A 115,343-nucleotide genomic window follows, 5' to 3' on the forward strand; every position below is an offset into this window, starting at 1 on the left:
CTGATTTTTTTGCTCAACGGCCTTGACTCAAAAACCCTAAACCGGTTTAATAGCGCCCCGTTGCACAGCAGTAGCGCAACATGCCCGGATAGCTCAGTCGGTAGAGCAGGGGATTGAAAATCCCCGTGTCGGTGGTTCGATTCCGCCTCCGGGCACCAAGATTCAATAACTTAGCCCGCCTTGTGCGGGCTTTGTTGTTTCTGGGATTCGAACTTGTAAGCAATATGTAAGCAGATTCATTAATCGGACAGTGAAGCCGCTAACAGATTCCTCTCTCGTGCGGCTGGCTTCGGCCCGGACGAGATCCAGGGCACAACTCTGATCTGACCAACAGCACATCGGAGTTAAGCCGAAAGCTCTCGATTCACTTCAGTCGAACGCACCTTACGATTGAGGGCCTACCAAGTCTTAATTCAGACGATTCAAAATTGCGAATAGTGAACGTAAGGTATACGTTTACCACCAAGCATACCGGCAGAGAAGCAATCCGAAAGGCACGGACGTAAAATGGCGAAATATGCATACTCTGATCTTAGTGATGGCCAATTTGAAGAGCTGGTTCTTGCCATCTGTCAGCGTTTATTCGGGTTAGCAACACAAGGATTTGCAAAGGGCCCCGACGGTGGGCGTGACGCAAAATTCGTCGGCACTGCCGAGATGTATCCGAGCAAAACCACGCCGTGGCAAGGAACCACTATAATCCAAGCAAAGCATACTATTGGGTTAAATAAAAGCTTTACCGAGAGCGATTTTTTTAGCACAAACAATGAAAATTGCATTATTCAAAAAGAAATCCCCAGAATCCAAAACTTAATCTCAAAAGGCGATTTAGATAATTATCTTTTGATTGCCAACAGACGTCTGACAGGAAATGGCGAGAACGAGATCGTTTCCTATATATCCAACGTCTGCAATCTACCACAGCCCCAGATAAAAATATGTAGCGTAGAGCAGCTTGAGTCATGGCTGAAGTTTTTTCGAGAAATCCCCGACCAGCTTGATCTTGACCCCATTGACGCACCACTCCTAGTCTCTCCAGATGACCTCGCCGAGGTGATTCAAGCATTAGATGGACAAAAATCAAACTTTAAAACAGTTGATGACACCCCTCCTACCCCTCGGGTCGAATATAAAACAAAAAATAAAATCAATAACTTTACTACTGAGGGGGCTCGATACTGGCGCAGTCGGTTTTTAAAGGAAACGCCCAAAATTGAATCTTTCCTTGCCGCACCACAAAACTCAAGATTTGTACAAATGTATGAATCAACAGTTGATGAGTTTCAATGCAACATCATTGCAAAAAAGAAGGACCATCAGAATTTTGATGAAGTATTGAATCACATTTTTCGAGCGCTAGTGGAACGCGACCCAGATCTTAGAAGGCACAGAACCTTGACGAGGGCTATGCTATTTTACATGTATTGGAATTGCGACATCGGTGAGGATGAAGAATGTTGAGGCCAACCAAATATTCGCACCCAGATAGCACGGTCATAAGCGTATCATTGCTATTATTAAGAGCGCTGAAGGACAGCCGGATTATCGAATACCCTGAGCTTTTAAAACTGACGAAAAGCCGCATCTCAGGCGGAGAGAATCTTTATATTCCGGCGCTCAGCTTTCTTTTTATAATGGGTAAAGTTCGTTACCACAAAAACACTGATTCTTTTGAATATATAGACCACAATGAAGCTAACTAAAGTTTACAGCAATAAAAACGAGACTTTCGCCCCCATCTTTCTTGAAGATGGCTTAAACGCTGTAATAGCCGAGATAAGAAGGCCGGAGAACAAAGAAAAAGACACACATAATCTCGGAAAGACCACACTAGCAAAATTATTGGATTTCCTCCTGCTTGCTCAGCGCAGCAACAAACAGTTTTTGTTCAAACATTTATCGTTGTTCGAAAGCTTTGTCTTCTTCTTAGAAATTCAGATCACCTCAGACAAATTTATAACAGTTCGACGCTCGGTAGCGAAGCCAAGCAAAATATCCTTTAAATATCATAACGAAAAGCACAAAGACTTTACCCAACTTGACGATCCTCAATGGGATCATGCAGATGTTACGTTCGATAGAGCAAGAAATATTTTAAACAGCGCTCTAGATCTTCGTGACCTGTCACCGTGGGGCTACAGACAGATCACCGGATATCTACTTAGGGCCCAGAATGATTATACAGATGTTTTTCAACTCCAAAAATTCAGAGGCAAGCATGAAACCTGGAAGCCATTTCTCGCCCATATCTTAGGCTTTGAATCTTCATTCATCAGTGAACAATATGAAACCGAAAAAAGAGTCGATGATTCAGAGAAATCTCTTGAAACCGTTAAGACCGAACTGGGCGGATTAAATCTAGATTCCGGAAAGATCGAGGGCCTATTACAGCTGAAGCTGCGTGAATCTGAAAAGAAAGAATCACTGTTGTCACAGTTTGATTTTCGTGAAGAAGATGCAAAGCTAGCCGAAGTCACGATTTCAGATTGCGACCGAGAACTAGCAGACTTAACCACCAGAAGATACTACTTGAATCAATCGAAATCTAAGATAGAGGAATCTATAAAAGATAACTCTATACTTTTCGATACCGAACAAGCAAGGAAATTGTTTGAAGAAGCTGGTGTCTTCTTTAAAGATCAGATAAAGAAGGACTTTGATCAGCTGATTGAGTTTAACAAATCCATTACTGAAGAAAGAAGATCGTACCTCGAAGAAGATCTTAAAGAAATAAATGATGAGCTTGATGTGATAAAGGCTCAAATAGATAACTTTGCCGCTGAACGGTCTAAAAACCTAAAGTTTATTAAGGAAGTCGATGTATTTGAAAAGTACAAGTCGATTTCTAAAGATTTGGTCAGAATTAAGGCTGACATTGAAACCTTAGAAAGGCAGAGAGATAATCTTAAACGGCTACAAGAGCTAAGGAGTGAGCTCCGGAACATCAAAAGCCACTTATCCGAAGTTCAAGAAGAAATTGAGAATAACGTTGACACTATAAACAGTGCCCCCAATAGCCGATTTTCGAAGGTCAGAGAGCACTTCAGCGATATCGTTGAAAAGGTTTTATCGAGAAAAGCCTTATTGAGCGTATCAGTGAATCAGCAAGGACACATTGAGTTTTTAGCAGAAATCCTTGATGACGATGGCAACTCAACGAGCGCAGATCTCGGACACACATACAAAAAGTTATTGTGCGTTGCATTCGACCTATCTATTCTTCGAGTTCATTTAGGGGGCAAGTTCCCGCGCTGGCTTTATCACGACGGTATATTCGAATCTTTAGACAATCGAAAAAAGGAGAATCTCCTAGAGGTTATCCAAGAATACACAGGGCTCGGGATACAAATGATTGTAACTGCTATTGATTCAGATCTTCCAAAAAGAAATGCGCAAAACTCTCCTGTCTTTGAGGACACACAAATTGTACTGAGGCTTCATGATGAAGATAGTTCTGGTAGGCTCTTCAGGATGGCCAGCTGGTAGCAAAACTGTGGAAACGGTTATACCAGAAACCATTTAGTATCTTTACGGGTCCTTCCCACCCGGAATTCATCACTGCGGGGATCGTTGAGCGCGGTTCGGGGTTGTTTTCAAAATCTCCAAGGCGCCACAACTTCAGGGATAAACCACCGGTATAGTTCGGTTCCCATGTTCGGCACCCCTAAAAGTGGGTACGCCGAACAAACATTGCGAGACACCGAACCACAGAACCGAACAAAAATAAGCAACCGTTCCGCATCCCCTAGGGCACAAGCAAGGGATTCCGGTTGTTCGCTTTTTTGAACTATCAGGGCAAACTGTTCTGAACTTTGGGGCGGGAGAAAAAGCTTGTTCAGTGGGGTTTCCGAACAATCCGAGTGGAGTTTTTAACCCCATACCGGATCTTTCAGGTGGGTTCTCACGGCTTTGCCGACCTTGCTCACGGTGATTAAATCCTGAACCTGAAAATGCTTTCTGTCCTCAGATACCCGGGCTGGGTTTATCCCTTGCTCATTACACCGCTAAACCAACGTTTTATTGTCCATTACTTAAGTTGAACCGGCCGCACATTGTTGGCCTTCTCTAAAACCATTGCAGGCTCTCAAAATTTCCTATCGGGTATCTGCCCTCTATGGATGCGATACATAACGCCAAAGCACTTATCACAGAAACACTGGGTGGCATTCTTAAGTATCTCGTGATCACATTTTCTACAATAGAAAAGGTACTCACCTTTCTCATTGCGATACATGCCACTAGCAGATGAGGTGTCGCGAGCAGACGACCGCAATATCGATTTTTGACGAACATTTAAACCGCTTTGACGGTTTTTCATCAGGCTTTTGGATTCAACGAAACGCCCCTGCGACATACGCTTCTTTAGATAATGGACCATTCTCGGGTGGTAAACCCACGCCTTGCCGCCACGATCCTTTGAAAGAGCCTCAGAAAGCATATCCTTCAACGGTATTTCTGAATGCTGAAAGCCCCTCCTCGCATATGAAAGATCAATAGAAATCACGACCAGTTTTTTCTCGTTATAGTGCCAACCCGAGAAATCACCAACATCCTTTTTCTCTGGATGAATTAGCTTGACTCCAACTGGCACCCCCAAATATTCACCAACTACATCAAAGTGTTCGCCAGAAATGCTCCGATCCACGGCGATTTCCTCCAGGTGAACCGTACACGCTTCAGTGCAAACAAAATCGGGTTTGTACCCCTCCCAGGGAAGATGTCGGGGATACGTATAGGCAGGCATAGCAATATCAAACCTGGACGAATCCCGGAAGATCTGACGAGTCATTGCCGCAATAGAGACCCAGTAGGAGAACGTACACTCCTCATAAACCTTTTTATCTTGGCCTCTGGTATTATGGGCAAAATGATCTACACGACCTACCTGACAATGTCGCGCCACAAGTGGGAGGTCGCAAGCCGGACATTTGCAGCCGCATTTCTTTCCGCTTGGCACTTCTCTCACATCAACATAGCGCCCAGACTCGATGTGATACCCAAACGGGATTTTGGTATCAGTCACCCCGACCTCCATTTCGACCAACCACGTTTAGATAGCTAATCGAAACACAGAGTAAGTGTCAACGAAGTGTCCACGTAATTGCGGTTTTATGTGGTCTTGAGTGGCGGGTAATATTCGTAACTGATTGATTGCGCAGGAGCCTGGTTTTGTTTCTAAGCCAACAACATCTACTCTACCCTCACCCCTCCGGCGCCAAACAATAACCATCCTTCAGGTTTTCCTTCACCTCATACATCGCCATATCCGCCCGATGAACTACATTGGCGGGCATCACACCCGGGAATAGGAACAGGCAAATGCCGACGCTGGCCCGCAATAGCAGTTCTGAAGGCACACCCGCCAATGGCCCTCGCAGGGCCTTCAGTAACTTTTCAGCCAGATGACACGCGTCTGCCTTGCCTTCTAACCCGAACGCGAGCACAAAAAATTCGTCGCCGCCCAGGCGGGCAACGGTATCGCTCTTTCTCACTGTTTCGGATAGCCGCTCACCCACCTCGATCAATACCCGGTCACCGGTCTTATGGCTAAACCGTTCATTAATGGCTTTGAAACCATCCAGGTCAATGAAGAAACCGGCGCGACACTCGTTGTTCCTCGCACCCAGCCGTATGGCCTGCCGGAGGCGGTCATACAGCAATTCACGATTTGGGAGACCGATCAGGGATCATTTAGCGAGCGCTTGAGGTGGTACTCGCGATCATCTTCCAACTAACATTCACAAATAAACAACAGGCGGCGCTGGCGCTCAAGCAGGTAAGCCGTGGTGCCACCAACCAGGTTAGAGGAGATCATGTACCACATCCTGGCCGAGCAGAATACGGCCCGAGTACACCATCAGCACGACTAGTGGCCCGCAGGCTATCCAACGGGCCTGACGTTCACCAAAGGTCTTTTTTAATCGCCGACCAGAGTTCCCGGTACGCCTCGGCAGCCGGGCTTCGGGCATCCAGTTTTTCCAGGGGCAAACCTTCTTCACCCATACGCTCCACCACACTGGCATAGGGTACCGCCACGTCCGTGTAGTTCTTCAATCGTTCAGGGGCTTGCTGCACCAGGGACTGGTGCAGGTTCTTGCGCCGGTCCACCATGGAGAAAAACGGGCGCAGTTTCTTGGCGCCCAGTTTCTTGTCCTTGGCGAAATCATACAGTTGCTGCCAGCTGTTCATGGACAGCCAGGTCGGCACCAGCGGCACATACACTTCGTCGGCCACATCCAGCACCTGTTCGGTCAGGCGCGAGAGCGTGGGCGGGCAGTCCAAAATCACCAGGCTGGTTTCCTCGGACAACGGCGCCAGCATTTTCTTCAGCTGGTTGCCGTCGCCCTCTTCCTGCTCCAGCTTGATATCAAAATTGCGGAAGCTGCTGTGGGCGGGAATAAAGTCCAGGCCGGGGTAAATATCGTCATGGACAAACTTGGCCATGGGGGATTTGCCTTCCAGCAGCTTGGACAGCTTACGGCCTTTCACCGGCTCGGCACCGGACAGATAGAAGCTGGAGGCACCTTGCGGATCCAGATCCCACAGCAAAGTGCGGCAAATGTCCTGGCTGGCCAGATAGGCGATATTCACCGCTGCGGCCGTTTTGCCAACACCACCCTTTGGGCTGTAAAACGCGATAATCCTCATTGCTGCCCTGCTCCTGCATTGAATTCGGTAGAATAAACGGTACAGGATAACAGTTACGGCTGTTTGACTTGTGACGCTTTTATGACAGGGGGATTTATGAAAGGAGACTGGCGATGACACTCACCGTTTGGCTGACCTTCCTGGTCGCCGCCATATTCATCAGCCTATCGCCCGGGGCCGGCGCCGTGAACTCCATGAGCAGCGGCCTGCGTTACGGTGTGCGTAAATCCCTGCCCACCATTGCCGGACAGCAGTTTGGCTATGGCGCGCAGATCGTGCTGGTCGGCGCCGGTCTGGGGGCCATTGTGGCCTCTTCAACCACGGCCCTGATGGTGATCAAGTGGGTCGGCGTGGCCTACCTGATCTGGCTGGGCATCCAGAAATGGCGCGAGCCACCGGTGGAAGCCAGTGGGGGCGATCTGGACGGCTTCAGCAAACGCCAGCAATTCTGGAACGGTACACTGGTCAACCTGACCAATCCCAAGGCCACCGTTTTCCTGATCGCCCTGTTCCCACAATTTCTGGAGGCTAACGCGCCCCATGGTCAGCAACTGGTTACCATGGGCGCCACGCTGGTTGTGGTGGATATTCTGGTCATGGTGGGCTATGCCTTGCTGGCCAGCCAGCTGTTCCGGTTCATGACTACCCCCACCCGCCAGCGTCAGATGAACCGCGTGTTTGGCGGGCTGTTTGTGACCGCAGCCCTGGCACTGGCCAGCTTTAAGCGGGCGTAACCCTCATCGGATTCAGCCCAGCAGCCCCGGCGTTGCCAACCACTGCGCAACGCCCGGGTATTGCTGGAGATCCAGCACAAATTCCTGCCCCCGGGCCGCGCATTGCAGGCGGCACCAGTCCGCATTTTCCCCGCGCCACCGCTCCGGTTTGTGATGATAGCTCAGGGGAGTCTTGCCCGGTCCCGGCATGAAGGCGGCGGGCAGACGCCAGTCGGTAACGCCCCGGGCATCCGGGGCGGTCAACCTGTGAGGCTCCGCCATTGCGGCCACCACTCCGGCGCCCGGCAAAGATGTCTGCATTCCCGGCACGGCCAGATGCTCCCCCGCCACATACAGACTGTTATGTGTAGATCGCTGGCCAAACAGGTGTGGGTGATAAGCCGCCCATTCCGGTATGTTCACTGACGATGACAACGGCCAGACTTCCGCCACCTGCAACCAGCCCCAGATGGCGTGGAAGGCCCGGGCACCGGGTACAAAACGCCAGCGCCCACGGTGCCGCTCAGCCGGCCGGAACAAGGCAAAAAACACAAACAGATCGCCCTCGCCCACGCCATGATTCGCCAGATGCGCCTGGGCCGCGCCATGCTGCCCCAGCAAAGGCCGCCAGCCCGGCTGTCGTTCGAAAGCCTCCGGCAGCAGGTCCGGGTCCAGGTGCGCGCCCTTTCGAGAGAAGGCTCGGTTACCCGTCAGTTGTGACACCAGGGGGCCAAGGGAGCGGCCATCATGCTGAATCTGGCTGTAGCGGATGGGCGATTGCGCATCAGGAATCGGCAGGGCCAGGAAACTGCCGTCCGGGAAGACCGGATTCGGGCAGCCGCCGGCCGACGTATCGAAACCTTTCCGGCTAAGTATCAGCTTCATGGGCGTCTCAGAGTTATTGGGGTTGGGGGTCTTTCAGGCAGCGTCCGAAAGAACGACAAGTGGATTGTAACGAAGCCGACCAGCCACGGTCATTGCACGTGAGACACAGCCCGGATGTTTCTACCTATGAAAAAAACCTTTGCATTCTCCGTGAACAGGCGTACAGTCAACGGCGTTGGAAAGATTTAGCAAGCAGTCAACGATAAGACGTATCCCTGTCGTAAGAAGTGTACCGTCCTGTTTTTGATCAAGCCGTTTTTTGTTTCCCGCCTATCGCTGACCCCGCATCCATTTGATGTCTGGCAGCACACTAAAAGATTGAATTCAGGAAAAGATTACTATGTCTACAGTTACCGGTACCGTTAAGTTCTTCAACGAAGCTAAAGGCTTTGGCTTCATTACTCGCGAAGGCGGTGCGGACGTTTTTGTTCACTACAGCGCTATTCAAGGTGGTGGCTTCAAAACTCTGGCCGAAGGCCAGGAAGTCAACTTCACCGTGACTGACGGCCAGAAAGGCCCTCAGGCAGAGAACGTTGTTGCCCTGTAAATAACAGGCACATACAACGTTAAGAAAAGGCAGCTTCGGCTGCCTTTTTTGCGTTTGTAAGGGCAAAAACAAGGCTCAGGTATCGGCCTCGGTTAACCTGGCTTTTTCCCGCCACACCGCTTTCGGTGCGCCCAGAGCGAGCAAGGCTGCTCCTGCCGAACAGGCCAACATGCTGGCGACAATAGGTAGCAGGCTATCGCCCGCGAACGCGGAAGACAACGCACTGATCACGCCCGCCAATGTGAACTGAGAAGCCCCCAACAGAGCCGCTGCCGTGCCACCCAGGTGCGGAAAGAAATCCAGGGCGTTGGCCAGGTTGTTGGGCACAATCCCACCCTGAAAACCAATCGACGTAATGATCAGGGCCGCCACCGCCCAGAGCGGTCCATCCAGCGCGACCACCGTCACCAGCCCGATCAGCGCCAGGCATTGGAGCAATACCTGCACCCGCAGCAACACCACCGAGGAAAACCGGCGCAGCAGGGGGCGGTTGATCAGGTTCAGGGTTGCCATAAACGCAATGTTGGCGGCAAACAGCATGGAAAAGGTGCTGCTGGAAAGCTCGAAGTGCTCCTGGTAAATAAACGAGGAGTGGGTAATGAACAGCAACATGGCGCTGAAACACAGCACCTGGATGCCGATAAAACGCATGGTGGTTGTATGACGCAGCACCAACACGTAATTGGTGACCAGCGTACTGACCGGCGTGGTCACCGGTGGCCGGGGCGTCAGTTTCGGGAAGAGGGCCAGCTGCAGCACCATGGCCAGGAACACGGCGTACGCCGCCAGCACCACAAAAATCCAGTGCCAGTCGCCCAGCGCCAGCATGAACGAACCCAGGGTAGGCGCGGCCGCAGGCGCGATAAACATGATCAGGCCAATCAGGCCAAACAACCGAGCCGCATCCTGCCCGCTCACTTGGTCCCGAACAATGGCCGGTACCGAGACGGCACAAAACGCGCCACCAACGCCCTGGATCACCCGCCAGACAGACATTTCCATCAGAGAACCGGCCTGGGCCACCATCACACCGGCGCCCGAGAAGATCGCCAGCCCGCCCAGCAGGATCATTCGCCGGCCATAGCGGTCCGACAGCGGGCCACCCACCAGCTGCGCCAAACCAAGGGTTGCGACATAAGCGCTGAGCGTAAGACCTACATCGGAATGAGGAATACCAAAGCCATCAGCAATGTCGGGAAACGCGGGCAGATAAGCGTCCAGGGCCAGGGGGCCCAAGGCGACGGTCATACCCAACAACAACGCTAACTTAAAATGGGACAAGCTCTACCTCCTGTTCACAAGGTAGATAGCTAACAATAATTATTATCAAAGAACAATGAGCGGTTTCCGAAGTTAGCGCACGAATTCTTTATCAGACCGGGGCCAGGCGCTGTCTACCCAAGCACACATTGGCGGCTGTATTGTTGGCTGAGTTCCCGACGCTGTGCCCGAAGACGGTTACCCCGCTCGCTGCCGTAGCCCGCTCTCAACTGCGCCTGGATACGGTCCAACCTCTTCTGGATATTGTTGCAGCGGGCCGTTTTCACTTCTTCCTCGGCGCGGCTAGCGGATGCGTCCTCAGTCGAATCAGACTCCAGCAGGCGACCTACGGCCTTTCGGCTACGGTGCACGTTATCGGCCTGCCGGACATTCTCACGCATGGGCACGGTCACCGTCTCTTTCAGTTTCAGGGAGCGGTGCTCCGCGTGTTTCGGCGGCTCATCGGAGAAATGCACGGCGCCATTGGCGTCGGTCCATCGGTAGATTTCAGCATACGCGTGAGGGGAAAGCCCTGCGCAAACCAGCAGGGCCAGGGCCGTGATCCTTGGCATGATGTTCACTTCCTGTGTTGTTTAATAGTTTGTACTAGTCCGACCGTCAGTTCGCGGGGGAGGTCTTTCCAAAACACGCTGTGAATACGTCCCTGTAACGCTCGAGCTCCGCCCTTCAACGCTTATTGCTCCTGCGTCGCGCTGAAGGTCCAGGGCAGGCCATCCTTGGCCAGCCCGTGAAGAGCTTACCGCTCTTCACCCATGGCTCCGCACGGTTTTGGAAAGACCTCCCCAGCAAACCGACTACTATCTGCAACCCTAGACTGAACAGATCGGCGAGCGCAATACAGCGCCTACCGATCCAGCAATTCAATCCAATGCTGCACCGGCACCTTGGCTTTGCTTTCCAGGTGCAGCTGGCAACCGATATTGGCGGTAACAATCCTCACCGGGTCTTCCACCGTCAACGCCTTCAGCTTGTTATCCAGCAACTTCTGACTCATTTCCGGCTGGGTGATGGAATAGGTACCGGCGGAACCGCAACACAAATGCTTGTCGCGGGTTTGCGCCAGGGGCACGCCGGCCCGGGTCAGTACCTGTTCCACTACGCCGTTTTGTTTCATCGCGTGCTGCAGGGTACACGGGCAGTGGAAGGCCACCTTGCCACCCTCGGCACTGGCTTTCAGGGGTTCCAGGTCTTCTTTCAGCAGGAACTCGCCCAGGTCCACGCACAGCTCGCTGACCCGCGCTGCCTTGCTGGCATAGACGGGATCATGGCGAAGCAGGTGGCCGTATTCCTGCACCATGGCGCCACAGCCGGAGGCGGTCATGACGATGGCTTCGGCCCCGGCTTCAATGGCCGGCCACCAGGCATCGATGTTCCGGCGCATTTCCTGCAGGCCGCGCTCATGCTCGGACAGATGATAGTTCACCGCACCGCAACAACCAGCCTCCGGCGCTTCCACCAGGGTGATACCCAACTTGTCCAGCACCCGAGCTGCCGCCGCGTTGGTGTTGGGGGCGGCTGCAGGCTGCACGCAACCGGCCAGGGCCAACACAATGCGGTTGTGGCTGGCCGCCGGCCAGGGGCTGGCCTTGCGTTTGGGTGGCACTTTGGCCCGCAGCGCTTGCGGTAATACCGGGCGGAAGGCCTGGCCCACTCGCAAACCCAGGCCAAACAGGCGGCGGTTGGGCAGCAGCCGGGTCAGACCCCAGCGCAGCCACTTTTCCCTTGGGGAACGAGGCAGTTCTTCCTCAATCAGGCCACGGCTGATGTCCACCAGCCGACCGTACTTCACGCCGGAGGGGCAGGTGGTCTCGCAGGCGCGACATGTCAGGCAGCGGTCCAGGTGTTCCCGGGTTTTCTCGGTAACCTCGCCCCCTTCCAGGAACATTTTCATCAGGTAGATCCGGCCCCGGGGGCCATCCCGCTCGTCGTTCAGTTCCTGATAAGTCGGGCAGGTGGCGGTGCAGAAGCCGCAGTGCACACAGGCCCGAAGGATTTCCTCGGCTTCCTGCCCCTCGGGGGTGTTGGCAAATTGTTGAACCAGATTCGTTTGCATGATTACAACCAGCTGTAGAGGCGGCCCGGGTTAAACAGGCCGTCGGGATCGAACGATTGCTTGATACGGCGCTGGATGGCTTTCAGCGCCTCGGGCTGGGAGTGCATCACCTCACCGGTGCGGTCTCCGCCACGGAACAGGCTGACCTGTCCGCCGGCCTCAGCTGCCACGGGCTCCAGGTCACTCAGGGTCGCCGGGCCCCGGTACCAGCGCTGGGCGCCGGCCCAGTCCACCAGCCAGGGGCCATCCAGGCTCGGCATGACGGCGGAGGACTTCACGGAGAAACGCCAGAGCGGGTCGTCACCGGCGAAGAACTCGTGCTGCATGTCCTGAATCTGCTGCCAAAGCCCATTGCCGCCTTCGAACACTTCACCCTCCCACTGCTCAGCGGTGGCCTCCACCGCCGACCGGGCACCAGCCAGACGCAGGTAGACCTTGCCATCGAGCCAGCAGGCACCGGTTATCGGCTTGGGCTCGCCAGTACGGCGGTTCATGTAATCAATGGCGCTATCCAGAGGCATTTCCTGGACCAGGGTGGCGGTGGTCGCCGGCTTGGGCATGACTTTCAGGCTGATTTCGGTCATCACGCCGAGTGTGCCCATGGCGCCGGCCTGCAGGCGGGAAACGTCATAACCCGCCACGTTTTTCATTACCTGCCCGCCAAAGCGCAGGTGTTCGCCCTGGCCATTGAGCAGGCGAAGCCCCAGCACCTGGTCCCGCACCGATCCGGCCCAGGGCCTTGCGGGGCCAGAGAGGTTGCAGGCCAGCGTACCGCCGATGGTAGCTCCATCGCCCAACCGGGGCGGCTCGAAATGCAGGCACTGGCCTTCTTCGGCCAGTACCGCTTCAATCTCGCTCAATGTTGTGCCGGCGCGAACCGTCAGCACCAGCTCCACGGGGTGATATTCCACCACGCCCGAATGCTCGGCCAGGCTGAGAGTGGCCGAATCCGTGTCGGTTTTTCGCCCCATGAACGACTTTGTGCCACCGCCAACAATGTTGAGGGTTTGCCCGTTTTTGCGGGCCTGGAGCACCTGCTCCTGCAGGGATTGAATCTGATCAGCCATGCTCGGCCCCCGCCTCGTGCTTGTGTTGTTTATGCTCAATGGAGCGGTATTCCTGGCAGAATTTCAAAGTGGGTACGCCCTTGCCCGGATTCAGAATGCCCTTGGGGTCGAAGGCGGCTTTCACGCTGTGGAACTGCGCCAGTTCCTGATCGTCGAACTGTACGGCCATCTGCCGGATTTTCTCCACTCCCACGCCGTGCTCGCCGGTGATGCAGCCGCCCACTTCCACACACAACTCCAGAATCCGCGAACCAAAGGCCTCGGCGGTCTCGAATTCGCCGGGGATGTTGGCATCAAACAGAATCAACGGGTGCAGGTTGCCATCGCCGGCATGGAAGACATTGGCCACACGCAGGCCAAACTCTTCGGACATTTTTTCCATCTCAAGCAGCACATGAGCCAGATGGCGCCGGGGGATGGTGCCATCCATGCAGTAATAATCCGGGGAGATGCGACCCACCGCCGGGAATGCCGACTTCCGCCCCTTCCACAACAGTGCCCGTTCCTCCTCGCTGGTGGAGGTGCGAATGGAGGTGGCGCCAAGTTTGCGGAACACCGACTCGGCCTCGGCGATGTGTTCGTCCACTTCCTCTTCAGTGCCATCCACCTCGCACAGCAGCAGGGCCTTGGCGTCCCGTGGATAACCGGCCTGGCAGAAATCGTCTGCGGCGATAATCGCATGGCCGTCCATCATTTCCAGGCCACCCGGGATGATGCCGTGGGAAATCACGGCGCCAACCGCGTCACCGGCTTTTTCAATGCTGTCGAACCCGGCCATGATCACCCGCGCCACTTCGGGTTTGGGCAAGAGTTTCACGGTAACTTCGGTCACCACGCCCAGCAGCCCTTCTGAGCCAGTGACGAGCGCCAGCAGATCCATGCCGCAGGCATCCAGCCCATCGCTGCCAACGGTGACTCGTTCGCCCTCGACGGTAATCATTTCCACTTTCAACAGGTTATGGACTGTCAGCCCGTATTTCAGGCAATGCACGCCGCCAGAGTTTTCGGCCACGTTACCGCCGATGGTGCAGGCAATCTGGGAGGACGGATCAGGCCCGTAATAAAGGCCGTATTGCGCTGCCTCTTCACTGATGGCCAGGTTGCGCACGCCCGGCTGCAACCGGGCCGTGCGGGCCACCGGGTCAATATCCAGAATGCGATTGAACTTGGCCAGCGACAGCACCACGCCCTCTTTATGGGGCATGGCACCGGCACACAGGCCCGTGCCCGCACCCCGGGCCACGACCGGCACGCCCTTTTCATGGCAGATGCGCATCACCCGCTGCACCTGCTCCACGGTTTCCGGCAGCACCACCAGCATCGGCATCTCCCGATACATGGCCAGGCCATCGCACTCGTAGGGCTTGAGGGTTTCCTCGTCACTGATGACGAACTGTGGGTCGATAAACGACCGGAATTCGTCCGCCAGCTGTTGTTTGCTGGGTCTGGATTCGCTTGTCATGGCTCTCTCGGGTGTTATTGGCGTTTGCCTAGAAAATAGTCGATTCCGGCCTGGGCGCAATCCATATCCTGCTGGGGTGTGCCGGAACTCAGGCCAATAGCGCCCACCACTTCGCCGTCAACGATGACCGGCAGGCCACCACCGACGGAGCTGAGGCGCCCGCCCACTTCGGTGTTGATGCCAAAGGCCAGGTTACCGGGCACATTTGCGGCGTTGTATTCGTGGGTGGCTTTTCTGGCGGCACCCGCGGTGAAGGCCTTGTCCTGGGCGATGATCACACTGGTGGTCTTGCCGCCGTCCATCCGCTCAAAGGCGATCAGGTTGCCGGATTCATCAGTCACTGCGATGCACATGGGCACACCGATTTCCCGGGCCTTTTCCGAAGCACCGGCGATCAGGGTCCGCGCGTCGTCCAGAGACAGTCGTTTTATGGTTAGCATGGTCGGCACCTATTTTGTTGTTGGAGGGTTACCGCGATATACCTTCGATGGTCTTTGGATTCGCCTCAAAGGTCCATAGGTTTCGCAACTGGTCCGACCAGTTTATTTGATGCCAGCTCGGCGGGCAGCGCTAAACTGCCGCGCTCACGGCAATTTGCCCGGCCTATGGGCCATCGTCTAAACTACCGGAAAACACAACAACTGGTCAGACCAGCAGGCAATGGGCATATCCAGAGACATCTCCTACCGGCTTGAACACCTGATTCTCGAAGGCGGACTGGCCCCGGGCCAGAAAATGCCCTCGGAACGGCAGCTCTCCGCGCGGCTGCAGGTTTCGCGCTCCGTGGTCCGGGAAGCGCTGCATGAACTCCAGGCCCGCGGTGTGATTGAAACCCGCCACGGTAAAGGCTCCTTTGTTGCCAGCATTGTTCCGGATGCCGACAACCGGCACTCCGACAGCCCGCTGATGTACCTGTACCAGGGCCACTCCCGCACACTGTTCGATTTGCTCGAAGTACGCGAGCAGCTCGAGGGGCAAGCCGCCTTCCTGGCAGCCCAACGGGCAACGAATCTTGACCGTCATCGGCTGACCCAGGCCTTCCAGGCTCTGGAGAGCACCGACCCGCTGCGCAATGCGCGGCTGGACCACGGCTTTCACCAGGCCATTGTTGAGGCTTCCCACAACCCGGTGCTGGTGCATGTACTGAGCGGCCTGAAGAACATGATGCTGCTGACGGTTCAGGCCTCGGTGTCGAACCTCAATCCCCGGGAAGAGATGCGCAGCCGGATCACAAAGCACCATAAGCAGCTGTACGACGCGATTATGGCTGCCAAACCCGAGCAGGCTCGCAAGGTTGCCACCAACCATGTGCGCTTTGTCAGGCAGACGCTCCTGGAAATGGAGAAACAGGGTGAACAACTGCTGCGCGTGCCGGCTCCGGAGGAACTGGAAGACCTGCTCACCCATGATACGCCGTAGGGCCGAGCCATCGGAGGCCGCTAAAAAAGCGGCCGATACGCAGCCAGATCAATGAAGAGACGCTTGCATTGATCAACAATTAAGCGAGAATGGCGTTCAAACGTCCGTTTCGAATAAGACAATTTGCTATTGATTTCCGGGCCCACAGTCCGTAAAACAAGCGCCTTTAAAACAGCCTCAGGAGCCGACCATGGCGGAACCCGCGCCTCTTATCTGCAGGGACATTCACAAAACCTTCGACAAGCACGAAGTCCTGAAAGGAATTTCCCTGGAAACCCAAAAGGGCGATGTGGTCTCACTGATTGGCAGTTCCGGCTCCGGAAAAAGCACCTTCCTGCGCTGCATCAACCTGCTGGAAACACCCACTTCCGGCAACATTATTGTGCACGGTGACCCGATCCGGTTCACCGAAAACCGCAAGGGCCACCGCATCCCGGCCGACAACAAGCAGGTGGAACAGATTCGGGCCCGGCTTTCCATGGTCTTCCAGGGTTTCAATCTGTGGTCCCACATGACCGTTCTGGAAAACATCATCGAGGCACCGGTACATGTACTGAAAGTCCCCAAAAAAGAAGCCATCGAGCGGGCCGAAGCGTACCTGCACAAGGTCGGCATTTACGAACGCAAGGATTACTACCCGGCCCAGATGTCCGGCGGCCAGCAGCAGCGGGCGGCCATTGCACGAGCCCTGGCCATGGAGCCGGAAGTGATGCTGTTTGACGAGCCCACCTCGGCGCTGGACCCGGAGCTGGTGGGCGAAGTATTGAAGGTGATGCAGAGTCTGGCCGAGGAAGGCCGAACCATGATCGTGGTCACCCACGAGATGGCCTTTGCAAGGGATGTGTCCAGTCAGGTCCTGTTCTTGCATCAGGGCGTGATTGAAGAGCAAGGCACGCCGGAGAAAGTGTTTGATCACCCGGACTCCGAGCGTATGAAACAGTTTCTTGCTCCCAAGTTCTAAGCCCGGTGCTATCCTGCACAGGGACTGGAACACGAAACTTCCATAAAGAATAAAGCCCAAAAGGCAAACGACTGGAGAAGTGACGCATGAAAAAACTGATGATTGCAGCAACGACCGCCCTGGCCGTAATGGCTGGCAGCGCCCAGGCACAGGACCGGGATCTGCGCATCGCCTTCGATGTACCCTACGAGCCGTTTGAATACCGCAGTGACGATGGCGAGTTGACCGGTTTCGAAGTCGAACTGGCCGAAGCCATGTGCGAGGAAATGCAGGCCAACTGTGAATTTGTGATTCAAGCGTGGGACGGCATGATTCCGGGCCTGCTGGCGCGCAAATTCGACCTGATCATGTCCTCCATGTCGATCACTGAAGAGCGGGCCGAGCGCGTCAACTTCTCCGAGCCCTACTACATCACCCCGGGTGGCTGGTTCGCCCGTGACAACTTCAATACCGATGTGACCAACATGGACGCCATGGCAGACAAGACCGTTGGCGTACAGCGTGGCACTACCATGGACACCTACGTAACCGAGAACATGGGCGGCACGGTCAACATCAAGCGTTACACCACCGCCGAAGACATGGTCCTGGACCTCGAAGGCCAGCGCCTGGACGTGGTGTTCGTGGACTACCCGGTGGGTGAGCAGACCATCCTGAACCGCGAAGGTTTCAAGGAAGTGGGCGAGCCGGTAAAACTGGGCCAGGGCGTTGGTGTGGCCATGCGTAAGCGTGACCGCGACCTGACAAAAGAAGTTAACGCCGCCCTGAAGACGCTGAAGGAAGATGGCACCTACGATGACATCATGAAGAAATACTTCAGCTACGACATCAAGATCTGACCCGTCTGTTTTAATCGTGTTCGGGAGCAGCCGCTGCGCTGCTCCCCTTTCCGGATATTCTCATGTTTGATCTGAAAGGTTATGGCCCGGAGCTTGCCGAAGGGGCGCTGGTTACCGTTGAGCTGGCTTTCTTTTCCCTGGCTCTGGCAATTGTCCTGGGCCTGCTTGGCGCCAGCGCAAAACTCTCCGGCAATCGGTTCCTGGCCGGTTTTGCTTCCACTTACACCACCCTGGTCCGGGGCGTACCTGACCTGGTGATGATGCTGCTTTTCTACTATGGCGGCCAGGTGGGAGTGAATATGCTCTCGGATTATCTGTGGGAAGCCTATGACATCGACTTTTTCTTCCAGTTCGACCCGTTCATTTCCGGCATTGTCACCATCGGCCTGATTTTCGGTGCCTATATGACCGAGACGTTCCGAGGCGCCTTCCTGGCAGTGGAAACGGGTCAGATTGAAGCGGCTCGAGCCTATGGCTTTACCCGCTGGCACACCTTCCGCCGGGTCATGATTCCTCAGATGCTGCGCCACGCCCTGCCCGGTATCGGCAACAACTGGCAGGTATTGCTCAAAACCACCGCGCTGGTGTCCATCATCGGCCTGACCGATATGGTGCGGGTGGCCGAGGAAGCGGCAAAAGCCGAACGCATGCCGTTTCATTTCTTCATTCCGGTGGCTGCGGTTTATCTGATCCTGACGGCCGCTTCGGAACTGTTTATCAAGTGGCTCGACAAGCGGGCGCATGCCGGCGTGGTGCAGGGGAATTAAACGATGCCTGAGTTTATTGTCGAGTGGTTGAACCAGAACGATATTTTCACCGCGATGACCCTGATGGAATACTGGGACGGGCTGGTGACCACGGTCCAGTTGGTATTCCTGTCCCTGGTGATTGGCCTGGTGGTGGCGGTGCCACTGGCGATTCTTCGCACGGTGAAGAATCCGTTCGTGTCCGGCCCGATCTGGCTGTACACCTATCTGTTTCGCGGCACGCCGTTGCTGATTCAGCTATACATCATCTACTACGGTGTCGCGCAGATTCCCGGCATTCAGGATACCTTCTGGTGGACAATCTTCCGGGAGCCGTTCTACCCGGCGCTGCTGGCGTTCACGCTCAACACGGCGGCATACACCACGGAGATCATCCGGGGTGCAATTGTGGCCACGCCCCATGGCGAGATTGAGGCAGCCAAGGCCTATGGCATGAACTGGGCCATGCGGATACGGCGGATTATTCTGCCCAGCGCGGCTCGCCGGGCGGTGCAGGCCTATGCCAATGAGGTGATTTTCATGCTGCACGCCAGTGCGATTGCCAGTGTGGTGACGATTGTGGATCTGACCGGCGCGGCGCGGAACATTTACTCGCGGTTTTATGCGCCGTTTGATGCGTTTATTTTTGTGGCGCTGTGCTACATGGCGCTGACGTTCATGCTGGTGTTTGCGTTCCGGAAGCTGGAGAATCATCTTTTGAGGCATCAAAGACCAGTCAGTTCTTAGGTTTCGGGTGCAAGAACTGCCGCTGGGGATGCCTTTCCGGATAACGCTACGAGCCTATGGTGCAAGGCCAGCCAACAGGGAACGCCTTCCGGGAACCGCTACAAGCACGTCCCTGTGCACTTATCTCAGGCCATCCATGGCCTTCGAAATTCCCGGAAGGCGTTCCCTGCCGTCTGCCCCCAGACACTTGAGTTATCTTTAGCAGAATCACAACAAATGCCGGGGATAATATGAACGCTTCAAATCACCTCTTCGATTTCCACGGCGACTGGCTCACCCACACCCTCGCCAACGCCGATTCCGAACTCCCCGAAACCAAGACTGAGTTACCCGATGGCACTCGCATTTCCCGCAAAGGCACCGGCGTGCTGTGGCTCACACCGCCAGCGGAGCGGGCCAACCCGAACCAGGAAGCGCTGATTGTGTCCGCCGGCATTCATGGCAACGAGACTGCGCCGATTGAGGTGTTGAACGCCCTGGTGTCGGAGTTGCTGGCCGGTGAATGGGAGCTCGACTGCCCCCTGCTCCTGATTCTTGGCAATCCGCCTGCCATGGTGGCGGGTGAGCGGTTTATGGATGTGAATCTGAACCGGCTGTTCAATGGGGCGCACCGGGAGAGCCACTATGACGGGCTGCCAGAGGCCCGGCGGGCGCGGTTTCTGGAGGAGATGTGCCGGCAGTTTGCCATGGCACATCATGGGCTGGCGCTGAGCCATTACGATCTGCACACGGCGATCCGGCCTTCGAAGCGGGAGCGGTTTGCGTTGTATCCGTATTCCGAAGGGCGTTCAGTGCCGCCTGCGGACCAATGCGCGTTTTTGCTGGAAGCCGAGGTGGAAACGCTGCTGCTTCAGCACAAGGAATCAACGGTGTTTTCAGCCTTCTCGGCCAGTTTCCTGGGCGCGGAGAGCTTTACGATAGAGCTGGGCAAGGTGAGGCCGTTTGGCCATAACGATCTTCGGCGTTTCCGGGGTATTGAGCAGGCCCTGCGCCGGCGGTTTGGCGGGCTACCTGCGCCGGAGGCGGGGCCGCCGTTTGATCATCTGACGGTGTTCGAAGTGGTGCACGAGATCCTCAACACGGGGCCATCGTTCCAGTTTCATGTACCGGACGATGTGGCCAACTTCACCGAATACCAGCCGGGCACGGTGATCTGGGAAGACGGGCAAACCCGTTACCAGGTGGGCACGGCGCCGGAGGCGATTGTGTTTCCGAACCCGGCGGTACCAGTGGGGCAGCGGGTGGGGCTGTTGGTCAGGCCCGCAGCACCGGGCTATAACTGGAAGTCGTAGATACTGCCGAGGCCAAGGATGCCGGTCAGTTCATCCAGGGCTTTGCGGTTGTCGTCCAGTAGCATGGGGTCGGCCAGGTCTTCCTGGGTCAACTCGTCCCGGTAGTGCGCTTCCACCCAGGTGACCAGCCGCTCGTAGAGGGCGTCGGTCAATATCACCCCCCGGTTCATGGCTTTCAGTTCTTCGTCGGTGAGCAGTACACGCAAACGCAGGCAGGCGGGGCCGCCGCCGTTGCGCATGGACTGTTTCACGTCGAAGACTTCCACGCTGGTGATGGGGCTGTCCTGGCGCAGAAGGTTGTCCAGATAGCGGCTGACAGACTCAATTTCCCGACATTCCCCGGGTACGGCCAGCAACATACCGTCAGGTGTGTTCAATAGCTGGCTGTTGAACAGGTAGGAGGCGACGGCGTCCTGCAGAGGCACTTCTTCAGAGGTCACGCGTACGGCCTCCAGCTTCGCGCCAGGCAGGCGCTTTTGGATATCCGCCAGCACCCGTTCTTCTTCCATGAACGCCTGTTCGTGATAAAACAATACGTTGCCGTTGCCCACGGCAATCACATCGTTGTGGAACACGCCGGCATCAATGGCGGCGGGGTTTTGCTGGGCAAACACGACGTGGCGGTCGGTCAGTCCGTGCAGGCGGGCCACGGCCTGGGAAGCTTCCAGGGTTTGCCGGGCGGGATACCGGGCCGGGGCGGGAGCTTCAGCGTTAAAGGCGCTTTTTCCGTACACGAACAACTCCACGCCCGGCTCACCATGGCCCCGGCTCAGGCGGGTGTGGTTGGCCGCGCCTTCATCGCCAAAGTGGGCCACCGATGGCAAAGCCGGGTGGTGGGCGAAGCAGCTTTCATCGGTGAAAATGGCTTTCAATGCCCGGGCTGTGACCGGGTGTTCGATGGAGCGGTGGAACTTCGCGCAGAGGTTGGCCGGGGTGAAGTGCACCCGGTGGTCGGCGGTGTCGGCACTGGCGGAAACCGTTGCCGCGTTGGCGGTCCACATGGCCGAGGCAGAGGACACCGCTGCCAGGATGGCCGGAGCTGTGCTCGCCGCCTGTTCCAGAACCTGGCGGTCACTGCCCTCAAAGCCCAGCCGTCTCAGGCTGGGAATATGCGGTCGCTCGTGGGGCGGCAACACGCCCTGCACATAGCCCCGGTCCGCCAACCGTTTCATCTTGGCCAGCCCCTGGAGGGCCGCCTCCTTTGGATTGGAAGCGGCATTCACATTGGCTTTCGAGGCGATGTTGCCCCAGGAAAGCCCGGCGTAGTTGTGGGTCGGGCCCACCAGACCATCAAAGTTGGCTTCAACGGCATGCATTACCATGGTGGAACCCCTTTCCCATCAATGTTATCGGTTCAGTCAAAGTTCAGGCCCGGAGCCAGCTTCTCCGGCAACTCGATGTGGTCGGCTTCCAGCGATGCCATGGGCCAGGCGCAGTAGTCCGCCGCGTAATAGGCGCTGGGCCGATGGTTGCCGCTGGCACCCACGCCACCGAAGGGCGCGCCGCTGCTGGCGCCGGTCAAAGGCCGGTTCCAGTTGACGATACCGGCCCGGGCTTCTTCCGCCAGCCGCTCATAGAGCTTTCGGTCGTCGGTCAGAATGCCGGCCGCCAGACCAAACCGTGTGTTGTTGGCCAGTTCCAGTGCCTCGTCAAAGCTGTTGTAGCGGTAGACGGTCAGCAAGGGCCCGAAGTGTTCCTCGTCGCCCAACTCCAGGCCGGTGGCGTCAAGAATGCCGGGCGACAACAGACCGGTCTCCAGCTCCACAGGCTTCATTTTCAGCAAGGGTTTGGCGCCCTGGTCGACCATGGCCGTTTGCGCGTCCAGCAGCTTCTCCGCTGCCTCGGCAGAGATCACTGCCCCCATAAACGGCTGCGGGTCGGCGTCGAACTCACCCACCTGCAGATTGGCGGTGACTTCCAGAAGGCGATCGATAATCTCATCGCCCTTCTTGCCTTTTGGCACCAGCAAACGGCGGGCGCAGGTGCAGCGCTGCCCGGCGGATACAAACGCGGACTGGACAATGTGGTGAACGGCCGCATTCACATCCGAGACACCCTGAACAATCAATGGGTTGTTACCCCCCATTTCGAGGGCCAGGATTTTTTCTGGCTGGCCACCCAGTTGTTCATGCAGCTTGTGTCCAACCGACGCACTGCCGGTGAAGAAAAGCCCATCAATTAGCGGATGATTGGCCAGGGCCTTGCCGGTATTGGCGCCGCCCTGTACCAGGTTGATGACACCCTCGGGGAGGCCGGCTTTTTCCCAGAGCTTCACGGTTAACTCGGCAACGCCCGGAGCCATTTCACTGGGTTTGAACACCACCACGTTGCCCGCCAGCAGGGCCGGCACAATGTGACCATTGGGCAGATGGCCCGGGAAGTTGTAAGGACCAAACACCGCGACAACGCCATGCGGGCGATGGCGCAATACCGCACGGCCACCGGGAGCCTCGGTTTCCGACTCACCGGTACGATCGTGGTACGCCTTCACGGAAATATCGATCTTACCGATCATGGAAGCTACTTCGGTACGGGCCTCCCACAGGGGTTTCCCCGTCTCTCTGCCAATCAGGCTGGCCAGCTCTTCCTTGTTGGCTTCCAGCTGTTTGCCAAAGGCTTCCACCATCGCCTGGCGCTCCGAGAAGCTTTTCCGGCGCCACCCCGGAAACGCCCTTTGCGCCTCCCGGACGGCCGCATCCACATCTTCCAGATTGGCGGCATTACCATCCCAGATCACATCGCCGGAAACAGGGTGCAGGGATTCGAACACCGCGTCGTGTCCCTGCAGCCAGAGGCCGTTAATATAGATATCTCCGCTAAGGGCATGGCTCATACATACCTCCTTGGCCCGTGAGGAAATCGAAACAGAATAACTGCCTTATACTTACAGGTATTGTTCAGAATGGCTTGTCTTTCAAGGGCGCAACGCGCACCTCATCCCCTTCCCTTACCTGCAGGGCTGCCATAGCCTGTTTCGACAGCCTTAATCCCGTCTTGTGCAATTCAGTTGCGGATACCAGACCAACCCGGAAGTCATCAAAACTTCGGTTGCAGACCATCAGCAAGGGAGCGGTGTCATTGTCATCTGGCACTGGCCCGTCACTTTCAACCACCGGTCGCACAAAACTTTGGCGGATGGTGCGGATATTGTGCAGGAAGGCTTCCATCGTTGGGCCACCGTCAAAAATATCCACCAGGCCATTGAAGTTGAAACCTTCAGACTGAAGCATTTCCAGCGCGGGCCGGGTGTCCCGGTGCACCTGGCCGATGACCTCTCTGGCGGCGTCCGGCAGCAGTGAAAGGTAGATGGGAAAGCGGGGCATTAACTCAGCAATAAAGGATTTATTGCCCAGACCAGACAACCGGTCTGCCTCGACAAAATCCATATCGAAAAAACGCCGCCCCAACGCGTCCCAAAGCGGGCTGACGCCCTGCTCATCGGACACTCCCCGCAGCTCGGCGAAAATCTTGTCGGAGAAATGCTGGCGAAATTCATCGAGGAAGAGAAACCGGCTGCGGGAAAGCAGTAATCCGGCACCACCGCCCCGGCGGTCTTCGGACAGCAACAGGGAGCCGATCTCGGTGGCATCGGTCATGTCGTTGGTGAGATATAACGTAGGGGTTCGAACATGCACATCCAGCTCACGGCTGTCGTGCACGGTGATGCTCAGTCGGTAGTTATAGAACACCTCATCCAGCCCCACCCGGGCCTGGATGCCGCTAACACCCACGCAGTGGTGCTGTTCGAGGTCTTCCAGCACGAAGAGATACAGGCCGGCATCCGGCGAACACCGGCCTTCAAAGGTATCGCGAGCCTTTCGGATCCTGCGACGCAGGAAGTCCCGATCCTGGGGCAGTGTGGTCAGGCCGTTGCCGGCGGCGCCAGTGAGTTCGTAAAGGTCGTTCAGGTCCTGCTCTTGTATGGGCCTTGTTATTAGCATTATCCGGCTCCTGGTGTGGGAGTTTTTCGCTTTTCAGGCCTGCTTATTTGGTGCTTTCTATTCGGAGCCCATCGGGTACGGCTTTCCAGGAGACGCTCGAGACATCCCTGTTCGCTTAGCTGAAGCCATCCATGGCTTCAGATACTCCTTCCAAGCCGTACCCGACAGTCTCCTTAATCTGAAGCACACTCATCATCAAGTACTTCCGGCCCGCATGCGCCCAAAGTCAGCTAGCACCTTGGCAGGCCCAAGAGCAGTTAGCGGCCAGTCAGTTTTGCCACCGCGCGTTCAAAGCGCTGCAAGGCTTCTTCGATATCCGTTTCGGGGATAATCAGCGACGGCGCCAGGCGCACCACGTTGCCACCAGCGATCAGTACCATCACCCCCTCTTCCAGGCCGGCAGCCAGGAAATCCTTGGCCCGACCTTTCCACTCTTCCGTCAATACACATCCCAACAACAAACCGGCACCGCGCACTTCGCTGAACACGCCGTAGCGCTCACCGATATCCATCATTCCTTTGCGCAGCATGTCGGAATGGGCTTTGACACCCTTGAGTACTTCCGGCTGGCTGACGGTATCCACCACTTTCTGCGCCACGGCGCAGGCCAGGGCATTACCGCCGTAGGTGCTGCCGTGGGTGCCCACACTCAGGCTGGCCGCCACTTTTTCAGTGGTAAGCATGGCCGCCACCGGGAAGCCACCACCCAGGCCCTTGGCGCTGGTGAGGATGTCCGGGGTCACGCCATACATTTCATAGGCGTACAGGTAACCCGTGCGGCCCGCGCCGGTCTGGACTTCGTCGAAGACCAGCAGTGCATCGTTTTCATCGCAAAGTTCGCGCAGGCCCTTGAGGAATTCCGGGTCCGCCGGCAGCACACCGCCCTCGCCCTGAATGGGCTCCACCACCACGGCACAGGTTTTCTCCTTGGAGATCAGCGCCTTCACCGACTCCAGGTCATTGAAGGTGGCGTGGTGAATTCCGCCCGGTGCGGGTTCAAAGCCTTCCAGGTATTTCGGCTGGCCGCCAACGGCCACTGTAAACAGGGTGCGGCCGTGGAAGGAATTGGTGAAGGAGATGATTTCGTGTTTCTCCGGACCCACATTGTCCCAGGCATAACGACGAGCCAGTTTGAATGCCGCCTCGTTAGCCTCTGCACCGGAGTTGGCGAAAAACACCCGCTCGGCGAAAGTCAGGTCGCACAACGTCTTGGCCAAGCGCAATGCCGGCTCGTTGGTCATCACGTTGGACAGGTGCCAGATCTTCTCCGACTGCTCCTGCAACGCCCCTAGCAAGCCCGGATGAGCGTGGCCCAGGCTGGTGACCGCAATGCCACCCTGAAGATCCACAAACTCACGCCCGTCCTGGTCCCACACGCGGGAGCCTTCACCGCGCACCGGGATGATATTGCCGGGGGCATAGTTGGGCACCATTACTTCATCAAACAGTTCGCGGGAGACAGGTTCTCTGTTCATGGATCTCTCTCAAGTCATTGGTAATAAGAAACACTCAATTGTCATCATAATACGTCATGAAAAGCATAAGAACAGCCGATCACATGACTTCGGGCTAATCAACACCACGGTCGTACCCCGAGGTCAAAGCCTGACAACGACAATGATTCCCATAACTACCGTTTTAGCCCTCTAAGCAATCTATAGACATTCGTCTAAATATCCGCCAAATGTGTTTGAATTGTCACGAATTCGTAACTACCTTGTTTTCTGGGTCCAACAAAAACAAATCGATTGGAGAAAACGACGATGCAAAACAACAAACTCAGAATGGCAATCCGAGCGACCGCGGCCGTAGCTGCTTTTGGTATGGCAGGCCAGGCCCTTGCACTCGATGTGCCGACAGGTGATTGGGATACCAGCATTTATGGTTATGCCCGACTGAACGCGGCCTATGACATCGACGAGAATGTAACCACTTCGACCATGGCTGGCGACTTCTCTAAAATCAACACCGGCGCAGCTGAAGACAACGAAGCAACTGGCTACTTCGACGCCGACGCAGTGCAAAGCCGCATTGGCATCAAGACCATGTCACCTGAAGGTGTAAAAATGGTCGTGGAAGGTGACTTCCGTGGTGGCAACCTCCGCCTGCGTCACGCGTATGGCGAATACAACGGTGTCCTCGCCGGTCAGACCTGGTCCAACTTCAACAGTTTCGTAGGCTTTACTTCAACTCTGGACTTTGACTCAGTTTCAGCCGCTGGCCTCTTTGGTCGTACCGCTCAGCTGCGCTACACCACTGGCCCCCTGTCCTTCTCTGTTGAGGAGCCTCGTAGCTCTCTGGTAACCATCAAAGAAACCGAAAGCTTCGATCCAGAAAATCCGGCCACACCCAAGTCAAGCTGGGACTGGGCTGAGGCGTCCGGCGCCAAAGATGGCATGCCAACACTGACAGCTCGCTTTGAAGACTCTGCTGGCAGCTTCTCCTACTCGGCTGCAGCACTTGTTCACCAGGTAGCCTATGACACTGGCACCTCTGACGACAGCGCAATGGGTTACGGTGCGTTCCTGGCCGGTAAGATCGCGATTACTGACATGGTTTCCATCCAGGGTTCTGTGAACTACAGCGATGGCGCCAACCAGTACATGTGGCGCACTGGCGAGAACTACTATGGACCTGACGCCTATGTAGTTAACGGTGATGTCGAAACCATCAAGACCATGGGCGGCACCCTCGGTACCAGCATCAATCTCGGCGACGGCCGCAAAGTCAATGTTGTTTATGGCATGGCAACCAATGACTATGATGATGCGAAGAAAGACTTTGCCTCAAACGCTAGCCAGCTGGCCGTAGTCAACGGCTCTGCTGAAACCAACCAGGCGCTCATGGCCAACTACCAGTTCTCGCCTGTGGACAACGTCATGATGGGTGTTGAATACCAGTACCTGATGACTGAGGACGTAAGCGGAGACGACGGCGACGCAAACCGTCTGCTGTTCGCAGCCCAGTACAACTTCTAATTCCTTCCTAGATTAGAAGTTAACTCAGCAGAAACCCCGGCTTCGGCCGGGGTTTCTGCGTTTATCGGCAGGTAAATTACAGCGATATCACAAAACCGAAACCAAGAGTGCCGGGGCATACCCTTCAGGACTATTGAGGGCCAGGGATGGCCCGAAATAAGCCCCATGGATGGCTAGACGCGTGTCCTGAAGGGTATGCACCGGCGCTCTTGAGCCACCGAAATAACCCGGCTACTAAATCAAAATGCCGACCATTCCGGCAAAGCCCGAATACAAAAAACCCCGGCCCGAAGGCCAGGGTCTTTCTTGCAGCGGCTTCGCAACCAGCCCGCTACAGCAACAAGGTACGAATATCCCCCAGGAGCTGCGTCAGCAGGTTGGTAAACCGGGCCGCATCGGCACCATTCACGGCGCGGTGGTCGTAGGACAATGACAGCGGCAGCATCAGCCGTGGCTGGAAGTCCTCACCGTCCCAGATTGGCTTCATCGCCGCCTTGGACACACCCAGGATCGCCACTTCCGGCGTATTCACGATCGGCGTGAACGCCGTACCGCCAATGCCTCCCAGGCTGGTGATGGTGAAGCAGGCACCCTGCATCTCCTGTGGCTTGAGCTGCTTGTCCCGGGCCTTCTGGGCCAGCTCGGCGCTCTCGGCCGCCAGTTCCCACAGACCTTTCTGGTCCACGTCGCGAAGTACCGGCACCATCAGGCCGTGCGGGGTGTCCACCGCAATGCCGATGTGGATGTACTTCTTGTGCACCACTTCCTTGCGCTCCATGTCCAGCGACACGTTGAACTGTGGCAGTTCCGCCAGCGCGGCGGCGCAGGCTTTGAGCAGGAACGGTAGCGGGGTCATCTTGACGCCCTTCTTCTCGCCGGCCGCCTTCTGGGCCTTGCGGAAGCTTTCCATCTCGGTGATGTCGGCTTCGTCAAACTGGGTCACGTGGGGCACGTTCAACCAACTGCGCTGCATGTTAACGGCGGTAGCCGCCATCATGCGGGACATGCCTTCGCGCTCGACTTCGCCAAACTGACTGAAGTCCGGCAATTTCACGCCTGGAATGCCGGCACCGGCAGTGGCGCCACCGCCACCCTGCTGGGTTTGCTGCAGCTGACCTTTCACGTAGGCCTGGACATCGTCCTTGAGGATGCGGTTTTTCGGGCCACTACCCTTGATCCGGGTGAGGTCCGCACCAAATTCCCGGGCCAGCTTGCGCACGGCCGGGCCGGCGTGAACCTTGGTGCCCGCAGCCGGGGGCTCATAATCGGAGCCTTCCTGTTGTGACGGCTTTTCTTCCTGGCCAGAAGATTCTTTGGAAGCCTTCTTTTCATCCTTCTTCTCGTCGGACTTGCCTTCCTCAGCCTTCTCTTCAGTCTCGCTGGCCTCAGACGACTCTTCTTCCTCACCACCTTCTTCCTCGATGGTCATTTCCAGGAGGTCGTCGCCCTCGGAAAGCTTGTCACCCTCTTTTACCAGCACTTTTTCAACCTTGCCGGCATAGGGAGAAGGAATTTCCAATGTCGCCTTGTCGGACTCCACCGTCACCAGCGGGTCTTCCTCGCCCACGGTGTCGCCTGCGGCCACGTTGATCTCGATCACCGGCACGTCTTCGAAGCCGTCCAGGTTCGGCACCTTGACGGTTTCCTTGCGAGAACCGCCCTTTTTCTTCGAGGATGACTGGGCTTCCTTCGATTCCGACTTTTCCTCGCCGGCCTCTTTGTCCTCTTCCCTGTCTTTGGGCTCGCTGTCGTCTTTTTCCTCTTCTTCCCCGGTTTCTTTCTTGTCGGCTTTTGGCTTGTCGGCTTCCGGCTCTTCGTCACCGGCATCCGATTCATCGGAGCTGCCCGAATCACCACTGGTTTCAATGGTGCCGACGACATCGCCTTCCTTCACCTTGTCGCCCACCTTGGCGGTGATCTTGGTGATCTTGCCAGCCGCCGGCGAGGGCAACTCCACGGAAGCCTTATCGGATTCGATGGTCAGAATCGGATCCTCTTCCTCAACCGAATCCCCCTCACTGACGGTAATCTCAATGATCTCGACTTCATCAGCACCGCCGAGATCGGGAACCTTGATTTCCTGTTCACTCATGGCGGTCTCCTTAGCTCAGCACCGGGTTCGGTTTGTTGCGATCGATTCCGTACTTGCGCATGGCTTCGAGTACCGTTTCCTGCTTGATGTCACCGTCTTTGGCCAGAGCCGCCAGAGCGGTCACTGTCACGTAGTAACGATCCACCTCGAAGAAATTGCGCAGTTTCTGCCGGGTGTCACTGCGACCGAAACCATCAGTACCCAGGGTCATGTAGGTTTTCGGGATGAACGCCCGCAACTGCTCGGAATGCAGCTTGATATAGTCAGTGGAAGACACCACCGGCCCCTGCTGCTTTTCCATCATCTCGGTGACGTAAGCCTTGCGCGGCTTGTCGTCCGGATGCAGGTGATTCCAGCGCTCCACGTGCTGACCATCACGGGCCAGTTCGTTGTAGCTGGTGACGCTCCAAACGTCGGAGGACACGCCCCAGTCTTCCTTGAGCAGTTCGGCAGCGGCGGTCACCTCGTTGAAGATGGCGCCAGAGCCCAGGAGCTGCACCCTTGGAGCCTTCTTGCCGCCCTTCGCGTTCACCGAGCTAAACTGATACATGCCCTTGATGATGCCGTCTTCACAGCCGTCCGGCATGGCGGGCTGCTCGTAGAACTCGTTCTCGACCGTCAGGTAGTAGAAGACGTTCTGGTTGTCTTCGAACATTTCCTTCATGCCCTGGCGGATCACCACGGCCATTTCATAACCGAAGGCCGGGTCATAGGCACGGCAGTTCGGGATGGTGTTGGCCAGTACATGGCTGTGGCCATCCTGGTGCTGCAGGCCTTCACCGTTGATGGTGGTGCGGCCGGCGGTACCGCCGATCAAAAAGCCCCGGGCCTGAATGTCGCCGGAAGCCCATGCCAGGTCACCCACGCGCTGGAAGCCGAACATGGAATAGAACACATAGAACGGAATCAGCGGGAAGTTGTTGGTGCTGTAGGACGTGGCCGCCGCCATCCAGGTGGCCATGGCACCGTCTTCGTTGATGCCTTCCTGCAGAATCTGGCCTTTCTTGTCTTCCCGGTAGTACATGATCTGCTCACGGTCCTGCGGGACGTACTTCTGGCCTTCGGACGTGTAGATGCCCAACTGCCGGAACATCCCTTCCATACCGAAGGTCCGGGCCTCATCCGGCACGATCGGCACTACGCGCTTGCCGATGCGCTTGTCTTTTACCAGCGCGGTAAGAATGCGCACAAAAGCCATGGTGGTGGAGATTTCCCGGCCGTTGGAGCCTTCCAGGATCTGCTTGAAGATATCCAGATCGGGAATCTTCAGGGGCTGGCAGTCCTTGTTGCGCTTGGGATAGAAACCACCGAGCTCCTGACGCCGTTTCTTCATGTACACCAGCTCCGGGCTGTCCGGCGCCGGGCGGTAGTAGGGAACGTCTTCCAGCTCATCGTCTTTGAGCGGAATGGCGAAGCGATCGCGGAAGTCTTTCAGGGTATCCAGGTCCAGCTTCTTCAGGGAGTGGGCGGTGTTTTGTGCCTCACCGGCCTGACCGAAACCATAGCCCTTGATGGTATGGGCCAGGATCACGGTCGGCTTGCCGTTGGCCTGGCTGACCGCCTTCTGGTAAGCAGCGTAGACTTTGTAGGGGTCGTGACCACCACGGTTCAGCTTCAGCAGCTCTTCGTCGGTCCAGTTCTCGACCATCTTGGAGAGCTCCGGATACCGGCCAAAGAATTCCTTGCGGGTGTAGGCCGGGCCCTTGAACACGTAGTTCTGCAGGTCGCCATCGCAGACTTCGTCCATGGCCTTCTGCATCACGCCGTCGTCGTCTTTCTCGAACAGCGGGTCCCACATGCGGCCCCAGACCACCTTGATGACGTTCCAACCGGCGCCACGGAATACGCCTTCGAGTTCCTGGATGATCTTGCCGTTACCACGCACGGGGCCGTCGAGGCGCTGCAGGTTACAGTTGACCACGAAAATCAGGTTATCCAGCCCTTCCCGGCCGGCCTTGGAGATGGAGCCCAGAGTTTCCGGCTCGTCACATTCGCCGTCACCCACGAAGGCCCAGACCTTGCGCTTGTCGGAATCGATCAGCTCGCGGTTATCCAGGTACTTCATGACATGGGCCTGGTAAATGGCCTGGATCGGCCCGAGGCCCATGGAAACCGTGGGGAACTGCCAGTAGTCCGGCAGCAACCACGGGTGCGGGTAGGAAGGCAGACCCTCACCGTCCACTTCTTCGCGGAATTTATCCAGCTGCCACTCATCAAACCGCCCTTCAAGGAAGGACCGTGCATAAATACCGGGTGCGGCGTGGCCCTGGAAATAGACCAGATCCGCATCGCGTTTGTCGTCGCCACCGTGGAAGAAATAGTTGAAGCCCACGTCGTACAGCGTGGCAGCCGAGGAGAAGGTGGAGATATGGCCACCCAGTTCGCCCGGGCGTTTGTTGGCCCGTACCACCATGGCCATGGCGTTCCAACGGATCAATGAACGGATGCGGCGCTCCATGAACAGGTCGCCCGGCATCTGCGCCTGTTGCGACACAGGAATACTGTTACGGAACGGCGTATTGATGGAGTAAGGCAACACGGTGCCATCGCGGCTGGCGCGTTCAGACAAACGCTCAAGGATGAACTTGGCCCGCTCCACACCTTCGTTTTCAATCAGTGACTCGAGTGCATCGAGCCACTCTGTGGTTTCAATGGGATCATCGTCCTGGTACATCAAACCTCCCCTCGGGATTCTCAGCAGTAGATTGGACTGTCTCAAGCATAGAACAGTCCCTGCAAACTTTCTGGATTGTCTTTGTTTAGAGAACTTCCGTAGTTTTACTACAAAAACACACAAAACAACAAGCAAACGGGCGTTTCAATCCTTCAAAAAACACCTTTTTTAAGGTTTCCTACGTAAAAACACCCAATTTTCCGCATCCCCCAACAATTAACCTTTAGACCTGAAAATAAATTTCCATTTCTGTATACTTGCCTGCCCGTTTTTTAACCAGCGGAGGCGGTGCACCCTCCTCCTTTTATTTTTTGGCTCATATACAGAGGGCGATCTATGAACTCCATCGTCACCTTTCCGAATCAGATCCCGGTTCAGGAATTCGAGGAACGCCGGTTCAAGGTTTTTACGGACCGCCAGCTAGACAAGATTGAAGCGATCCAGAATCTCCCGGAAGAGACTTTGTTCGAAATGAAGGTCGTCGCCAGCGTGCTGCCCTTCCGCGTCAACGAATACGTGATCAATGAGTTGATCAATTGGGACAAGGTACCGAACGATCCCATCTATCAACTTGTCTTCCCTCAAAAAGGGATGCTGAAGGACGAACATTACGAGCGCATGGCGCAGATGCACCGCGACGGCGCCGACAAGAAAGAAATCCAGGCCGTGGCCAAGGAAATCCGCGACGAGCTGAACCCGCACCCGGCCGGCCAGATGGAAATGAACATGCCGGAACTGGACGGCGAAGTGCTGGACGGTGTGCAGCACAAGTACCGCGAGACCGTGCTGTTCTTCCCGGCCCAGGGCCAGACCTGCCACTCTTACTGCACCTTCTGCTTCCGCTGGGCGCAGTTTGTCGGTGACAAGGACCTGAAAATGGCCAGCACCGAAGCCGAGAAGCTGCACGGTTACCTGGCCGAGCACAAAGAGGTCACCGACCTGCTGGTCACCGGCGGCGACCCCATGGTGATGAAAACCAAGAGCCTGGTGCAATACCTGGAGCCGCTGCTGCAGCCGGAGTACGACCACATCCAGACCATCCGGATCGGCACCAAGGCCCTGACCTTCTGGCCGTATCGCTTCGTGACCGACAAGGACGCGGACGAGCTGATCCAGCTGTTCGCCAAGCTGGTCGATGCCGGCAAGCACGTGGCCATCATGGCGCACTACAACCACTGGCAGGAAATCACCACCGACATCGCCGAAGAGGCCATCCGCCGTATTCGCGCCACCGGTGCCGAGATCCGCGCCCAGGGCCCGCTGATCAAGCACGTGAACGACGATGCCGATGCCTGGGCCAAGCTGTGGCAGAAGGAAGTGAAGCTGGGCATCATCCCCTACTACATGTTTGTGGAGCGGGACACCGGCGCCAAGAACTACTTCGAAGTGCCCCTGGCCGAGGCCTACCACATCTACCGCGAGGCCATGAAGAAGGTGTCCGGCCTGTCACGCACCGCCCGTGGCCCCAGCATGAGTGCAGGCCCCGGCAAGGTGGAAATCCAGGGCATTACCGAGATCAAGGGCGAGAAGGTTTTTGTCCTGCGCTTCCTGCAGGGCCGCAACCCGGACTGGGTACAGCGCCCGTTCTTCGCCAAGTACAGCGACACAGCCACCTGGCTGCACGAGCTGGAACCGGCGTTCGGGGAAGAAAAATTCTTCTTTGAGGACGAGTTCGAGGAAATGAAGAAAGGCAACGCCTGATTACGCCGTTGCCTGATCAAAAAGCCGGGGCTTGCCCCGGCTTTTTTGTGTCTGCGCGATGGTCCGCTCGGTTATTCAGGCAACCAGAAGTATTCCTGCAGCAGCCAGGGGTCATCAAAATGCCGCGTGCCCACAAACGCCGTGGCATGGTTCCCCCACTGGCGCATGGCGCCGGCCGAAGGCACGCCGGTGGGCCAGAGCAGGAAGCGCTCGGGGCGTTCGGTGCCGGCCACCATGCCATCCTCACCAAACAGTCGCTCGCCGGCAAAGGAGGGGCCGCGCAAGTTGTCGTAGGGCTCAATGGCATAGGATCGGGCTTTGGACACGTCCTCCGGCAACACCGTTGCCGCGTCCTTTAACTGGTGCGTGAGGGACGAAAGGAATACAACCAGCCCACGGTCAGTCTGCGGCGCCGTGCCGGCTATCCACAGGGGCTCCTCCCAGTAATCCACCGGGCCAACAGGCTTGAGACCATCCGGCGCCAGCACCCAGGTGTGATAACAGCCGCAGGGATGAATGGCGTCATAAATCAGCGGACGACCATCCCGGCCCAGGGTCACCCGCCAGACCAGGCCGTCGAGCTCTCCGGCCACGATATCAAAGGCAGCCTCCGACGGGCGGCGGGAAAACCAGACGGTATAGACGAGCTGGGGCAGCACCTCGCCATCAAAGCGCGTGTAAGCCACCTTGGTGAATACCACCGGCTCGGACTGAAACCGAAGCTCACCGCCAGTATCCCGGCCTGGCCGCCCTGGCACATCATAGGGACCACCGGTTTCCACTACCCACGTGGGGGCATAGAGGGATAACAGATCCTCTCGCTCTTTGTCACTGAACACCGGAATGCCCAGAGGGCTGCGAGCCGAGGCCCGGCCCACCAGATCAGACGGATCAATCACCGGGCTGGGAGTCGCGGGCTCATAAGCTCGCCAGGCATGTGCCGGGTGATAAGCCTCGAACTGATCCATCAACTCATTCATTACCACGCCGGCCCGCCAACGCACCACCGGCGCAACCGCCGGATAACCGCCCAGCACCCGGGCAACATTGTTATAACTGTCGGGAACCTGCGAGGCTTCGGCTAACTCCCGCCACTGGTGGTCATCTTCCAGCAACCGCGCCATGGCCCTTTGGCCGCAGCGCTGCAATTCCGGCAATTGCGCGGAGGCATCATTCCCCATACTCGCCGCCTCATGGTGCCAGGCGGTTACCGCCATCTCATGGGCACGCTCCAGCCAGGCCTGCTGCTGGGGTCGGCTCAGTTTATCCACGGGAAAACTGGCCAGAAGCCGATTCACTCTCAAATAAGGAAAGCCCGGCGGTGACCACGCCTGGGCGTCGAAATGATTGCCGGCATCAACCCGTTGCTGCCAATCGGAGAACACCTCACTGCAACTGGCGGTTTCCACACCAACAGCCGGTGAAGTGGCGTACTGGCGAGAGGCGCAGCCACTTAGCAGCACCAAAAGCAGAAAGAACGGGAGTGCCCGCTTAGCGTGAATCATCTTCACTCCTTGAAAACAGCCCTTTATCAGTAGGCGCTGTTACGAGCGCCCGCCTGAATCAGTACATCATCGCGTACAGCTTGCGACGGTAAGTCCGCACATCCGGGTTGTTATTCCCCAGCTTTTCAAACAACTCCACCAGTGTGGTTTTGGCCACGCCGTCCTTGTATTGACTGTCCGCCTGCATCAGGCGGATCAGCAGGTCCATTGCTTCGGCGTTCTGCTCCTGCAGGATCTTGTGCAGTGCCAACTGGTGCAAGGCCTCCGGATCTTTTGGATTGGCTTCCAGCTTCTGTTCCAGTTCCGCTTCCGGTGGCAGCTCCCCGGATTGCTTCAGGAATTTCACGCGGGCGGCCAACTGCTTGGCCTTGTGGCCCAACTTGTCCTCCGGTGCCAAGCTATCCAGCACCTGCTCGGCGGTTTCCAGGTCGCCCTTTTCGGCTTTCAGCTGGGCGAGGTCAATCAGAATGTCGACGTCTTCCGGGTCTTTCTGGTTCATCTCCGTGAAGATCGCCAGGGCGCCATCCACATCACCGGATTCCCAGAGCGCGTGGGCCTTTTCATAGGGATCTTCCGCCGGTGCCTCCACATGCTTTTCCAGCAACTTGCGCAACTCGCTTTCCGGCAGGGCGCTGTTAAAGCCATCCACCGCCTGGCCATCCTTCACCAGAATAACGGTTGGCAGGCTGCGCACCCCCAGGGAAGCGGTCAGTTCCTGCTGTTGGTCAGCGTTCACTTTCGCCAGCAGCAGGTTGCCCTGGTACTCGTTGGTCAGCTTTTCGAGGATGGGCATTAGCTGCTTACAGGGAGCACACCAGTCCGCCCACACATCCACCAGTACCGGCGTTTTTGCCGAGGCTTCCATGACCTGCTGCTGGAAATTGTCGGCGGTGGCGTCAAAGATGTACGGAGAATCACTCATGTATCGGGCACCTGAACCAGAATGAAAAATGTTTAGCCTTTAAGTGTATAGCCATATGGTGGCAAAGGCCGGTAAATCAAGCCAACTTGAAAAACTCACAGCCGCCGTCACATAAGCTGTAATCCCTTATCAAGCCCAGAGAGCAGATTCGGTATGGCAGACGAAAACCGCAACGACTCCATGGAAGAATTCGAAGAAGACATCACCGAGTACATTGGCAAAGACGAGCACAGCAAAAGCCTGGCATTACCCGAGCACAGCCGGCCTCACCGCATTTACGTCCTGCCGGTGTCCAACCGCCCCTTCTTCCCGGCCCAGGTACAGCCGGTGATGGTGGACCAGGACCCCTGGCAGGAAACCCTCAAACGTGTGGGTGAAACCGATCACCGGGTGCTGGGTGTGTGTTTTGTCGAGGACCCGAAGTCCGAAACCGGCGTGCCCGGCAGCGATGAGGTGGAGACCATGGGCTGCGCCGTGCGGGTACACCACGCCCAGACCGACAGCGGCAAGGTGCAGTTCATCGCCCAGGGACTGCAGCGTTTTCGCATCGTGCAGTGGCTACGCCGTCGCCCGCCCTATCTGGTAGAGGTCGAGTATCCCGAAGAACCGGAAGAGCCGGCCGATGAGCTCAAGGCCTACACCCTGGCCATTATCAGTGCCATTAAAGAACTGCTGCGCACCAACCCGCTTTATGGCGAGGAAGTGAAGCAATACCTGTCCCGCTTTGGGCCGGACGACAGCTCGCCACTGGCGGATTTCGGTGCGTCCATGACCAGCGCGCCCGGGCGCGAGCTGCAGGATGTGCTGGATACCGTGCCCCTGCTGCGGCGCATGGAAAAAGTCCTGCTCCTGATGCGTAAAGAGCAGGAAGTGGCGCGCCTGCAGACCGAAATCAACGAGGAAGTAAACGAAAAGGTACAAAAGCACCAGCGCGAGTTCTTCCTGCGCGAGCAGTTGAAGGTCATCCAGCGGGAGCTGGGTATCGCCAAGGACGACAAGACCGCCGACGTGGAGCGTTTTGAAAAGCGCCTGGCCGAGCTCAACCCACCCGAGGCCGTGCAGGAACGCTTCGACGATGAAATCGAAAAGTTGCAGGTTCTGGAACAGGGCTCACCGGAATACGGCGTGACCCGAAATTATCTGGACTGGCTCACCCAGGTACCCTGGGGCATCCATTCCGAGGACCACTTCGACCTGGCCGAAGCGCGGCGCATCCTGGACCGGGATCACGATGGCCTGGAAGATGTGAAAGACCGCATTGTGGAGTTCCTGGCCGAGGGCACATTCAAGGGCGAAGTAAGTGGTTCCATACTGCTGCTGGTGGGCCCACCGGGCGTGGGCAAGACCTCGATCGGCCATTCGGTGGCCGATGCCCTGGGCCGGAAGTTCTATCGGTTCAGCGTGGGCGGCATGCGCGATGAAGCCGAAATCAAGGGCCATAGGCGCACCTACATCGGCGCCATGCCGGGCAAGTTCGTGCAGGCATTGAAGGACAGCAAGGTGGCCAACCCGGTGATCATGCTGGATGAGATCGACAAGATCGGCAGCTCGTTCCAGGGCGACCCGGCCTCGGCGCTGCTGGAAACCCTGGACCCGGAACAGAACCGCGAGTTCCTGGATCACTACCTGGACGTGCGCATGGACCTCTCCAAGGTCCTGTTCATCTGCACCGCCAACCAGCTGGACACCATCCCCCGGCCCCTGCTGGACCGCATGGATGTCATCCGCCTGTCCGGCTACATCAGCGAAGAGAAACTGGCCATCGCCAAGCATTACCTGATGCCCCGGTTGCTCAAGCGCGCTGGCCTGCTGAAGAAACAGCTGAACATCACCGATGCCGCGATTCGCCAGATCATTGAAGGCTACGCCCGGGAAGCCGGGGTGCGAAGCCTGGAGAAGCTACTGCACAAGGTGATCCGCAAGGGCATCGTGAAACTGCTGGAGCACCCGGACCAGCCGGTGAAGGTGGGCGTTTCGGACCTCACCGGCTACCTGGGGCAACCCGCTTTCCGGAAAGAGAAATCCCTGAAAGGCACTGGCGTGGTCACCGGCCTGGCCTGGACCGCCATGGGTGGCGCCACCCTGAGCATCGAGGCCTCACGGGTACATTCCAGCCAGCGTGGCTTCAAACTGACCGGCCAGTTGGGGGATGTAATGAAGGAGTCGGCCGAGATCGCCTACAGCTTCGTGTCGTCGAACCTCAAACGATACAAGGGCGACCCCACATTCTTCGACAAGTCGTTCGTGCATCTGCACGTGCCCGAGGGCGCCACGCCCAAGGACGGCCCCAGCGCAGGTGTGACCATGGCCACGGCCCTGCTGTCCATTGCCCGCAAAGAAGCGCCCCAGCAGAACATCGCCATGACCGGCGAACTGACCCTGACCGGGCAGGTGCTACCCGTGGGTGGTATTCGGGAGAAGGTAATTGCCGCCCGGCGGCAGAAGATCAGCAACCTGATACTGCCGGAGGCCAATCGGGGCGATTACGACGAGTTGCCGGAGTATCTGAAGGAAGGGCTGTCGGTGAACTTTGCCAAGCACTACAACGACGTATTCCAGGTGTGTTTCGCCAGCAAGCCCAGGAAGGGGGCTTCTGTTCACTAACCCCCCTCTCCCTGGCCCTCTCCCGCAAGGGGAGAGGGAATGGTTTACTAAAAGTTGGCGATATCCCTCCCCTCTCCCCTTGCGGGAGAGGGGCCGGGGGAGAGGGGGATAAAAAGCGCTTCTAAGCCTTCTCCTTCCAACCGTCGTCTTTCAGCATAGAGCCGACAGTCAGAACCGGCGAGGCGTCGATGTCGTCGGCGTTCATCATGTTGGCCACCCGCTGCAGGGACGCCAGGATCATGGTCTGTTCCCACTCGGCCAGGCTCTGGAACTTCTGTACGAAGTCCTCCTGCAGGGGATTGGGCGCCTGGGCCAGCAGTTCCGCGCCCTGCTCGGTCAGGTGCGCGTGCACCTTGCGTTTATCGCGGGTACTGCGCACCCGATACACCAAGCCACGGTGTTCCAGGCGATCCAGGATGGTGGTCACGGTTGCCTGGCTGAGACTGACGTGCTCGGCAATGGTGCCGATGGTCACCTCCCCCAGGTCCCGGATGGTGCGCATGATCAACAGCTGTGGCCCGGTCAGGCCGGCGTGCTTGCTCAACCGCTTGGAATGCAGATCCGTTGCCCGGATAACCCGCCGAAGCGCCACCAACACCTGCTCGTAACTGCTCACGCCTTACTCCACCTTCAATGACTGTTTATACCTCTAAATATTAGATGCTGTCGCAACCCGTAATGCAAGTGGGGGTTACCACAATCCTCCCACGGCATTATTTCTGGCAACCACTGTGCTAAGGTCTCTGTTTTACACTCACCATCACGCGGACACGGTTAATGATCAGGTTCATCTTCACTTTAATCCTTGCCTTTGCACTGGCCGGCCATGCCCAGGGACAACAACAGGAACTCGGGCCGAAAAAGGAATTGACCGCCGAAGATGTGGAGGAAAGCATCAAGACCCTGGACAAAAAGCCCATGTACACACCGTTTGTGGAGTTGTACCTGTTGGAAGAAACCAAGGCATTGCGCAAGGAAATCCTGGAAACCCGGGCGGAACTGATCGAGAAGGTCGTGGAAAAGGAACTGTCGGTCGCGGACAAAACCATGTCCTATGCCACCGACACCGTCACCTATTTCTTTTACCTGATTGCCGGTGCTACCTCGATCCTCGTGGTAATTGGCTGGAACTCCATTCGTGACATGCGCAGCCAGCTCACCAGCCTGGCCGAAAAGCGGGTCAACGAACTGGTAATCGAGTATGAAAATCGACTGCAATCCATCGAAGACCAGTTGCATCAGAAATCCGAAATCATTCACCAGAACCAGGCGGAGATTGAACGCACCAATGAAGTGCACGGGCTGTGGCTGAAAGCCAGCCAGGAAACCTCCCAACAAAACAAAATTGCCGCCTACGACCAGATCCTGGATCTGCGCCCGGACGATGTGGAAGCCCTGAGCTACAAAGCCGATGCGGTGCTGGAAATGCAGGAACCTCTCTGGGCCATAAGCCTGTGTCAGCGCGCCCTGAAACTGGCCCCCGACAACGGCCATGCCCACTATCAGCTGGCCTGCGCGTATGCCGAGATTGGCCGCTGGGAAGATGCGGTAGCCACCTTGACCCGGGCCATCGACATCTCCGAGGCCTACCGGGACGATGCCTCCGTGGACCCCAGCTTCGAGCGCTTGCACCAGCATGAAAACTTCAGGCAACTGGTCTTTGTAGAAGATCAGGAAAGCGAATAAACACCCACATAATCGTCCGGCATAAACCTTGCCTATATTTTCCCGAAACCTTCTGGTTCTCGGGGATACCCGGCCACCGCTTGACAAGGCGCAGGCGGTGGTGTTTGTTTAAGTTCCTGAGAACATAAGAATAACTCTGCCAAACAGGAAAACACGATGAAAATGTCCGTTAAGAAGCTCGCTACCGCTGTAGGTACCTCCGTTGCACTGATGGCCGCTGGCCAGGCCGCTGCTGAAATCAAGATTGGCGTTGCCGGCCCCATGACTGGCCCCGTCGCCCAGTATGGTGACATGCAGTTTGCCGGCACCCGCATGGCTATTGAACGCATCAACGCCCAGGGCGGTGTCATGGGTGAAGAACTCGTGGCCGTGGAAATGGACGACGCCTGTGACCCCAAACAGGCCGTGACCGTTGCCAACCGCATGGTGAACGAAGGCGTCAAGTTCGTGGTGGGTCATCTCTGCTCCAGCTCCACCCAGCCGGCCTCCGACATCTATTATGACGAAGGTATCCTGATGGTTACCCCGGCCGCCACCAGCCCGGCCATCACCGAGCGCGGCTACGACACTGTCTTCCGTACCATCGGCCTGGACAGCATGCAGGGCCCCGCCGCAGCCAACTATATCGCCGCCCAGGGCCCGGAGCGCGTCGCAATTGTTCACGACAAGCAGCAATACGGTGAAGGCATTGCCACCGCCGTACGCGACACCCTGGAAGACAAGGGCGTGGACATCGCCATGTTTGAGGGCATTACCGCCGGCGACAAGGACTTCTCCTCACTGGTCACCAAGATCAAACAGGCAGATGTGGACTACGTGTACTACGGCGGCTACCACCCGGAGCTGGGCCTGATCCTGCGCCAGGCTCGCCAGGCCAATGTGGACGCGACCTTCATGGGCCCGGAAGGCGTGGGTAACGATGGCATTACCAGCATTGCCGGCGAAGCGGCTGAAGGCCTGCTGGTCACCCTGCCCCCGGCATTCGATCAGAAAGCAGAAAACCAGGAATTGGCCGAGGCATTTGCCGAGAAAGGCGAAGACCCCTCCGGTCCGTTTGTGCTGACCTCCTACGCGGCGGTTCAGGTGATTGCCGACGGTATCGAAATGGCCGAGTCCACCGATCCGTTTGAAGTGGCGGATGCCCTGCGCTCCGGCACCTTCGAAACTCCGATTGGCACCATCGAGTATGATGAAGACGGTGACATGGAGTCCTTCGAGTTCGTGGTTTACGAATGGCACGCCGACGGTAGCAAAACCGTCGCAAAATAAGCCCCCAATCATTAAATTGCGGTAAGATAAGCACCTTCCCCGCCTCCCCTCACTCTCGGGGAGGAGGGAAGGTGTTTTTCTGGGCTCCTGTTAACCCATTCCGGGAACAGGCATTCGGAGTTCCACATGCAAGATCTACTGTATTTTTTCCAGCAGCTGATCAACGGACTGACCATCGGCAGCACCTATGCCCTGATCGCCATCGGCTACACCATGGTGTACGGCATCATTGGCATGATTAACTTCGCCCACGGCGAAATCTACATGATTGGTGCCTACACAGCACTGATCGCCATCACTGGACTGGCCACGCTGGGAATTACCTGGCTACCCATCGTATTACTGGTCGCCCTGATTTGTGCGGTGATTGTATCCAGCTCCATGGGCTGGGCGGTGGAAAGGGTCGCCTACCGACCGGTACGGGGACGACACCGACTCATCCCCCTGATCTCCGCCATCGGTATGTCCATTTTTCTGCAAAACTACGTCCACCTCGCGCAAGGCTCCCGCAACATTGGCTTCCCGGCCCTGATTGAAGGCGGCTTCCAGCTTGGCTCTGAAGACACCTTCCCGCTGTCCATCTCCTACATCCAGATCACCATCTTCATTACCACCCTGATCTGCATGACAGCACTGTCCACATTTATCGCCCGCTCCCGCACAGGGCGTGCCTGTCGTGCGGTATCCCAGGATCTGGGCATGGCCAGCCTGCTGGGCATTGATACCAACCGGATCATCTCAGCGACCTTTGTCATCGGCGCGGCCCTGGCGGCTGTCGCCGGTCTGTTGCTGGGCATGTACTACGGTTCGGTTGACCCACTGTTCGGCTTTATCGCCGGTCTCAAGGCCTTCACCGCGGCCGTTTTGGGCGGCATCGGCAGCATTCCCGGCGCCATGCTGGGCGGGCTCATTCTGGGCGTGGCCGAAAGCATGACCTCGGGCTACCTCAGTGGCGAATACAAGGATGTAGTGTCCTTCGGCCTGCTAATCCTGATTCTGCTGTTCAAACCCACCGGACTGCTGGGCAAACCGGAGGTTGAGAAGATCTGATGGCTGCCAACAACATTAAACACGCTCTGTTCTGCGCGGTGATCACCCTGGTGATCTCCTATCCCATCCTCGGCCTGAATCTGGTGGCGGACGGCGCCGTGGTGTATCTGGAGGGTGCCACCACTTTCACGGTGGTGTCGGTTTTCCTTGCCGCCGTCGTGGTATTTCTGTTCCAGCTGTTCCGTGACGATATCATGGCGCGTCTGGGGTTCATTTCCCGCCTTAATCCCCTGAGCGGGCGGGACCCCATGCCCCAGCAGAAGCGCGCGAAACTGGAATCCTGGGTGCTCACCGGCATTATCGTGCTGGCACTGTTCTGGCCGTTCTTTGTCTCTCGCGGCTCGGTCGACCTGGCTACCCTGGTCCTGATCTACATCATGTTGGCACTGGGCCTGAACGTGGTGGTCGGCCTGGCCGGCCTGCTGGATCTGGGTTATGTCGCCTTCTATGCGGTCGGCGCGTACACCTTTGCCTTGCTGTCCCAATACGCCGGTTTCTCCTTCTGGATGGCCCTGCCCATCGGCGCCTGCCTGGCCGCCCTGTTCGGGCTGGTGCTGGGGTTCCCGGTACTCCGGCTGCGCGGCGACTACCTGGCCATTGTGACCCTTGGCTTCGGTGAAATCATCCGCATCCTGCTGAACAACTGGACCAATCTCACCGGCGGCCCGAACGGGATCGGTGGCATTCCGGAACCCACCCTGTTCGGCATGGAGTTTGGCCGGCGCATCAAGGAGGAAGGCAACACCTCCTTCCACGAAACCCTCGGTATCGCCTATGCCAGTGAGCACAAGGTCATCTTCCTGTACCTGATTGCCCTGGTACTGGCCGTCATTACCGGGCTGATCATTCGCCGCTTCATGCGCATGCCGGTTGGCCGCGCCTGGGAAGCCCTGCGGGAGGATGAAATTGCCGCTCGGTCACTCGGCCTCAGCCGTACCGCCGTAAAACTCTCGGCGTTCACCATTGGCGCCTTCTTTGCGGGCTTCGCCGGCACCGTCTTTGCATCCAAGCAGGGCTTTATCAGCCCGGAATCCTTCGTGTTCCTGGAATCCGCCATTGTCCTGGCCATTGTGGTCCTTGGGGGTATGGGTTCACAGATCGGCGTGATACTGGCTGCAATCGCGGTCACCATCCTGCCGGAACTGGCACGGGAATTTTCGGATTACCGGATGCTGGTGTTCGGTGCCGCCATGGTACTGATGATGGTCTGGCGGCCCCAGGGCCTGTTGCCCATGCGTCGTATCCACATTGAACTTGGCAAGCAGGGGTGACAGGTATGCTGGAAGTAAAGAATCTGTCCATGCGTTTCGGCGGCCTGCTGGCTGTCGACCAGGTCAGCGTGGACGTCAAAGAACGCGAAATTGTATCCATCATCGGCCCCAACGGGGCCGGCAAGACCACGGTCTTCAACTGCCTGAGCGGTTTCTACAAGCCCAGTGGCGGCCAGATCCTGTTTGAAGGCAAGGAAATCCAGGGCAAACCGGATTACAAGATTTCCCGCATGGGCATGGTGCGCACGTTTCAGCACGTGCGCCTGTTCGGCAACATGACGGTGGTGGAAAACCTGCTGGTGGCCCAACACCGGCATGTGAACACCAACCTCATTGCCGGGCTCCTGAAGACCCCCGACTACCGGAGACGGGAGAAACAGTCCCTGGAGCGGGCCCGCTACTGGCTGGACCGGGTCGGCCTGCTGGAGGTCGCCAACCGGGAAGCCGGCAACCTGGCCTATGGCCAGCAACGTCGCCTGGAAATTGCCCGTTGCATGGTCACCGAGCCCAAGCTGCTGATGCTCGATGAGCCGGCGGCGGGCCTCAACCCGGCCGAAACCAAAGAGCTGGACTACCTGATTGTCAGCCTGAAAGAAGACTACAACGTCTCAGTCCTTCTGATTGAGCACGACATGAGTCTGGTGATGGGGATTTCCGACCGTATCAATGTGATCAGCCAGGGACGTCCCCTGGCCAGCGGTACGCCCGAGGAAGTGCGCCAGAACGACGACGTGATCAAAGCTTATCTGGGCGAGGCCTGAGGAACATTATGCTGGTACTGGAAAACGTTCATACCCACTACGGCAAGATTGAAGCGTTGCACGGGGTATCCGTGGAGGTTAAGCGAGGTGAAATCGTCTCGCTGATTGGCGCCAATGGCGCCGGCAAAACCACCCTGCTGATGACGGTCTGCGGCAACCCGCAGGCCAGTTCCGGGCGGGTCATGCTGGAAGGCCGCGACATCACCCGTGAGGCCACCGCCAACATCATGCGCTCGGGCATTGCCATTGTGCCCGAGGGCCGGCGTGTATTCTCCGGGCTGACAGTGGAGGAGAACCTGCACATGGGCGGATTCTTCAATACCAAGGCCGAGATCCGCAAGAGCCAGGAACACGTCTACGAACTGTTCCCTCGCCTGAAAGAGCGCGAAAATCAGCGGGCGGGCACCATGTCCGGCGGTGAGCAGCAGATGCTGGCCATTGGCCGGGCACTGATGAGCAAGCCGCGCATGATCATCCTGGATGAGCCCTCCCTGGGGCTGGCGCCGCTGATTATCCAGCAGATCTTTGACATCATCGGGCAACTACGGGAAGAAGGCATCACGGTGTTCCTGGTGGAGCAGAACGCGCACCAGGCCCTGAGCCTGGCCGACCGGGGGTACGTGCTGGAAAACGGCCGTATTCGCCTACAGGATACCGGCAAGAACCTGCTCAACAACCCGGAAGTACGGGAGGCGTACCTGGGAGGCTGAGCCAGCGCTCGACCGGGCATAAAAAAACCCGCCAACAGGCGGGTTTTTTCGTGACTGGCGGAGTGTTACTCGGCCAGATCGGTCGGCTGCTCGCCTTCCTTCACTTCTTTCATGGACAGCTTCACGCGACCACGGTTGTCCACATCCAGGACCTTCACCAGAACTTCCTGACCTTCGCTCATTTCGTCGGTCACGTTCTCTACACGGTGATCGGCGATCTGGGAGATGTGCACCAGGCCATCTTTACCCGGCAGGATGTTCACGAAGGCACCGAAGTCCACGATGCGCTCAACGCGACCCTTGTAGATAGCACCCACTTCGATCTCGGCGGTGATTTCCTTCACACGCTTGACCGCTGCCTGGGCTGCCGCCTGGTTGTCGGCGTAGATCTTCACGTTGCCGTCGTCGTCCAGATCGATGGAGGCACCGGTCTCGTCGCAAATGGAACGGATGGTGGCACCGCCCTTACCAATCACGTCACGGATCTTGTCCGGGTCGATCTTGATGGTGGTGATGCTCGGCGCACGATCAGACAGCTCGGCACGCGGCTCGGCGATCACCTTGTTCATCTCACCCAGGATGTGCAGGCGCGCAGCATTGGCCTGCTCCAGGGCGATTTCCATGATCTCGTCGGTGATGCCCTGGATCTTGATGTCCATCTGCAGGGCAGTCACGCCGTCTTTGGTACCGGCTACCTTGAAGTCCATGTCGCCCAGGTGGTCTTCGTCACCCAGGATATCGGTCAGAACGGCAAACTTGTCACCTTCCTTGACCAGACCCATGGCGATACCAGCCACCGGTGCCTTCAGCGGCACACCGGCGTCCATCAGTGCCAGGGAGGAACCACAGACAGAGGCCATGGAGCTGGAACCGTTGGATTCGGTGATCTCGGACACCGCACGGATGGCGTACGGGAATTCTTCGATGGTCGGCATAACCGCTGCCACACCACGCTTGGCCAGACGACCGTGACCGATCTCACGACGGCCCGGGGAGCCCATGCGGCCAGCTTCGCCCACGGAGTACGGAGGGAAGTTGTAGTGGAACAGGAACGGATCTTTGCGTTCGCCTTCCAGGGCATCGATGATCTGCACATCGCGGGTGGTACCCAGCGTGGCGGTCACGATGGCCTGGGTTTCACCACGGGTGAACAGGGCGGAACCGTGAACGGATGGCAGGATGCCCACTTCCACTTCGATCGGACGCACGGTCTGGTTGTCACGACCGTCGATGCGCGGCTTGCCATCGATGACCTGCTGGCGAACCACGGTTTTCTCAACCTTGCCGAAGTACTTCTTCACTTCGTCTTCGGCCGGCTTGCCGTCGTCTTCTTCGCTGCTGGCCAGCTTCTCAACCGCTTCGGTCTTGATTTCGCCAAGACGCGCGTAACGGTCCATCTTGTCGCGGATGCTGTAGGCTTCCTCGATGGCGCTACCGAAGTCGCTCTGGATGGCGTTCAGCAGCTCGGTATTCTCTTCCTCCGGCTGCCACTCCCAACGCGGCTTGCCGTTCTCGGCGGCAAATTCCTTGATGGCGGTGATGGCAGTCTGCATTTCCTGGTGACCGTACAGAACGGCGCCCAGCATCTGATCTTCGGTCAGGCCCTTGGCTTCGGATTCCACCATCAGGACGGCTTCTTCGGTACCAGCGACAACCATGTCCAGGGCAGAGGTTTCCAGCTGCTCGAAGGTCGGGTTCAGGAAGTAGCCCTGCTCGTTGGTGTAACCAACGCGGGCGGCACCGATCGGACCATCAAACGGAATGCCGGAAACGGCCAGCGCGGCAGAGGCAGCGAGCATGGCGGCAATATCAGGGTCATGCTCCTTGCTGGCAGACATGACAGTACAGACCACCTGTACTTCGTTCATGTAGCCATTCGGGAACAGCGGACGGATCGGACGGTCGATCAGGCGGGAAGTCAGGGTTTCCTTCTCGGAAGGACGACCTTCACGCTTGAAGAAGCCACCCGGGATTTTACCGGCGGCGTAAGTCTTTTCCTGATAGTTCACGGTCAGCGGGAAGAAACCCTGACCCGGCTTGGGCTCCTTGGCGCCCACAACGGTACCCAGCACGGCGGTATCGCCGGTGGAGACCAGTACCGCGCCGGTTGCCTGACGGGCAACACGACCGGTTTCCAGGGTGAACGTTTCGCCACCCATTTCAAACGTTTTCTTACGTGGTTGCAGATCCACAATAGACTCCTGATTATTGGTCAACTCATGCGAACCCAAGGCAACCCGTCTGAAAGCTAACAGGCTGTTGCAAAACCCCGGTAAGGCGTGCAGTCAAACCTGCACCACCCGGGCTTTTCAACAACCTGCTATCAATACCGGCTTTCAATTGTGACAGGGAGTACCCTCAGGTTTCACAGACACATCAATTGCAGTGTTCACTCTCCGGCTTTCCCGGAAAGGGCCAGCACAGACAGCGGGAGAGAAGCTGGCCGGCCCGGTAATCCCGGGCCGGCCTTTCCGGTCGTCAACCCGGATTAACGACGCAGACCCAGACGCTGGATGAGATCCAGGTAACGGTCGGCGTTTTTACGCTTCAGGTAGTCCAGCAGCTTACGACGCTGGTTTACCATCCGGATAAGACCACGGCGGGAATGGTGATCCTGCTTGTTGGTCTTGAAGTGATCCTGCAGCTTGTCGATGTTGGCGCTCAACAGGGCTACCTGAACTTCAGGGGAACCTGTGTCACCTTCGGCTTGCTGAAAATCCTTGACGATCTGAGCTTTCTCGTTGGCAGACAGTGCCATATTACACCTCATTGTTTGCGATGCTTGAGAATCCGGCCGAACCGCGCATCTCTACAGCCCGGCTAACCAGCAGCGACCAAATTGACCGCTAGCTGCTCTTGACCAGCCGACGGGGCACCAACTGGATACCACCGTCCTCTGGCAATGCTTCTGCCAATCCCACAAAGCCCTGGTTGCCGTAAAGGCGCACCAAGCCTTCCAGGGATTGGTCCGTCATTCTAACCGGTTGCCCATTCAATATCGACACCAACGAAGGGCCGGAAAGATGAAGTTCCGGAAACATGGTCAGGGCGCTGTCCGGCGGCAATAACAGGCCGTCCAGGCTTTCGCCTCGCTCACGCATGGCTTCCAGGGTACCGACATCGTGGGCAGCCTCCAGGGTATAGCCCGAGGCCATGGTACGGCGCAGGGCGCTGACATGCGCACTGCATCCCAGGGCGTCGCCAATATCCTCCACCAGGGAGCGGATGTAGGTGCCCTTGGTGCAACTCACCGCCAGGTCCAGCTCGTTCTCACGAACTGCCAGCAAAGTCAGCTCGTGAATCGTGACCGGGCGGGCCGGTCGTTCGATCTCGATGCCTTCGCGGGCGTATTCGTAGAGGGGGCGGCCCTGATGCTTCAGCGCCGAGTACATGGAGGGCACTTGCTCAATCGGGCCCCGGAACCGCGCCAGAACCGCTTCCACATCGGCTTCGGTCAACGCGGGCACTGGTTTCTCCTCGACCACGGCGCCTTCACTGTCGCCGGTTTCGGTGCGGATACCGAGCCGGGCGGTGGTGATGTAGGCCTTGTCGCTGTCCAGCATCATCTGGGAGAACTTGGTGGCCTCCCCAAAGCACAGCGGCAATACACCGGTGGCCAGCGGGTCAAGCGCTCCGGTATGGCCCGCCTTGGCGGCGCCAAACAGGCGTTTGACCTGCTGCAGGATGCCGTTGGACGTAACACCAATGGGCTTGTCGATCACCAGGATGCCGTTGACGTTGCGGCCTTTTCTTCTGCGGCTCAAGCGTCACGCTCCGGGTTATCGGATACCGGGTCATCGTTGTCATCCCGGGGCACGGATGGGTGCTCACCCACCGCTTCGCGAATCAGGCGATCCATTTTCCGGCTTTCACCCAGCAGCGAGTCGAAGTGGAACCGCAGATGCGGAACCACTCGCAGTTTCATGGCGCGACCAATCTGGCCCCGAAGAAAACCCGAAGCCTTGTTCAGCACACCCAGGGCGTCCTGGATCTCCGGAGAATCCTCGGTCAGCTCTTCGGTCGACAGCAATGACACATAGATGTCGGCATAGCCCAGGTCCCGGCTCACCTTGACGGCGTTAACCGTGACCAGTCCAACGCGAGGGTCTTTCACCTCACGCTGGATCAGCTGGGCCAGCTCTCGTTGCATCTGATCGCCAATGCGATCGACGCGACTGTATTCCCGTGCCATCAGGCCCCCGTGGATTCGAGCTTGCGTTCAACCTTCACGCGATCAAATACCTCGATCTGGTCGCCCACTTTCACATCGTAGCCCTTAACACCGATACCGCATTCCATGCCGTTACGCACTTCCTGAACGTCGTCCTTGAAGCGGCGCAGGGATTCCAGCTCGCCTTCGAAAATAACGACGTTGTCACGCAGGACACGGATCGGCTTGTTACGGTAAACGTTGCCTTCGGTCACCATGCAACCAGCCACCTGGCCGAACTTCGGTGAACGGAACACATCGCGTACGTCGGCCACACCCAGGATTTCCTCGCGGAATTCCGGCGCCAGCATGCCGGTCAGGGCCGCTTTCACGTCATCGATCAGGTTGTAGATGATGCTGTAGTAGCGCAGATCCAGGTTTTCCTGTTCAACCAGCTTCTTGGCGGCGTTATCAGCACGCACGTTGAAGCCGAAGATGACCGCATTGGTGGCCATGGCCAGGCTGACGTCGGTCTCGGCGATACCGCCCACACCCGAGGACACCACCTTGACCTGAACTTCGTCGTTGCCCAGATCCTGGAGCGCCTTGACGATGGCTTCCAGGGAACCACGAACGTCCGTCTTGAGCACCACGTTCAGGGTCTTCACCTCGTCCTTGCCCATGTTCTCGAACATGTTCTCGAGCTTGGCGGCCTGCTGGCGCTGCAGACGCTGTTCCCGCTCGCGGGTCTGACGGAACTCGGCCAGTTCTTTGGCTTTCTTCTCGTCGGCCACGGCAAAGAATTCGTCGCCGGCGTCCGGCGTACCGTTAAGACCCAGAATCTCTACCGGGATCGAGGGACCGGCTTCTTTGACCTGGTCACCGGCTTCGTTGGTCATTGCCCGGATCTTGCCGTAGTAGGCACCGGCCACAATGGTGTCACCCTGGCGCAGGGTGCCGTTCTGAACCAGAACGGTGGCAACCGAACCACGACCACGCTCCAGGCTGGATTCCACGACAACGCCCTTGGCGGCGGCGTCCGGAGAGGCTTCCAGTTCCAGGATTTCGGCCTGAAGCAGCAGGGCTTCAAGCAGGTCGTCGATACCTTCGCCGCTCTTGGCGGAGACCGGAACGAACTGCACGTCACCGCCCCAGTCTTCGGGAATCACTTCCATAGCGGCGAGTTCGTTCTTGATGCGATCCGGATCGGCTTCTTCCTTGTCCATCTTGTTGATGGCCACAACGATCGGCACACCGGCAGAACGGGCGTGATCCACCGCTTCTTTGGTTTGCGGCATCACGCCGTCGTCGGCAGCCACAACCAGTACGACCACGTCGGTACACTGGGCACCGCGGGCACGCATGGCGGTAAACGCGGCGTGGCCAGGGGTATCCAGGAAGGACACCATGCCGTGATCGGTTTCCACGTGGTAAGCACCAATGTGCTGGGTAATACCACCTGACTCACCGGAGGCAACCTTGGTGCGGCGGATGTAGTCCAGCAGCGAGGTCTTACCGTGGTCAACGTGACCCATCACACTGACAACCGGCGCACGCTTGACCTTTTCCTTACCCTCGGCCAGTTCGGTAATCTCACTCAACACTTCTTCTTCAAAAGCGTCTTCGCTGGTGGCTTTGGGCTTGTGGCCCAGCTCTTCGGTCACCAGGATGGCGGTTTCCTGATCCAGGGCCTGGTTGATGGTGGCCATAACCCCCATCCCCATCAGCGTTTTGATCACATCGGCGGACTTCACCGCCATGCGCTGGGCCAGATCACCCACGGTGATGGTTTCGGGAATCTCTACTTCTCTAACCATAGGCTTGGTTGGTCTCTCGAAGGCGTGTCGCTTCTGTTTCGGTTTCTTTTTGGCCCGCAGCTGCTTGCGAGGAACGGCTTCTTCTTCATCCTCGGACAGCACCACCGGCTCCTCAACAGGCCGGTTACGTGGACCACGATGGCCAGCCTTTTTCTTCTTCGGCTTGCCTTCTTCCAGATCATCGCCGCGCTCGCGGGCCTTCTCTTTCTCTTTTTTCTTCTTCGGTTTGCGATCCCGGCCATCATCCTCGGGCGGAGGCATGGGCATGTCCTCCGGCTGGGGTTCAGGCTCTGGCTTGACGGCCTTGTTAGAGCCAGCTTCCGCGGCAGGTTCCTGCTCGGTTGCCTTGGGCTCCGTTGCCGCCGGGGCTTCAGGGGCCTTTTGTTCCTGCTCAGCAGCCACTTTCGGCGCTGACTCTGGCGCCGGCTGCTCCGGTGCGGAAGCCTGCTCTGCCGGTGCTTCCGATTTCGGTGTTTCCTGCTGCGCTTCCGGCTGCAGTTCCGCACGTTTCACGTAGGTGCGGCGCTTGCGGACTTCCACGTTCACAGTCTTGGCTTTACCCGCCTTCAACGTGGTGGTCGTTTTGCGTTTGAGCGTAATCTTGCGCGGCTCGGCCTCGGTCTCGCCGTGCGTTTTTCTCAGATAGGCCACCAACTGCTGCTTCTCATCGCTGGTCACCGTGTCATTTTCGCTGCGAGCTTTCAGGCCCGCTTCCACGATCTGCTTCAGCAAACGATCCACGGGAGCGCCTACATCTGCGGCCAGTTGTTTTACCGTTACTTCAGCCATACTGGTCCTCCTCTCCCGACTCAGGCCTGGTCTTCAAACCAGGGTGCACGTGCGGTCATAATCAGCTGACCGGCACGCTCTTCATCCATACCTTCAATCTCGAGCAGCTCATCAATCGACTGCTCGGCCAGATCTTCCATGTTGCGCACACCCATGCCGGCCAGCTTGAAGGCCAGGGCACGGTCCATGCCGTCCATGTTCAGAAGATCTTCCTCAGGTTCTGCGCCCTCCAGGGCTTCTTCGCTGGCCAGCGCCTGGTTCAACAGGGCATCTTTGGCGCGGTTACGAAGTTCGGTTACCGTTTCTTCGTCAAAGCCATCAATGGCCAGCATCTCTTCCATCGGCACATAGGCCACTTCTTCAATGGACGTGAAGCCTTCCTCGATCAGGACGCCGGCAAATTCCTCGTCCACGTCCAGGTTGTCGATGAAGTGCGCCAGCAGGCGGTTGTATTCCTGCTCCTGACGCTCACCGGCTTCTTCCTCGGTCATCACGTTCAGCACCCAACCGGTCAAGTCGGTCGCCAGACGGACGTTCTGGCCGTTACGGCCGATGGCCTGTGCCAGATTATCTTCGGCAACGGCCACTTCCATGGTGTGACGGTCTTCGTCCATCACGATGGACGCGACTTCCGCCGGTGCCATGGCGTTGATCACCAACTGGGCCGGGTTATCGTCGTACAGCACGATGTCGACACGTTCGCCGCCCAGTTCGTTGGAGACCGCCTGTACGCGGGAACCGCGCATGCCAACACAGGCACCCACCGGATCGATCCGGCGGTCGTTGGTCTTCACGGAGATCTTGGCGCGGGAACCGGGGTCACGGGCGGCACCGCGAATCTCGATCAGGTCTTCGGCGATTTCCGGCACTTCAATGCGGAACAGCTCGATCAGCATCTGCGGATCGGTACGGCTCAGGATCAGCTGCGGGCCGCGATGATCGGTGCGAATTTCCAACAGCAGGGCCCGAACCCGGTCACCCATGCGGAAGGTTTCGCGGGGAATCAGGTGCTCACGCGGCAGCAGTGCTTCGGCATTGCTGCCCAGATCAACGATCACGTTGTCGCGAGTAACCTTCTTGACGGTACCGGACACCAGCTCGCCAACGCGGTCACGGTAGCTATCAACGATCTTGGTGCGCTCGGCTTCACGGACTTTCTGGAAGATGATCTGTTTGGCCGCCTGGGCGCCGATACGACCGAACGCGACGGATTCCACCTTCTCTTCGTGGATATCACCCGGCTTGAGCTCTGGATCAATTTCTTCCGCTTCCTGAAGGGTCAACTCGGTGCCCAGTGCCGGCACAGCGTCGTTGTCCACTACCAGCCAGCGGCGGAAGGTTTCGTACTCTCCGGTGCGGCGATCAATGGCAACCCGGATGTCCGCTTCCTCGTCTTCGTAACGTTTTTTGGCAGCGGTGGCGAGAGCGAGTTCAATCGCCTCAAAAATTACATCCTTCTCGACGCCTTTCTCGTTCGAGACGGATTCCACTACCAGCAAGATCTCTTTATTCATTGGATTGCCCTGCCCTCAAAATGATCGATACTTCCAAAACTATATTCGCGCGAATAATTCAAACGTCGGCACTTACTTGAATGTGGGTACAATGCTGGCTTTTTCGATACTGTCGAACGGCAGCAGATATTCGTGGTCATCCACCTGAATGATCACGTCGTCGTCTTCAACACCCTTGATCAAGCCCTGGAACTTGCGACGCCCCTCAAAGGCCATGCGCAGACGGAGCTTGACCGTGTAGCCGACGAACTCCCGGTAGTGCTCGAGACGAAACAGTGGCCGATCCATACCCGGCGAAGACACCTCCAGGGTGTATTCCGTCTGGATGGGGTCTTCCACATCCATCACGCCACTGACCTGTCGACTGACTTTTTCGCAATCTTCAATGCTGATGCCATTTTCGGCATCGTCGATGAAGATACGCAGCATGGAGTTAGTACCCCGGGAACGGAATTCGATCCCCCAGAGCTCGTACCCCAATCCTTCCACGACCGGGCGCAGAATTTCTTCCAGTTGCTTGAGCTTGGCTGACAAGTGTCGCCGCCTCCATTTTCAGATTTTCAAAGTCCACAAACAAAAAAAGGGCTGTTAATCAGCCCTTTTAATGCACAGGGCCTTTTGCGCCAGGCCCTTTAATCAAAAAGCCCCTGAAACCGGGGCCTTTTGTTGCAAGAATTCGCAGAAGACAGCCCCAAGCTGTGTTCTGCCGACAGACACCTGGCCTGCCCGGAAGCCGGCGCTAGCGCCGACTCCGATATCCGCCGGAGTATAGAGACGCCATGCGGATTGGTCAAGGACTGACCAAAAAGAAAACGGCCTGGGTAAACCAAGCCGTCTTCGTCAATATGGTGCCCGGGGCCGGACTCGAACCGGCACGGCTCTCGCCACTACCCCCTCAAGATAGCGTGTCTACCAATTTCACCACCCGGGCATCAAACTTACTGAAGGTCGGGAACCTGAGAATTCCCGGCCTTGCCATCGCTGTTGGCCGTATCGGCTTCAGCAGGCTGCTCATCCAGAGCCGGCGCATCGGAGGATTCCTCAACTACGGGAATGCCCGCTTCGCCAGCGACTTCAGCGCGCTGCTTGGCAAATACTGCCAGCGAAAAACTGGTCACAAAAAAGACAACGGCCAGCAGGGTCGTCATCTTGGTCAGGAAGCTACCGCTGCCCTGACTGCCAAATACGGTCTGGGACGCTCCACCACCGAACGCGGCGCCCGCGTCAGCGCCCTTGCCCTGCTGGATCAGAACGAGACCCACCAGCGCCACGGCGATCACGACGTGCACAGTAACTACCAGTGTTTCCATCCAATCCATACTGACTCTCGTAAACGTTTTGGCTTACGCACCCGCCGGGAACGACCGGCAAATGCTTAAAAACTCGTCGGCCTTCAGCGATGCACCGCCAATAAGACCACCATCAATGTCCGGCTCTGCGAACAGAGCGGCCGCATTATCCGCTTTTACGCTGCCGCCGTAAAGTACCGAAACCTCATTTGCCGGTGCATTTACCGATTCAAGTACACCTCGAATGTGCAAATGCATGGCTTGCGCGTCTTCGGCGGTCGCGGTTTTACCGGTACCGATTGCCCAGACTGGCTCATAGGCGATCACAACCTGACCCCACTGGTCAGCACCCACCTCGGACAACCCCTGGCGAATCTGCTCAGCCACGACCTGCTCGGCCCGGCCTTCACTGCGCTCTTCGAGCGTTTCGCCGACACACAGCATGGCAGTCAGGCCACTTTCCAGCACCCGCGCAACTTTCTGCGCAACCTGCTCGTCGGTTTCACCGAACAACTGCCGGCGCTCGGAGTGTCCGACAAGCGCGTAACGACAACCCATGTCCCGGACCATTGCTGCGGACACTTCCCCTGTGTAGGCACCGGACTGCCAGCAGGCCACGTTCTGGACACCGACCTGCAGCGCGGTTCCAGCACTTTCCAGAACCTGACCGACATACAAAGCCGGGGGAATCACGGCGATGTCAGGCCCGGATTCCAGGCTGCCGGCCTCAGCGGCCACAGCACCGACCAACTGTTTCACCAGGTCCTGCGACCCGTTCATTTTCCAGTTTCCAGCTACGATCCTGCGACGCATGGTTACTCTCGACAGCCCTGAATTAAGCGACGCCGAACTATACAGCAGTCACCGGGCCCGCACAAGCCGGACTCAGGGACTGGAGTTCTCGACCACCAGCGCCAATTCGTCAGCAATGCGCCCAATTTCCACCGCATTTTTGCCTTCGGCCATAACCCGAATCAGCGGCTCGGTACCAGAGGCCCGCAACAGGATGCGGCCATTCTCGCCAAGGTGCTGTTCCGCCTTCCGGACCGCTTCCACGATGTCTTCACGGCTAAACGGATCGAAGCGTTTCGCGACCCGCACATTGACCATCTTCTGCGGCAACTTGGCCATGCCCCGGCGGAGCTGGGCCATGGTTTCGCCGGAGCGGCGCACGGCCAGCAGCACCTGCAGCGCAGAGACGATACCGTCGCCGGTGGTGGTGCAGTCGCGGATCACCATGTGACCGGAGCCTTCACCGCCAATCAGCCAGCCGTTGGCCAGCAGACGCTCCATGACATAACGATCGCCCACTTTTGCCCGTTCAAAGGCAATGCCCGCCTCCTGCAGGGCCAGCTCCACACCCAGGTTGGTCATCAGGGTACCGACCACGCCGCCGCGCAACCTTCCCTCCAGATGACGCTGGGAAGCGAGAATGTACAGCAACTCGTCGCCGTCCACTTCCGAGCCGTCACGGTCCACCATCAGCACACGGTCGCCGTCGCCATCAAAGGCAATGCCCAAGTCCGCCTGCTTTTCGGCCACCGTCTTTTTCAGCGCGTCCAGATGCGTGGAGCCCACGTTGAGGTTGATGTTCAGGCCGTCCGGGTTGGCACCAATGGTGGTTACCTTCGCGCCCAACTCCTGGAACACCTTGGGCGCCACGTGGTAAGTCGCTCCATGGGCGCAATCCAGCACAATGTGCATCCCATCGAGCGTAAATTCGTTGGGCACGGTGCTCTTGCAGAATTCGACATAACGACCGGGAGCGTCGTCCACCCGAAAGGCCTTGCCCAGCTCTTCCGGCGCACACACCTCAATGGGCTTGTCGAGCCAACGCTCGATTTCGGCCTCCAGGGCATCGTCCAGCTTGGTGCCGGCGGAGGAGAAGAACTTGATGCCGTTGTCATGATGCGGGTTGTGTGAGGCGCTGATGACGATGCCAGCCGAGGCCCGAAAGGTACGAGTCAGGTAGGCGATCGCCGGCGTCGGCATTGGCCCCAGGAGCTTGACGTCCACGCCGGCTGCTGACAGGCCCGCTTCCAGTGCCGATTCAAACATGTAACCGGACAAACGGGTGTCCTTGCCAATCAGCACGCTGTTGCGCTGACCATCCTTCTTGAACGCCTGCCCGGCGGCCCAGCCCAGTCGCAACATGAAATCCGGAGTTATGGGCGAATCACCGACCCGACCACGAATGCCATCGGTGCCAAAGTATTTACGCTGGGACATCAAATTGCCTCCTTCACTGCCGCGACCACCTTCATGGCGTCCACGGTTTCCCGTACATCGTGCACCCGCAGAATGCCGGCGCCTTTCATGGCGGCTATTGTCGCCGCCGCCAGGCTGGCAGGCAAGCGTTCACTGACCTCGCGGCCCGTGATGGCGCCCAACATGGATTTGCGGGACATGCCCACCAGAATGGGATGCCCAAGAATACGAAGCTGTTCGAGAGTCGCCAGCAACTGGACGTTATGCTCCACGGTTTTACCAAAACCAAAGCCCGGATCAAGAATGATGTTTTCCGGGAGCACCCCGGCCCGCTCGGCTTCGCGCATGCGTTCAGTCAGAAACAGACTGACTTCCCGGTGCACGTTCCGGTAACGGGGGTCATCCTGCATGTGATCGGGCTCACCCTGGATATGCATGATGCACACTGGAATGCCCGCCTCGGCGGCCACCTTGCAGGCCCCTTCGCGCTGAAGCGCACGCACGTCGTTGATCAGTCCGGCGCCCAGGCGCGCTGTTTCGGCCATGACTTCGGGATTACTGGTATCCACGGAGATCACCGTATCCAGCTCGCGAGAGATAGCTTCGACCACCGGGCAGACCCGGTCCAGCTCTTCCTGGGTAGAGACCGGCGATGCCCCCGGCCGGGTGGATTCGCCGCCCACGTCAATAAAGGAGGCACCATCTCTGACCATTTCCCGGGCTCTCAACAAAGCCGCTTCGGGCCGATTGAAATGCCCGCCATCCGAAAACGAGTCCGGCGTTACGTTCAGAATACCCATCACATGGTTCTTGGACAGATCAAGCTGCCGGCCGGCAAAGTTCATTTCCATAGTGCAGGTTCCAGGGGTTGGATATTAGGGGAATACAAAAACAAACGCCGCCCGGAACCGGGCGGCGTATCAGCCTGTGGCGAATAGCCAGCGAAATCAGTGTTCGCCGGCAGGGCGACCAACACCGGGCTGACGACCATCGTCCGAGCCCTTGGGCTCGGGGGCCCCTTCCGGCTCATCCGCCTTGACGCCACCGGTCGGGCCGCTGTCACCCCAGCCCTTGGGCGGGCGCGGCTTATGGCCAGCCATGATGTCGTCAATCTGATGGCTGTCGATGGTTTCGTACTTCATCAGCGCATCCGCCATCATGTCGAGCTTGTCCCGGTTATCAACCAGGATCTGCTTGGCCCGCTCGTAGCAGCTGTCGATGATGTTACGCACTTCCTCATCGATGCGCTGGGCGGTTTCCGGCGAGTACACAGTGTGCGACTGGCCAGCCGAACGCCCCAGGAACGGCTCTTCGCTCTCGGTGTCGTACTGCAGCGGACCCAGCTTTTCCGACAGGCCCCACTTGGTGACCATGTTGCGAGCCAACTGGGTGGCGCGCTCGATGTCGTTGGAGGCACCCGTAGTCACCCCATCAAAGCCCAGGGTCAGCTCTTCGGCGATCCGCCCGCCAAACAGGCTGCAGATGGAGCTGATCAGGTAACGCTTGGAGTGACTGTACTTGTCTTCCTCGGGCAGGAACATGGTGACACCCAAGGCCCGACCACGGGGAATAATGCTCACCTTGTAGACCGGATCGTGCTCCGGCACCAGCCGACCCACGATGGCGTGGCCGGATTCGTGGTAAGCCGTGTTGAGCTTCTCTTTTTCGCTCATCACCATGGACTTGCGCTCGGCGCCCATCATGATCTTGTCCTTGGCTAGCTCCAGCTCTTCCATGGAGACCAGGCGCTGGTTACGACGGGCCGCGAACAGCGCCGCCTCGTTCACCAGGTTGGCCAGATCGGCACCGGAGAAGCCCGGGGTACCGCGGGCGATGGTGGACGGCTCCACACTTTCGGCCAGCGGCACTTTCTTCAGGTGAACTTTCAGGATCTGCTCACGGCCGATGATGTCCGGCAGACTGACGACCACCTGGCGGTCAAAACGACCGGGGCGCAGCAGCGCCGGGTCCAGCACGTCCGGACGGTTGGTGGCGGCAATAACGATAACGCCTTCGTTACCTTCAAAGCCGTCCATTTCAACCAGCAACTGGTTGAGGGTCTGTTCACGCTCGTCGTGACCACCACCCATGCCGGCACCACGGTGACGGCCGACCGCATCGATCTCGTCAATGAAGATGATGCACGGGCTCTGTTTCTTGGCCTGCTCGAACATATCACGGACACGGGACGCACCCACACCCACGAACATTTCCACGAAGTCGGAACCGGAGATCGAGAAGAACGGCACCTTGGCCTCACCGGCAATAGCCTTTGCCAGCAGGGTCTTACCGGTACCCGGCGGGCCCACCATCAGCACACCCTTGGGAATCTGACCGCCCAGGCGCTGGAACTTGCTCGGATCGCGCAGGAAGTCCACCAGCTCTTTCACGTCTTCCTTGGCTTCATCGCAGCCGGCGACGTCACCGAAGGTGGTCTTGATCTGGTCTTCGCTCATCAGGCGCGCCTTGGACTTGCCAAACGACATGGGGCCTTTGCCGCCGCCACCGCCGCCTTGCATCTGGCGCATGAAGAACACGAACAACGCGATGATGATCAGGATCGGGAATGCCGCCACCAGAAGCTGTGTCCACAGGCTCTGGCGCTCCGGCTCCTTGCCGATAACTTCGACGTTATTGGCCAGCAGATCGTCCATCAGCTTATTGTCGGACACCTGCGGGCGAATGGTCTGGAACTGGGAACCGTCACCGCGGGTACCCTGCACCTGCAGACCATCAATGGTTACTTGCCGAACCTGGCCCTGCTGGACCATTTCAACAAACTGGGAATAGTTAACTTGTTGCCCCGTGGTGGTGGGAGAGAAATTCTGAAACACCATCAACAGGACTGCGGCTATGATTAGCCAGAGAACCAGATTTTTTGCCATATCGTTCAAGGATCATCACCTGTGAATTGCCGGACGGACGCCGCTTGGCACCCTATCCTTTCTCGACACCTTACACTAATTGTACGTCTGTCCACCAGAAATGGCCCATCCGTAGCGGCCACATCCCTACTGGCGCTTTTGACCCAGGCATCGTCCAAATGTTCCTGCATCCAGCGACCGCTGGACATGGAGCGAGCCAAGCCTTCCTCCGGATTGCCTGCTGACCAGCGGAGGTGTCGGTATACACCCCCATTTGTGGGCGCAAGCAATCTGTTACAATGCGTGAATTATACGATGTTGTCAGCCGTCATACCGCTGACCTTTTGTTAATTGCACCCATTAAGAGATTACATAATGAGTTTGTCACCGGAACAGCGCCGGGAATACCGGGCCATTGCCCACAACCTGAAACCCGTGATTATTGTTGGCGACAAGGGCCTTTCCGAAGGCCTCCAGGAAGAGCTGGAGCGTGCCCTGAACGATCACGAGCTGATCAAGATCAAAGTCGCCAGCCCCGACCGCGACGTGCGCCGCGAGGCGATTGACGCCCTGTGCGAGTCGTCCGGCGCCGAGCTGGTGCAGACCATCGGCAAGATCGCTGTGATCCTGCGTCGGGCCAAGCAGCCCAACCCGAAGCTGTCGAATCTGCTGAGAAACAAATGATTCGCCACTAAAAACAAAAAGCCGGCCCGGGGAGTACCCGCGCCGGCTTTTTGTTTGCCCGGAATACCTTAGATGTATTCCACCTCGGCAATTTCGTACTCCACGGTGCCCGAAGGAATGCGGATAGCCACCACATCACCTTCGTTCTTGCCCACTAGCGCGCGGGCAATCGGCGAGGAGATAGATAGCTTGCCTGCCTTGATGTCTGCCTCGTCCTCACCAACGATCTGGTAAGACACTTCCTCGTCCGTATCCATGTTCACCAGGTGCACGGTGGTGCCGAAAATCACCTTGCCGGTGTTCTCCATGGTGGTGACATCGATTACCTGGGCGGCACCCAGCTTGCCTTCGATTTCCTGGATACGACCTTCGATAAAGCTCTGCTGCTCACGCGCGGCATGGTACTCGGCATTCTCTTTCAAATCGCCGTGTTCCCGGGCGTCAGCAATGGCCGCGATGACTCGCGGCCGATCTTCGCCTTTCAGCTTCTTCAGTTCTTCGCGCAGGCTTTCTTCCCCTGCTTTGGTCATGGGTACTCTGTCAGCCATAATTCTTACTTTCCTGCGTGTAGTTCCTGGAGACGACGAACGGTGCGCTCCGGGCCAAACTTGATGGCCCGGCAGAACGCTTCACCGCCTGCCAGTGTCGTTGTATAGGTTGTCTTGGTCTGCAAGGCGGACTGGCGGATCTGCGCCGAGTCAGCAATGGCCTTGCGACCCTCGGTGGTGTTGATGATCAACTGCACCTGGCCATTCTTGATGGCATCGACAATGTGCGGACGACCCTCGCGAACCTTGTTCACGCGCTCCGCCTCAACGCCAGCCTCGGCCAGGGCTTCGGCGGTGCCGGTGGTGGCGATGATGCGGAAACCGGCTTCCTGAAGGTCGCGCGCCACCTTGGCCGCCGCCGGCTTATCGACATCCCGCACCGACATGAAGGCCACGCCTTTCACCGGCAGGCGCTCACCGGACGCCAGGGAAGCCTTGGCGAAGGCTTCATCAAAGCTGTCGCCGATACCCATCACCTCACCGGTGGACTTCATTTCCGGCCCCAGGATCGGGTCCACCGCCGGGAATTTGTTGAACGGGAACACGGACTCTTTCACCGAGTAGTGCTCCGGCACAATTTCCTGGGTGAAGTTCAGCTCTTTCAGGGTCTTGCCGGACATAACCCGAGCCGCGACCGCCGCCAGGGAAACGCCCACCGCCTTGGACACGAACGGCACGGTCCGCGAGGCACGAGGGTTCACCTCGATGACGTAGATCTCACCGCCCTGCCAGGCCAGCTGTACGTTCATCAGGCCGATCACGTCCAGCTCGATAGCCATTTTCTTCACGGCCTCGCGCATTTCATCCTGCACCTCTTTGGGCAGGGTGTACGGCGGCAGCGAACAGGCGGAGTCGCCGGAATGCACGCCGGCCTGCTCAATGTGCTGCATGATGCCACCAATGACCACGTCTGTGCCGTCGGAGATGGCGTCGATGTCCACCTCGATAGCGGCGTTCAGGAAGTGATCCAGCAGTACCGGGCTGTCGTTGGAAACCAGTACCGCGCTGCGCATGTAATGCACCAGCTCTTTCTCGTCATAGACGATTTCCATGGCACGTCCGCCCAGCACGTAGGACGGACGGACCACCAGCGGATAACCAATCTCGCGAGCCGCCAGGATGCCTTCCTCGTGGCTGCGCACGGTGGCGTTTTCCGGCTGCTTCAGACCCAGGCGCTGGATCATCTGCTGGAAGCGCTCACGATCCTCGGCGCGGTCGATGGCGTCCGGGCTAGTGCCAATGATGGGCACGCCGGCCGCTTCCAGGCCACGGGCCAGTTTCAGCGGTGTTTGGCCGCCGTACTGCACGATCACGCCCTTGGGCTTCTCGATGTAGACGATTTCCAGCACGTCTTCGAGGGTGATCGGCTCGAAATACAACCGGTCGGAGGTGTCGTAATCGGTCGAGACGGTCTCCGGGTTGCAGTTGATCATGATGGTTTCATAGCCGTCTTCGCGCATGGCCAGGGCGGCGTGAACACAGCAGTAATCGAATTCGATGCCCTGACCGATCCGGTTCGGGCCACCGCCGATAACCACGATCTTGTCGCGATCCGAGACATCCGCTTCGCACTCTTCCTCATAGGTGGAGTACATGTAGGCGGTGTCGGAGGCAAATTCCGCCGCGCAGGTGTCCACGCGCTTGTACACCGGGCGCACGTCCAGGTCGTGGCGCAGCTTACGCAGGCTGACTTCGGAAATACCCAGCAGCTTGGCGAGGCGCGCGTCCGAGAAGCCCTTGCGCTTGAGCCGGAACAGGGTGGTCTTGTCGATGTCGGCCTTGCCGGCGGACTTCAGCATTTCCTCTTCGCGGATCAGGTCCTCGATCTGCACCAGGTACCAGGGGTCCACGTGGGTGTTGCGGAACACTTCCTCGACGGTCATGCCGGAGCGGAAGGCATCGCCGATGTACCAGATTCGCTCGGCGCCCGGCACGTTCAGCTCGCGGGTCAGGGTCTCTTTCGAGCTTTCCGACTGCAGGTCTTCCAGCTTCTCATCCATGCCTTCGGAGCCCACTTCCAGACCGCGCAGGGCTTTTTGCAGGGATTCCTGGAAGGTCCGGCCAATGGCCATCACCTCACCCACGGACTTCATCTGGGTGGTCAGGCGGGCGTCGGCCTGCGGGAATTTCTCGAAGGTGAAACGCGGAATCTTGGTGACCACGTAGTCGATGCTCGGCTCGAACGAGGCCGGGGTCACGCCACCGGTGATTTCGTTCTGCAGCTCGTCCAGGGTGTAACCCACCGCCAGCTTGGCCGCCACTTTGGCGATCGGGAAGCCGGTGGCTTTGGAGGCCAGTGCCGAGGAACGGGACACCCGCGGGTTCATTTCGATAACGACCATGCGGCCGGTGTCCGGGTTGATGCCGAACTGGACGTTGGAGCCGCCGGTTTCCACACCAATTTCACGCAGGACCGCCAGGGAGGCGTTCCGCATGATCTGGTATTCCTTGTCGGTCAGGGTCTGGGCCGGTGCCACGGTAATGGAGTCACCGGTGTGCACGCCCATGGCGTCAAAGTTCTCGATGGCGCAGACGATGATGCAGTTGTCGTTTTTGTCACGGACAACTTCCATCTCGTACTCTTTCCAGCCGATCAGGGATTCGTCGATCAGCAGCTCGTTGGTCGGAGAAAGGTCGAGGCCGCGAGTACAGATTTCCTCGAACTCTTCCTTGTTGTAGGCGATACCGCCACCGGAGCCGCCCATGGTGAAGGACGGACGGATGATGCAGGGGAAGCCGATGTCCTCGGACACTTCCCAGGCTTCGGCCATGGAATGGGCGATGGTGGCACGCGGGCACTCCAGGCCGATCTTGCGCATGGCCTTGTCGAAACGGTCCCGGTCTTCGGCTTTATCAATGGTGTCGGCGTTGGCGCCAATCATTTCCACGCCGTGCTTTTCCAGGATGCCGTGTTTTTCCAGGTCCAGCGCGCAGTTCAATGCGGTCTGGCCACCCATGGTGGGCAGCAGGGCATCCGGCTGTTCCTTTTCGATGATCTTCTCGACGGTCTTCCAGGTGATGGGCTCGATGTAGGTGGCATCGGCCATGACCGGGTCGGTCATGATGGTGGCCGGGTTGGAGTTCACCAGAATCACCCGGTAACCCTCTTCACGCAGGGCTTTACACGCCTGCGCACCGGAGTAGTCGAATTCGCACGCCTGCCCGATCACGATGGGGCCGGCGCCCAGGATCAGGATGCTTTTGATGTCAGTACGTTTTGGCATGTCTCGGTAAACCTGTCAGCAACTTTGAATTCTTTCGCGCTGTTGGCAGCGCCCATGAGTTATCCGTGATGGCCTTGCCCTCAGGCAGATCGCTTTTCCATCAGTTGAATAAACTCGTCAAACAGCGGTGCCACATCGTGGGGGCCGGGACTGGCTTCCGGGTGCCCCTGGAAGCTGTAAGCCGGCTTGTCGGTGCGGCGAATGCCCTGCAGGGTGCCGTCGAACAGCGACTTGTGGGTGGCTTCCACGTTGGCCGGCAGGGTGGCCTCGTCTACGGCAAACCCGTGGTTCTGGCTGGTGATCATCACCGTGCCCTTGGCGATGTCCTGAACCGGGTGGTTGGCGCCGTGGTGGCCATGGCCCATTTTCATGGACTTGGCGCCACTGGCCAGGGCCAGCAGCTGATGCCCCAGGCAGATGCCAAAGACCGGGATGTCGGTTTCCAGCACTTCCTTGATGGCGCTAATCGCGTAGTCGCAAGGCTCGGGGTCGCCCGGGCCGTTGGACAGGAAGATGCCATCGGGATTCATCGCCAGCACTTCGGAAGCCGGGGTCTGAGCCGGCACCACGGTGATGTCACAACCGCGCGCAGCGAGCATGCGCAGGATGTTGTATTTCACGCCGTAGTCCCAGGCCACCACCTTGAATTTGGACTCGGTGCGCTCACCATAGCCACCGCCTTTCAGGCTCCATTCGGTCTGGCTCCACTGGTAGGGCTTTTCGCAGGTGGCTTCTTTCGCCAGGTCCATGCCTTTCAGACCCGGGAAAGCGTTGGCCAGCTCCAGGGCGCGCTCGGCGGTGGCGTTCTCGCCGGCCACGATGGCGCCGTTCTGGGAGCCTTTGTCGCGCAGGATGCGAGTCAGGCGGCGGGTATCAATATCTGCAATACCAACAACGTTGTTGCTTCGCAGGTAGTCATCCAGGCTCTGCTGGTTACGCCAGCTGCTGGCGAGCAGCGGCAGATCGCGGATGATCAGGCCGGCGGCCTGAATGCGGTCGGATTCTACGTCTTCTTCGTTAACACCGGTGTTGCCAATGTGCGGATACGTGAGGGTCACGATCTGGCGGGAGTAGGACGGGTCGGTCAGGATTTCCTGATAGCCGGTCATGGCGGTGTTGAACACCACCTCGCCGCTGGTTTCGCCGTCTGCGCCAATGGCGGTGCCGTAGAAGAGGCTTCCGTCTGCGAGTGCAAGGATTGCTGGTGTGCTCAAGGCTTGTATCCTCATCGAGTGGCGGTAAGTTCGTCACGAACAGGAACGCAAGCGCATATTCAGGTTGCAAAAAAGCGAGACTGAGTAAAACCCGGTCCCGCTTTTTCAAAAACTTGTTAATGTTACGCTTGGTGCAGTCAAATCGCCTTATTGTAAGAAATCTGGCGATTTTTGTCCACGGCTATTACTTAAGCCCCAGAACATCCTGCATATCGTACAACCCCACCGGCTTGTCCTTCAGCCACAGCGCCGCGCGCATGGCACCCTTGGCGAAGGTCATGCGGCTGCTGGCCTTGTGGGTGACTTCGATGCGCTCGCCTTCGGTGGCGAACAGCACGGTGTGGTCGCCCACCACATCGCCCGCGCGGATGGTTTCGAAGCCGATTTCTTTGCGGGTGCGCTCACCGGTGAAGCCTTCGCGACCGTAGACGGCGCATTCCTTGAGGTCACGGCCCAACGCATCTGCCACCACTTCGCCCATGCGCAAAGCCGTGCCCGAAGGCGCGTCTTTCTTGTGGCGGTGGTGGGCTTCGATGATTTCGACGTCGTAGTCGTCGCCCAGGGTGGCGGCGGCGGTGCGCAGCAGGTTGAGGACGACGTTGACGCCCACGCTCATGTTGGGGGCGAAGACCACCTGGGTGGATTCGGCCGCCAGGGCGAGCTGGGCTTTTTCGGCGTCGGTGAGGCCGGTGGTGCCGACCACGAGCATTTTGCCGTTGGCCTTACAGAAGTCGGCGTTTTCCAGGGTGAGGTCCGGGAAGGTAAAGTCCACCAGTACGTCGAAGTCGTCTTTGACGGCGTCGAGGCTGTCGGCCATTTTCACGCCGGTTTTGCCGATGCCGGTCATTTCGCCGGCATCGGCGCCCACCAGGCTACTGCCCGGCTGGACGATGGCGGCGCCAAGCTCAAGGCCTTCGGTGCCGTCCACGGCTTCGATCAGTACTTTTCCCATGCGCCCGGCGGCGCCGATGATTGCTACCCGCATTGGCTCGTCCCTCAGAATTTCATTTCGTCAAAGAAGCTTTTCACACCCTCAAACCAGGAGGTTTTCTTGGGAGCGTGGTTGCTGCCATTGTTGCCATCCAGGGTTTTCTGGAATTCCTCGAGCAGCTCTTTCTGACGCTTGGTGAGGTTCACCGGTGTTTCCACGATCACGCGGCACAGCAAATCACCCGCTGGGCCACCGCGAACCGGGCTGACACCCTTGTTGCGCAGGCGGAAGAGTTTGCCGGTCTGGGTTTCCGCCGGGATCTTCAGCTTCACGCGGCCATCGAGTGTGGGCACTTCCAGCTCGCCACCCAGGGTCGCATCGATGATGCTGATGGGCACCTCGCAATACAGGTTGCGGCCATCCCGGGTGAAGATGGAATGCTCGCGCACCGCCACCTGGACGTACAGATCGCCCGGGGGCCCACCGTCCATCCCCATCTCGCCTTCGCCGGAGAGACGGATGCGGTCGCCGGTATCGACGCCGGGCGGCACTTTCACGGACAGGGTTTTTTCTTTTCTTACGCGGCCCTGGCCGTTACATTTCTTGCACGGGTTCTTGATGATCTGGCCGGCACCGCCACACGTGGGGCAGGCCTGCTGTACGGTGAAAAAGCCCTGCTGCATGCGCACCTGACCCATGCCCTTACAGGTGCCGCAGGTCTCGACGCCGGACCCCCTCTCCGCGCCACTACCGTCGCAGGAATCACATTCCTCATGGCCGGGAATGGTGATTTCGACGTTTTTGCCTTTAACCGCCTCTTCTAGATCCAGTTCCAGGGTGTAACGCAAGTCGGCGCCACGAGTTGTGCGGCCGCGACCACCGCCGCCACCGAAGATGTCGCCGAACACATCCCCAAAGATGTCGGAGAAGCTGGCACCGCCACCGCCGAAGCCGCCGGCTCCAGCCTGGCCATCAACGCCGGCGTGCCCGAACTGGTCGTAGGCTGCCCGCTTGTTGGCATCGGTCAGGACTTCGTAGGCTTCGCTCGCCTCTTTGAACTTGGTCTCGGCGTCTTCATCGTCCGGGTTACGGTCCGGATGGTATTTCATGGCGAGCTTTCGATACGCCCGCTTAATTTCTTTCTCATCCGCGCCCCGGGAAACCCCGAGCACTTCGTAATAATCGCGCTTGGCCATGGTCTAAAACCCTGTTGCTATAACGAGGAAAACGCGGACGTTTGCCCGCGTTTTCCAGCTGCCTGATGTACTTCAGAATTACTTCTTGTCGTCGTCTTTGACTTCTTCGAACTCGGCGTCGACAGCGTCATCAGCGCTTTGGGCCTGCTCCTGGCCGCCAGCCTGCTGAGCCTGGTCACCGCCTTCTTCTGAGTACATCTTCTGGGCCAGCTCGGAAGACACTTCCGACAGCTTCTGGGTCTTGGCTTCGATGTCGTCCTTATCGGAGCCTTCCAGCGCTTCCTCGAGGTCCTTGATGGCACCTTCAATGGACTCTTTCTCGCTGTCGCTGACCTTGTCGCCGGCTTCGCTCAGGGTCTTGCGCACGGCGTGAACCATGGCGTCGCCCTGGTTACGAGCCTGAACCAGCTCTTCGAACTTGCGATCTTCCTCGGCATTGGCCTCGGCATCGCTCACCATCTTATCGATTTCGTCATCGCTCAGACCGGAAGAGGCCTTGATCACGATGGACTGCTCTTTGCCGGTGGCCTTGTCTTTGGCCGATACGTTCAGGATGCCGTTGGCGTCGATGTCGAAGGTGACTTCGATCTGCGGCACGCCACGGGCTGCCGGCGGAATGTCGGCCAGGTCGAAACGGCCCAGCGACTTGTTCTGTGCCGCCTGCTTGCGCTCACCCTGGACCACGTGAATGGTTACCGCAGTCTGGTTATCTTCCGCTGTCGAGAAGGTCTGCGACTTCTTGGTCGGGATCGTGGTGTTCTTGTCGATCAGCGGAGTCGCTACGCCACCCATGGTTTCGATACCCAGGGTCAGCGGGGTTACGTCCAGCAGCAGTACGTCTTTCACATCGCCAGACAGTACCGCGCCCTGGATGGCCGCGCCGATGGCAACCGCTTCGTCCGGGTTCACGTCCTTACGCGGATCCTTGCCGAAGAATTCCTTCACTTTTTCCTGAACCAGCGGCATGCGGGTCTGACCGCCCACCAGGATCACTTCGTCGATCTCGGAAGCGCTCAGGCCGGAATCTTTCAGGGCCATCTTGCACGGCTCGAGGCTGCGCTGAACCAGCTCTTCCACCAGGGATTCGAGCTTGGCACGGGTCAGCTTCACGTTCAGGTGCTTCGGACCGGTCTGGTCAGCCGTGATGTACGGCAGGTTCACATCGGTCTGCTGGCTGCTGGACAGCTCGATCTTGGCCTTCTCGCCGGCTTCCTTCAGGCGCTGCATGGCCAGGGAATCGCCGCGCAGGTCGATGCCGCTGTCCTTCTTGAACTGGTCCGCCAGGTGCTCGATGATTTTCAGGTCGAAGTCTTCACCACCCAGGAAGGTGTCACCGTTGGTGGCCAGTACTTCGAACTGGTGCTCACCGTCCACGTCGGCGATTTCGATGATGGACAGGTCGAAGGTACCACCGCCCAGGTCATAAACCGCCACGGTGCGATCACCGCTCTGCTTGTCCAGGCCATAAGCCAGGGCCGCTGCGGTCGGTTCGTTGATGATACGCTTGACTTCCAGACCGGCGATCTTGCCGGCGTCCTTGGTGGCCTGACGCTGGCTGTCGTTGAAGTAGGCCGGCACGGTGATAACCGCTTCGGTCACCTTCTCGCCCAGGTAATCCTCGGCGGTCTTCTTCATCTTCTTCAGGACTTCAGCGGACACCTGCGGCGGCGCCATCTTCTGATCTTTTACCGATACCCAGGCGTCACCATTGTCGGCCTTGGTGATCTTGTACGGCACCATCTTGATGTCTTTCTGAACCACATCGTCTTCAAAACGACGACCGATCAGACGCTTGATGGCGTACAGGGTGTTGTTGGGGTTAGTCACCGCCTGACGCTTGGCGGACTGACCTACCAGGGTCTCGCCATCGTCGGTGTAGGCGATGATGGAAGGCGTGGTGCGATCGCCTTCGGCGTTTTCGATAACCTTGACCTTGTCGCCATCCATGATAGCCACACAGGAGTTGGTGGTGCCCAGGTCGATACCGATAATCTTGCTCATTGAATCACTCCAATTTTCAAAGCTTTCTGAATTCTGTTCCGGAGCGATAAACCCCGGCTTTGTCTGTTTACAGGCTATATTGGCGCGTTAATTCGCTTTTCAAGCCTGCTCATCGATTTTTGGGCCATCTTCCGCCTTCGCGACCATGACCATGGCCGGACGAACCACGCGGCCGTTCAGCAGGTAGCCCTTCTGCACCACGGCCACCACGCTGTTCGGCTCGGCATTCGGTGCCGGCACCATGGACATGGCTTCGTGCTGCTGGGGATCAAACGGCTCACCCACCGGGTTCAGCTCTTCAACGTTGAACTTGCCCAGACTCTTCTTGAACAGATCCAGCGTCATTTCAACGCCTTCGCGAATGGAGGTGACCACTTCGCTGGACTCCTTCTGGCCCTCGGTGCTTTCAACCGCCTTCTCGAGGCTGTCGGCAACCGGCAGAAGTTCCTTGACGAACTTTTCCAGCGCGAACTTGTGCGCCTTCTCCACATCGATCTCGGCCCGGCGGCGAACATTCTGCATTTCCGCCTGGAAGCGCAGCGACTGCTCCTGGGCCTCCTTCAGCTTGGCCTGAAGTGACTCCACTTCGGATTCTTCCTCAGTCGCCGGCTCGGCCTCGGTGGACACCTCTTCCGCTTCGGTCTCCACCGCTTCGTTCTGTTCTTCTACCTGCTCACTGCGTTTTTCATCCGCGCTCATGACAACTCCTGATACCTGTTCTCACGGCCCCAACCGGGCCTGGACTGAATGAGACCTGTCTGTCGGAAGACAGGAAAATTGGCGTTGCGAACGGATATGGGGCTGCCCTCTTCGGTTTCAACCTCCCCCACCGACAATCTTTGTGCATTTCCTGCACTCTCGTTTGCAAACAGCAAAAACCCTGTATATATTCACAGTCACTGTATGAACGAACAGTGCGAAAGAGCGGAGGTCTCAGGCATGCTCACCGAACTTACGGTTTCCAACTACGCCATTGCCGAAAAAGTGGAATTGCACTTCAGCCGGGGCATGACCGCCCTCACCGGCGAAACCGGTGCCGGCAAATCGATTGTTCTTGATGCCCTGGGGCTGGCCATGGGTGGTCGCGCGGATGCCGGCGCGGTACGCCACGGCGCCAAGCGGGCCGACATTACTGCAAGCTTTGACGTTTCTCGCATTCCCGAGGCCCGGCACTGGCTGGAAGAGCAGGAACTGGATGACGCCGAGCACTGTATCCTGCGCCGCAGCATCAGCAAGGAGGGCCGCTCCAGGGCCTTCATTAACGGCCAGCCCTGCCCACTGTCCCAGCTCAAGGAACTGGGGGGCATGCTGATGGACATTCACAGCCAGCACCAGCACCAGTCCCTGTTGCGCAAGGAGACCCACCGAAAACTGCTGGACGAGTTTGCCGGCGCGGAAACCCTTGCCGACGATACCCGGGCAGCCTGGAAAACCTGGCGCCAGACCCACCAGAAACTGGAACAGCGTCGCCAAAACGCGGATGAGGCCGAAGCCCGCATTCAGTTACTGCGTTATCAGGTGGAAGAGCTGGACCGACTTGCCCTGCAGGACGGCGAGCAGGAAGCCCTGGAGCAGGAGCAGGCTCAACTGAGCCAGGCCGATGAGGTGCTTCACAGTAGCCACCAGGCCGTCCTGTTATGCACCGAAGACGACAACAGTGCCGCCAGCCTGGTGCGCCAGGCCCTGCACCAACTGGAACAGCTGCCGGTTGAAGTCCCCGCACTTGCCGATACCCTGCAGATGCTGGGGGACGCCCAGATCCAGATTTCGGAAGCAGGCGACAACCTGCGCCGGTTTGTCGAAGATTACGAAGCCGATCCGGCACGACTGGCCGAAGTGGAAGAACGCCTGAGCAGCATCTACCAGATGGCCCGCAAACACCGCATCACCCCGGAAGAGTTGCCGGACTTCCACCAGAAACTGAGCGAAGAGCTGGCCGAGCTGGATGGTGGCGAAGGCAGCCTGGAAAAGCTGGAAGCCGAGCTCGAAGAACACCGCACCCACTTTGACGAGTTGGCCGGACAACTGACCGACAAACGCCAGCAGGCCGCAGCCAACCTGGACCAGCGCATTGCCGAGGAACTTGCGCAACTGAGCATGCCGTCGGTGCAGTTTGTTACTCACCTGAACCGAAACGACGCCGGCGAACCCGCGCCCCATGGCCTGGAAGACATTGAATTCCTGGTCAGCGCCAACCCGGGCCAACCCGCCCGTTCCCTGGCGAAAGTGGCCTCCGGCGGCGAACTGTCGCGCATCAGCCTGGCCATCCAGGTGGTAGTGGCTCAAACCTCCACCACCCCCACGCTGGTATTCGACGAGGTGGACGTCGGTATTGGCGGTGGCACGGCCGAGGTGGTCGGCCGACTTCTGAGATCCCTGGGCGATAACGGACAGGTATTGTGCGTAACGCACCTGCCGCAAGTAGCCGCGCAATCCCATCAACACCTGTTTGTCAGTAAGTTCACCGAGTCAGACGCAACCTACTCGCGCATAGAGACACTGGACGACCAGGGAAGAATTGATGAAGTGGCGAGAATGCTGGGAGGCATGGACATGACCAAGCAGACACTGGCCCATGCAAGGGAAATGTTTACCAAGGGCCAGGCGACGCATCATTGACCCCTACTCTTCGTTGCGAAGAGCTTGCGGGGCTGCCATGTTGGCAAGCCCCGCTTTTTTAGCCGGTATTACTTCTTGGAATCGACGGGCTTCACGTAGAGGATCAGGCTGTGATCCACAATCTCGTAGCCGTGCTCTTCCGCAATCTTCTTCTGGCGCTCTTCGATTACTTCATCGACAAACTCAATGACCTCGCCGGTCTGTGTGCAGACCATATGATCGTGGTGGTCATCGCCCGCCATTTCGAAAACAGCGTGCCCGCCTTCAAAATTGTGCCGCAGAACAAGTCCGGCTGCCTCAAACTGGGTCAGCACCCGGTAGACTGTCGCCAGGCCCACGTCATCTCCCTGGTCAAGCAGCTTCTTGTAAACGTCTTCCGCACTGAGATGGTGCTCTTCGGCGTTTTCCAGAATATTGAAGATTTTCACTCTTGGCAGAGTAACCTTCAGACCGACTTTTCGTAATTCGGTGTTTTCAGATGACATGTTACTATTCGCTCTTTGGTGTGCCTTGCGGCTTCGGGTATGATGAAGCCGTTTTCAACGGGTAACGTAACCGTTTCACTCCTGCCACGCAGGCGATGTCAAGATAGAGGAATTCCCCCGGCGATGCAAAAGCTCTCCGCTATCGTTTTTATTAGCATTTTATTCTTGTCTGGCTGCTCTTTCCCGGGCGTCTACAAAATCAATGTGCAGCAGGGCAACATTGTCACTGATGCAGAGCTAGCCGAACTGTCGGAGGGCATGCCCAAGAGCCAAGTGCGGGCCATTCTTGGCACACCACTGGTCATCAATCCGCTGGACTCTGACCAGGACTACTATGTTTATACCTTTCAGCGCCGGGGCGGTGAAGTGAAGGAGCAACGCATCGTCGTCTACTACCAGGATGACCGCTACACGCGCCATCAAGCGAAACTGCTTGAAGAGACCCCTGCGTACTGAATTTTAACCCTTCTTCTTGGCCCGGTTCAGCCGGGCCTGCTTGGGATCAATCTTCAACGGCCGGTACAGCTCAACCCGATCCCCCTCGCGAAGCTGGTGCTCCGCCGGCTTCTTCACCACTTTTCCGAAAATTCCCATGTCGATCGTCTCCAGATCAATCTCGGGAAATAATTCGGTAATGCCTGACTGCTTTACCGCCTCAAGCATGGTGGCATCGTCCGGCACCTGAACGGTCACGATGCGCTGCTTCTCTGGGCGGGCGTAGGCGATTTCCACTTCCATTACACACTCCCCCGGCCATACAACTCATCGGCGCGACGACAGAACGCATCCACCATGGTGTTGGCCACATATTTAAACACCGGCCCAAACGCCATGCGGGACAGGGAGCCTGAAAATTCGAAGTCCAGCGTCAGGATCACCTTGCAGGCGTTGTCATCCAGCGAATGGAATTGCCATCGCCCGGTCAGACTCTTGAGCGGACCGTCCGCCAGGCTGATTTCGATACTTTCCGGCTCCTGCACCTGGTTGCGAGTGGTCAGCTTGTGGTGCATGCCGCCTTTGGCAATATCGAGAGAGGCCACGCGGTAGCCTTCGCCCTCTTCAACCACTTCAGCGCCAGCGCACCAGGGCAAAAACTCCGGGTAGCGAGGCACATCGTTAACCAAGTGGAACATGCGCTCGGCCGAGTGCATGACAAGTGCGGTTTTATGAATCTGGTGAGCCATGTAAATCTGGGTTCCTACACTTTGCATGACGCAGGCTGCCTGGCAGCCTTCAGTATTTTTCACTCGTTATCATACTGGATATCGCCCCCACGTGGCTCATCCTGAACCGGCTGATCCTCTATGACGGACTGGTCGCGGCCACACCAGATGGCGGAATGACTGGTTTCGCACACATTTGCCAATGAAAAGACGGTGTACTGCAAACCAATCCAGGCCACCACCAAAGGCACCACAAATCGGAGTACCCAGTACCAGTACTTCCGAAGCGGCGCAGTTGCGTGTCCCAGCAGCAGGTTGGCGTACTTGCGGGTGAGGCACCAACCGGTAAACGCGGAAATCAGGATACCAACCAGCGGAATCAGGATGCCACCGGAGATCAGCTCGAGCCAGCGAAACAGCGATGCACCGGCAGGATGATACTCCGACCAGAGATTGAAAGAAAAAAGCGTTGCCAACCCGGCAAGCCAGACGCCAATCGCCATCACCCCAACCGAGAAGCGTCTTGGAGCGCCCACCCACTCTCGGAACCAGCCAACCAGGGGCTCCAGCAAGGCAATCGAGGTGGCCCAGACAATCAAGACAACAAGCAGAAACACAGCGGCAATAATCGCCTGGCTATAAGGCAGAACAGACAAGGTGTCAGGCAGGGAAACAAACAGCAGCCCAAAGCCCCGCTCACTGTCCAGACCACCACCAGCGACCGAAAACATCATTAAACCGGCGCCGATCGCGAACAGGGTGTCCATCAGCACAACGGCCAGAATGGAACGTTTCAGGCGGGTGCCCGGAGCCGCGTAGGCGCCAAATATTGCCCAGACGCCCATTCCCAGCCCGAGCGTGTAAAACGCATGGAAAAAGGCCGCCCGAATACTGCCAAACCCCAACTGCTCCGGGCGCGATTCCAGAATCTGCTCCACGCCAGCGCCAACCTGCCCGCCAGCCACCGATAGCAGGAAAAGCCCAACCATCAACATCAAGGTGAACGGCACCAGGATCCTGACCGAACGTTCAACGCCGCTCACCACACCCCGGACCGACACCAGAACCACCAGCAACAGGAAAAACACATGCCAGGCCATAAACTCCCGGTAGTTACCGGGATCCGCGACCAGGTTTGTCAATACTCGACCGGCGCTGTGCTCCCCGGAGCCACCGAATTGGCCCGTCGCCCCGTAGAAGATGTACGCCAGTACGATACCGCCAAACACCACCGTGAACGACAACACCAAGAACGCTGCCACAATGCTCAATGGGCCAGCCAGGCGCCACAGCGGGTGACTGCCTGCGGTTTTCACATAACCGGCCATCGCCAGCACAATGCCATGCCGGGCATGGCGACCAAACACGGTTTCGGTCACCATCAGCGGGAGTGTGACCAGCAGCAGGCACGCCAGATACAGGAGAATAAACAAGCCACCGCCGTGCTGGCTGGCCAGATAGGGGAACTGCCAGAGGTTCGCCAGCCCAACGGTGGCACCCAACGCAGCCCAAAAGAAGGAGGATTTACGGGTAAACGACCCGATAGAGGTTTGGTACTTTCGCGGCATTCCGGCCCCTGGCATCCATGAGTCCGTTATTGTAGCTGAACCCACCGCAGGACCGTTAATACCCAACCGGTTGATACCGTGACCCGCGCCACGGTCCTGGGCTACAATGGTCGCTTCGCCATTCTTCCGATCCCGGACAGGATTCATGAGCAAGAAGAAAGCACCGACCAACAACACCATTGCCTTGAACAAAAAGGCCAAGCACGAGTACCACATCGAGGAACGCTTCGAGGCGGGCCTGTCGTTACTCGGCTGGGAAGTAAAATCCCTGCGGGCGGGCAAGGCCCAGCTGGTGGATGCCTACGTGCTTTTGAAAGGCGGCGAAGCCTGGCTGCTGGGGGCGCACATCACGCCACTGAGCACCGCTTCGACCCACGTTATTGCGGACCCAACGCGAACCCGCAAACTGCTGCTGCATGCCAAGGAAATTGCCAAGATCATCGGCAAGGTGAACCAGGCAGGCCACACCTGCATTCCCCTGGCGCTTTACTGGAAGAACAACAAGGTCAAGTGCGAAATCGCCCTGGCCAAAGGCAAACAGAAGCACGACAAGCGCGCCGCCGAGAAGGAAAAAGACTGGAACCGCCAGAAGCAGCGCATCCTGCGTGAAGTGAACAACTAGGGCGAGCGGATAGGTACAAGCCACGCAACCAGCACTTGAAGTTGCTCAAACGATACCCATATACTGAAGACAAGAGGGGACGACATGGCTTCGACGCTGGTGACGAACCCTTGGGTGCATGTCGAGATGGCAGCGAATCTCGTTAATCCAAAGCTGCTTTAAAATAGTCGCAAACGACGAAAACTACGCACTGGCAGCGTAAGCTGCCGGTCGTCCTGGCTGGGGCGCCTATAACCCAGTAGCAACATCCCAGGACGTCATCGCTTATAGGCTGCTCCGTTAGTCAGAGCTCACTGTCTAACGGCTAAGATCAAAGAGCTCGGTTCTTGCACCCTGACTCTCGGGTCGCTTGAACTTAAAAAAATAGAGAGACACTAAGCATGTAGACCTCAAGGCTGAGTGCTGGCGGACGCGGGTTCAATTCCCGCCGTCTCCACCAAACACCAAGAAAAAAGCCCCTGATTTCAGGGGCTTTTTTCGTTTATGGCCAGCCCCCAACACATAGACTGAGACCAGCACCAACACTCGTTCATCGGAATTGAGATTCAATGACACAACCAGGCGATCCATGCAATCTGCAAGAGCTGCTTGATCGTATACGGGCTCGCGCCCTGACCAAGGATCACGTGTCTGCCCAGGATATTCTGCAATCAGTGGGTGAACGCTCCTTTGGTCCGCTGATTCTGGTGGCAGGGCTCATTACCGTCGCACCGCTGATCGGGGATATACCCGGTGTGCCTACACTGCTGGCCATTATCGTGTTACTGACACTGAGTCAGCGCCTGTGCCAGCGGCGGAGTATCTGGCTGCCCCAGAAGCTGGCGCGCCGGTCGCTGCCCCAGGGAAAGCTGCTGACGGGTCTGGACTGGGCCGAAAAGCCGGCCAGGTTTATTGACGGATGCACCCGGCAACGCATGCCCTGGCTGGTGACTGGCGTGGGGCAATACCTGATGGTTTTTGCTTGTATCCTGGTCGCCTTGGCCATGCCCCTGATGGAACTGATTCCTTTCAGTGCCAATGGCGGCGGACTGGCCTTGATGGCTTTCGGCCTGGCGATTGTCGCGAGGGACGGTTTACTGGCGCTTATTGCCATCGCGGCGACAACCGGTACAGGTTGGTTCATCGTGACTAACCTGCCCTGGTAATGCCACTCTTTATGGAGCAGACAAAGCTGCTACTATAGTAGGGTGCTTACATCCGCCATTGTCGGCACCCAGACAACTTTGGGTTCCCTATTTTTTAAACAGGCGTCAACAACTGACAGACCTCAAGGATTTATTTATGTCGAGCAAAGCGAAACAGACCCAGAAACTGCTACTGTTCCGTCTTTTCGGGTCACGCCTGTTCGGCCTTGGCACTCTGAAGATTCGGGAAATCCTGCCCTTCCAGCGTCTTACCCATCTGCCCAAGAGCCATCACGCGGTAATTGGTACTGCCACCTTTCGCGGGGCAGCCGTGCCCGTGATCGATATGGCTGCAGCCGTGGGTTACCCACCCATGTCCAAGGAAGAGCAACAGCAGGGCTCGATTATCATCACCGACATCCAGCGTCGTGAAATCGGTTTCATGGTGCGTAGTGTGCACCGCATCATCGAAACCGACTGGAAATCGGTCATGCCGCCACCCAAGGCCCTCGGCACCAATGCCTTTGTGACCGGGCTGCTGGATCTGGACGGAGATATCATCCAGTTGTTGGATGTGGAGCTGCTACTGTCGAAGGTGTATCCGGAATCTGTGGATGCCAGGGAAGTGCTACTCTCGCCCATGGAAATCGAAACCCTGCGCAACCTGAACATTCTTCTGGTGGACGACTCCATGGTCGCTCGCAAACAGCTTTCCGATGTACTGGACGCCAAGGACATTTCCTATCACGTTACCAGCAATGGTAACGAGGCCATGGAGACGCTTGTACGGGAAAACGATTCGGGGCAACCCATCGATATTCTGGTCAGCGACATTGAAATGCCGGGGCTGGATGGCTACGAACTGGCGTTCAATATTCGCGATAACAAGAGCCTGAAGCAGCCCTACATCATCCTGCACACCTCCCTGAACAGCGAGATGAGCCTGAGCTATGCCAACCAAGTGGGGGCCAACGAGGCGCTGACCAAGTTCGATGCCGACGAACTGCTGCACGCCATGCTTCGGGCTGCCGGAGAACAAGCCGGCTGAACCAGTTAGTGTCCCGTCTGGTTAATTCATTAACCAGACGGGACACCAGCGGCAGGCGTTACTCGCCTGCCGGCGGCTGAGCCTGCAAGCTGTCAGCGGGCACGCGGTTCTTACCCCAGCTGCGATGCACCATCCCAATCACCTGTTGCAATTCTTCTTCGCAAACATCGGCCGGCTCACCGCGCTCCAGTGGGTCGAAATGATAGATGTACAGGCGGGAGGTAAACTGCCCAAACGGCAGTGACGATTCCCCGAAACGCTCACCATTGCCCGAGGTACTCACCTGCACGCCATCGCCCCAGTTCTGGCCGCTGTCGTTGTTGGGGTTAAAGAAATACAACCGCATTTCCCCATCCGGATCCAGGGCGGCACGCAGGATGGTGATGGCATGCCAGCCAATAAAGCGCGCGGCGCTGTCGGTCACCGCCACGCCAGCCGGCTGGGGGTGGATCAGCGGCTGGTTGCCGTTGTAATAAGGATGGTAGGAGGCGTAAAAGTGGCGGATAAAGGTTTCAAGGTCCACCAGCTGCCCTGTTTCCACATCCACGTTGATGGCAAACCCCCGACCGGCTGCCCAGCCGTGGAACTCGGGATTCACCCAACGATGAGGGTCGCCTTCACGGCCGACACAGAGCCGCCCCATTTCCGCGTAAATCCGGTCCAGGTGCGGCACGACGACCAGTGAAACGGGATCCAGGTCGAGGGTTACGGCTGCGGCAACACCACCGGCACTCGTGGCCGAAGACACCGGCTGGCCTTCAAAGTGCATGATGATCTCGTTGTCGCGCACCGCCCAAGCTACCATCTGCAGCAGGTAATCCGGGTCATTGTACGCCCACATGGACAAAGCCCGGGCCGATTGGCACGTCGGGTTATTACCCTGGCCAACACCCAACGGCTGGCCAAGCATGTTCAGCACCCCCTGTAACAACCAGGCCGACGGCGCGGGCTGGTAGCCAAAGGCCAACTCCAGCCGCTCACGGGCCTGCGGGCATACCGACAGGCGAACCTGGCGCCACAGTGCCGGGGCCACCGGTGGCTGATACAGAATACCCCGCTCCAGCAGCAGCGCCAGGCCATAAATACCCTGGCAGGTTTCCGGAAAAATAGCCTCGCGCATCAGCTGATGCACCAGGTCCTGGTAACAGAGGAAGCAATCCCGACCGGTACTGGACAGGCCCAGGGTTTCGGTTATCAGGGAATCCTGCCCTTCCAGTACGAACCGAAGAAACGTTGCGTGGTAGGGAGAGACCAGCCCGGTATCGTGCATGGAGCGGGCAAAACCGGTGGCCTCATTGTGAAGTGCCTGACCATCCATGCTTTCCAGCCGCTGCTGATAAACCACCACGCCAGGGTCTTCACTGCAGGCCCGGGTTGGCCCGTACAGGCTGGAAATCAGGCGGTCCGCGCCAAGGCCCGCACCGCCCAGATCAGTATTCGGGTCTGCCCGGCACATGGCAATCTGGACAATCATTTTACGGACATGATCGACCTGTATCGGGCGCTGCTCCAGGATACGCCAGATTTCTTCGATCAGGCTGTCGATGACGTGCTCATAGCCAATGTGGGCAGCAACATACTGCACCAGTCCCTGGCTAATCAGCGCCAACTTACCCTGTTCGCGCTCGGCCTCGCCGCCCAGACCAAACAGCAGCCCAAGATTGATCGCCAACACCTGGGTGAGATAGTGGTGCGCCTGTTCGGCTGAGAAAGATGGGTGAAAATAAAGCCCACGGACGATGGCCAACAGACGTAGCTCACTGAAAGCCTCGATCACCACGGTGTCGGAGTTGGGACTCTGCAGCGACGACGTACTCAAGGCCGGCAGCAGTATTGCTGGGTCGGCCCAGTCAGTTCCCTCGAACACACCGGCGCGTTCCAGTCGCTCGGCACGCGCTTCGACGGCCTCAAATCCGCCGGGTTGTAAAAGCACCCGCCGAGCGATGCTGAACAGTTTGGGCAATTTGCCAGCCTTGGCAAACGACCGGCTTTCCTCCAGCGCCTGTATGGCGTCATCCAGCCTGTCCAACAGCTTATCCAGGTTGGCGTCCGCCACGTGGGTCGCCGCTTGCTCATCACTCAAAGTCAGGTCTCCAGAGCCCGAACCGGGCTCTTGCCGCTAATATAGACCCCGATTATACATAGAAATCGAGATCTTCCTGATGCTTGAGCAAATCACGCATGGTGTAAGGATCGTCGCCGAAGAAATAGATCAGGCCCCAGTGGGTACCAAACGCGGTCCGTTTGGTGACCGTCTCTTCCAGCGGCGGCGTTAACTCGTGGGATTCGAAGTACTCGTGATCTTCCGTTTCCTCGGGCATTTCCAGGCGACTGACCACCCGACGACGCGGATAGACGCCGAAACAGCCGGCATACCCTTTGGCATCCACCACCTCTTTCGGGAAGAACGCGGTGATTTCTTCTTCCGTGGTTTTCGGGTCAAAGGCCAGAATCAGGCCCTGATAGGCGTTGAAGCCATAGGCGCGTTCCAGCAGCTCGAATACCTTGAAGCCCGGCGGACGGTAGGCCACCTCACCGAAATACATGGTGCCGTCGCTGGTGACAAAGTATTCGGGATGGACAAAACCAAAATCGATATCAAAGGTTTTGATGAGCTTTTCAATCTCAGCAGTGATCTGTGCCCGATACTTTTCCAGGTCCGGCGTTGCCGGTACGAACACCGAGTAGCCCAGAGTGACGTACTCGGAGATATTCAGGAAGCGGATCTTGCCATTGTGAATCCAGGCCTCGACAGCGAACTCCCAGCCATCCAGGTGGGACTCCATCAACGCCGGGAATTCCTCATCGGGGATGGCATCCACGTCATCCGGGGTACGGATAACCCGGTGCCCCAGGCACCCGGCCTTGTCGAACGCCTTCAGGTGAATGGGGTCGTTGGGGTCACCGTCGAGCTTAAGCAAGGTCTGGTTCACCCGCTTGAGGAAACGGATCACGTCTTCCTTGTCGTGGGCTTCCTCGAAAATACCAACCCGGATGCCGCCAAGCTGAGCCCGGCGCTTCATCAGCGCCTTGTCACGCAGCAACATGGCCTGACCCAGCAACCTCGGGTTATTCATCAACACCGAGTTAATGGCCCCCGCCCATTCCACCGTCTCCTCAAACAGCGGAATGGCGACATCCACACCCATATCCTTCAGGGTTTGGGCAATTTCTATGGAGCGGTCGTTCAGGCGCTCGAAATTCCAGGGCACGTAGGGAATATTATGCTTTTCGCAGTATTCCTCGGCCCAGTCCGGGGCCACCACCACGTAACGGCGATCAAACTTGTCCGCCGCTTCCACGGCATTGAGACTCCAGCCAAGAAGCGCCACATAACCTTTGTTGGGGTCGTACTTTTGCTCCGTCACGATCAGTCTCCTTTTTTAAGAGTATTCTTAAAAAGTGGACCGGATATCGGGAAATAGCAACTGCTCACTTTTCGAACATTCATAAAAAAACGGGCGCTGGATTTTTTCCAGCGCCCGTTTTGAGCCTTCCTGCTCGTTCCTCGGTCAACAACCGGGAACTTACAGAATTACCGCAGCTTGAGAGTCGAAAGCGTTCTCTCACGTACCTTGTGCAGCAGCTCGGCATCGTCTACCAGTGACTGGCCGTAGGACGGAACCAGCTCACGCATGCGCTCCTGCCACTGCTCGGTCTTGACCTTCTCGGGGAAGCAACGCTCAAGCACGTCGATCATTGCGTTCACGGCAGTGGAAGCACCCGGAGACGCACCCAGCAGGGCTGCCAGGGAACCATCTTTGGCTGCCACAATCTCGGTGCCGAACTCAAGCTTGCCACCGCCACCCGGGGCTTCCTTGATGATCTGCACACGCTGGCCGGCCATCTGCAGCGTCCAATCCTCTTCCTTGGCATCCGGGAAGAAGTTGCGCAGCGCGTTTACGCGGGCCTTGTGAGACTGGAACACTTCGCCGATCAGGTAGCGGGTCAGGTCCATGTTGTTCTTGCTCACCGACAGCATCGGCTTGAGGTTGTTGGCCTTCACAGAGCCGAACAGGTCAAAGATGGAACCCTGCTTCAGGAAACGAGTGGTGAAGCCTGCAAACGGGCCGAACAGCAGGGCCGGTTTGCCGTTGATGATACGGGTATCCAGGTGTGGAACCGACATCGGGGGTGCACCAATCGGAGCCTTACCGTAAACCTTGGAGTTGTGGGCCTTCACGATCTCGGGCTTCTGGCAGACCAGCCACTGGCCGCTCACCGGGAAGCCGCCATAGCCGCGGGCCTCATCAATGCCGGACTTCTGCAGCAGCGGAAGGGCACCACCACCGGCACCCAGGAACACGAAATTGGCTTCCAGCTTGGTGGTTTCACCGGTCTTCTGGTTCTTCACACGCAACGCCCAGCTGCCGTTGTCCAGCTGGTCCAGGTAAGTCACCGGGGAGTTGAGCATCAGTTCGAAGTTCGGCTGGGTTTCCAGCCACTTGACCATGCTGCGAGTCAGCGAGCCAAAATCCACGTCGGCGCCGTGCTGGATGCGGGTTGCAGCCACTTTCTGGCCGTGGTCACGGTTCTGAACCACCAGCGGCATCCACTCTTCCAGCTTCTCAAAGCTTTCGGTGTATTCCATTTCCTGGAACAGGTGATGGGCTTTCAGGCGCTCCCAGCGACGCTTGAGGAACTTGACGTTGTCCTCACCCCAGACAAAACTCTGGTGCGGGGTCTGGTTAATGAAGTTGTTGGGCTCGGGCAGAATGCCCTGCTCCACCAGGTACGACCACAGCTGCAAGGAAAGCTCGAACTGGGCGTTGATGTTCAGCGCCCGCTCAATGGCCACATCGCCATCGTCGGTTTCCGGCGTGTAGTTCAGTTCGCAGTAGCCGGCATGACCGGTGCCTGCGTTGTTCCATCCATCGGTACTTTCGTGGGCAACGTGGTCCAAACGCTCCACCATTACGATGTCGAGGGACGGATCCAGCTGCCTGAGCATCATGCCGAGGGTAGCGCTCATGACGCCCCCGCCGACCAGCACTACGTCTGCCTGTCTAACGGCCATTGGTTTTCACCCTAGCTAGTGTTGAGCCTGTTATTGCCACCCCACGATCAGCAAGGCGGCCTGTCGGGAACCGGCGGGGCGCGAGGTTAAAGGGCGCTGCCGAATGCTCCCGGTCTGAAAGTGGACGCAATTATCCAGATTTTGACGGGAATGTTAAATTGCGTTTGCTAACTGATGTGTTTCGGGCCAACAATTGTGGTTTGCCGCAATTCTCCCTACTTTTGTTTACAATATCAGCGCCACTTTAGTCTGATACTCGGTAAACCTGCCCCCGGATCAGAGCTTATGTACGATCCACAACACCCCTGGTACTGACCGCAAACGGAACATGCGGTATCTTACGGGCCGCCTGATCCCGCCGGGGCAGGCGCATTCAACGCATTGAAGGTGAGGTTTTCTATGTTGATGGCGATCGGAGCCATAATCGTCGGTCTAATTCTGCTGGTATGGAGCGCGGACCGCTTTGTCGAGGGCGCCGCCGCCACCGCCAAGCACCTGGGCATGCCCACCCTGCTGATTGGCATGGTGATCATTGGTTTTGGCACCTCGGCCCCGGAACTGGCTGTCTCCGCCATGGCCGCCGCCGATGGCAACCCGGGCCTGGCCCTGGGCAACGGCTACGGCTCGAACATCACCAATATCGCGTTGATTGTTGGCCTGACGGCCATTATCGCCCCGATTGCCGTGCACTCTCAGGTCATCCGGAAAGAACTGCCCCTGCTCATTGTTCTGACCGCGATTGCCGGGGCACAACTGCTTGACGGAGAACTCAGCCGCCTGGATGGCTGGATACTGCTGGCGGTATTTGCCGCGGTGATGGGCTGGTCTATCTACATGGGCATCAAGGGCAAGGGCGACCCGCTCGGGGGGGAAACCGAAGCTGAGATCATTGCCCACCCCATGCCGCTGAAAACAGCCATCATGTGGCTGGTGATTGGCCTGGTGCTCCTGATTGTCAGCTCCAGGCTGCTGGTCTGGGGCGCCGTCACTATCGCTCAAAGCCTGGGGGTCAGCGATCTGGTGATCGGCCTGACCATCGTTGCCATAGGCACTTCCCTGCCCGAGCTTGCCTCCGCCATTGCTGCGGTGAAGAAAAACGAGCACGACCTGATTCTTGGCAACATCCTCGGTTCGGGCATTTTCAACACCCTGGCGGTGGTTGGCCTGGCCGCCGCCATTGAACCACTGAAGGTTGACCCTGAAGTCCTTTACCGGGACTGGACGCTGATGCTGGCGCTGACCGTTGGCCTGCTGCTCATGGGCTATGGGCTGACCGGCGGCCGCCGGACCATCACCCGGCTCGACGGCGGCGGCCTGTTAGCAGTATACGTCGCCTACACCGGCTACCTGTTCTACACCGTGGTCGCGGCCTCCACCGGCGCCTGAGGGATTCCCTGGGAGGCTTATGGGGCCTCCTTCAGGCGTTTCGGTGACTACTGCGGCTCCCTGGGATGGAACACCATTGCCACGGAATTCAGGCAATAGCGCTGGCCGGTAGGCGGAGGCCCATCCGGAAAAACATGCCCCAGGTGACTGTCACAACGGGGGCAACGAATCTCCGTCCGAGCCATGCCCAGGCTGCTGTCTTCCAGGTACCGGATATGGTCCGGATCAAATGGCTGAAAGAAGCTGGGCCAACCCGTGCCGGAATCGAACTTGGCATTGGAACTGAACAACGGCAGGTCGCACAGCCGGCAGTGATAATCTCCGGTCTGCTTGTTGTCCAGAAGCGTGCCGCAGAAAGGATGCTCAGTGCCATGGTCCAGCAGGATCCGTCGCTCTTCCGGCGTCAGGTCGGCCGCCTTTTCGGCAACCTCAGCCTCACTGAGTGGTGTCAGGTCGTAACCGGCAGCGGATAATGTCATTGGAACCTCCTCACGACACGTCGGGATCGTTCTGGCTGAATTCAGGCTTCAACTGCTCCGGCCAGGTACTGGCCAGCTTCTCCATTTTCGGCGCGGCCACTGCCATGACATAGGGCTGCCACGGGTTGCGGGCGGCGAAGTTCTGATGGTGCTCTTCGGCCGGATAAAAGGCCGTCAGTGGCTCCAGGGTAGTCACTATCGGGTCCGAAAAAACCCCGGCTTCATTCAACTGCGCGATATAGGCCGCCACCACGTCTTTCTGCTCCGGCGTTTCGTAGAACACCGCCGAGCGGTACTGTGTTCCCACATCATTACCCTGCCGGTTGAGCTGCGTCGGGTCATGGGCCACGGAAAAAAATACCCGCAGCAATTCACCAAAGCTGACTTTCGAGGGCTCGTAGCGTACCTCCACCGCCTCGGCGTGCCCGGTGGTACCGGTGCAAACGGCTTCGTAATTGGCCGTCTCCGCAGCCCCTCCGGCATAACCGGAAACCACCTGGGTTACGCCGTCAACAGCCAGGAAAACCGCCTCCACGCACCAGAAACAGCCGCCAGCCAGCACCAACCGCGCCTCAGCGCCAGTATTGCCGGAGGGCTCTCGTTCGGGTACGGGAAAACGGCTGCGTGGAACGTTCAAACCCGGAATATTGCAGGCATCAGTCATAGAGCCCTCCATCGTCGGTTGAGCCAGCGTTGGCATGTGTGGAATGAGGATACCATACTGACAACCGAGGCCGCTTAACGGTTCCCGCTCGGCATCAGGGGTTAGACCATGACCGCAAAAGCCCGCACACCGGACACACACAACGAGGCCCTGCAGTATCGCCTGAGCCTGCGACTGGGGCCCGTGCACGCACGCCAGCGCCTGGGCATTGAGCAGGAAACCGAAGCCCAGGTATTCGGGCGCAACCATCGCTCCTTCCATCTGGAGAACCTGGCCAATGCGCCACGCCTGATCCGCTTTTGCCTGCAGGCCACGGGTCTGCTGGACCGGGCCCGGGCCAACAGCCGGAGGCTCACCACCACCCATCACCGGTTTGTCCTCCCCGACTTGCCTGAGGCCTTCGAGGGCTTCCGGATACTGCACCTCACCGACCTCCATGTGGATATGGACGAAAAAAACCTGGAGGCCGTTATCCGGCAGATAGAGCCTTTAAGCTACGATCTTTGCGTGCTGACCGGCGACTACCGCAAGAACACCTGGGGCCCCGTGGATGATGCGCTGAACGGCATGGCACGGTTACGGGAAGCCATACGGGGTGAGGCCTATGCCGTGCTGGGCAATCACGACAGTGTCCGCATGGTCCCGGCCATGGAGGATATGGGTTACCGGCTGTTGATGAATGAAATGGTGCCCCTGCAAAAGGAGACGGAGCAGATCTACCTGGCCGGTGTTGACGACGCCCACTATTACAAGGTGCACAACCTGCACCGGGCTGGCGATGAAATCCCGGTTGGCGGGCTCAGCATCCTATTGAGCCATACCCCGGAGATCTGGCGCGAAGCGGCCCACGCGGGCCACGACATTTTCCTGTGCGGCCACACCCACGGCGGACAACTCTGCCTGCCCGGCGGCATTCCGCTGACCCTCGATTCCCGCTGCCCCCGTCGCTTGGGCAGAGGAGCCTGGCAGGTCAACGGCATGCAGGGATACACCTCGCCCGGGGCGGGAACGTCGGTGTTGAATGTACGTTTGAACTGCCCACCGGAAGTGACCATTCACACACTCACTCGCGGGCCGGAGTAAGACGCTCTGTTCTGATGGGTCAGTGGGGATGGCTGCGAATGCCCAGACGATACAGCAAAGGTGAGATCAGAATGTTCGACAGCGCGAACAACACCGCCACGGCCAGCGCCTGTCCACCGGAAACGGGTAACCAGCTCCACGCCAGCAGCATGGGCAGCAGGCTCTCGGGCACCTGATCCAACCCAAGGGCCCGGGCGCTGGATTTCAACCCCAGCCGGCGCTTCACGAAACTACTGAGCAGGTCTCCCATCAAGGCCAGAAGCCCAAACAGGGCCCCAAACAGCCATTCCAGGCCGATCCACGCCGAGAACAAAGAGCAGGCCAGGATTCCAGCCAGCAATCCCCGCCAGGTTTTGCTACGGCCAAACAGGGGCCGGCCATCACGCCAACTCCGCCCGCCATCCACCGGCCAGTTGCCCAGACGACCGAACAGCCGGGCTGCCACCACCGGCGTACCGTTGGCCAGCACCAGCATGACAAACAGCTCCAGTGGCAGCAGCAAACAACACTCTCCCTGTTAGACCTTCGGCCTCCCGAGGAAGGCTTACTCCATCAGCCCGCCGCGGGTCAGCTTCAACGGGTCCATCAACTGCTCCAGGCGCTCGCGGCTGAGGTCGCTGCGCTCTTCGGCCACATCGATCACCGCCCGGCCACTGGCATAGGCCTCCTTGGCAATGTCCGAGGCCAGGTTATAGCCAATCACCGGATTCAGGGCCGTGACCAGTACCGGGTTACGGTCCACACCTTCATTCAGGTTATCGGCGTTCACGGTGAAACCGGTGATGGCCTTATCGGCCAGGACATTGATGGCGTTTGACAGCAGTGACGTCATCTCCAGCAGGTTCGCGCCCACCATCGGCAGCATCACGTTAAGCTGGAAATTACCCGACTGCCCGGCAATGGCCACCGCACTGTCCAGCCCCATAACCTGGGCGGCCACCATGGCCACGGATTCCGGAATCACCGGGTTCACCTTGCCCGGCATGATACTGCTACCCGGCTGCAGCGCCGGCAGACTGATTTCCGCCAGCCCATGGATTGGGCCACTGTTCATCCAGCGCAGATCGTTGGCAATCTTGGTCAACACCACGGCCGTGCCACGCAGCTGGGCCGACAGGGCCACCGGGCCATCAATGGCGCTCTGCCCGACGAACTTGTGACCGAGGGAGCGGAAAGACTTGCCGGTATTGATTTTCAGAAACTTGATGAACTGCCCGGCAAATTCCTCGTCCGCATTCACGCCGGTGCCCACGGCTGTGCCGCCCTGGGGTACAGCGGCAAGCTCGTCGCATACCTGTTCCAGCCGGCGCTCAACAGCGACGAGCTGCTCGCGCCAGGTTCTCAGCTCCTGCGCCATGGTTACCGGCATAGCGTCCATCAGGTGAGTACGGCCGGTCTTCACCTGGCTCTTGAGTTCGCCTTCACGCTCGTAGATCGCACCACGCAGGTGATCAATGGCGGGCAGTAATTGCTCCTTCACCGCCAACAGGGAGCTAACGTGGATCGCTGTGGGAATCACATCGTTGGAACTCTGGCTCATGTTGACGTGATCGTTCGGGTGCACCTCCACACCCTGCTCCCGGCAAATGGACGCCACCACCTCGTTCACGTTCATGTTGGTGCTGGTGCCGGAGCCGGTCTGGTACCGATCCACCGGGAACTGGTCAGCGAACTCGCCATTCACAATACGCTGGCAGGCGTGAACAATGGCATCCCGCAGTTTCGGGTCCAGAATTCCCAGGGCACTGTTCGCCTGGGCTGCCGAGCACTTCACCTGCGCAACCGCGCTGATAAAAGCCGGCGGCATTGGCTGGCCACTGACCGGGAAATTATCCACCGCGCGCTGGGTCTGTGCGCCCCATAGCGCGTTCTTGGGCACTTTCACTTCACCCAGACTGTCCTGTTCGGTTCTGAATTCGCTCATGGTGCCTCCTGTCTGAAGATTTTCTTCACCGTACTACGAATTAGTACAGCCTCCCTATCAAACAATATCAACCGACACCATGGATTCAGACAATCACGTTTCAAGGGTATCGGCCACCCAACCAAAAACGGGCCCCGGAGGGCCCGTAAAGGATCAGCAAAATCAGAAGAACCCGAGGGGGTTGGTGTCGTAACTCACCAGCATGCACTTGGTCTGCTGGTAATGCTCCAACGCCATCTTGTGGGTTTCCCGCCCCACGCCGGATTTCTTGTAACCACCGAAGGCCGCGTGGGCCGGATAGGCGTGGTAACAGTTCATCCAAACCCGACCGGCCTGGATATTGCGTCCCATGCGGTACGCCAGGTTGGTGTCGCGGGTCCATACGCCGGCGCCCAGGCCAAACTCGGTATCGTTGGCAATCGCCAGGGCTTCGGCTTCGGTCTTGAAGGTGGTCACACCCACCACCGGGCCAAAGATCTCTTCCTGGAACACCCGCATTTTGTTGTCGCCCTTGAACAGGGTGGGCTGAATGTAGAAACCGTTATTGAATTCCACACCCAGGTCTTCCTTGTCGCCGCCGGTCAGCACCACCGCGCCTTCCTGCTTGCCTATTTCCAGGTACGACATGATCTTGTCGAACTGCTCCTTCGAGGCCTGGGCACCCACCTGCACATCGGTATCCAGTGGGTTACCGCGCTTGATGGCCTTGGTGCGCTGGACGACCTTGTGCATGAATTCCTCGAACATGTCTTCCTGCACCAGGGCCCGGGACGGACAGGTACACACTTCGCCCTGGTTGAAGAACGCCAGTACCAGGCCCTCCACGCACTTGTCGACGAATTCCGGCTCGGCCTTCATCACATCCGAGAAGTAGATGTTGGGCGACTTGCCACCCAGCTCCACCGTGGAGGGAATGATGTTGTCGGCCGCGCATTTGAGGATGTGCGAGCCCACCGGGGTGGAACCGGTAAAGGCAATCTTGGCGATGCGGGTACTGGTGGCCAGCGCCTGGCCAGCCTCGGGGCCATAACCGTTAACAATGTTGATCACACCCGGCGGCAGCAGATCACCAATCAGTTCCATCAGTATCAGGATGCTGGCTGGTGTCTGTTCCGCCGGCTTCAGCACCGTGCAGTTGCCGGCTGCCAGGCAGGGGCCCAGCTTCCAGGACGCCATCAACAGCGGGAAATTCCAGGGAATGATCTGGCCCACCACGCCCAGCGGTTCGTGGAAATGGTAGGCCACGGTGTTGTGGTCAATCTCGCCGGTATGGCCCTCCTGGGCGCGAATACAGCCGGCAAAATAGCGGAAGTGGTCGGCTGCCAGCGGGATGTCGGCGTTCAGGGTTTCGCGCACTGCCTTGCCGTTGTCCCAGGTTTCCGCCACCGCCAGCAGTTCCAGGTTGGCTTCAATGCGATCGGCAATTTTCAGCAGGATGTTGGAACGCTCGGTCGCGGAGGTAGTGCCCCACGCCGGGGCAGCCTTGTGGGCAGCGTCCAGCGCCAGCTCAATATCCTCGGCACTGGAACGGGGAATCTCACAAATCACCTCACCGGTGACAGGAGTGATGTTCTCAAAATATTCGCCCTTGACCGGGGCCACCCACTTACCACCAATGTAATTTTCATAGCGGGATTTGAATGAAACGATGGCGCCTTCTTTTCCGGGTTGTGCGTAAATCATGCGTCCGACCTCTTGTTCTGGTTATCGTTAGACATTAACCCTTTCAATATAGACGGTATTTCGTCACCGTGAATGAAAAAATCGTAGGGTCAGCGAGACAACCAGAGAGGCCGGGAACAAAGGCAAATCAGGCGGCGATCACCCGGTCCAGCCGAGCCTGGATTTCCTCTTCAATCTTCGGCTTGAACGGGCGCAACATCATGCCCAGCTCGACACGGATGTGCAGATCGGTTTCGGCGATATCCACCAACCCTTTCACGCCGCTGCGCTCAAATTTCAGGGAATCGCCCTCCCAGTGGTAATGCATGTCGAATTTACTGGCCAGATTCTTCGCCAGGCCTTCGGCGGCGGAACGTGCTTCTTCTTTATTGAGGGAATGAGTACGGTGGATATCAATGACAGACATGGATCAGTTTTCTCGGTGATTTGAAAAAGGTTTTACAGTGTAAAGTCGCTTTGAACTTGTAGCCAACCCCCGAGCGGTTAGAATACGGGTTCAGATTCTGACAGGACCATCCCTCATGAGCGAGCAGCAGACGCCGGGCACCCCCGGCAACGGCCAGGACGATGTCACCCACTTCGGCTTCCGAAACGTGCCGAAAAGCCAGAAAGCCGGCCAGGTGGCCCAGGTTTTTCACAGTGTGGCCGGCAAATACGACCTCATGAACGACTTGATGTCCATGGGCATCCACCGCCTGTGGAAGCGCTTCACCATTGAGCTGTCCGGTGTGCGCCCGGGCCACAAGGTGTTGGACATCGCCGGTGGCACCGGCGATCTGACCATGAAGTTCTCGGATCTGGTGGGCCCCTCCGGCCAGGTCGTGTTGGCCGACATCAACGCCTCCATGCTGCAGGTGGGCCGCAGCCGTCTGACCGACCGTGGCTACGCCGGCAACATTGAATACGTGCAGGCCGACGCCGAACACCTGCCGTTCCCGGACAACAACTTCCAGGCCGTATCCATCGCCTTCGGCCTGCGCAATGTGACCGACAAGGACCAGGCGCTGCGCGACATGGCCCGCGTGCTCAAGCCCGGCGGCAAACTGATGGTGCTGGAATTTTCCAAGCCCACCAATCCGTTGCTGAGTAAGGTCTATGATCAGTATTCCTTCCGGGCACTGCCACTGATGGGCAAGCTGATCGCCAACGACAGCGAAAGCTACAAGTACCTGGCCGAGTCCATTCGCATGCACCCGGACCAGGAAACCCTCAAGGGCATGATGGAAGACGCCGGCCTGGTCAACTGCAAGTACTACAATATGACCGGCGGCGTAGTGGCCCTGCACGTGGGAATCAAGCCCTGATGTTTGGCTCAGACCTGGCCGCCATCCTCCAGACCGGACTGAACCGGGCCCTGGCGCTGGACCCGGCAGGCCGCGCCGCGCTGATGCAGAGCCTGGCGCAACCGGTCTGCATTCGGCTTACAACACCGCTGGAGGCGGTGGTGACCCTGAGCATTGACGAGCCGCTGGTGCGGGTGAAAAACGAGGCCTGCGAGAACGCCGTCGCAACCATCATCGGTGGCCCGATAGCTTTGGCCTCACTGGCTCTGGGCGATCCCCGGGTGATCCGTGATGGTCGCCTGACGGTGGAAGGTAACCAGGACAAAGCCCTTCAACTGCAACACGCCATCGCCCAACTGGCTCCCGACTGGGAAGCCGCCATGGCCCGACACCTGGGCGATGTGCCAGCCCACCTGCTGGGCAAAGCCCTGCGTAATGCCGTGCAGTGGAGCCGCCAGGCCATGGCCAGCGTTACCGCCAACCTGGAAGAATACATCCACGAGGAAACCCGGACCCTGCCCGGCCGGCGCGAACTCGCTGCCCGGACCCAGGCCATCGCCGATCTGCAACAACGCACCGCTACCCTGGAAGCCAAACTGGCGAAACTCGGTAGCAGCGACAGCGACCACCAAACGGAGAAGCCGTGAACCGCTTGCGACGCCTGTTTCGAATTGCCTGGGTATTCTGCCGCTACCGGCTCGACACCTTCCTGCCGTTGGAGGAATTGCCGGCACCGCTGAAACTGTTTTTCCTGCTGGCGCCCTGGCACCTGTTCCCGAAACCCAAAGTCAGCCGGGGGGATCGCCTGCGCCTGGCCCTGGAAGAACTCGGGCCAGTATTCGTCAAATTCGGCCAGATCCTTTCCACCCGCCGGGACCTGATGCCGGACGACATGGCCGCCGCCCTGAAAAACCTGCAGGACCGCGTCCCGCCCTTCCCCAGCGACCAGGCCCGAAGCATCATTGAACAATCCCTGGGCGCGCCGGTATCCGAGCTGTTCGCCGAATTCAGCTCCGACCCGATGGCTTCGGCCTCCGTGGCCCAGGTGCATGCAGCGACACTCCTGAACGGTCAGAAAGTCGTGGTGAAAGTGGTCCGCCCGGGTATCGAGCGGGTGATCCACCAGGACCTGGCCCTGATGTACCTGATGGCCGGCCTGCTGGAACAATACTGGTCCGAGGGCAAGCGCCTGCGCCCGGTGGACGTGGTGGCCGATTACGACGCCACCATCCACGACGAGCTGGACCTGCAGCGCGAGGCCGCCAACGCCAGCCAACTGCGCCGCAACTTCGAGAACTCACCGCTGATCTACATCCCCTTTATTGACTGGGACTACACCACCCAGTCGGTCATGGTAATGGAGCGCATCCAGGGCATTCCCATTGCCGACGTGCCCGCCCTGCGAGCCGCTGGCGTGAACATGAAGGTACTGGCCGAGAAAGGCGTGGAAATCTTCTTCACCCAGGTGTTCCGGGACAGCTTCTTCCACGCCGACATGCACCCGGGCAACATCTTCGTGGACGCCAGCAACCCGGAGGACCCAAAGTACATCGCCATTGATTTCGGCATCGTCGGCACCCTGGCCCCGGACGACCAGAGCTACCTGGCCCGCAACCTGCTCGCCTTTTTCCGCCGGGATTACCGCCAGGTGGCCGAGCTACACATCCGCTCGGGCTGGGTGCCACCGGAAACCCGGGTGAATGAATTCGAGGCCGCCATCCGCACGGTGTGCGAGCCCATTTTCGAGCGCCCGCTGAAAGACATTTCGTTCGGCCACTTCCTGTTGCGACTGTTCCAGACCGCCCGGCGCTTCAACATGGAAGTCCAGCCGCAACTGGTGCTGCTGCAGAAAACCCTGCTGAACGTGGAAGGCCTCGGCCGCCAGTTGTACCCGGAACTGGACCTGTGGAGCACCGCCCAGCCGTTCCTGGAAAAGTGGATGCGCCAGCGCATTGGCCCCACCGGCCTGTACAAATCCCTGCAGAGCCACCTGCCGGCCTGGCTGGAGCAGGCTCCGGAAATGCCACAACTGGTGCACGATGCCCTGTTGCGCCTGCGCAGCACCGGCACCACCGAGCATCAGAACCGCAAGGCCCTGGCCCTGATGAAAGAACAGAACAAACGCAGCGAGCGCCGCTGGCGCCGGGGCTTTGTCGCCGCCGCGCTGGCCGCGACTGCCGTTGCCAGCACCCAGGCGGAAACCCAACAACTGGCGGCCAACATGCCCGCCTGGGGCTGGGCCCTGCTGGCCGTTGCCGCCGCCCTCATGCTTCGGGGCGGCCGTTAAATCACCCGATAGTCAGGATTCAAAAACATGCAAGAGTCCCCTACCGAAAACAACCAGCCATCGTGGCTCGATGAGATCTGCTGGACTGAAGACGGCCTGGTTCCCGCCATCGCCCAGGACGCCGAGACCGGCGAGATCCTGATGATGGCCTGGATGAACCGGGAGTCCCTGGCGCTGACCGTCCAGGAAGATCAAGCCGTGTACTGGTCCCGCTCAAGGGGCAAGCTCTGGCGCAAGGGCGAAAGCTCGGGCCACCAGCAGGTGCTTAAAGACATCCGGCTGGACTGCGATGCCGATGTTATCCTGCTGAAAGTCGAGCAGAAAGGCGGCATTGCCTGCCACACCGGTCGGCGCAGTTGCTTCTACCGATCATTACAGGATGGCGAATGGGTCAGCACCGACCCCGTTTTGAAAGACCCGGACAGCATTTACGGCAAACACTGAGGAAACCCGATCATGAGCGACGTACTCGAACAGCTGGCCCAGGTCCTGGAAGAGCGCAAACAGGCCGACCCGGAGAAATCCTACGTGGCCAGCCTGCACGCCAAGGGGCTGAACAAGATCCTGGAAAAAGTGGGCGAGGAGTGCACCGAAACCCTGCTGGCAGCGAAAGACGCCGAACACTCCGGCCAGACCCGCGAGCTGGTCTGTGAAACCGCTGACCTGTGGTTCCACAGCATGGTCATGCTCTCACGCCTGGGCTTGAGTCCCCAGGATGTGCTGGATGAACTGGCCAACCGTTTTAACCTGTCCGGCCTGGAAGAAAAAGCCGCCCGGCCCAACAAATAAGAACGCCCCGGACAGGCCGTTCCAACACCGCACAAGGCCACGAATGGCGGCTCCGAGATGGATTTCCTCAAAGCCCCCACCGTGGCGTACAATAGCCTGCAACTGTAACGAGTCAACGAGGATTGCTCATGATTAGTCCCTGGCAACTTCTGATTATCCTGGTCATTGTTGTGCTGTTGTTTGGCACCAAAAAGCTGCGCAACATGGGCAGCGATCTGGGCGGCGCCGTTCGTGGATTCAAGAAGTCCATGAGTGAAGAGGAAAACAAATCCAAGGACGAGGATTCCGAGTTCAAGCCAGACCAGCTGGAAGAGAACAAATCCGGGAAGGCCGGTACCGAAACCGAGGAGAAATCCCGGGAAAAACAGGACTGAGCGCATACTGAATGTTCGATATCGGTTTTGTAGAGATCCTGCTCTGCGCCGTGATCGCCCTGCTGATTCTCGGCCCTGAACGCCTGCCCACGGCGGCCCGGGCAGCGGGTCGCTGGGTTGGCGGTGCGAAACGCATGGTCAGCCAGTTCAACAGCGAGCTGGACCGGCAACTGAAAGCCGACGAACTGCGCGAAGAACTCCGCAAGGCCGGCGATGTCAGCCTTGAGGATGTTCAAAAAACGGTCCGGGATGCACTTGCGGAGGCCGAAAAGCAGGAACACATCATCAAATCCGGCAAACCATCCAGCAAACAGGGCAACGATGCGCCACCCGGGCCCCCGTCAGAGAAGTCATCGGATAACCGCTCATGAGCGCCACCCCAGACGGTCACCAGACACCCCCTGAACAGGGCGATATGCCATTGATCGAGCACCTGCTCGAGCTCCGTAGTCGACTGCTGAAAATGGTATTGGCGGTTGCGGTATGTTTTGTCGTCCTGTACCCGTTTGCCAATGAACTGTACCTGCTGATCTCCGAGCCGCTGCGCGAGCTGCTGCCGGTGGGCCAGACCATGATCGCCACCGACATCACCTCGCCGTTTTTCGCACCCCTGAAGCTGTCCCTGGTACTGGCCCTGTTCATTGCCATTCCGGTGGTTCTCTATCAGCTCTGGAGCTTTATCGCGCCCGGGCTCTACGCCCACGAAAAACGGCTGGCGTTCCCACTGCTGTTCACCTCGGTGCTGCTGTTCTACGCCGGCGCAGCCTTTGCCTACTTCGTCGTATTCCCGCTGGTATTCGGCTTTTTCACGGCGATTGGTCCGGAAGGGATTGTCGAGCTACCCGACATCAACAGTTACCTGAACTTCGTACTGAAGATGTTCTTCGCCTTTGGCGTGGCCTTCGAGATCCCCATTGCCACGGTTCTGCTGGTCCTGACCGGCGCCACCACACCGGAGAATCTGGCCGCCAAACGCCCGTACGTGATCGTGGGCTGCTTCGTCATTGGCATGCTGCTGACCCCGCCGGACATCATCTCCCAGACCCTGCTGGCCGTGCCCATGTGGATTCTGTTCGAATTCGGAATCCTGGCCAGCCGCTTCGCGCGGCGCGACCTTGAACAAGCCTCCGAGAGCGAGCAAACCGGCGAATGAACCTGGCCCTGCTGAGCGATGAAGATTTCACCGCCAATCACCACGTACGGTTGACCGGCAGGCGCCTGGAGCACCTCAGAACCGTGCTTCGGGCCACCGAGGGCCGGCGCATCCCGGTCGGCCGGGAGAACGGTTTGATGGGCGAAGGTGAAGTGCTGAGCCTGACCGACACCCACGCCGAGCTTCGAGTCACCCTGGATCAAAGCCCGCCCGCGCCGCTGCCACTGACCCTGATCCTCGCCATGCCCCGCCCAAAGATGCTTCGGCGGGTCCTGCAGACCTGCGCCTCTCTGGGCGTGAAGGACATCTGGCTGATCAACAGCTACAAGGTGGAAAAGAGCTTCTGGCAGACGCCGTGGCTGCAGGAAGAGCACTTAAGGGAAAACCTGACCCTTGGGCTGGAGCAGGCCCGGGACACGCAGATGCCGAAAGTACACATCCGCAAGCTGTTCAAACCTTTCGTGGAAGATGAGTTGCCTCAACTGCTGGCCGGCACCCGGGCGCTGGTCGCCCATCCCGGGCGAGCCGAGCCCTGCCCGGTGCACCTGTCTGAACCAGCCACTCTGTGCATTGGCCCGGAAGGAGGATTCACGGAGTACGAGGTCAGTAAACTGGAGGAAGCCGGATGCACCAGCGTGCATCTGGGGCCACGCATTCTGCGGGTGGAAACGGCGGTGCCGGTATTAATCAGCCGGCTGTTCGACGCCTGTGGCTAAAACCGGTCTTATCCGGCCCGGTAACGCTGCCACCAAGCGATCAGAGGTGTAAGCACCAACACCAGTACCGCACCGGCAACCAGCCCAACAACGCCATCCAGCGCCATAGACACCAACCCCGCCACGATCCCGTCAAACGCGCCTGCCAGGCGCTCAATCAGGTGGTGCAAGGGCCCCACCCCGTGACTGATGATGCCACCACCGACCAGGAACATGGCAATGGTTCCCAGGATGGACAGGCCTTTCATCAGGTACGGCGCCAGCGACAATAGGCCCTGCCCCAACGTCTGGGCATTGGAATTGGATGTTTTGCTGAGATAAAGGCCAAGATCATCGAGTTTCACGATACCAGCCACCAACCCGTACACGAACACCGTGACCATCACGGCAACCACCGACAGGACAACCACCTGCATGCCAAAGGCCGCGCCGGCAATGGTTCCCAGCGTGATCGCGATAATTTCCGCGGACAATATGAAGTCGGTCCGGATCGCGCCCCGGATTTTGTCCTTTTCCAACGCTTTCAGGTCTATATCGGGATTCCTTACCGCTTCCCGAAGAGCCTCTTTATGGCCATCATTCCGGTCACGGTGCAGCACGCGATGGGCCACTTTCTCGAAACCTTCGTAGCACAGGAACGCCCCACCCAGCATGAGTAGAGGGATGATCAACCAGGGCATCAGCCAACTGATAAGCAATGCCGCCGGCACCAGAATTGCCTTGTTCTTCAGAGACCCCACTGCCACGGCCCAGACCACCGGCAGCTCCCTGGCGGGGTTTACACCCGTCACCTGCTGCGCGTTGAGCGCAAGGTCATCGCCCAGCACCCCAGCCGTCTTCTTGGTGGCAGCCTTGGTCAGCAGTGCCATGTCGTCCAGCACGGTCGCGATATCGTCAATCAGGGCAAGCAGGCTAACACCCGCCATCAGAGATCTCCCATGGCCATGGCCGCGACTTTGTTCTTGATACCATCCATCCGGTCCAGCACTCGCATGCCGGCATTGCGCATCCAGCGCACGGGCAACTCATCCCGGGCAAACAACTGTTTGAAGCCCTCCATGGCCGCCATCATGGTCAGGTTATCGCCCTTGCGACGACGCTGATAACGGGCCAGGACCAGGGCATCCCCTGCGGGCAGGCCGGCTTTATGTGCCTTGGCCAGTTCGTCCAGCAACACCTGGACATCGCCGTACCCCAGGTTGGCGCCCTGGCCGGCCAGCGGGTGAATGGTATGGGCGGCATCGCCCACCAGGGCCAGGCCTTCGGCAGTGTAATCCTTGGCGTGGCGTTGGCGCAGGGGGAAGGCAAACCGACGCGAAACCGCCTCCAGCTCGCCCAACTGCCCTTCAAAGGCACGGGAAAGTTCCGCATCGAACGCATCGTCGTCCAGCGCCATCAACCGCCGTGCCTCGTCGGTCTGCTGGGACCAGACAATAGAGCAGAAATGCTCGCTGCGTTGTTCATTGGTCAAGGGCAGGAAGGCCAACGGCCCGGTCTGGGAGAACCGCTGCCAGGCGGTAAACTCATGGCTGTGCGCCGTTTTGACGGTACAGACAATGGCCTGGTGATCGTAATCCCATTCCCGGGTGGCCAGTCCGGCCCACTGGCGCAGGCGCGAATGGCCGCCATCAGCGCCCACCACCAGATCGGCGGTGATCACCCGCTGGTCCTCCAGCTCCACGCCCCGACCCCGAAGCCAACGGCTGACACGCACGCCGTCAAACACCGTAACCGAACTGTCCGCCAGGGCCTGGAATAGCCCCCGCACAATGTGACGATTCTCGATGATGGTACCGAGGGAGGTGGCGTATAGCTCGGCCGCATCGAAATGAATCCGACCGGTGCCATCGCCATCCCACACCGTCATTTTCCGGTAATCGCAGTGCCGCTGCGCCGCAATGCGGGACCAGGCACCCACGCTCTCCAGCAGGCGCTGGCTGGCCAGGGAAATCGCGCTGACACGGGGCTCGAAGTCCTCGACGTTGTCTGCCGGCTTTGCTGGCTGCAACAGGGTCTCGACGGTCTCGCTTTCCACCAGGGCCACCTGCCAGCCCTGATGGGCCAGCCCCAGGGCCACGGCGGAACCGATCATGCCGCCACCGGCAATCACCACGTCAAAGTGCGAAAGATTGGACGTACAGGTCATTTCGAACGGGCCTCCCCGACATTGGCTGACAACGGAAGCACCGGACGGCGCCCGCCAGTGCCCATGGCCTTGCGGGCGAACCAGCGTTTGGCGCCGGGCACCAGATCCAGCCCCATCAGGCCCGCATCCCGGGCCAGGGTCACCGGAGCCAGGGGCTGGCCAAACAGGCGAATCAGTGAATCCGAGAACTGCACGGTCTGGCGCCAGTCCTGGCGGTGCAGGCGCTGGTATTCGCCCAGCACCGACAGATTGCCAATGGCCACGCCCCGGTCCACGCCCTGGCGGAACTGTTCCACCAGCGTGACCAGGCCCCGCAGCGCCAGGTTGAAGCCCTGCCCGGCCACCGGGTGAAGGGCGTGAGCAGCGTTGCCCACCAACGCGACTCCCGGCCGCACTGCTTCATCCACGGTGCTGAGCTTGAGTGGGTAGTGGTAACACTCGCCAATGCGAGTAAAGGCCCCCAACCGCCAGCCAAAGCGCTCCTGCAGCTTGCGGCACTTCTGCTCATCGGACAGTGACAATATGTCATGCAGAGCGGTGTCACTGAGGGTCCAGACCAGCGCCGACTGGTTGCCCGGCTGCTTCGGTGATCCGTGGGGCAGCAGCGCCATGGGGCCGGTATCGGTAAAGCGTTCGTAGGCGACAAACTGGTGCGACTCGCCGGTGGAGACATTGGCGATCAACGCATTCTGGCCATAGTCCTCCGTCCGGGCCTGGAAACCGAGCTTTTCCCGCAGGCCGGAACGACCACCATCAGCCACCACCAAACACTGACCGGTCAGGGTCAGCGGTTCGCCGTCTTTCAGGACATTCACGCAGACACCCTGCTCGGTGGGAGTCATCCCGGTCACTTCCGCCGGTGCCTGCCATTCTACCCCGGTGTCCAGCAGCGCCCGCATCAGGCAAAGCCCCATCCAGCGGTTATCCACCACGTAACCCAGGGCCTCCTGGCCATGGTCCTGCGCGTGTAAACGGGTGGCGCCAAAATGGCCGCGGTCCGAGACGTGGATATGGCGGATCGGGGTGGCGTGCTCAGAGACCGCAGACCACAGTCCCAATTCCTCAAAAATCAGCCGCGAGCCCCACGCCAGTGCCGTTGAGCGAGCGTCGTAACTGGGCTGGTAGTCTTCGGGCAGGGCATCCGGAGCCAGCGGCACGGTTTCCACAACCGTCACCCGCAACTCGGGCACCACCCGGGCCATCGCCAAGGCCAACGTGGCGCCGGCCAGGCCGCCGCCGGCAATGATCAGATCGGTATCCAGCTGGTTTTGATTCACGGTCTCAGTCCGCCATCAGAGCTTCAATCTCGGAAATGGTTTTCGGCACGTCATCGGTCAGGATGCGGCAGCCGTCCTTGGTGACCACCACGTCGTCTTCGATGCGGATGCCGATGCCCCGCCATTTTTCGTCCACGTTGGTGTTGTCCGGGGCCACATACAAGCCCGGTTCCACAGTCAGGGCCATGCCCGGCTCCAGCTGGCGCCAGGCATCGCCAATCTTGTAGTCCCCCACGTCATGCACGTCCATGCCCAGCCAGTGGCCGGTGCGGTGCATGAAGAACGGCCGGTAGGCGCCGGCCTCGATGGCCTCTTCCACGGTGCCGGACAGCAGGCCAAGATCAATCAGGCCCTGGGTCAGCACGTTCAGGGCCGCTTCGTGGGGCTGGTTCCAGTGGTTACCCGGTTTCACCGCGTCAATGGCAGCGTACTGGGCCGCCAGCACCACCTCATACAGGGCTTTCTGTTCGTCGCTGAACTTGCCGCTCACCGGGAAGGTGCGGGTAATATCAGAGGCGTAGCACTCCAGCTCACAGCCGGCATCAATCAGTACCAGGTCGCCCTCTTTCAGTGGCGCCGAATTCTCGATGTAATGCAGGATGCAGGCGTTGGCGCCACTGCCGACAATCGATGGATAGGCGGTATCCCGGGCGCCGTGCTCCATGAAGGTGTGGATCAGCTCGGCTTCCAGCTGGTATTCGAAACCACCCCGGCGCGCCCGTTTCATGGCCCGGCGGTGCGCCTCGGCGCTGATCTTGCCAGCCTTCGCCATCACCTTCACTTCCGCCGCGCTCTTATACAGGCGCAGGTCATGGAGCAGGTGCTCCAGGGCCACGAACTCGCCCGGTGGGTGTGCGCCGGCGCGCACCTTGCTGCGAATAGTCTTGACCCAATCCATTACCCGGGTATCGAACGCCGGGTCTTTGCCCAGGGGGTAATACACCCGGCTTCGACCCTCAATCATGCCCGGCAGGATGTCGTCGATGTCGGTAATCGGGAAGGCATCGTCCAGGCCATACTGTTCAATGGCACCGTCCTGGCCCACCAGGAAGCCGTCCCACAGTTCCTTCTCCGGATTGCGCTCCTTGCAGAACAGCACCGCCTCGCCATGCTCGCGCCCGGGAATCAGTGCCAGTACTGCTTCGGGCTCGCCAAAGCCGGTCAGGTATTGGAAATCACTGTCCTGGCGGAACGGATGCAGTACATCCCGGTTGCGAACCCGCTCGGGCGCGGCCGGGAGAATGGCGATGCTGTCCGGCGCCATCCGTTCCATCAGTTTGCGGCGGCGTTCGGCAAATTCTTTCATCGGAATCATTGAAGCCATGCGGTCTCCTGATCAGTGCAGCGTCGGCCCTTTACTCGCCGGTTTTTCCGGCTCGTTGAACTCGGTAAAGACGGTCAGGGCACCCAGACGCACGTATTCGGTGATTTCCAGCAACTGCTGTTCGCTTTCGTCGTCGGCCTCTTCGTCTTCCGACAACTGACTGATGGCCACCATGTCCTCAATCAGTTCACGGATCTCGTCCGGAGCCTGACCCAGGGATTCGCCCGCCGCCAGTGCCATGCCTTCAAGGAACCCACGAACCCAGGTCACCAAGGCCTCCAGGCGCTGGTCCATGGCGTAATCCTCATCCGGCAGAAGCAGGTGGAAGTCCATGTCGCTGGACTGCAGCTGCTGCAGGGTCTGCTCATAGGCGTGATACATGAATGGCGCCAGATCATCAGACTCTTCCATGGCCGCCTCGGCCAGCCCCATGTATTCACACACCATGGCAAGCCATTCCTGCTCTTCCATACGTGCTCCGGCCGCCAGTCGACCACACAGTACGCCATGCAGCTCGGAGGGATGACTGAACGCCTTGTGCGCGGTAAAAACGTTGGCCCAGCGTTCAAATTCAGCGGCGCGGGTGGCGCCGGAAGTGTCGATATCAGACATGAAACAAGGTGTTCCTGCGTGTTGGGGATTCGTTGGACTCACTATCGTAGCATCCTGGCGAAGACAGTGGCACTGACGCGGATCATCAGAGCGACTAAGCCCATCTGTATGCCCGGCTATTAAACGACGGCAATCAATTTCACGGTTAATCCGGCATGACAGCCCGGTAAATTGACCGGTCTGGCATCGGCACTTATAGTTACTGGCACTTAAAGGTGCGTTCACGGAGCAGTGAATGCCCGATATCCACTCATCAATGTTGGGCAGGCCATGGAACAGTCCGAAGTACAGGCGCTGGCAGACAAGCTGGACAAACTGATCGAACGCTGCGAAAAGCTCGAGCAGGACAACGCTCTGCTGCGGGAACTTCAGGATGACTGGAACCGTGAACGGGCCCAGCTGATGCACAAGAACGACCTTGCCAAAAACAAGATCGAAGCCATGATCGGCCGCCTCAGAGCGCTGGAGCACCACTGATGTCAGAGCAGTCAACCACCGTTTCCGTCCGCATCCTCGACAAGGAATACCTGGTGGCCTGTCCGGAAGAGCAGCAGGAAGCCCTGTTGCGTGCGGCCAAATACCTGGACAACAACATGCGGGAGATCCGCGCCAGCGGCAAGGTTTTCGGTACCGAGCGCATAGCAGTCATGGCCGCCCTGAACATTACCAATGACCTGCTGGAGCGGGACACGATGTCGGACGCCACCAGCAGCATCCTCGAGGCCATGGACAACCGGCTGGACGAAGCCCTGGGTAAATCCTCAGGTCACTGATTGCAAAACAGGGTTGCAATCGCCCCCGTAACTGCCCCTATAATGAAACCAACTTCCTGGGCTGTACGGGGTGTCGGATACGTCCTCGAGCCGATGCGCACTACCCAGGTGGCTACTTCAGGGCATTGTGAGCATGCCTCCTTCGGGAGGAAGCCTAATATGCTACAGCGGCCACCGACCTTGAACTCTGGGTTCAAGGGCCACATCCGATAACGGCAGCCCGGGAAGCTTTATTTTGACTGAGTACCAATCCCCCCAACCGTTTGAATCCGAACCAGATACCCCCACACGAGACGCCCTGCGCAGGCAGATGCGGCGACAACGTCGGGCGCTGTCGTACGAGCAGCAACAGCAGGCCTCCGAGAACCTGGCCCTGAACCTGCTGAAACACCCTTCCCTGCATCGCGCCCGACACATTGGCATTTACCTGGCCAACGACGGCGAAATCGACCCACACCTGTACATTGATCTGGCCCGGCGAAAAGGCATTCAGTTTTACCTGCCCATCCTGCATCCGATTTACCCGGGCAAGCTGGTATTCAGCCCCTATTTCGACGGCGTCGAGCTGACCGCCAACCGTTTTGGCATACCCGAGCCGCCCTTTCCGCGTTCAAGGCGCAGGCCGCCCTGGGCGCTGGACGCGGTATTGTTTCCGTTGGTGAGCTTTGACGAGGAAGGGGGCCGACTGGGCATGGGCGGTGGTTTTTATGACCGCACGTTTGAATTCAGCTGTATTCGACCGGCGATGGCACCAAAGCTGATCGGCCTGGCGCATGATTTTCAGAAGGTGGCATCATTACCCACAAAACCCTGGGACGTGCCATTACACGGGGTGGTGACGGACAGGCGTTGCTACCGTTTTCGGCGTTAATCCGCCGACTGGGCCATTTCAACAACCGACGCCGGCAGCGGACGGTTGTCCTCAGAGGCCTGCAGGGATGTAAAACCGGTAATCACAAGGCCAACTGCAAATATCAGAAGGACAGTACGCAGAATATCAGGCTTGCGTGCCATGGGCGTTGCTTTCCGTTTCTCTAACCAGAAGTGGATGAAAGGTCATTAGCAATAATTTATGTCAATGACCAGCATAGGATCCTAACATGAAACGGCCGTTTTACAATTTTTGACGTCTTAAAATTGCGTAAGGGTTCCGATTTCTGAAACTTTCAGCTCAGAGTCACCCGACCGAAACCGAGCCGGAGGGCCTTGCCGGGAACCGCTACAAGCACATCCATGTGCGCTTATCTCAGGCCATCCATGGCCTTCGAAATTCCCGGCAAGGCCCTCCGGCCCGGCTTCTAACTCTGAAATAACTGCCAAGTTCCCGGAAAGCGGTACCAGCCCCGTTTCGGGCGATTTACTGCTCTTTTAGGACGAGACTGAATTCCCAGCCCCAAGAAACAACCGATACGCTTGGTTATCGGTCATGTTCTCGTACTCGAAGCCGACCTTGTCGAGCATCTTCTCGAAATCAGCCACCTCGCCCTCGTTCACTTGGGCACCCAACAGCACCCGGCTGTACGCCGCACCGTGGTTGCGGTAGTGGAACAGGGAGATGTTCCAACGGGTACCCAGCGACATCAGGAACTTGAGCAAGGCGCCCGGGCGCTCCGGGAACTGGAACTGGTACACCACCTCGTTGTTCACCGAGGGCGCATGGCCGCCCACCATGTGCCGGATGTGCTGCTTGGCCAGGTCGCTGTCGGTCAGGTCGATCACCGAGTAGCCGTCTTCACGCAGTTCCTGAACCAGCTCGTCGCGGCCATGGCCGCCAGCCTGGATCTGGATACCCACGAAGATCACCGCTTCGCGGTCGTCGGCGTAGCGGTAATTGAATTCAGTGATGCTGCGCTTGTGCAAGGCATTGATAAAGGTTTTGAACGCCCCCGGCTTTTCCGGAATGGTCACCGCCAGGATGGCTTCGCGTTTCTCGCCAATCTCGGTGCGCTCGGAGATGTAGCGCAGACGATCGAAGTTCATGTTGGCGCCACTAAGAACACCGGCGAGGTTTTCGCCTTCGATGCTCTCCCGCTCAACGTACTTCTTCATGCCAGCCACCGCCAGTGCACCGGCTGGCTCCGCAATGGATCGGGTATCCCCGAACACGTCCTTGATGGCGGCGCAGATCTCGTCGGTGGACACGGTGATCACCTCATCCACGCTGTCTTTGCAGATTTCCCAGGGCGCTTCACCGATCTGCCTTACAGCCACACCGTCGGCAAAGATGCCCACCTGCTCCAGCACTACACGTTCACCGGCCTCCAGTGCCGCTTGAAGACAGTTGGAATCTTCCGGCTCGACACCAATCACCTTGATCTCTGGACGCAGGTACTTGATGTAGGCCGCCATGCCAGCGATCAGGCCGCCGCCGCCCACGGGGATGAACACCGCGTGCAGGGGCTTGGAGAACTGCCACATCAGCTCCATGGCCACGGTGCCCTGGCCGGCGATAACGTCCGGATCATCATACGGCGGGATGTAGGTATAACCGTGCTTCTGGATCAGCTCCTGGGCATGGGCAGCGGCTTCATCAAACGCGTCGCCCTTGAGCACCACTTTGGCGCCCCGGTCGCGTACCGACTGCACTTTGATATCCGGCGTGGTCTGGGGCATGACAATCACCGCTTTGATACCCAGCTGTTTGGCCGACATCGCCACACCCTGGGCGTGGTTGCCGGCGGACGCGCAGATCACGCCTTTGGCTTTCTGTTCTTCCGAGAGCTGGGCAATCCGGTTATAGGCACCGCGAATCTTGAAGGAAAACACCGGCTGAAGGTCTTCGCGCTTAATCAGAATGTTATTGCCAAGGCGCTTGGACAGGCTACGGGCTTCAGTCAGGGGTGTTTCGATGGCCACGTCATAAACGCGGGCATCGAGGATCTTCTTGATATAGCGTTGCGGCATGATGGTTCCGGTTGCTGGTGAATGTCGGCATGAAAACCAACAGTGTAGGAAGTTTGCACGGTTGCCGTCTATAAGCACAGGCCTTGCGGGCGTATAATAAACTTAAACTTACCAAGATCTCGGGGAGCGTTCCCATGACTCAGGACGAACTGAAAAAAGCCGTGGCCCAGGCAGCCGTGGATTACATCGTGCCTCACCTGGATGACAACAGCGTTGTCGGCGTGGGAACCGGCAGCACCGCCAACTTCTTCATCGACCTGCTGGCCCAGCACAAGAACGATTTCGACGGCGCTGTCGCCAGCTCCGAAGCCACCGCTGAGCGTCTCAAGAAGCACGGCATCCCGGTGTACGACCTGAACGCCGTGAACGGCATCGAGTTTTATGTGGACGGCGCCGACGAAACCAACGAACACCTTGAACTGATCAAAGGTGGCGGCGGCGCGCTGACCCGGGAAAAAATCGTGGCGGCGGTCGCGAAGACCTTCATCTGCATCGCCGATGAATCCAAGAAAGTGGACATCCTGGGCGACTTCCCCCTGCCGGTAGAGGTCATCCCCATGGCCCGTAGCCACGTGGGTCGCGAGATCGTGAGACTCGGCGGCGATCCGGTTTACCGGGACGGTTTCACCACCGACAACGGCAACATCATCATCGATATTCACAATCTGGACATTTCCCGCCCGATTGCCATTGAAGAGAAACTCAACAACATTGTCGGCGTGGTCACCAACGGCCTGTTCGCCCGCCGTCCGGCAGACGTGCTACTGCTGGGCACCGGGGATGGCGTCAAGCGTATCGATCGCGACCATCAGTAAGACGGATATCTCGCCCGGCTCTGGTTTCTAACCAATCCGGGCTTCCGTATAATTCCGACGACTGTTTATCTGCAGGCACACCTGCCCAACTATCACAAAGGATCGCACATGCAATTCGATAACATTCCCGCTGGCAAGAATCCGCCTGAAGACATCTACGTTGCCATCGAAATCCCGGCCAACAGCTCTCCGGTCAAGTACGAACTGGACAAGGACATGGGCGCCCTGCTGGTTGACCGCTTCATGGCCACCCCGATGTTCTACCCGGCCAACTATGGCTTCATTCCGCACACGCTGGCCGACGACGGTGACCCGCTGGACGTGCTGGTGGTCACCCCCTACCCGATCCAGGCCGGCTGTGTGATTCGCTGCCGTCCGGTCGGCGTCCTGAACATGGAAGACGAAGCCGGCGGGGATGCCAAGCTGGTTGCCGTTCCGCACGACAAGCTGACCCAGACCTACCACAACGTCAGGGAAATCGAAGATCTGCCGGAACTGCTCCGCGACCAGATCCACCACTTCTTCGAGAACTACAAGACGCTGGAACCCGGCAAGTGGGTGAAGGTTCAGGGCTGGGCAAACGCCGACGCAGCCCGCAAGGCCATCGAAGAGGCGGTTGCCGCCTACAAGGGCTAAGCTTTTCGCAGACACAAAAAAGCCGGGCGGTTACCTCAACCGCCCGGCTTTTTTATTTCTGAAATCCGTCTTGCGTTAACCGCGGGACAGCAGATCCCGAAGATCACTGATCGCAGCATTGGCCCGCGACAGGTACGAAGCCATGGTCAGGGAGTGGTTGGCCAGCACCCCGAAGCCGCTGCCATTGAGGATCACCGGGCTCCACATGGTTTTCTGGGTGCCTTCGAGCTCGATAATGATCTGCTTCACACTGGCCATGGCGTTCTTGTCCTGCAACACACTCCGGAAATCCACCTCGATGGCCTTGAAGATGTGCAACAACGCCCAGGCGCTGCCCCTTGCCTCATAAAACACATCGTCGATCTCGGTCCACGGTGTCTTGACGTCTTCACCGCCGGTCTCCTCGGCCAGGGGATCGTCCGGATTCACGTTAGCCACGGCGTCCGGGACGGAGGCCTTACCCACACTCTCACTCAGGGTGCGGGACAGGCTGCCCAGGCGGGTTTCCAGGTCCGCCAGCCAGTTGTTCAGATTATCCGCGCGGGCAAAGAACTGGGCATCACCCTGGCCCGGGGCGGACAGGCGATCCAGGTAGCGCTTGAGCGCAGTGATGCCCCGACGGTATTCGTTCTCGGTGGACGGTATCGCCCAGCTGCCGTTATCAAAATGGAATTGCGGCTCGGCAATCACCAGGTCCGGATCTTCCGCGGACTGGCTCTGGGACCGGCTGATGTCTTTACGCATGGCCCGCGACAGGTCCCGGAGCTGCACCAGCGCTCCGAACTCCCAGTGCGGCATGTTGTCCAGCCAGAGGCCCGGAGGCGCAATATCGTTGGTGATGTAGCCACCCGGCTTTTCCAGCAGGGTTTCGGCAATGCGAATCATGGTGGCGGTGGTGGCAAACCCCACCACCGGTTCCCGGTTCATCTCTGTGGCCAGGGTGCGGGTGTGTTCACGCACCGAGTAGGTGTCGGGCTCACTGCTCCAGTACATTCCCAGGACAACGGCCACCAGCAGGTAAATGACCAGCACAGCCAGCAAAAACTTTACAATCACGCCACTGCCGCCGGTGTAGTCCTTCACATCTTCTTTCTTGTCTCTGAAAAACTGTCTGATTTTGCCCGACATAAGAGGTTCATTCTCCCGTTGATGACTGGTCAGCCGCAAAAGGCCGTCCAAGATGGTATCCCATTGCCCCATCAATACCCAGCTCACAGAGTACCGAGTATTCGGCCGCGGTTTCCACTCCCGTGGCGAAAACACGCACGCCACGGCTCCGGGCAATACCAATGACCGATTCCAGCCAGAATCGGTTGTCGGCATGGCGATCCAGTTCATGGATGAAACTGTTGTCGATACGCATGCCGCCAAAGGGCAGATTCTTCAGATAACTGAAAGGTACGCCGCCCACACCAAAGCGGTCCACCAGCACCGGCACGCCCGACCGATACAACGCCATCACCAGCGCCGTCGCGGCATTACGGTGGTAACTCATCGCCAATTCCGGCACACCCACCCACAGCCGCCTGGCGGTGTAACCGGCACCGTCCAGCATGGACAAAAGATCGTCCCGAAAGCCTGCGTCCGCCACCGAACCCCGACCCAGGGAAATGGCCAACACCACGCCCGGATGCTCGCGCAGGTAATCCAGGGCACTGGCGACCAGAAGCCGGTCCACATCTTTCACCAGACCCAGGCGCTCCGCCACCGGCAGGAACAAGCCCGCCCTAAAGTCGCCCTCAGGCGTGCGAATGCGGGAAAAGACCTGGTAATGTACCAACTGACGATCCTCTCCCCGCACCATGGGCTGCAGCCACATCGACAGGTTCCGGTGGCGAATGGCATCCACGATGATCTTGCGCCAGGCCTCCATATCATGATGCTGGCCATCACCGGCATCGGCCGCCTTCACGCCGGATTCTCCCTGCTCCCGAGCATCAACCAACGCCTCGTCCGCCGCCGCTAACAGCTCGCGAATGGTTTCACTGGGGCGCGCCGGGGCCAGGCCAACCCACACCATGGTGTCCATGGGGGCCGCCAGGGCCGCGTATCGCTGCTCCAGCTCCTGGACCAATGCCGATGCCCAGCCGTGGGCATCGTGCAAGGACGCGCCGGGCAGGAAAACCGCAAACTCAGCCCCGGTCCGTCGTCCGGCGAAAGACTCCACGTGGTGACTGACAAAAGCTTCGAGAATGCCAGCCACTTCCTGCAGCAATTCGTCACTTTCCTGCTGACCGTAGGCGTGGCTGTAATCGGCAAAATATCCCAGCTGGATCAGCATCAGCACGCCGGGTGCGGCCTTTTCTTCCGACTCCACCTCGACCTTCAGTCGCTGGTCAAACGCCAGCCGACTGGCCAGGCCGGTCACCGGGTCTTCGTTGTTTACCTTACGCAAGTGCTGGATGAGCTTGCCCTGCCCCAGAAACAGACGCCCCAGGTCATCGGCCATCTGGTTCATGGCGGCAGTGACCCGGTTCAGCTCCCGGGTCGAGCGCATATGAATGCGCTGACTGAAATTTCGTTGGCTCAGGGCGTGGGCCTGGGCTTCCAGCGCCTTGAGCGGGCGCAGCAGCCAGCGAAGCATGATAAAGAGCGAAAGCAGCCCGATACCGCCAATCACCACCAACCCCATGAACAGGCCCATGGTGATGCGCCAGAGGTTGTCGTAGGCTCGCCCGGGATGACTGACCACTCGCACCTTGCCAAGCCGTGACCAGCCCCGGACCACTTCTGCCTCGGCCATGGGCAGGGGCAGCTCCGCTATGGCCAGAAACCATTCCGGCGCGACTTGCGTGCGAAGCGCCATGGTTCTGCCAGCGATCACCGCGCCGTCATGGTCAACGTACTCAACCATCAGGTACTGGCCGCTATCGAAGACCGCATCAATCAGCGAAGAAGAGGCAACCGGATCGGTCCCATCAATCGCGTTGGACAACGAAAGCCCGGTCGCCGTTGCGCCATCCTGCGCATGCGCCTTCAACTGGTCCGCCACGTAGTCCCGGAAATACCCGTAACTGGTGACAAAAGCCGCCAGAAGCAGGGCCACCAGCAAGGTGCCTGTAAACAGCAATAACAATGTTTGAAGGGTAATGGCCCCCTGCTGCGCGCTCGCGCGTCCGCCACGTTTCCCTGCCATGGCATTGTGCCCCGGATCAAGAAATGAGCAATTGCACACACAATTGACAAACATTTACAGTCTTCAGCCTGCGCCGACACCACTAAACACTATAGACTCTACGCAGGAATAGCGGGAGCTTCTGAATCAGCCGAGAGTCAGCCAGAGGGTCCCCGAGTCTCTTACAACGTTCAACAACCAAAGACTCGTCCCCGGCCAACCGGTGACCAGTAGTGAAAGGAGGCAAGCTGGAGCGCAATGAACGAGGAAAGCCAAAACGAAAAGCTCAGGCAGCATTTTGCCCGACGCGTCACGGCACAGGCCCGCGTAGTGCTCGATAGCTGGCAGAAGATCCACGACAACCCGGACCAGGCGACTCTCTGGCGGGAGGAACTTGGCGGCGCCTGCGACAAACTCGTCCGCTACGCCAGGCGATTCGAGATGAAGGAGCACGCCAGTGCCGGCGAGCAGATCCTTCAGACCATCGCCGAGTGGCAACCGGATGCCCCGCTGACGGACACGCTGATCGAGCAACTCGAAGCAGGCTTTACCGCCTTGCGCAGCACCACCCGCCGCAGCACCGACCCCGAGCAGGGCGCCGAGCCACAGCAGTACCGGCGCACTCCGGTGTATATTGCCCTGCCCAACGGCGAACTGACCGCCCGCCTGATCCGTCAACTGGAATTCTTTGGCTTTCGCGCCTCCGCCTTCTGTTCCGCGGACGAACTGATTGAAGCCTGCGCCCTGAACAAACCCGAAACCATCCTCATGGATGTGACATTTGGCGGTGAACCCAACAGCGGCATCGCAACCATTGAGCGCCTCCAGGCCCAGCACGAAACCCCCATTCCCATTATCTTTGTCAGCGAAGAGGACGGGACCATAGAAACCCGCCTGCGTGCGTCACGATGCGGTGGCGAAGAATTCTTCTTTCCCGCCGTGGACCCGGGGCAACTGATCGAGAAGATCGAAGCCTACACCCACGGCAACAACATCGAGCCTTATAAGGTATTGGTGCTGGATGACTCCAAGGCCCAGGCAAAGTACATGGAAACGGTGCTGAAAAAAGCCGGCATGATTGCCCACATCATCACCGACCCCATGGACATCATCCGTGCGTTGGAATCGTTTTCCCCGGAAATTATTATCCTGGACATGTACATGCCGGGCTGCACAGGGATGGAGATTGCCCGGGTGATCCGCCAGCAGGACAAGTTTCACAGCGTGCCAATCATCTACCTCTCCGCCGAGGAGGACCTGACCAAACAACTTCAGGCCATGAGCCTGGGCGGCGACGACTTCCTGACCAAGCCGATCGACCCCAAACACCTGATTGCCACCCTGCACAACCGGGGGCGCCGGGCACGATCCCTGCTGGCCCTGATGATCCGTGACAGCCTGACCGGCCTTTACAACCACACCCATACCCTGCACCTGCTTGAACAGGAAATTGTCCGGGCCCGGCAGAAAGACCAGCCCCTGTGCTTTGCCATGCTGGACATCGACTACTTCAAGAAGGTCAACGACACCTACGGCCACCCCATTGGCGACCGGATACTGCGAAGCCTGTCCATGTTTCTCAAGCAGCGACTGCGCAAAACCGACTACATTGGCCGCTACGGCGGCGAGGAATTTGCCATCATTCTTACCGGCACTGACCAGGACGGCGCCCGCCAGGTGCTGGACAGCATTCGCGAGAGTTTTTCCAACCTGCAGCATCAGGCCGGCGATCAGGAATTCACCGTCACCTTCAGCTGCGGCGTTGCCTGCTGGCAGGGTGAAAACTCCCAGGCGCTTTGTGAACGAGCCGACCGTGTGCTATACGCGTCCAAGGAGAAAGGACGGAACCAGGTCACCGTTGCCTGCGATTGACCGGAAATCGTAAAAAGGGAGGTAAAATTCATGAAACCAATGTCGAATATCGACATCGCGCAGCATCGACGACAATGCCAGCGTCAACGAAATGTCATCGCACAGGCTCTTATTGCTGTGTAACCTCGCGCTTGGACACCAACAAAAACAGGCTTCGTCATGTCGACCATCCTTGTACTACATGGTCCCAATCTCAACATGCTCGGCACCCGGGAACCGGAGGTCTACGGCTATGAGACCCTGGCTGACATTGACGACCGCCTGCGCAGCAAGGCTGCCGAATCCGGCCACCACCTGCTGCACCTGCAATCCAACGCAGAATACGAATTAATTGAAAGAGTGCATGAAGCCCGGGCCGAAGGCGTGGATTTCCTGATCATTAATCCAGCTGCGTTCACCCACACCAGCATCGCACTTCGTGACGCTGTTCTCGCTTCAGACATTCCGTTTATTGAAGTTCATCTTTCCAACGTGCATGCGCGGGAGTCTTTCCGCCATCATTCCTACTTTTCCGATATCGCCGAGGGCGTTATCTGCGGGCTGGGCAGCCAGGGCTATGACCTTGCCCTGCAGGCGGCCCTGCAACGAATTCACCGATAGACCAGAGACAAAGAGACTGGAAACGCTATGGATATTCGCAAAATCAAGAAACTGATCGAACTGCTGGAAGAGTCAGACGTCGAAGAGCTGGAAATCCAGGAAGGCGACGACTCGGTACGTATTTCCCGTCGCCGTGAGCAAGTTGCCGCGCCTGCACCGCAGGTGGCCCACTATGCCGCTCCGGCCGCCCCGGCACCGGCGCCCGCTCCGGCCGCTGAAGCCGCTCCGGCTGAAGCTGCACCGGCGGCCCCGTCTGGCCACGCCGTGAAATCTCCGATGGTTGGCACCTTCTACCGTGCTCCGTCCCCGACTTCCTCCCCGTTCGTGGAAGTTGGCCAGACCGTCAAGGAAGGTGACGTTGTCTGCATCGTTGAAGCCATGAAGATGATGAACCAGATCGAAGCCGACAAGTCCGGCACGGTCACCGAAATTCTGGTCGAGAACGGCCAGCCGGTTGAATTTGACCAGCCTATGGTCGTCATTTCCTGAACTCGGTAAACGTAAATCATGGCCATGTTAGATAAAGTTCTGATCGCAAACCGTGGTGAAATCGCTCTGCGTATTCTCCGCGCGTGCAAGGAACTGGGCATCAAGACCGTTGCCGTTCATTCCCAGGTCGACCGTGAACTCATGCACGTTCGTCTGGCGGATGAATCCGTGTGTATCGGCCCGAACAGCCCGGTTGACAGTTACCTGAACATCCCGACCATCATCAGCGCGGCGGAAGTGACCGACTCCATGGGTATCCACCCGGGTTACGGCTTCCTGGCGGAAAACGCCGACTTCGCCGAGCAGGTCGAGAAAAGCGGCTTCCGATTCATTGGCCCGCGCGCCGAAACCATTCGCCTGATGGGCAACAAGGTTTCCGCCATTGAAGCCATGAAAGAAGCCGGTGTCCCCACCGTGCCTGGCTCCGACGGCCCGCTGACCGACGACGACGAGCGCACCCTGAAGATCGCCCGTGAAATCGGCTACCCGGTAATGATCAAGGCCGCCTCCGGCGGTGGTGGTCGCGGCATGCAGGTGGTGCATTCCGAAGCTGCCCTGCTTAAAGCCGTCCAGATCACCCAGACCGAAGCCAAGAATGCCTTCGGCGATCCGACCGTGTACCTGGAGAAGTTCCTGGAGAAGCCACGCCACGTGGAAGTCCAGGTACTGGCCGACATGCACGGCAACGTCATTCACCTGGGTGACCGCGACTGCTCCATGCAGCGTCGTAACCAGAAGGTAATCGAGGAAGCGCCGGCACCGAACATCAACGAGGAATCCCGTCAGCGCACCTTCCAGGCCTGCGTGGATGCCTGTAAGAAGATCGGTTACGTGGGCGCGGGTACCTTCGAGTTCCTGTACCAGGACGGCGAGTTCTACTTCATCGAGATGAACACCCGGGTACAGGTGGAGCATCCGGTGTCCGAAATGGTCACCGGCGTGGACATCGTTCGCGAGCAACTGCGCATCGCCAGCGGCGAGAAGCTGCAGTACAGCCAGGACGAGATCACCATCTCCGGTCACGCCATGGAATGCCGGATCAACGCCGAAGATCCGAAAA

Annotated in this window: 105 protein-coding genes, 2 tRNA genes, 2 other RNA genes and 1 pseudogene (1 of these 110 cut by a window edge); 49 read left to right on the forward strand and 61 right to left on the reverse strand. The window is 58.5% G+C overall.

Annotated elements, in window-relative coordinates; all coding sequences use genetic code 11:
* The first annotated feature begins 82 nt into the window (after positions 1 to 82).
* From BY454_RS00305 to BY454_RS00320, 4 genes are all read left to right on the forward strand, one after another.
* Positions 83 to 158, forward strand: a tRNA-Phe gene (locus BY454_RS00305).
* Between the two features lie 349 nt (positions 159 to 507).
* Entirely contained in the window at positions 508 to 1,461 is a 954-nt protein-coding gene (locus tag BY454_RS00310) for an ABC-three component system protein (RefSeq protein WP_104414635.1), read from the forward strand.
* Positions 1,455 to 1,703 (forward strand): ABC-three component system middle component 8, encoded by a 249-nt coding sequence (locus BY454_RS17125; RefSeq protein WP_104414636.1) that lies wholly within the window; start codon positions 1,455 to 1,457, stop codon positions 1,701 to 1,703. Before BY454_RS00310 ends, BY454_RS17125 begins: the two co-directional genes overlap by 7 nt.
* A complete protein-coding gene (locus BY454_RS00320) occupies positions 1,690 to 3,486 on the forward strand; it encodes a DUF2326 domain-containing protein (RefSeq protein ID WP_104425533.1) in 1,797 nt (598 codons plus the stop codon). The genes BY454_RS17125 and BY454_RS00320 overlap by 14 nt, the downstream gene beginning before the upstream one ends.
* A 598-nt stretch (positions 3,487 to 4,084) precedes the next feature.
* Here the strand turns inward: BY454_RS00320 and BY454_RS00325 are convergent.
* The 3 genes from BY454_RS00325 to BY454_RS00335 all read right to left on the reverse strand — a co-directional run bounded on the left by BY454_RS00325 (position 4,085) and on the right by BY454_RS00335 (position 6,648).
* On the reverse strand, positions 4,085 to 5,023 hold the full coding sequence (locus tag BY454_RS00325; RefSeq protein ID WP_146082673.1) for a hypothetical protein: 939 nt from the start codon (positions 5,021 to 5,023) through the stop codon (positions 4,085 to 4,087).
* Between the two features lie 178 nt (positions 5,024 to 5,201).
* Entirely contained in the window at positions 5,202 to 5,684 is a 483-nt protein-coding gene (locus BY454_RS00330; protein ID WP_104414639.1) for a GGDEF domain-containing protein, read from the reverse strand.
* Positions 5,685 to 5,901: 217 nt separating this feature from the next.
* Complete coding sequence (locus tag BY454_RS00335; protein WP_104414640.1) at positions 5,902 to 6,648, reverse strand: ParA family protein; 747 nt, start codon at positions 6,646 to 6,648, stop codon at positions 5,902 to 5,904.
* A gap of 113 nt (positions 6,649 to 6,761) precedes the next feature.
* Between BY454_RS00335 and rhtB the strand changes: the two genes are divergently transcribed.
* Positions 6,762 to 7,382, forward strand: a complete 621-nt coding sequence (gene rhtB / locus BY454_RS00340) for a homoserine/homoserine lactone efflux protein (RefSeq protein WP_104414641.1) — start codon at positions 6,762 to 6,764, stop codon at positions 7,380 to 7,382.
* Between the two features lie 12 nt (positions 7,383 to 7,394).
* On the opposite strand, the gene BY454_RS00345 is transcribed toward rhtB, so the two are convergent.
* Positions 7,395 to 8,246, reverse strand: a complete 852-nt coding sequence (locus BY454_RS00345) for an Nmad3 family putative nucleotide modification protein (protein ID WP_104414642.1) — start codon at positions 8,244 to 8,246, stop codon at positions 7,395 to 7,397.
* Positions 8,247 to 8,586: 340 nt separating this feature from the next.
* Here BY454_RS00345 and BY454_RS00350 point away from each other — a divergent pair, with 340 nt between their 5' ends.
* Positions 8,587 to 8,793 (forward strand): cold-shock protein, encoded by a 207-nt coding sequence (locus BY454_RS00350; protein WP_091705561.1) that lies wholly within the window; start codon positions 8,587 to 8,589, stop codon positions 8,791 to 8,793.
* 75 nt (positions 8,794 to 8,868) lie between these two features.
* On the opposite strand, the gene BY454_RS00355 is transcribed toward BY454_RS00350, so the two are convergent.
* From BY454_RS00355 to BY454_RS00380, 6 genes are all read right to left on the reverse strand, one after another.
* Positions 8,869 to 10,074 carry a multidrug effflux MFS transporter gene (locus BY454_RS00355; protein WP_104414643.1) on the reverse strand — a complete coding sequence of 402 codons (1,206 nt, stop codon included), beginning with the start codon at positions 10,072 to 10,074 and terminating at the stop codon, positions 8,869 to 8,871.
* Between the two features lie 113 nt (positions 10,075 to 10,187).
* Positions 10,188 to 10,625, reverse strand: a complete 438-nt coding sequence (locus BY454_RS00360; protein ID WP_104414644.1) for a DUF4124 domain-containing protein — start codon at positions 10,623 to 10,625, stop codon at positions 10,188 to 10,190.
* 293 nt (positions 10,626 to 10,918) lie between these two features.
* On the reverse strand, positions 10,919 to 12,127 hold the full coding sequence (gene glcF, locus BY454_RS00365; protein ID WP_104414645.1) for a glycolate oxidase subunit GlcF: 1,209 nt from the start codon (positions 12,125 to 12,127) through the stop codon (positions 10,919 to 10,921).
* 2 nt (positions 12,128 to 12,129) lie between these two features.
* Positions 12,130 to 13,194 (reverse strand): glycolate oxidase subunit GlcE, encoded by a 1,065-nt coding sequence (glcE, locus tag BY454_RS00370; protein ID WP_104414646.1) that lies wholly within the window; start codon positions 13,192 to 13,194, stop codon positions 12,130 to 12,132.
* A complete protein-coding gene (locus BY454_RS00375; protein ID WP_104414647.1) occupies positions 13,187 to 14,656 on the reverse strand; it encodes an FAD-linked oxidase C-terminal domain-containing protein in 1,470 nt (489 codons plus the stop codon). Before BY454_RS00375 ends, glcE begins: the two co-directional genes overlap by 8 nt.
* 14 nt (positions 14,657 to 14,670) lie before the next feature.
* Positions 14,671 to 15,096, reverse strand: coding sequence for a GlcG/HbpS family heme-binding protein (locus BY454_RS00380; RefSeq protein ID WP_104414648.1), 426 nt, complete (start codon positions 15,094 to 15,096; stop codon positions 14,671 to 14,673).
* A gap of 220 nt (positions 15,097 to 15,316) precedes the next feature.
* Between BY454_RS00380 and BY454_RS00385 the strand changes: the two genes are divergently transcribed.
* The 6 genes from BY454_RS00385 to astE all read left to right on the forward strand — a co-directional run bounded on the left by BY454_RS00385 (position 15,317) and on the right by astE (position 20,660).
* Complete coding sequence (locus BY454_RS00385) at positions 15,317 to 16,075, forward strand: FCD domain-containing protein (RefSeq protein ID WP_104414649.1); 759 nt, start codon at positions 15,317 to 15,319, stop codon at positions 16,073 to 16,075.
* A gap of 190 nt (positions 16,076 to 16,265) precedes the next feature.
* Positions 16,266 to 17,036: an ABC transporter ATP-binding protein gene (locus tag BY454_RS00390; RefSeq protein ID WP_104414650.1), complete on the forward strand. Its 771-nt coding sequence runs from the start codon at positions 16,266 to 16,268 to the stop codon at positions 17,034 to 17,036.
* Between the two features lie 86 nt (positions 17,037 to 17,122).
* Positions 17,123 to 17,875 (forward strand): transporter substrate-binding domain-containing protein, encoded by a 753-nt coding sequence (locus BY454_RS00395; protein ID WP_104414651.1) that lies wholly within the window; start codon positions 17,123 to 17,125, stop codon positions 17,873 to 17,875.
* A 62-nt stretch (positions 17,876 to 17,937) separates the two neighbouring features.
* The gene (locus tag BY454_RS00400; RefSeq protein ID WP_104414652.1) at positions 17,938 to 18,642 is read left to right on the forward strand and encodes an ABC transporter permease; all 705 of its coding nucleotides are present in this window, start codon (positions 17,938 to 17,940) and stop codon (positions 18,640 to 18,642) included.
* Between the two features lie 3 nt (positions 18,643 to 18,645).
* The gene (locus BY454_RS00405) at positions 18,646 to 19,368 is read left to right on the forward strand and encodes an ABC transporter permease (protein ID WP_104414653.1); all 723 of its coding nucleotides are present in this window, start codon (positions 18,646 to 18,648) and stop codon (positions 19,366 to 19,368) included.
* 230 nt (positions 19,369 to 19,598) lie between these two features.
* Positions 19,599 to 20,660: a succinylglutamate desuccinylase gene (gene astE, locus BY454_RS00410; RefSeq protein ID WP_104414654.1), complete on the forward strand. Its 1,062-nt coding sequence runs from the start codon at positions 19,599 to 19,601 to the stop codon at positions 20,658 to 20,660.
* Here the strand turns inward: astE and astB are convergent.
* The 4 genes from astB to BY454_RS00430 all read right to left on the reverse strand — a co-directional run bounded on the left by astB (position 20,642) and on the right by BY454_RS00430 (position 26,076).
* Positions 20,642 to 21,982 (reverse strand): N-succinylarginine dihydrolase, encoded by a 1,341-nt coding sequence (astB, locus tag BY454_RS00415; protein WP_104414655.1) that lies wholly within the window; start codon positions 21,980 to 21,982, stop codon positions 20,642 to 20,644. The genes astE and astB overlap by 19 nt on opposite strands.
* Before the next feature lie 32 nt (positions 21,983 to 22,014).
* Positions 22,015 to 23,493, reverse strand: coding sequence for a succinylglutamate-semialdehyde dehydrogenase (gene astD / locus BY454_RS00420; protein ID WP_104414656.1), 1,479 nt, complete (start codon positions 23,491 to 23,493; stop codon positions 22,015 to 22,017).
* Positions 23,494 to 23,557: 64 nt separating this feature from the next.
* Positions 23,558 to 24,601: an arginine N-succinyltransferase gene (gene astA / locus BY454_RS00425; RefSeq protein WP_104414657.1), complete on the reverse strand. Its 1,044-nt coding sequence runs from the start codon at positions 24,599 to 24,601 to the stop codon at positions 23,558 to 23,560.
* 257 nt (positions 24,602 to 24,858) lie between these two features.
* Positions 24,859 to 26,076, reverse strand: coding sequence for an aspartate aminotransferase family protein (locus BY454_RS00430; RefSeq protein WP_104414658.1), 1,218 nt, complete (start codon positions 26,074 to 26,076; stop codon positions 24,859 to 24,861).
* Between the two features lie 288 nt (positions 26,077 to 26,364).
* On the opposite strand from BY454_RS00430, the gene BY454_RS00435 reads away from it, so the two are divergent.
* A complete protein-coding gene (locus BY454_RS00435; protein ID WP_104414659.1) occupies positions 26,365 to 27,579 on the forward strand; it encodes a DcaP family trimeric outer membrane transporter in 1,215 nt (404 codons plus the stop codon).
* A gap of 331 nt (positions 27,580 to 27,910) precedes the next feature.
* On the opposite strand, the gene aceF is transcribed toward BY454_RS00435, so the two are convergent.
* Positions 27,911 to 29,671, reverse strand: a complete 1,761-nt coding sequence (gene aceF, locus BY454_RS00440) for a dihydrolipoyllysine-residue acetyltransferase (protein WP_104414660.1) — start codon at positions 29,669 to 29,671, stop codon at positions 27,911 to 27,913.
* 10 nt (positions 29,672 to 29,681) lie between these two features.
* Entirely contained in the window at positions 29,682 to 32,345 is a 2,664-nt protein-coding gene (gene aceE / locus BY454_RS00445; protein ID WP_104414661.1) for a pyruvate dehydrogenase (acetyl-transferring), homodimeric type, read from the reverse strand.
* Between the two features lie 336 nt (positions 32,346 to 32,681).
* On the opposite strand from aceE, the gene BY454_RS00450 reads away from it, so the two are divergent.
* Entirely contained in the window at positions 32,682 to 34,046 is a 1,365-nt protein-coding gene (locus tag BY454_RS00450) for a KamA family radical SAM protein (RefSeq protein WP_104414662.1), read from the forward strand.
* 71 nt (positions 34,047 to 34,117) lie between these two features.
* Here BY454_RS00450 and BY454_RS00455 read toward each other — a convergent pair whose 3' ends face one another.
* Positions 34,118 to 35,551 (reverse strand): hypothetical protein, encoded by a 1,434-nt coding sequence (locus BY454_RS00455; protein ID WP_104414663.1) that lies wholly within the window; start codon positions 35,549 to 35,551, stop codon positions 34,118 to 34,120.
* 58 nt (positions 35,552 to 35,609) lie between these two features.
* Positions 35,610 to 36,473, reverse strand: coding sequence for a thioredoxin (gene trxA, locus BY454_RS00460; protein ID WP_104414664.1), 864 nt, complete (start codon positions 36,471 to 36,473; stop codon positions 35,610 to 35,612).
* A gap of 153 nt (positions 36,474 to 36,626) precedes the next feature.
* Here trxA and lon point away from each other — a divergent pair, with 153 nt between their 5' ends.
* Positions 36,627 to 39,077 (forward strand): endopeptidase La, encoded by a 2,451-nt coding sequence (gene lon / locus BY454_RS00465; RefSeq protein WP_104414665.1) that lies wholly within the window; start codon positions 36,627 to 36,629, stop codon positions 39,075 to 39,077.
* A 121-nt stretch (positions 39,078 to 39,198) separates the two neighbouring features.
* Here the strand turns inward: lon and BY454_RS00470 are convergent, their stop codons facing one another.
* Positions 39,199 to 39,693 (reverse strand): MarR family winged helix-turn-helix transcriptional regulator, encoded by a 495-nt coding sequence (locus tag BY454_RS00470; RefSeq protein ID WP_104414666.1) that lies wholly within the window; start codon positions 39,691 to 39,693, stop codon positions 39,199 to 39,201.
* A gap of 161 nt (positions 39,694 to 39,854) precedes the next feature.
* Between BY454_RS00470 and BY454_RS00475 the strand changes: the two genes are divergently transcribed.
* The 6 genes from BY454_RS00475 (at position 39,855) to BY454_RS00500 (ending at position 45,824) form a co-directional block, all read left to right on the forward strand.
* Positions 39,855 to 40,763, forward strand: a complete 909-nt coding sequence (locus BY454_RS00475; RefSeq protein WP_104414667.1) for a TPR end-of-group domain-containing protein — start codon at positions 39,855 to 39,857, stop codon at positions 40,761 to 40,763.
* 156 nt (positions 40,764 to 40,919) lie between these two features.
* Positions 40,920 to 42,032 (forward strand): branched-chain amino acid ABC transporter substrate-binding protein, encoded by a 1,113-nt coding sequence (locus tag BY454_RS00480; protein WP_104414668.1) that lies wholly within the window; start codon positions 40,920 to 40,922, stop codon positions 42,030 to 42,032.
* 126 nt (positions 42,033 to 42,158) lie between these two features.
* On the forward strand, positions 42,159 to 43,082 hold the full coding sequence (livH, locus tag BY454_RS00485; RefSeq protein WP_104414669.1) for a high-affinity branched-chain amino acid ABC transporter permease LivH: 924 nt from the start codon (positions 42,159 to 42,161) through the stop codon (positions 43,080 to 43,082).
* Positions 43,082 to 44,353 carry a high-affinity branched-chain amino acid ABC transporter permease LivM gene (locus BY454_RS00490; protein ID WP_104414670.1) on the forward strand — a complete coding sequence of 424 codons (1,272 nt, stop codon included), beginning with the start codon at positions 43,082 to 43,084 and terminating at the stop codon, positions 44,351 to 44,353. Before livH ends, BY454_RS00490 begins: the two co-directional genes overlap by 1 nt.
* A 5-nt stretch (positions 44,354 to 44,358) precedes the next feature.
* Positions 44,359 to 45,114: a high-affinity branched-chain amino acid ABC transporter ATP-binding protein LivG gene (gene livG / locus BY454_RS00495; RefSeq protein ID WP_104414671.1), complete on the forward strand. Its 756-nt coding sequence runs from the start codon at positions 44,359 to 44,361 to the stop codon at positions 45,112 to 45,114.
* A gap of 8 nt (positions 45,115 to 45,122) precedes the next feature.
* The gene (locus tag BY454_RS00500; protein ID WP_104414672.1) at positions 45,123 to 45,824 is read left to right on the forward strand and encodes an ABC transporter ATP-binding protein; all 702 of its coding nucleotides are present in this window, start codon (positions 45,123 to 45,125) and stop codon (positions 45,822 to 45,824) included.
* 65 nt (positions 45,825 to 45,889) lie between these two features.
* Here the strand turns inward: BY454_RS00500 and pnp are convergent, their stop codons facing one another.
* From pnp to ftsH, 13 genes are all read right to left on the reverse strand, one after another.
* Entirely contained in the window at positions 45,890 to 47,983 is a 2,094-nt protein-coding gene (gene pnp / locus BY454_RS00505; protein WP_374953532.1) for a polyribonucleotide nucleotidyltransferase, read from the reverse strand.
* 329 nt (positions 47,984 to 48,312) lie between these two features.
* Complete coding sequence (gene rpsO, locus BY454_RS00510; protein WP_091701620.1) at positions 48,313 to 48,582, reverse strand: 30S ribosomal protein S15; 270 nt, start codon at positions 48,580 to 48,582, stop codon at positions 48,313 to 48,315.
* Between the two features lie 88 nt (positions 48,583 to 48,670).
* The gene (truB, locus tag BY454_RS00515; RefSeq protein ID WP_104414674.1) at positions 48,671 to 49,588 is read right to left on the reverse strand and encodes a tRNA pseudouridine(55) synthase TruB; all 918 of its coding nucleotides are present in this window, start codon (positions 49,586 to 49,588) and stop codon (positions 48,671 to 48,673) included.
* A complete protein-coding gene (rbfA, locus tag BY454_RS00520) occupies positions 49,585 to 50,016 on the reverse strand; it encodes a 30S ribosome-binding factor RbfA (RefSeq protein WP_104414675.1) in 432 nt (143 codons plus the stop codon). The genes truB and rbfA overlap by 4 nt, the downstream gene beginning before the upstream one ends.
* Complete coding sequence (infB, locus tag BY454_RS00525; RefSeq protein WP_104414676.1) at positions 50,016 to 52,580, reverse strand: translation initiation factor IF-2; 2,565 nt, start codon at positions 52,578 to 52,580, stop codon at positions 50,016 to 50,018. Before infB ends, rbfA begins: the two co-directional genes overlap by 1 nt.
* Before the next feature lie 20 nt (positions 52,581 to 52,600).
* Positions 52,601 to 54,094, reverse strand: a complete 1,494-nt coding sequence (gene nusA / locus BY454_RS00530; RefSeq protein WP_104414677.1) for a transcription termination factor NusA — start codon at positions 54,092 to 54,094, stop codon at positions 52,601 to 52,603.
* A 72-nt stretch (positions 54,095 to 54,166) separates the two neighbouring features.
* Positions 54,167 to 54,628, reverse strand: a complete 462-nt coding sequence (rimP, locus tag BY454_RS00535; RefSeq protein ID WP_104414678.1) for a ribosome maturation factor RimP — start codon at positions 54,626 to 54,628, stop codon at positions 54,167 to 54,169.
* A 312-nt stretch (positions 54,629 to 54,940) separates the two neighbouring features.
* Positions 54,941 to 55,025, reverse strand: a tRNA-Leu gene (locus tag BY454_RS00540).
* Between the two features lie 7 nt (positions 55,026 to 55,032).
* Positions 55,033 to 55,413, reverse strand: a complete 381-nt coding sequence (gene secG, locus BY454_RS00545) for a preprotein translocase subunit SecG (protein WP_104414679.1) — start codon at positions 55,411 to 55,413, stop codon at positions 55,033 to 55,035.
* A gap of 24 nt (positions 55,414 to 55,437) precedes the next feature.
* Complete coding sequence (gene tpiA, locus BY454_RS00550) at positions 55,438 to 56,196, reverse strand: triose-phosphate isomerase (protein ID WP_104414680.1); 759 nt, start codon at positions 56,194 to 56,196, stop codon at positions 55,438 to 55,440.
* Between the two features lie 72 nt (positions 56,197 to 56,268).
* Positions 56,269 to 57,612, reverse strand: a complete 1,344-nt coding sequence (gene glmM, locus BY454_RS00555) for a phosphoglucosamine mutase (protein ID WP_104414681.1) — start codon at positions 57,610 to 57,612, stop codon at positions 56,269 to 56,271.
* On the reverse strand, positions 57,612 to 58,442 hold the full coding sequence (folP, locus tag BY454_RS00560; protein WP_104414682.1) for a dihydropteroate synthase: 831 nt from the start codon (positions 58,440 to 58,442) through the stop codon (positions 57,612 to 57,614). The genes glmM and folP overlap by 1 nt, the downstream gene beginning before the upstream one ends.
* Positions 58,443 to 58,538: 96 nt before the next feature.
* Positions 58,539 to 60,485 carry an ATP-dependent zinc metalloprotease FtsH gene (gene ftsH / locus BY454_RS00565; RefSeq protein WP_181049611.1) on the reverse strand — a complete coding sequence of 649 codons (1,947 nt, stop codon included), beginning with the start codon at positions 60,483 to 60,485 and terminating at the stop codon, positions 58,539 to 58,541.
* A 345-nt stretch (positions 60,486 to 60,830) separates the two neighbouring features.
* Here ftsH and BY454_RS00570 point away from each other — a divergent pair, with 345 nt between their 5' ends.
* The gene (locus BY454_RS00570; protein WP_104414683.1) at positions 60,831 to 61,139 is read left to right on the forward strand and encodes a YhbY family RNA-binding protein; all 309 of its coding nucleotides are present in this window, start codon (positions 60,831 to 60,833) and stop codon (positions 61,137 to 61,139) included.
* Between the two features lie 68 nt (positions 61,140 to 61,207).
* On the opposite strand, the gene greA is transcribed toward BY454_RS00570, so the two are convergent.
* The 7 genes from greA to grpE all read right to left on the reverse strand — a co-directional run bounded on the left by greA (position 61,208) and on the right by grpE (position 70,952).
* Complete coding sequence (greA, locus tag BY454_RS00575; RefSeq protein ID WP_104414684.1) at positions 61,208 to 61,687, reverse strand: transcription elongation factor GreA; 480 nt, start codon at positions 61,685 to 61,687, stop codon at positions 61,208 to 61,210.
* A 5-nt stretch (positions 61,688 to 61,692) separates the two neighbouring features.
* On the reverse strand, positions 61,693 to 64,911 hold the full coding sequence (gene carB / locus BY454_RS00580) for a carbamoyl-phosphate synthase large subunit (RefSeq protein WP_104414685.1): 3,219 nt from the start codon (positions 64,909 to 64,911) through the stop codon (positions 61,693 to 61,695).
* A gap of 80 nt (positions 64,912 to 64,991) precedes the next feature.
* Positions 64,992 to 66,125 (reverse strand): glutamine-hydrolyzing carbamoyl-phosphate synthase small subunit, encoded by a 1,134-nt coding sequence (carA, locus tag BY454_RS00585; protein ID WP_181049612.1) that lies wholly within the window; start codon positions 66,123 to 66,125, stop codon positions 64,992 to 64,994.
* A gap of 184 nt (positions 66,126 to 66,309) precedes the next feature.
* Positions 66,310 to 67,110 (reverse strand): 4-hydroxy-tetrahydrodipicolinate reductase, encoded by an 801-nt coding sequence (gene dapB / locus BY454_RS00590; RefSeq protein ID WP_104414687.1) that lies wholly within the window; start codon positions 67,108 to 67,110, stop codon positions 66,310 to 66,312.
* 11 nt (positions 67,111 to 67,121) lie between these two features.
* Positions 67,122 to 68,252: a molecular chaperone DnaJ gene (gene dnaJ / locus BY454_RS00595; protein ID WP_104414688.1), complete on the reverse strand. Its 1,131-nt coding sequence runs from the start codon at positions 68,250 to 68,252 to the stop codon at positions 67,122 to 67,124.
* 78 nt (positions 68,253 to 68,330) lie between these two features.
* Complete coding sequence (dnaK, locus tag BY454_RS00600; protein WP_104414689.1) at positions 68,331 to 70,253, reverse strand: molecular chaperone DnaK; 1,923 nt, start codon at positions 70,251 to 70,253, stop codon at positions 68,331 to 68,333.
* A 99-nt stretch (positions 70,254 to 70,352) separates the two neighbouring features.
* The gene (gene grpE / locus BY454_RS00605; RefSeq protein ID WP_104414690.1) at positions 70,353 to 70,952 is read right to left on the reverse strand and encodes a nucleotide exchange factor GrpE; all 600 of its coding nucleotides are present in this window, start codon (positions 70,950 to 70,952) and stop codon (positions 70,353 to 70,355) included.
* A gap of 240 nt (positions 70,953 to 71,192) precedes the next feature.
* On the opposite strand from grpE, the gene recN reads away from it, so the two are divergent.
* The gene (gene recN / locus BY454_RS00610) at positions 71,193 to 72,872 is read left to right on the forward strand and encodes a DNA repair protein RecN (RefSeq protein WP_104414691.1); all 1,680 of its coding nucleotides are present in this window, start codon (positions 71,193 to 71,195) and stop codon (positions 72,870 to 72,872) included.
* 68 nt (positions 72,873 to 72,940) lie between these two features.
* Here recN and fur read toward each other — a convergent pair whose 3' ends face one another.
* Positions 72,941 to 73,357, reverse strand: a complete 417-nt coding sequence (fur, locus tag BY454_RS00615) for a ferric iron uptake transcriptional regulator (protein ID WP_104414692.1) — start codon at positions 73,355 to 73,357, stop codon at positions 72,941 to 72,943.
* A gap of 123 nt (positions 73,358 to 73,480) precedes the next feature.
* On the opposite strand from fur, the gene BY454_RS00620 reads away from it, so the two are divergent.
* Positions 73,481 to 73,813 (forward strand): outer membrane protein assembly factor BamE, encoded by a 333-nt coding sequence (locus BY454_RS00620; RefSeq protein WP_104414693.1) that lies wholly within the window; start codon positions 73,481 to 73,483, stop codon positions 73,811 to 73,813.
* Between the two features lie 3 nt (positions 73,814 to 73,816).
* On the opposite strand, the gene BY454_RS00625 is transcribed toward BY454_RS00620, so the two are convergent.
* From BY454_RS00625 to BY454_RS00635, 3 genes are read right to left on the reverse strand one after another with little or no spacing between them, the layout of a single operon-like run.
* Positions 73,817 to 74,095, reverse strand: a complete 279-nt coding sequence (locus BY454_RS00625; RefSeq protein ID WP_104414694.1) for an RnfH family protein — start codon at positions 74,093 to 74,095, stop codon at positions 73,817 to 73,819.
* Positions 74,095 to 74,541 carry a type II toxin-antitoxin system RatA family toxin gene (locus BY454_RS00630; RefSeq protein ID WP_104414799.1) on the reverse strand — a complete coding sequence of 149 codons (447 nt, stop codon included), beginning with the start codon at positions 74,539 to 74,541 and terminating at the stop codon, positions 74,095 to 74,097. Before BY454_RS00630 ends, BY454_RS00625 begins: the two co-directional genes overlap by 1 nt.
* A 59-nt stretch (positions 74,542 to 74,600) precedes the next feature.
* Positions 74,601 to 76,088, reverse strand: coding sequence for a sodium-dependent transporter (locus BY454_RS00635; protein ID WP_104414695.1), 1,488 nt, complete (start codon positions 76,086 to 76,088; stop codon positions 74,601 to 74,603).
* A 145-nt stretch (positions 76,089 to 76,233) separates the two neighbouring features.
* Here BY454_RS00635 and smpB point away from each other — a divergent pair, with 145 nt between their 5' ends.
* The 4 genes from smpB (at position 76,234) to BY454_RS00655 (ending at position 78,882) form a co-directional block, all read left to right on the forward strand.
* Complete coding sequence (gene smpB / locus BY454_RS00640; RefSeq protein WP_104414696.1) at positions 76,234 to 76,710, forward strand: SsrA-binding protein SmpB; 477 nt, start codon at positions 76,234 to 76,236, stop codon at positions 76,708 to 76,710.
* 75 nt (positions 76,711 to 76,785) lie between these two features.
* Positions 76,786 to 77,149, forward strand: a transfer-messenger RNA (tmRNA) gene (ssrA, locus tag BY454_RS00645).
* Positions 77,150 to 77,258: 109 nt separating this feature from the next.
* Positions 77,259 to 77,855: an exopolysaccharide biosynthesis protein gene (locus BY454_RS00650; RefSeq protein ID WP_104414697.1), complete on the forward strand. Its 597-nt coding sequence runs from the start codon at positions 77,259 to 77,261 to the stop codon at positions 77,853 to 77,855.
* 136 nt (positions 77,856 to 77,991) lie between these two features.
* Positions 77,992 to 78,882 (forward strand): chemotaxis protein, encoded by an 891-nt coding sequence (locus BY454_RS00655; protein ID WP_104414698.1) that lies wholly within the window; start codon positions 77,992 to 77,994, stop codon positions 78,880 to 78,882.
* 58 nt (positions 78,883 to 78,940) lie between these two features.
* Here the strand turns inward: BY454_RS00655 and BY454_RS00660 are convergent, their stop codons facing one another.
* The 3 genes from BY454_RS00660 to mqo form a co-directional block, all read right to left on the reverse strand.
* A complete protein-coding gene (locus BY454_RS00660; protein ID WP_104414699.1) occupies positions 78,941 to 80,965 on the reverse strand; it encodes a hypothetical protein in 2,025 nt (674 codons plus the stop codon).
* 52 nt (positions 80,966 to 81,017) lie between these two features.
* Entirely contained in the window at positions 81,018 to 82,250 is a 1,233-nt protein-coding gene (locus tag BY454_RS00665; protein WP_104414700.1) for an ATP-grasp domain-containing protein, read from the reverse strand.
* A gap of 167 nt (positions 82,251 to 82,417) precedes the next feature.
* Positions 82,418 to 83,899 (reverse strand): malate dehydrogenase (quinone), encoded by a 1,482-nt coding sequence (gene mqo, locus BY454_RS00670; protein WP_104414701.1) that lies wholly within the window; start codon positions 83,897 to 83,899, stop codon positions 82,418 to 82,420.
* A 399-nt stretch (positions 83,900 to 84,298) separates the two neighbouring features.
* On the opposite strand from mqo, the gene BY454_RS00675 reads away from it, so the two are divergent.
* Complete coding sequence (locus BY454_RS00675) at positions 84,299 to 85,285, forward strand: calcium/sodium antiporter (RefSeq protein WP_181049613.1); 987 nt, start codon at positions 84,299 to 84,301, stop codon at positions 85,283 to 85,285.
* A 47-nt stretch (positions 85,286 to 85,332) separates the two neighbouring features.
* Here the strand turns inward: BY454_RS00675 and msrB are convergent, their stop codons facing one another.
* Together msrB and msrA are read right to left on the reverse strand one after the other, a co-directional pair.
* Entirely contained in the window at positions 85,333 to 85,764 is a 432-nt protein-coding gene (gene msrB / locus BY454_RS00680; RefSeq protein WP_104414702.1) for a peptide-methionine (R)-S-oxide reductase MsrB, read from the reverse strand.
* 10 nt (positions 85,765 to 85,774) lie between these two features.
* The gene (gene msrA, locus BY454_RS00685; protein WP_104414703.1) at positions 85,775 to 86,428 is read right to left on the reverse strand and encodes a peptide-methionine (S)-S-oxide reductase MsrA; all 654 of its coding nucleotides are present in this window, start codon (positions 86,426 to 86,428) and stop codon (positions 85,775 to 85,777) included.
* A gap of 108 nt (positions 86,429 to 86,536) precedes the next feature.
* On the opposite strand from msrA, the gene BY454_RS00690 reads away from it, so the two are divergent.
* Complete coding sequence (locus tag BY454_RS00690; RefSeq protein ID WP_104414704.1) at positions 86,537 to 87,511, forward strand: metallophosphoesterase; 975 nt, start codon at positions 86,537 to 86,539, stop codon at positions 87,509 to 87,511.
* A 19-nt stretch (positions 87,512 to 87,530) separates the two neighbouring features.
* On the opposite strand, the gene BY454_RS00695 is transcribed toward BY454_RS00690, so the two are convergent.
* The 4 genes from BY454_RS00695 to BY454_RS00710 all read right to left on the reverse strand — a co-directional run bounded on the left by BY454_RS00695 (position 87,531) and on the right by BY454_RS00710 (position 91,524).
* Positions 87,531 to 88,013: a CDP-archaeol synthase gene (locus BY454_RS00695; RefSeq protein WP_104414705.1), complete on the reverse strand. Its 483-nt coding sequence runs from the start codon at positions 88,011 to 88,013 to the stop codon at positions 87,531 to 87,533.
* 42 nt (positions 88,014 to 88,055) lie between these two features.
* A complete protein-coding gene (locus BY454_RS00700) occupies positions 88,056 to 89,435 on the reverse strand; it encodes a class II fumarate hydratase (protein ID WP_104414706.1) in 1,380 nt (459 codons plus the stop codon).
* A 162-nt stretch (positions 89,436 to 89,597) separates the two neighbouring features.
* Positions 89,598 to 91,118 (reverse strand): acetaldehyde dehydrogenase ExaC, encoded by a 1,521-nt coding sequence (gene exaC, locus BY454_RS00705; protein ID WP_104414707.1) that lies wholly within the window; start codon positions 91,116 to 91,118, stop codon positions 89,598 to 89,600.
* A 127-nt stretch (positions 91,119 to 91,245) separates the two neighbouring features.
* Complete coding sequence (locus BY454_RS00710) at positions 91,246 to 91,524, reverse strand: polyhydroxyalkanoic acid system family protein (RefSeq protein ID WP_104414708.1); 279 nt, start codon at positions 91,522 to 91,524, stop codon at positions 91,246 to 91,248.
* 115 nt (positions 91,525 to 91,639) lie between these two features.
* On the opposite strand from BY454_RS00710, the gene ubiE reads away from it, so the two are divergent.
* The 9 genes and pseudogenes from ubiE to BY454_RS00755 all read left to right on the forward strand — a co-directional run bounded on the left by ubiE (position 91,640) and on the right by BY454_RS00755 (position 97,720).
* Entirely contained in the window at positions 91,640 to 92,422 is a 783-nt protein-coding gene (gene ubiE / locus BY454_RS00715) for a bifunctional demethylmenaquinone methyltransferase/2-methoxy-6-polyprenyl-1,4-benzoquinol methylase UbiE (RefSeq protein ID WP_104414709.1), read from the forward strand.
* The gene (locus BY454_RS00720) at positions 92,422 to 93,048 is read left to right on the forward strand and encodes a ubiquinone biosynthesis accessory factor UbiJ (protein WP_104414710.1); all 627 of its coding nucleotides are present in this window, start codon (positions 92,422 to 92,424) and stop codon (positions 93,046 to 93,048) included. Before ubiE ends, BY454_RS00720 begins: the two co-directional genes overlap by 1 nt.
* Positions 93,045 to 94,688, forward strand: coding sequence for a ubiquinone biosynthesis regulatory protein kinase UbiB (gene ubiB, locus BY454_RS00725; RefSeq protein ID WP_104414711.1), 1,644 nt, complete (start codon positions 93,045 to 93,047; stop codon positions 94,686 to 94,688). Before BY454_RS00720 ends, ubiB begins: the two co-directional genes overlap by 4 nt.
* A gap of 27 nt (positions 94,689 to 94,715) precedes the next feature.
* Positions 94,716 to 95,132 (forward strand): phosphoribosyl-AMP cyclohydrolase, encoded by a 417-nt coding sequence (gene hisI / locus BY454_RS00730; protein ID WP_104414712.1) that lies wholly within the window; start codon positions 94,716 to 94,718, stop codon positions 95,130 to 95,132.
* Between the two features lie 12 nt (positions 95,133 to 95,144).
* Entirely contained in the window at positions 95,145 to 95,477 is a 333-nt protein-coding gene (locus tag BY454_RS00735) for a phosphoribosyl-ATP diphosphatase (protein ID WP_104414713.1), read from the forward strand.
* A gap of 128 nt (positions 95,478 to 95,605) precedes the next feature.
* Positions 95,606 to 95,851 carry a Sec-independent protein translocase subunit TatA gene (gene tatA / locus BY454_RS00740; protein WP_219820586.1) on the forward strand — a complete coding sequence of 82 codons (246 nt, stop codon included), beginning with the start codon at positions 95,606 to 95,608 and terminating at the stop codon, positions 95,849 to 95,851.
* Positions 95,852 to 95,862: 11 nt separating this feature from the next.
* Positions 95,863 to 96,138 (forward strand): annotated as a pseudogene (tatB, locus tag BY454_RS00745) (Sec-independent protein translocase protein TatB); the annotation flags it as partial.
* Between the two features lie 80 nt (positions 96,139 to 96,218).
* A complete protein-coding gene (tatC, locus tag BY454_RS00750) occupies positions 96,219 to 97,004 on the forward strand; it encodes a twin-arginine translocase subunit TatC (RefSeq protein WP_104414716.1) in 786 nt (261 codons plus the stop codon).
* The gene (locus BY454_RS00755) at positions 97,001 to 97,720 is read left to right on the forward strand and encodes a 16S rRNA (uracil(1498)-N(3))-methyltransferase (RefSeq protein ID WP_104414717.1); all 720 of its coding nucleotides are present in this window, start codon (positions 97,001 to 97,003) and stop codon (positions 97,718 to 97,720) included. Before tatC ends, BY454_RS00755 begins: the two co-directional genes overlap by 4 nt.
* Positions 97,721 to 97,728: 8 nt before the next feature.
* On the opposite strand, the gene BY454_RS00760 is transcribed toward BY454_RS00755, so the two are convergent.
* From BY454_RS00760 to BY454_RS00780, 5 genes are read right to left on the reverse strand one after another with little or no spacing between them, the layout of a single operon-like run.
* Entirely contained in the window at positions 97,729 to 98,646 is a 918-nt protein-coding gene (locus tag BY454_RS00760) for a DUF808 domain-containing protein (protein ID WP_104414718.1), read from the reverse strand.
* The gene (locus BY454_RS00765) at positions 98,646 to 99,866 is read right to left on the reverse strand and encodes a UbiH/UbiF/VisC/COQ6 family ubiquinone biosynthesis hydroxylase (RefSeq protein ID WP_104414719.1); all 1,221 of its coding nucleotides are present in this window, start codon (positions 99,864 to 99,866) and stop codon (positions 98,646 to 98,648) included. The genes BY454_RS00760 and BY454_RS00765 overlap by 1 nt, the downstream gene beginning before the upstream one ends.
* Positions 99,863 to 101,143 carry a 2-octaprenyl-6-methoxyphenyl hydroxylase gene (ubiH, locus tag BY454_RS00770; protein ID WP_104414720.1) on the reverse strand — a complete coding sequence of 427 codons (1,281 nt, stop codon included), beginning with the start codon at positions 101,141 to 101,143 and terminating at the stop codon, positions 99,863 to 99,865. Before ubiH ends, BY454_RS00765 begins: the two co-directional genes overlap by 4 nt.
* Before the next feature lie 4 nt (positions 101,144 to 101,147).
* Positions 101,148 to 102,467, reverse strand: a complete 1,320-nt coding sequence (gene pepP, locus BY454_RS00775) for a Xaa-Pro aminopeptidase (RefSeq protein ID WP_104414721.1) — start codon at positions 102,465 to 102,467, stop codon at positions 101,148 to 101,150.
* A 12-nt stretch (positions 102,468 to 102,479) separates the two neighbouring features.
* Positions 102,480 to 103,079 (reverse strand): UPF0149 family protein, encoded by a 600-nt coding sequence (locus tag BY454_RS00780; protein WP_104414722.1) that lies wholly within the window; start codon positions 103,077 to 103,079, stop codon positions 102,480 to 102,482.
* 270 nt (positions 103,080 to 103,349) lie between these two features.
* Between BY454_RS00780 and BY454_RS00785 the strand changes: the two genes are divergently transcribed.
* From BY454_RS00785 to BY454_RS00800, 4 genes are all read left to right on the forward strand, one after another.
* A complete protein-coding gene (locus tag BY454_RS00785; protein WP_091701454.1) occupies positions 103,350 to 103,556 on the forward strand; it encodes a TIGR02449 family protein in 207 nt (68 codons plus the stop codon).
* Entirely contained in the window at positions 103,556 to 103,852 is a 297-nt protein-coding gene (locus tag BY454_RS00790) for a cell division protein ZapA (RefSeq protein WP_104414723.1), read from the forward strand. Before BY454_RS00785 ends, BY454_RS00790 begins: the two co-directional genes overlap by 1 nt.
* Before the next feature lie 50 nt (positions 103,853 to 103,902).
* Positions 103,903 to 104,083: non-coding RNA, 6S RNA (gene ssrS, locus BY454_RS00795), on the forward strand.
* 4 nt (positions 104,084 to 104,087) lie between these two features.
* The gene (locus BY454_RS00800; RefSeq protein WP_104414724.1) at positions 104,088 to 104,723 is read left to right on the forward strand and encodes a 5-formyltetrahydrofolate cyclo-ligase; all 636 of its coding nucleotides are present in this window, start codon (positions 104,088 to 104,090) and stop codon (positions 104,721 to 104,723) included.
* On the opposite strand, the gene BY454_RS16830 is transcribed toward BY454_RS00800, so the two are convergent.
* Complete coding sequence (locus tag BY454_RS16830) at positions 104,720 to 104,866, reverse strand: hypothetical protein (protein WP_181049614.1); 147 nt, start codon at positions 104,864 to 104,866, stop codon at positions 104,720 to 104,722. The genes BY454_RS00800 and BY454_RS16830 overlap by 4 nt on opposite strands.
* A 354-nt stretch (positions 104,867 to 105,220) precedes the next feature.
* Entirely contained in the window at positions 105,221 to 106,756 is a 1,536-nt protein-coding gene (gene ilvA, locus BY454_RS00805) for a threonine ammonia-lyase, biosynthetic (protein WP_104414725.1), read from the reverse strand.
* Between the two features lie 134 nt (positions 106,757 to 106,890).
* Between ilvA and rpiA the strand changes: the two genes are divergently transcribed.
* The gene (rpiA, locus tag BY454_RS00810) at positions 106,891 to 107,571 is read left to right on the forward strand and encodes a ribose-5-phosphate isomerase RpiA (protein ID WP_104414726.1); all 681 of its coding nucleotides are present in this window, start codon (positions 106,891 to 106,893) and stop codon (positions 107,569 to 107,571) included.
* 108 nt (positions 107,572 to 107,679) lie between these two features.
* Positions 107,680 to 108,207, forward strand: coding sequence for an inorganic diphosphatase (gene ppa, locus BY454_RS00815; protein WP_104414727.1), 528 nt, complete (start codon positions 107,680 to 107,682; stop codon positions 108,205 to 108,207).
* Positions 108,208 to 108,282: 75 nt separating this feature from the next.
* On the opposite strand, the gene BY454_RS00820 is transcribed toward ppa, so the two are convergent.
* Both BY454_RS00820 and BY454_RS00825 read right to left on the reverse strand, forming a co-directional pair.
* Positions 108,283 to 109,335 (reverse strand): DUF2333 family protein, encoded by a 1,053-nt coding sequence (locus BY454_RS00820; RefSeq protein WP_104414728.1) that lies wholly within the window; start codon positions 109,333 to 109,335, stop codon positions 108,283 to 108,285.
* 7 nt (positions 109,336 to 109,342) lie between these two features.
* Positions 109,343 to 111,343 (reverse strand): bifunctional diguanylate cyclase/phosphodiesterase, encoded by a 2,001-nt coding sequence (locus BY454_RS00825; RefSeq protein WP_104414729.1) that lies wholly within the window; start codon positions 111,341 to 111,343, stop codon positions 109,343 to 109,345.
* Positions 111,344 to 111,580: 237 nt separating this feature from the next.
* On the opposite strand from BY454_RS00825, the gene BY454_RS00830 reads away from it, so the two are divergent.
* The 4 genes from BY454_RS00830 to accC all read left to right on the forward strand — a co-directional run.
* Entirely contained in the window at positions 111,581 to 113,194 is a 1,614-nt protein-coding gene (locus BY454_RS00830; RefSeq protein ID WP_104414730.1) for a diguanylate cyclase, read from the forward strand.
* Positions 113,195 to 113,353: 159 nt separating this feature from the next.
* Positions 113,354 to 113,794, forward strand: coding sequence for a type II 3-dehydroquinate dehydratase (aroQ, locus tag BY454_RS00835; RefSeq protein WP_104414731.1), 441 nt, complete (start codon positions 113,354 to 113,356; stop codon positions 113,792 to 113,794).
* 27 nt (positions 113,795 to 113,821) lie between these two features.
* Positions 113,822 to 114,283, forward strand: a complete 462-nt coding sequence (accB, locus tag BY454_RS00840) for an acetyl-CoA carboxylase biotin carboxyl carrier protein (RefSeq protein WP_104414732.1) — start codon at positions 113,822 to 113,824, stop codon at positions 114,281 to 114,283.
* An 18-nt stretch (positions 114,284 to 114,301) separates the two neighbouring features.
* Positions 114,302 to 115,343 carry the 5' portion of an acetyl-CoA carboxylase biotin carboxylase subunit gene (gene accC, locus BY454_RS00845; RefSeq protein ID WP_104414733.1) on the forward strand. It continues 305 nt past the right edge of the window, so only the first 1,042 of its 1,347 coding nucleotides appear in the window; it begins with the start codon at positions 114,302 to 114,304; its stop codon lies beyond the right edge, outside the window.

It is taken from the genome of Marinobacter persicus (assembly GCF_002934325.1).
GTDB classification, from domain to species: domain Bacteria; phylum Pseudomonadota; class Gammaproteobacteria; order Pseudomonadales; family Oleiphilaceae; genus Marinobacter; species Marinobacter persicus_A.

Bases quoted from the DNA above. Each gene is read 5' to 3' on its own strand.
- BY454_RS16830 (WP_181049614.1), bottom strand. From the start codon at position 104,866: ATGGCACGCAAGCCTGATATTCTGCGTACTGTCCTTCTGATATTTGCA.
- BY454_RS00490 (WP_104414670.1), top strand. From the start codon at position 43,082: ATGGCTGCCAACAACATTAAACACGCTCTGTTCTGCGCGGTGATCACC.
- msrB (WP_104414702.1), bottom strand. From the start codon at position 85,764: ATGACATTATCCGCTGCCGGTTACGACCTGACACCACTCAGTGAGGCT.
- BY454_RS00360 (WP_104414644.1), bottom strand. From the start codon at position 10,625: ATGCCAAGGATCACGGCCCTGGCCCTGCTGGTTTGCGCAGGGCTTTCC.
- BY454_RS00620 (WP_104414693.1), top strand. From the start codon at position 73,481: ATGCAAAAGCTCTCCGCTATCGTTTTTATTAGCATTTTATTCTTGTCT.
- nusA (WP_104414677.1), bottom strand. From the start codon at position 54,094: ATGAATAAAGAGATCTTGCTGGTAGTGGAATCCGTCTCGAACGAGAAA.
- BY454_RS00650 (WP_104414697.1), top strand. From the start codon at position 77,259: ATGACACAACCAGGCGATCCATGCAATCTGCAAGAGCTGCTTGATCGT.
- BY454_RS00350 (WP_091705561.1), top strand. From the start codon at position 8,587: ATGTCTACAGTTACCGGTACCGTTAAGTTCTTCAACGAAGCTAAAGGC.
- BY454_RS00700 (WP_104414706.1), bottom strand. From the start codon at position 89,435: ATGAGCGAATTCAGAACCGAACAGGACAGTCTGGGTGAAGTGAAAGTG.
- BY454_RS00720 (WP_104414710.1), top strand. From the start codon at position 92,422: ATGTTTGGCTCAGACCTGGCCGCCATCCTCCAGACCGGACTGAACCGG.
- BY454_RS00710 (WP_104414708.1), bottom strand. From the start codon at position 91,524: ATGTCTGTCATTGATATCCACCGTACTCATTCCCTCAATAAAGAAGAA.
- astB (WP_104414655.1), bottom strand. From the start codon at position 21,982: ATGGTAATGCATGCCGTTGAAGCCAACTTTGATGGTCTGGTGGGCCCG.
- BY454_RS00830 (WP_104414730.1), top strand. From the start codon at position 111,581: ATGAACGAGGAAAGCCAAAACGAAAAGCTCAGGCAGCATTTTGCCCGA.
- BY454_RS00690 (WP_104414704.1), top strand. From the start codon at position 86,537: ATGACCGCAAAAGCCCGCACACCGGACACACACAACGAGGCCCTGCAG.
- BY454_RS00630 (WP_104414799.1), bottom strand. From the start codon at position 74,541: ATGGCTCACCAGATTCATAAAACCGCACTTGTCATGCACTCGGCCGAG.
- BY454_RS00655 (WP_104414698.1), top strand. From the start codon at position 77,992: ATGTCGAGCAAAGCGAAACAGACCCAGAAACTGCTACTGTTCCGTCTT.
- dnaK (WP_104414689.1), bottom strand. From the start codon at position 70,253: ATGAGCAAGATTATCGGTATCGACCTGGGCACCACCAACTCCTGTGTG.
- infB (WP_104414676.1), bottom strand. From the start codon at position 52,580: ATGGCTGAAGTAACGGTAAAACAACTGGCCGCAGATGTAGGCGCTCCC.
- BY454_RS00635 (WP_104414695.1), bottom strand. From the start codon at position 76,088: ATGCCGCGAAAGTACCAAACCTCTATCGGGTCGTTTACCCGTAAATCC.
- recN (WP_104414691.1), top strand. From the start codon at position 71,193: ATGCTCACCGAACTTACGGTTTCCAACTACGCCATTGCCGAAAAAGTG.
- exaC (WP_104414707.1), bottom strand. From the start codon at position 91,118: ATGATTTACGCACAACCCGGAAAAGAAGGCGCCATCGTTTCATTCAAA.
- livG (WP_104414671.1), top strand. From the start codon at position 44,359: ATGCTGGAAGTAAAGAATCTGTCCATGCGTTTCGGCGGCCTGCTGGCT.
- livH (WP_104414669.1), top strand. From the start codon at position 42,159: ATGCAAGATCTACTGTATTTTTTCCAGCAGCTGATCAACGGACTGACC.
- aceE (WP_104414661.1), bottom strand. From the start codon at position 32,345: ATGTACCAGGACGATGATCCCATTGAAACCACAGAGTGGCTCGATGCA.
- BY454_RS00475 (WP_104414667.1), top strand. From the start codon at position 39,855: ATGATCAGGTTCATCTTCACTTTAATCCTTGCCTTTGCACTGGCCGGC.
- astE (WP_104414654.1), top strand. From the start codon at position 19,599: ATGAACGCTTCAAATCACCTCTTCGATTTCCACGGCGACTGGCTCACC.
- msrA (WP_104414703.1), bottom strand. From the start codon at position 86,428: ATGACTGATGCCTGCAATATTCCGGGTTTGAACGTTCCACGCAGCCGT.
- ubiE (WP_104414709.1), top strand. From the start codon at position 91,640: ATGAGCGAGCAGCAGACGCCGGGCACCCCCGGCAACGGCCAGGACGAT.
- BY454_RS00790 (WP_104414723.1), top strand. From the start codon at position 103,556: ATGTCAGAGCAGTCAACCACCGTTTCCGTCCGCATCCTCGACAAGGAA.
- BY454_RS00450 (WP_104414662.1), top strand. From the start codon at position 32,682: ATGAACTCCATCGTCACCTTTCCGAATCAGATCCCGGTTCAGGAATTC.
- BY454_RS00430 (WP_104414658.1), bottom strand. From the start codon at position 26,076: ATGAACAGAGAACCTGTCTCCCGCGAACTGTTTGATGAAGTAATGGTG.
- pnp (WP_374953532.1), bottom strand. From the start codon at position 47,983: ATGGGTGGCGAAACGTTCACCCTGGAAACCGGTCGTGTTGCCCGTCAG.
- BY454_RS00395 (WP_104414651.1), top strand. From the start codon at position 17,123: ATGAAAAAACTGATGATTGCAGCAACGACCGCCCTGGCCGTAATGGCT.
- aceF (WP_104414660.1), bottom strand. From the start codon at position 29,671: ATGAGTGAACAGGAAATCAAGGTTCCCGATCTCGGCGGTGCTGATGAA.
- rbfA (WP_104414675.1), bottom strand. From the start codon at position 50,016: ATGGCACGGGAATACAGTCGCGTCGATCGCATTGGCGATCAGATGCAA.
- astA (WP_104414657.1), bottom strand. From the start codon at position 24,601: ATGCTAATAACAAGGCCCATACAAGAGCAGGACCTGAACGACCTTTAC.
- secG (WP_104414679.1), bottom strand. From the start codon at position 55,413: ATGGATTGGATGGAAACACTGGTAGTTACTGTGCACGTCGTGATCGCC.
- BY454_RS00765 (WP_104414719.1), bottom strand. From the start codon at position 99,866: ATGACCTGTACGTCCAATCTTTCGCACTTTGACGTGGTGATTGCCGGT.
- glcF (WP_104414645.1), bottom strand. From the start codon at position 12,127: ATGCAAACGAATCTGGTTCAACAATTTGCCAACACCCCCGAGGGGCAG.
- BY454_RS00405 (WP_104414653.1), top strand. From the start codon at position 18,646: ATGCCTGAGTTTATTGTCGAGTGGTTGAACCAGAACGATATTTTCACC.
- BY454_RS00335 (WP_104414640.1), bottom strand. From the start codon at position 6,648: ATGAGGATTATCGCGTTTTACAGCCCAAAGGGTGGTGTTGGCAAAACG.
- smpB (WP_104414696.1), top strand. From the start codon at position 76,234: ATGAGCAAGAAGAAAGCACCGACCAACAACACCATTGCCTTGAACAAA.
- rpsO (WP_091701620.1), bottom strand. From the start codon at position 48,582: ATGGCACTGTCTGCCAACGAGAAAGCTCAGATCGTCAAGGATTTTCAG.
- carB (WP_104414685.1), bottom strand. From the start codon at position 64,911: ATGCCAAAACGTACTGACATCAAAAGCATCCTGATCCTGGGCGCCGGC.
- BY454_RS00785 (WP_091701454.1), top strand. From the start codon at position 103,350: ATGGAACAGTCCGAAGTACAGGCGCTGGCAGACAAGCTGGACAAACTG.
- rpiA (WP_104414726.1), top strand. From the start codon at position 106,891: ATGACTCAGGACGAACTGAAAAAAGCCGTGGCCCAGGCAGCCGTGGAT.
- tatA (WP_219820586.1), top strand. From the start codon at position 95,606: ATGATTAGTCCCTGGCAACTTCTGATTATCCTGGTCATTGTTGTGCTG.
- astD (WP_104414656.1), bottom strand. From the start codon at position 23,493: ATGAGCCATGCCCTTAGCGGAGATATCTATATTAACGGCCTCTGGCTG.
- BY454_RS00760 (WP_104414718.1), bottom strand. From the start codon at position 98,646: ATGGCGGGTGTTAGCCTGCTTGCCCTGATTGACGATATCGCGACCGTG.
- BY454_RS00455 (WP_104414663.1), bottom strand. From the start codon at position 35,551: ATGATTCACGCTAAGCGGGCACTCCCGTTCTTTCTGCTTTTGGTGCTG.
- BY454_RS00320 (WP_104425533.1), top strand. From the start codon at position 1,690: ATGAAGCTAACTAAAGTTTACAGCAATAAAAACGAGACTTTCGCCCCC.
- BY454_RS17125 (WP_104414636.1), top strand. From the start codon at position 1,455: ATGTTGAGGCCAACCAAATATTCGCACCCAGATAGCACGGTCATAAGC.
- BY454_RS00385 (WP_104414649.1), top strand. From the start codon at position 15,317: ATGGGCATATCCAGAGACATCTCCTACCGGCTTGAACACCTGATTCTC.
- accB (WP_104414732.1), top strand. From the start codon at position 113,822: ATGGATATTCGCAAAATCAAGAAACTGATCGAACTGCTGGAAGAGTCA.
- dnaJ (WP_104414688.1), bottom strand. From the start codon at position 68,252: ATGGCCAAGCGCGATTATTACGAAGTGCTCGGGGTTTCCCGGGGCGCG.
- BY454_RS00570 (WP_104414683.1), top strand. From the start codon at position 60,831: ATGAGTTTGTCACCGGAACAGCGCCGGGAATACCGGGCCATTGCCCAC.
- lon (WP_104414665.1), top strand. From the start codon at position 36,627: ATGGCAGACGAAAACCGCAACGACTCCATGGAAGAATTCGAAGAAGAC.
- ppa (WP_104414727.1), top strand. From the start codon at position 107,680: ATGCAATTCGATAACATTCCCGCTGGCAAGAATCCGCCTGAAGACATC.
- aroQ (WP_104414731.1), top strand. From the start codon at position 113,354: ATGTCGACCATCCTTGTACTACATGGTCCCAATCTCAACATGCTCGGC.
- BY454_RS00820 (WP_104414728.1), bottom strand. From the start codon at position 109,335: ATGTCGGGCAAAATCAGACAGTTTTTCAGAGACAAGAAAGAAGATGTG.
- BY454_RS00345 (WP_104414642.1), bottom strand. From the start codon at position 8,246: ATGAAGCTGATACTTAGCCGGAAAGGTTTCGATACGTCGGCCGGCGGC.
- BY454_RS00735 (WP_104414713.1), top strand. From the start codon at position 95,145: ATGAGCGACGTACTCGAACAGCTGGCCCAGGTCCTGGAAGAGCGCAAA.
- tatC (WP_104414716.1), top strand. From the start codon at position 96,219: ATGAGCGCCACCCCAGACGGTCACCAGACACCCCCTGAACAGGGCGAT.
- mqo (WP_104414701.1), bottom strand. From the start codon at position 83,899: ATGGCCGTTAGACAGGCAGACGTAGTGCTGGTCGGCGGGGGCGTCATG.
- BY454_RS00780 (WP_104414722.1), bottom strand. From the start codon at position 103,079: ATGTCTGATATCGACACTTCCGGCGCCACCCGCGCCGCTGAATTTGAA.
- ilvA (WP_104414725.1), bottom strand. From the start codon at position 106,756: ATGCCGCAACGCTATATCAAGAAGATCCTCGATGCCCGCGTTTATGAC.
- BY454_RS00480 (WP_104414668.1), top strand. From the start codon at position 40,920: ATGAAAATGTCCGTTAAGAAGCTCGCTACCGCTGTAGGTACCTCCGTT.
- BY454_RS00375 (WP_104414647.1), bottom strand. From the start codon at position 14,656: ATGACAAGCGAATCCAGACCCAGCAAACAACAGCTGGCGGACGAATTC.
- glcE (WP_104414646.1), bottom strand. From the start codon at position 13,194: ATGGCTGATCAGATTCAATCCCTGCAGGAGCAGGTGCTCCAGGCCCGC.
- grpE (WP_104414690.1), bottom strand. From the start codon at position 70,952: ATGAGCGCGGATGAAAAACGCAGTGAGCAGGTAGAAGAACAGAACGAA.
- hisI (WP_104414712.1), top strand. From the start codon at position 94,716: ATGCAAGAGTCCCCTACCGAAAACAACCAGCCATCGTGGCTCGATGAG.
- BY454_RS00310 (WP_104414635.1), top strand. From the start codon at position 508: ATGGCGAAATATGCATACTCTGATCTTAGTGATGGCCAATTTGAAGAG.
- BY454_RS00675 (WP_181049613.1), top strand. From the start codon at position 84,299: ATGTTGATGGCGATCGGAGCCATAATCGTCGGTCTAATTCTGCTGGTA.
- tpiA (WP_104414680.1), bottom strand. From the start codon at position 56,196: ATGCGTCGCAGGATCGTAGCTGGAAACTGGAAAATGAACGGGTCGCAG.
- BY454_RS00390 (WP_104414650.1), top strand. From the start codon at position 16,266: ATGGCGGAACCCGCGCCTCTTATCTGCAGGGACATTCACAAAACCTTC.
- trxA (WP_104414664.1), bottom strand. From the start codon at position 36,473: ATGAGTGATTCTCCGTACATCTTTGACGCCACCGCCGACAATTTCCAG.
- BY454_RS00755 (WP_104414717.1), top strand. From the start codon at position 97,001: ATGAACCTGGCCCTGCTGAGCGATGAAGATTTCACCGCCAATCACCAC.
- BY454_RS00400 (WP_104414652.1), top strand. From the start codon at position 17,938: ATGTTTGATCTGAAAGGTTATGGCCCGGAGCTTGCCGAAGGGGCGCTG.
- rhtB (WP_104414641.1), top strand. From the start codon at position 6,762: ATGACACTCACCGTTTGGCTGACCTTCCTGGTCGCCGCCATATTCATC.
- greA (WP_104414684.1), bottom strand. From the start codon at position 61,687: ATGGCTGACAGAGTACCCATGACCAAAGCAGGGGAAGAAAGCCTGCGC.
- BY454_RS00435 (WP_104414659.1), top strand. From the start codon at position 26,365: ATGCAAAACAACAAACTCAGAATGGCAATCCGAGCGACCGCGGCCGTA.
- BY454_RS00625 (WP_104414694.1), bottom strand. From the start codon at position 74,095: ATGGAAGTGGAAATCGCCTACGCCCGCCCAGAGAAGCAGCGCATCGTG.
- BY454_RS00825 (WP_104414729.1), bottom strand. From the start codon at position 111,343: ATGGCAGGGAAACGTGGCGGACGCGCGAGCGCGCAGCAGGGGGCCATT.
- folP (WP_104414682.1), bottom strand. From the start codon at position 58,442: ATGGAAATGAACTTTGCCGGCCGGCAGCTTGATCTGTCCAAGAACCAT.
- pepP (WP_104414721.1), bottom strand. From the start codon at position 102,467: ATGGCTTCAATGATTCCGATGAAAGAATTTGCCGAACGCCGCCGCAAA.
- fur (WP_104414692.1), bottom strand. From the start codon at position 73,357: ATGTCATCTGAAAACACCGAATTACGAAAAGTCGGTCTGAAGGTTACT.
- BY454_RS00380 (WP_104414648.1), bottom strand. From the start codon at position 15,096: ATGCTAACCATAAAACGACTGTCTCTGGACGACGCGCGGACCCTGATC.
- dapB (WP_104414687.1), bottom strand. From the start codon at position 67,110: ATGCGGGTAGCAATCATCGGCGCCGCCGGGCGCATGGGAAAAGTACTG.
- glmM (WP_104414681.1), bottom strand. From the start codon at position 57,612: ATGTCCCAGCGTAAATACTTTGGCACCGATGGCATTCGTGGTCGGGTC.
- BY454_RS00500 (WP_104414672.1), top strand. From the start codon at position 45,123: ATGCTGGTACTGGAAAACGTTCATACCCACTACGGCAAGATTGAAGCG.